We start from the raw sequence: 90,076 nt of genomic DNA, 5'->3' as shown, positions 1-90,076 counted from the left end.
GATGTGGATCAAGAAAAAGCAAAAGATTTAGAGAAAAAGATGCGTGAGTCATCGTTTACTTTAGATGATTTTTTAGAACAACTTGATCAGGTGAAAAATCTAGGACCACTGGATGATATTATGAAAATGATTCCAGGTATGAATAAAATGAAAGGGCTAGATAAGCTTAATATGAGTGAAAAGCAAATTGATCATATTAAAGCGATTATCCAGTCAATGACGCCGGCTGAAAGAAACAATCCAGACACATTGAATGTATCACGTAAAAAACGTATTGCTAAAGGTTCTGGACGTTCATTACAAGAAGTCAATCGTTTGATGAAACAATTTAACGATATGAAGAAAATGATGAAACAATTCACTGGTGGCGGTAAAGGTAAAAAAGGTAAACGCAATCAAATGCAAAATATGTTAAAAGGTATGAATTTACCGTTTTAATGTTTAATATAACACGCTGATTTTTGTTGCAATGAGATGTGCATCCCGAAAGTTATACTAAAGAATATAACTTTATGGGGTGCATATTTTTAGATACACAATAATAATTAAAAACTGAAATTGCGGATTTGCTAGAACATGAGGTTATTGTTGCTAATATTAATAAGTTATATTGGGGGAACGTGTGCGGTAGAAGTGGTACCATTCATGTCCTTACGGGATAAATTAACTAAACACGTATGTGGTGAAGGCTACTATGAATTTTTATAACCTATTAACAGTCTAATTTAGTAATCACATAGTTATTATTGTAAGAAAAAGGTTCAATAATTTTCCTGGTAAAGAAAAAACTCTTTACAAACATTCACACACCTGTTAATATTATTTCTTGTAGAAAATAAAAATTAAAACATGACTTAAAGGAGATTTTATAAATGGCAGTTAAAATTCGTTTAACACGTTTAGGTTCAAAAAGAAATCCATTCTATCGTATCGTAGTAGCAGATGCTCGTTCTCCACGTGACGGACGTATCATCGAACAAATCGGTACTTATAACCCAACGAGCGCTAATGCTCCAGAAATTAAAGTTGACGAAGCGTTAGCTTTAAAATGGTTAAATGATGGTGCGAAACCAACTGATACAGTTCACAATATCTTATCAAAAGAAGGTATTATGAAAAAATTTGACGAACAAAAGAAAGCTAAGTAATTTAGCGTAAAATTGTTCTAACAATAAGAATAACTCGTTTACACTGACAGTTATTACTCAATGATACGTTGGGAATATCACATGTTAGTAATATAGAACGTATTGGGTACCATAATGGTGCCCTTTTTCTTTGAATTATTTTCAATTAAAATAGAAGTGTTCAAAGCATAGAGTTGGAGGTAATAGAATGAGAGTTGAAGTTGGTCAAATTGTTAACACACATGGTATTAAAGGTGAAATTAAAGTAAAATCCAATTCAGACTTTACAGACGTTCGTTTTCAACCCGGTCAAGTGCTGACAGTTGTGCATAACAATAACGACCTTGAATATACTGTTAAGTCACATAGAGTGCATAAAGGGCTTCATATGCTTACATTTGAAGGTATTAATAATATTAATGATATTGAGCATTTAAAAGGGAGTTCTATTTATCAAGAGCGTGATCATGAAGATATCGTACTTGAGGAAAATGAATTTTATTATTCAGATATTATAGGATGTACAGTTTTTGATGATCAAGAAACACCAATAGGTCGTGTAATTAATATATTTGAAACAGGTGCGAATGATGTGTGGGTGATTAAAGGATCTAAAGAATATTTGATTCCTTATATTGCTGATGTTGTAAAAGAAGTGGATGTTGAAAATAAAAAAATTATCATCACGCCAATGGAAGGATTGTTGGATTAATGAAAATTGATTATTTAACTTTATTTCCTGAAATGTTTGATGGTGTTTTAAATCATTCAATTATGAAACGTGCCCAAGAAAACAATAAATTACAAATCAATACGGTTAATTTTAGAGATTATGCAATTAACAAGCACAACCAAGTAGATGATTATCCGTATGGTGGCGGACAAGGTATGGTGTTAAAGCCTGAACCTGTTTTTAATGCGATGGAAGACTTAGATGTCACAGAACAAACACGCGTTATTTTAATGTGTCCACAAGGCGAGCCATTTTCACATCAGAAAGCTGTTGAATTAAGCAAGGCCGACCACATCGTTTTCATATGCGGACATTATGAAGGTTACGATGAACGTATCCGAACACATCTTGTCACAGATGAAATATCAATGGGTGACTATGTTTTAACTGGTGGAGAATTGCCAGCGATGACCATGACTGATGCTATTGTTAGACTGATTCCAGGTGTTTTAGGTAATGAACAGTCACATCAAGACGATTCATTTTCAGATGGGTTATTAGAGTTTCCGCAATATACACGTCCGCGTGAATTTAAGGGTCTAACAGTTCCAGATGTTTTATTGTCTGGAAATCATGCCAATATTGATGCATGGAGACATGAGCAAAAGTTGATCCGCACATATAATAAAAGACCTGACTTAATTGAAAAATATCCATTAACTAATGCAGATAAGCAAATATTAGAAAGATATAAAATAGGATTGAAAAAAGGTTAGTATTGTGCTAACATAATCTGAGTGTGGAAACACAAAAATCACTATGATCCGCTGCTATATATTTGTCGAGGCAAGAACATAGGTTGAAGAGGAGAATTTATAATGACAAATCACAAATTAATCGAAGCAGTAACTAAATCACAATTACGTACAGACTTACCTAGTTTCCGTCCTGGTGATACTTTACGTGTACACGTACGTATCATTGAGGGTACTCGTGAGCGTATCCAAGTATTCGAAGGCGTTGTAATTAAACGTCGTGGCGGTGGCGTTTCTGAAACGTTTACAGTTCGTAAAATTTCATCAGGTGTTGGCGTGGAACGTACATTCCCATTACACACACCAAAAATTGAAAAAATCGAAGTTAAACGTCGTGGTAAAGTACGTCGTGCTAAATTATATTACTTACGTAGTTTACGTGGTAAAGCTGCTAGAATCCAAGAAATTCGTTAATCAGCATTTAAACAAAGCTATGTATGAGTCAAATTCGACTCAAACAATAAAGCCATCTAGGTCACTTTTATGGAGTGATATAGATGGCTTTTTTTGCTGTTTAGTTAATGTAAAGTTGATAATGTAATTGTTTATTCCTTCTCTATTCATAACGTGTTTGCTCAAAATGGTTATATAAACAAAAGGCTGGGACATAAATCAATGTTCTATGCTCTACGAAGTTATATTGGCAGTAGTTGACTGAACGAAAATGCACTTGTAACAAGCCTTTTTCAATTCTAGTCAGGGGCCCCAACACAGAAGCTGGCGGAAAGTCAGCTTACAATAATGTGCAAGTTGGGGTGGGACGACGAAATAAATTTTGCGAAAATATCATTTCTGTCCCACTCCCATTAAATATATGCGTAGCTACATTATTTTTGTCTTGCCCATCTCGTGAAAATAATACTACATATAATGCCAAATATAGTAATTGTTATAAGTAAATAATAGTATGGTGGGGCATAGCTCAATTGAATCTTTGTTATATTTTTAGGTGCTTTAATGCCGGTCATAACACCATTTACTTGTTCAACTTTAAGACTTTGATCACCTGATGTCGCTTTCATACCTTGATTATATGCTGTTGGCAAAACAATATACCCAGATGAATTTTTATTTTTAGTAATAGTATAACCTTGCTTTGTCTTACTAACTTTGACAGCCTCTAATGAATTTGAAGCGTCTTTAAGCGTGGTATAATCTTCGCCGTATATCCCTTTTAAATTTACACGATACTTACCTTTAGGCAATGATAATCTAATCCTATCTGAAGCTTTAATGCGTATTGTTACGGGTGTTACAAAGCGTCGATATTTATAAGTGAGTTTATTTCTTTCTTGTGTATATTCATTCACTTTAACATCATGAGCTTTATCCGGCGAAAGTAATTCTAAATCCATTTCAAAATACAAATCTTTAAATTGATTAGAAACTGATTTTGGCAACTGTACAGTTAGACCACCATTATTTTGTTTAACTTGTAATAAATGTTTTGTAGGAGATTGCCAGGCTGCACTATTTAATTTAATTGTTGAATCTGATAGTAAATTTTTATTGGCTTTAAAATGTGTATTAACATCTTTAGTCTTGTTAGAAACAATCCCTTGCAACATTGCTTGTTCTTTATCTAATGGAGATTTTAATTCTTTATTGGAAAAGACCTTATTTGTAATATGTGCACTTGGATAATGGATGGTATTTTTAGAATGAATCCAACGAACTTTATTGTCTTTGTGTTCAGACTTAATTTTAAATCCATATGGTAAGTTGTCATCATGATTCACTCTAATTCGATCATTAACATTCCAAAGTGATAGTAAATTTTGACGATTGCCAAGTAATCTATAAGTGCTGTTTTTATCGATTGGCATATTAATTTGGAGTGTCTTGTCATAATATTTTAATATGTCTCCATTAAAAATACTAGAATATAATGAAATGCCATTATAATGATATATAAATGGTGAATTTAATGCATAGTCTGACATATAATCAATGCGATTAAATGGACCAGTTGCATTTTGATTTATCTTTTTTATAAGCTGGTTTACATAGTTACTATGGTAATCATGTTGTTTCAACGTTGATAATGATTGTTGATAAGGTTTGATTGCCATATTTTTATTGTTATCTAAAATGACGATTTGTTGAATCATAACGATTAATACTAATATTGCAACGGTTAATTTTTTATAACGCCATAAACTAAATTTTAAAATAACGGCAAGCACCATTAGCAGGATAATACCTACTATAAGTGCAAGTGGGTGTGTCGGTGATAGTAATACATAAAGTAATGCGATGATGCTTACTGGTATTGTTCTGATTAAATAATATTTCATATTTAATGTTGATAAATGTTGAATAAACAATCCGCAAAGAGCGCTTGATGATAGTGCTAAGATATACACCCAACGCCTTTCTGGAAATGAAAAACCATTAAAAGCACTGTCGAAATACTGTGATAATGAACCAATAAATAATAACCATGTTACTATTGCGAAAAGTCTATAAAAGTAAAAACGATACAGTTTGAATGACAATAATGCAACGATAGTAAGAATTGAAATCGTAATATAAAATCCATCGCTAAAGAAAAAATAATGGTAATCAAGTGGTGTCAAAAACGGTATATCAACATTGGGATTTTGCTTTCTGTCATTTTCCAAAAACGCAGAAATGCCAGTGAATAAACCAAATACACTTGATAACACACTCAAAACTGTAGCAGATATGACGCAAATTAATTTTTGTGTTCTAGAGACAATGTCATATTTGTAAGTGAAAATGAGTCGATATAAATAGTAGCAACCTATAATAATAGCTTGATAATAACTGAAATAAAAATTGCTAAATAGTGTTAAGGCTATCGCAACAATGAAAATACCGATTTTGCGTTGTTGAAAATATCTTTCCAAACCAAGAATCGATAATGGTAATAAATATAATAAACTTCCATAAAATGACCAAGTAAAATTAAAGTATATAACGACAGTTGACATGCCGTATAAAATCGTAGCGATCATATTTGTTGAGCGTTTAAAGTGTAATATTTTAAATAAGTAGAAGGTCACGACAAATGTTATGATAGCTCTTATCATGGCCATAATAAGTTGGTTTGTCGGCCAAAAATGTATTGTTGTCGGATTAAATATACCAACCGTTTCTCCTATTTTAATGAATAGAAAATTTAGCCACATTAAAGGTGACAGCGAATAATAATATGATAGTCCTTTCATATAATCGCCACCTAATCCAAACGATGCATCATATAAACTAGAAAAACTACTTAAATGTTCATACAAATACATTTGAAATGGCATCATTTGACGGAATCCATCTCCAGCCCCACTAAAAACAGTACCATTCACAATATAATCATAGATATGAGTAGAAAATAAAATAAGCGTTAATATTACACTAATGAAAGTTATAACAAAGAATTGTTTGACGTTTGAATTTAGCCACTTTTTTAACACAACATTATCCTCAACTTTCAAATTTAAAATTAAGTTTAACTGAAACTAAAGTTAATGAGGTTCTTGATAGGTAAAGACGAAGATGACTGTGGAACAGATACCTTATCATAGTTACTTAAACTTTGGATCATTTTCAGTTTATCATTAAACAAATATATTGAATAATAAAAATGTCATACTGATAAAGATGATTGTCACTTAATAAGTAACTTAGATTTAACAAATGATGATTTTTAATTGTAGAAAACTTGAAATAATCACTTATACCTAAATCTAAAGCATTGTTAAGAAGTGTGACAATGTTAAAATAAATATAGTTGAATTAATGAATTTGTTCTATAATTAACAGGTTATAGATTTTAATAATGAGAAAAGAATTGACGAAAGTAAGGTGAATTGAATGGTTATTCAATGGTATCCAGGACATATGGCGAAAGCCAAAAGAGAAGTAAGTGAACAATTAAAAAAAGTAGATGTAGTGTTTGAACTAGTAGATGCAAGAATTCCATATAGTTCAAGAAACCCTATGATAGATGAAGTTATTAACCAAAAACCACGTGTTGTTATATTAAATAAAAAAGATATGTCTAATTTAAATGAGATGTCAAAATGGGAACAATTTTTTATTGATAAAGGATACTATCCTGTATCGGTGGATGCTAAGCACGGTAAAAATTTAAAGAAAGTGGAAGCTGCAGCAATTAAAGCGACTGCTGAAAAATTTGAACGTGAAAAAGCAAAGGGACTTAAGCCAAGAGCGATTAGAGCGATGATTGTTGGAATTCCAAATGTTGGTAAATCCACATTAATAAATAAACTGGCAAAGCGTAGTATTGCGCAGACTGGTAATAAACCAGGTGTGACCAAACAACAACAATGGATTAAAGTTGGTAATGCATTACAACTATTAGACACACCAGGGATACTTTGGCCTAAATTTGAAGATGAAGAAGTCGGTAAGAAGTTGAGTTTAACAGGCGCGATTAAAGATAGCATTGTGCACTTAGATGAAGTAGCTATATATGGATTGAACTTTTTAATTCAACATGATTTAGCGCGATTAAAGTCACATTATAATATTGAAGTTCCTGAAGATGCAGAAATCATAGCGTGGTTTGATGCGATAGGGAAAAAACGTGGCTTAATTCGACGTGGTAATGAAATTGATTACGAAGCAGTCATTGAACTGATTATTTATGATATTCGAAATGCTAAAATAGGAAATTATTGTTTTGATATTTTTAAAGATATGACTGAGGAATTAGCAAATGACGCTAACAATTAAAGAAGTTAAGCAGTTGATTAATGCGGTTAATACAATAGAAGAATTAGAAAATCATGAATGCTTTTTAGATGAGCGAAAAGGTGTTCAAAATGCCATAGCTAGGCGCAGAAAAGCGTTAGAAAAAGAACAAGCTTTAAAAGAAAAGTATGTTGAAATGACTTACTTTGAAAATGAAATATTAAAAGAGCATCCTAATGCAATTATTTGTGGTATTGATGAAGTTGGAAGAGGACCTTTAGCAGGTCCAGTCGTTGCATGCGCAACAATTTTAAATTCAAATCACAATTATTTGGGCCTTGATGACTCGAAAAAAGTACCTGTTACGAAACGTCTAGAATTAAATGAAGCACTAAAAAATGAAGTTACTGCTTTTGCATATGGTATCGCGACAGCTGAAGAAATAGATGAATTTAATATTTATAAAGCTACTCAAATCGCCATGCAGCGAGCTATTGATGGATTATCAGTACAACCAACGCATTTATTGATAGACGCGATGACGCTTGATAATGCACTGCCTCAAGTATCTTTAATCAAGGGTGATGCAAGAAGTGTATCTATTGCAGCGGCAAGTATCATGGCAAAGGTTTTTCGTGATGATTATATGACACAGTTATCTAAAGATTATCCTGAATATGGTTTTGAAAAAAACGCGGGTTACGGTACCAAACAACATTTACTAGCAATCGATGATATTGGCATTATGAAAGAGCATAGAAAAAGCTTTGAACCTATAAAATCGTTACTGTAAATCGTAAAATTCAATTAAATGATAAAAAAGTAGCATTTAAGTTTACAATAGCGCTTACATTTTTTATAATTGTAAGGGAACTTAACCTAAGTAACAGGAGGATGGAAGATGAATATCCACGAGTATCAAGGTAAAGAAATATTTCGTTCAATGGGCGTTGCAGTTCCAGAAGGACGAGTAGCATTTACTGCTGAAGAAGCGGTGGAGAAAGCAAAAGAATTAAATTCTGATGTTTATGTTGTAAAAGCACAAATTCATGCTGGAGGTAGAGGTAAAGCAGGCGGAGTAAAAATTGCTAAATCTTTATCTGAGGTAGAAACATATGCAAAAGAATTATTAGGGAAAACTTTGGTGACACATCAAACTGGTCCAGAAGGTAAAGAAATTAAGCGTTTATATATCGAAGAAGGTTGTGCTATTCAAAAAGAATATTACGTTGGATTCGTTATTGATCGTGCGACTGACCAAGTAACATTGATGGCGTCTGAAGAAGGGGGCACTGAGATTGAAGAAGTTGCTGCGAAGACTCCTGAAAAGATCTTCAAAGAAACTATCGATCCAGTAATCGGACTTTCACCATTCCAAGCAAGACGAATTGCGTTTAATATTAATATTCCTAAAGAATCTGTTAACAAAGCAGCTAAATTCTTATTAGCACTTTATAATGTATTCATTGAAAAAGATTGTTCAATCGTAGAAATCAACCCATTAGTTACAACAGCTGATGGTGATGTATTGGCATTAGATGCTAAAATTAATTTTGATGATAATGCATTATTCAGACATAAAGATGTTGTAGAATTACGTGATTTAGAAGAAGAAGATCCGAAAGAGATTGAAGCGTCTAAACATGATTTATCATACATTGCATTAGATGGTGACATCGGATGTATGGTTAATGGTGCAGGTTTAGCCATGGCAACAATGGATACGATTAATCATTTCGGTGGAAACCCAGCCAATTTCTTAGATGCAGGCGGAAGCGCTACTAGAGAAAAAGTAACTGAAGCATTTAAAATCATTTTAGGTGATGAAAATGTTAAAGGTATTTTTGTAAACATTTTCGGTGGCATTATGAAATGTGATGTTATCGCAGAAGGTATCGTTGAAGCTGTAAAAGAAGTAGATTTAACTTTACCACTAGTTGTACGCTTAGAAGGTACAAATGTTGAGTTAGGTAAAAAAATCTTAAAAGACTCAGGATTAGCAATTGAACCAGCAGCAACAATGGCTGAAGGTGCACAAAAAATTGTTAAACTAGTCAAAGAAGCATAAGGAAAGGATGGGAGCACTAAGATGAGTGTATTTATAGATAAGAATACTAAAGTAATGGTACAAGGTATTACAGGGTCTACTGCCCTTTTCCATACAAAACAAATGCTTGATTATGGTACGAAAATAGTAGCAGGTGTGACGCCTGGTAAAGGTGGTCAAGTTGTTGAAGGCGTTCCTGTTTTCAACACTGTTGAAGAAGCTAAAAATGAAACCGGGGCAACGGTTTCAGTCATTTACGTTCCAGCACCATTTGCTGCAGACTCAATTTTAGAAGCAGCTGATGCAGACTTAGATATGGTTATTTGTATCACTGAACATATTCCTGTATTAGACATGGTTAAAGTTAAACGCTACTTACAAGGTAGAAAAACACGTTTAGTTGGTCCAAACTGTCCAGGTGTGATTACAGCAGATGAATGTAAAATTGGTATTATGCCTGGCTATATTCACAAAAAAGGTCATGTTGGTGTAGTATCTCGTTCAGGTACATTAACATATGAAGCAGTGCACCAATTGACTGAAGAAGGTATTGGTCAAACTACAGCTGTTGGTATTGGTGGAGACCCAGTCAACGGAACAAACTTTATTGATGTTTTAAAAGCATTCAATGAAGATGACGAAACGAAAGCAGTTGTTATGATTGGTGAAATCGGTGGTACGGCTGAAGAAGAAGCAGCTGAATGGATTAAAGCGAATATGACAAAACCAGTTGTAGGCTTTATCGGTGGACAAACAGCACCTCCTGGAAAACGTATGGGACATGCTGGTGCAATCATTTCAGGTGGTAAAGGTACTGCTGAAGAGAAAATTAAAACATTAAATAGTTGTGGTGTGAAAACAGCGGCAACACCTTCAGAAATTGGTTCAACATTAATTGAAGCTGCTAAAGAAGCAGGTATTTATGAAGCATTATTAACTGTTAATAAATAAAGTTAAAAGATGATATAAATGGCTATAGCCCATTCCATACTTTATAAAAGTATTGGAAATGGGCTATTTGTCGTGCGATGAATTTTAGTACACTTTTCATATTTTGGAAAGACAAGTTAATTATTTTACCTCCTACAATAGCTTTACAAAACAAAGAAAATTTTAATTAAAATATATAGCGCACTATGTTATAATGTTTGTATATTATTGTAAGGGGTGTTTCATCATGAATAAACAACAAAGTAAAGTACGCTATTCAATTAGAAAAGTTAGTATTGGAATTTTGTCAATTTCAATAGGTATGTTTTTGGCATTGGGTATGTCGAACAAAGCATATGCAGATGAAATTGATAAATCTAAAGATTTTACAAGAGGGTATGAGCAAAATGTATTCGCGAAATCAGAGTTAAATGCTAATAAAAATACGACAAAAGACAAAATAAAAAATGAAGGTGCTGTTAAAACATCGGACACAAGTTTAAAGTTAGACAACAAATCAGCAATTTCAAACGGAAATGAAATTAATCAAGATATAAAGATTTCAAATACTCCGAAAAACTCAAGCCAAGGTAACAATCTAGTTATTAATAACAATGAACCTACTAAAGAAATTAAAATTGCAAACTTGGAAGCTCAAAATTCTAATCAGAAGAAAACGAATAAAGTTACTAATAATTACTTTGGTTACTACAGTTTTAGAGAAGCTCCAAAAACACAAATCTATACTGTAAAAAAAGGAGACACACTTAGTGCTATAGCATTAAAATACAAAACTACAGTTTCAAATATTCAAAATACAAATAATATAGCAAATCCTAATTTAATATTTATTGGTCAAAAATTAAAAGTGCCAATGACACCATTAGTAGAACCAAAAACAAAAACAGTGTCTTCAAATAATAAAAGTAATAGTAATAGCAGTACATTAAATTATTTGAAAACATTAGAGAATAGAGGATGGGATTTCGACGGTAGTTATGGATGGCAATGTTTCGATTTAGTTAATGTATATTGGAATCATCTTTATGGTCATGGATTAAAAGGATATGGAGCTAAAGATATACCATATGCAAATAATTTTAATAGTGAAGCTAAAATTTATCACAACACACCAACTTTCAAAGCTGAACCTGGGGACTTAGTGGTTTTTAGTGGAAGATTTGGTGGAGGATATGGTCATACAGCTATTGTCTTAAATGGTGATTATGATGGAAAATTAATGAAGTTCCAAAGTTTAGATCAAAACTGGAATAATGGTGGATGGCGTAAAGCAGAGGTTGCACATAAAGTTGTTCATAATTATGAAAATGATATGATTTTTATTAGACCATTTAAAAAAGCATAATTTAAATCGAAGGCAGGACATTGAAATATGAAATTTTCAACTTTAAGTGAAGAAGAATTTACCAACTACACCAAAAAGCACTTCAAACATTATACACAGTCTATAGAATTATATAATTATAGAAATAAAATAAATCATGAAGCACATATTGTGGGAGTGAAGAATGATAAAAATGAAGTTATAGCTGCATGTTTATTAACAGAGGCACGAATTTTTAAATTCTACAAATATTTCTACTCTCATAGAGGTCCTTTACTTGATTATTTCGATGCTAAATTAGTTTGTTACTTTTTTAAAGAATTATCTAAATTCATTTATAAAAATAGAGGAGTATTTATTCTTGTTGATCCATATTTAATAGAGAATTTAAGAGATGCAAATGGTAGGATAATAAAGAATTATAATAATTCAGTGATAGTAAAGATGCTAGGGAAAATTGGGTATCTCCATCAAGGTTATACAACAGGATATTCAAATAAAAGTCAAATTAGGTGGATTTCTGTATTGGATTTAAAAGATAAAGATGAGAATCAACTTTTAAAAGAAATGGAATACCAAACTAGAAGAAATATAAAAAAGACTATTGAGATTGGTGTTAAGGTTGAAGATTTATCTATTGAAGAAACAAATCGATTTTATAAATTGTTTCAAATGGCTGAAGAAAAACATGGTTTTCATTTCATGAATGAAGATTATTTTAAACGAATGCAAGAAATATATAAAGATAAGGCAATGTTAAAGATAGCTTGTATAAATCTTAATGAATATCAAGATAAATTAAAAATACAATTATTGAAAATCGAAAATGAAATGATGACTGTGAACAGAGCATTAAATGAAAATCCAAATTCTAAAAAAAATAAATCAAAATTAAATCAGTTAAATATGCAATTATCTAGTATTAATAATAGAATTAGTAAAACCGAAGAACTAATATTTGAAGATGGACCTGTTTTGGATTTAGCTGCTGCTTTATTTATATGTACTGATGATGAAGTTTATTATCTATCAAGTGGATCAAATCCGAAATATAATCAGTATATGGGTGCATATCATCTACAATGGCATATGATAAAATATGCAAAATCACATAATATTAATAGGTATAATTTTTATGGAATAACAGGCGTCTTTAGTAATGAGGCGGATGATTTTGGTGTTCAACAATTTAAAAAGGGTTTTAATGCACATGTTGAAGAATTAATTGGTGATTTCATCAAACCAGTAAGACCAATTCTATATAAATTTGCAAAACTTATTTATAAGGTTTAATTATAAAGTATGTTGGAAATTGAAATTTTAAATTCTTTCCAACATACTTTTCACTTTTTAAGTCAGTATTTTTACTCCTTAAAATAACATTACATCGACAATGTTTTTGTATTAGAAATGTAAAACAAAAATAGAATATGATTTTGTATGATTACAAAAAGGAGTTGATTTATTGATTAAACTATTTTTGCTTAAGTTATACTGGGCACACTTTTCGACTAAACAAATTCATCAATTTTTAATGGCATATCCTAATGTAATTAAAGAGGAGGGAAGAAAAAAAGATAGTTATTTATGTGAATGGGTGAATAGGGAAGAAAATGTTCATTTATTACGTAAATACTATGCTTTTATAAAACTTGATCATAACGATATTATTAAAGAACTGCAGAAATTAAAAGTAAGTTACATTACATATATGGATTCTGAATACCCAGTGCTATTAAAAGAAATATATCAATTTCCATTACTTCTTTTCTATAAAGGGAACATCAAATTAATAAATAATATGCATCATTTGGCAGTAGTAGGTGCAAGAGATTCTACAAGTTATACCCAACAGTCTTTAGAATTTTTATTATCAAATGATAAAAGCAAATATTTAACAATTGTTTCCGGCCTTGCTCAAGGAGCTGATGCAATGGCACATCAAATAGCTTTAAAATACAATCTCCCTACAATTGCAGTTTTAGCCTTTGGCCATCAAACACATTATCCCAAAAGTACATTAGCATTAAGAAATAAAATAGAAGAAAAAGGTTTAGTTATATCCGAATATCCACCACATACACCAATTGCTAAATATAGATTTCCTGAGCGCAATAGAATTATCAGCGGTTTGTCAAAAGGGGTTTTAATTACTGAGGCTAAGGAACAAAGTGGCAGTCACATCACGATAGATTTTGCATTAGAGCAAAATAGAAATGTTTATGTTTTACCTGGATCTATGTTTAATCCTATGACAAAAGGTAATTTATTACGTATCCAAGAAGGTGCTAAGGTAGTATTAAACGCTAATGATATATTTGAAGACTACTATATTTAAAACTAAAAATAATGAGTTGCTTCATATTTCTTTTGTTACCCTTTGTAATTTATTTTTTAATAAAATCTATAAAAAATAGACAGGGAAAATGATTTGTTTAGATATAAAACGTTGACAAAAGCAAAATTAAGCGTTTATCATTTATCTTTAGTAATTAGATTAGCGAGGGGGAAATGACATTGGCAGATAATTTAGTCATTGTTGAATCGCCTGCAAAAGCAAAAACCATTGAAAAGTATTTAGGTAAGAAATATAAAGTTATAGCTTCAATGGGACACGTCAGAGACTTACCAAGAAGTCAAATGGGTGTCGACACTGAAGATAATTACGAACCAAAATATATAACAATACGCGGAAAAGGTCCTGTTGTAAAAGAATTGAAAAAACATGCAAAAAAAGCGAAAAACGTCTTTCTCGCAAGTGACCCCGACCGTGAAGGTGAAGCAATTGCTTGGCATTTATCAAAAATTTTAGAGCTTGAAGATTCTAAAGAAAATCGCGTTGTTTTCAACGAAATAACTAAAGACGCTGTTAAAGAAAGTTTTAAAAATCCTAGAGAAATTGAAATGAACTTAGTCGATGCACAACAAGCGCGTCGAATATTAGATAGATTGGTTGGCTATAACATCTCGCCAGTTCTATGGAAAAAAGTAAAAAAAGGTTTGTCAGCGGGTCGAGTTCAATCTGTTGCACTTCGTTTAGTCATTGACCGTGAAAATGAAATTCGAAACTTTAAACCAGAAGAATATTGGACTATTGAAGGAGAATTTAGATACAAAAAATCAAAATTCAATGCTAAATTCCTTCATTATAAAAATAAACCTTTTAAATTAAAAACGAAAAAAGATGTTGAGAAAATTACAGCTGCACTAGATGGAGATCAATTCGAAATTACAAACGTGACTAAAAAAGAAAAAACGCGTAATCCAGCAAACCCATTTACAACTTCTACATTACAACAAGAGGCGGCACGTAAATTAAACTTTAAAGCAAGAAAAACAATGATGGTCGCACAACAATTATATGAAGGTATAGATTTGAAAAAACAAGGTACGATTGGTTTAATAACATATATGAGAACCGATTCTACACGTATTTCAGATACTGCCAAAGCTGAAGCAAAACAGTATATAACTGATAAATACGGTGAATCTTACACTTCTAAACGTAAAGCATCAGGGAAACAAGGTGACCAAGATGCCCATGAGGCTATTAGACCTTCAAGTACTATGCGTACGCCAGATGATATGAAGTCATTTTTGACGAAAGACCAATACCGATTATACAAATTAATTTGGGAACGATTTGTTGCTAGTCAAATGGCTCCAGCAATACTTGATACAGTCTCATTAGACATAACACAAGGTGACATTAAATTTAGAGCGAATGGTCAAACAATCAAGTTTAAAGGATTTATGACACTTTATGTAGAAACTAAAGATGATAGTGATAGCGAAAAGGAAAATAAACTGCCTAAATTAGAGCAAGGTGATAAAGTCACAGCAACTCAAATTGAACCAGCTCAACACTATACACAACCACCTCCAAGATATACTGAGGCGAGATTAGTAAAAACACTAGAAGAATTGAAAATTGGGCGACCATCAACTTATGCACCGACAATAGATACGATTCAAAAGCGTAACTATGTCAAATTAGAAAGTAAGCGTTTTGTTCCTACTGAGTTGGGAGAAATAGTTCATGAACAAGTGAAAGAATACTTCCCAGAGATTATTGATGTGGAATTCACAGTGAATATGGAAACGTTACTTGATAAGATTGCAGAAGGTGACATTACATGGAGAAAAGTAATAGACGGTTTCTTTAGTAGCTTTAAACAAGATGTTGAACGTGCTGAAGAAGAGATGGAAAAGATTGAAATCAAAGATGAGCCAGCCGGTGAAGACTGTGAAGTTTGTGGTTCTCCTATGGTTATAAAAATGGGACGCTATGGTAAGTTTATGGCTTGCTCAAACTTCCCGGATTGTCGTAATACAAAAGCGATAGTTAAGTCTATTGGTGTTAAATGTCCAAAATGTAATGATGGTGACGTCGTAGAAAGAAAATCTAAAAAGAATCGTGTCTTTTATGGATGTTCGAAATATCCTGAATGCGACTTTATCTCTTGGGATAAGCCGATTGGAAGAGATTGTCCAAAATGTAACCAATATCTTGTTGAAAATAAAAAAGGCAAGACAACACAAGTAATATGTTCAAATTGCGATTATAAAGAGGCAGCGCAGAAATAATATTTTTATTTCCTAGAGACATTTTAAGATTGTTAAATAGAATCATTAGTGAATCTTATTTTAAAGATAGTAATGGATTAATCTAAATAAGTGCGGATAATATAAACATAACAACATAATTAAAAGACATAAATGACAATAAAAGGAGTATAGAAATGACTCAAACTGTAAATGTAATAGGTGCTGGTCTTGCCGGTTCAGAAGCGGCATATCAATTAGCTGAAAGAGGAATTAAAGTTAATCTAATAGAGATGAGACCTGTTAAACAAACACCAGCGCACCATACTGATAAATTTGCGGAACTTGTATGTTCCAATTCATTACGCGGAAATGCTTTAACTAATGGTGTGGGTGTTTTAAAAGAAGAAATGAGAAGATTGAATTCTATAATTATTGAAGCGGCTGATAAGGCACGAGTTCCAGCTGGTGGTGCATTAGCAGTTGATAGACACGATTTTTCAGGTTATATTACTGAAACACTTAAAAATCATGAAAATATCACAGTTATTAATGAAGAAATTAATGCCATTCCAGATGGATACACAATTATCGCAACAGGACCACTTACTACAGAAACCCTTGCGCAAGAAATAGTGGACATTACTGGTAAAGATCAACTTTATTTCTATGATGCGGCTGCTCCAATTATTGAAAAAGAATCTATTGATATGGATAAAGTTTACTTAAAGTCCCGTTATGATAAAGGTGAAGCTGCATATTTAAATTGTCCTATGACTGAGGATGAATTTAATCGCTTTTATGATGCAGTATTAGAAGCTGAAGTTGCGCCTGTAAATTCATTTGAAAAAGAAAAATATTTCGAGGGTTGTATGCCTTTTGAAGTAATGGCAGAACGCGGACGCAAGACATTACTATTTGGACCAATGAAACCAGTAGGATTAGAAGATCCAAAGACTGGGAAACGTCCTTATGCAGTGGTTCAATTAAGACAAGATGACGCTGCTGGTACACTCTACAATATTGTTGGCTTCCAAACGCATTTAAAATGGGGAGCTCAAAAAGAAGTCATTAAATTAATTCCAGGCTTAGAAAATGTTGATATTGTTAGATATGGTGTGATGCATAGAAATACCTTCATTAATTCACCGGACGTATTAAACGAGAAATATGAATTGATTTCACAACCAAACATACAGTTTGCGGGACAAATGACTGGTGTTGAAGGTTATGTAGAAAGCGCAGCTAGCGGCTTAGTTGCAGGCATCAATCTTGCGCATAAAATATTAGGCAAGGGTGAGGTAGTATTTCCGAGAGAAACAATGATTGGAAGTATGGCTTACTATATTTCTCATGCTAAAAACAATAAGAATTTCCAACCTATGAATGCTAACTTCGGGTTATTACCATCTTTAGAAACTAGAATTAAAGATAAAAAAGAACGCTATGAAGCACAAGCTAATAGAGCTTTGGATTACTTAGAAAATTTCAAAAAAACTTTATAAAATAGTTAGAAAGACTAGATATGCTATTCATTCTTAAGTCATCAACGAGTAAGTAATGACTTTCTAAATGGAAAATACTTATCCTAGTCTTTTTAATTTTGGAATTGTTACGTATTTCTGACAATTTAGCATTCGCATTCAAAAAATATCTGAATAAATAACACGCAATAAGTTGATTGATGTAACATGTAAGAGAATGTTTTAAATAAACTTTATTTAAAAGACAATGAAATAATAAATGGCAAGGCTATTAATAAAGACTTTTAGTAATTAATTTAAAAAAGAGGTATTCAAATTAACGGGTTTTCCGATTAGTTACAATTATTTAATTCTCAAAAGATTTAGAATTGATTATCAAATTACTGTAAGCCCTTTGCTGTATATGCTACAATTCTTATTGATGGAGGGTAAATGTATTGAATCATATTCAAGATGCGTTTTTAAATACATTGAAAGTTGAACGGAATTTTTCGGAACACACATTGAAATCATATCAAGATGACTTAATTCAGTTTAATCAATTTTTAGAACAAGAACATTTAGAGTTGAATACTTTTGAATACAGAGATGCTAGAAATTATTTGAGCTATTTATATTCAAATCATTTGAAAAGAACATCTGTTTCTCGTAAAATCTCAACGTTAAGAACTTTCTATGAATATTGGATGACGCTTGATGAGAACATTATTAATCCATTTGTTCAATTAGTACATCCGAAAAAAGAAAAATATCTTCCGCAATTCTTTTACGAAGAAGAAATGGAAGCGTTATTCAAAACTGTAGAAGAGGACACTTCAAAAAATTTACGGGATCGAGTTATTCTTGAATTGTTGTATGCTACAGGCATCCGTGTTTCGGAATTAGTAAATATTAAAAAACAAGATATAGATTTTTACGCGAATGGTGTTACCGTATTAGGAAAAGGGAGCAAAGAGCGTTTTGTACCGTTTGGTGCTTATTGTAGACAAAGCATCGAAAATTATTTAGAACATTTCAAACCAATTCAGTCATGCAATCATGATTTTCTTATTGTAAATATGAAGGGTGAAGCAATCACTGAACGCGGTGTACGATATGTTTTAAATGATATTGTTAAACGAACAGCAGGCGTAAGTGAGATTCATCCCCACAAGCTCAGACATACATTTGCAACGCATTTATTGAATCAAGGTGCAGACCTAAGAACAGTACAATCGTTATTAGGTCATGTTAATTTGTCAACAACTGGTAAATATACACACGTATCTAACCAACAATTAAGAAAAGTGTATCTAAATGCACATCCTCGAGCGAAAAAGGAGAATGAAACATGAGTAATACAACATTACATGCAACAACAATTTATGCTGTAAGACATAATGGGAAAGCAGCTATGGCTGGAGATGGACAAGTAACGCTTGGTCAACAAGTCATCATGAAACAAACGGCAAGAAAAGTGCGACGTTTATATGAAGGTAAAGTGTTAGCTGGTTTCGCAGGTAGTGTAGCAGATGCGTTTACGTTATTTGAAAAATTTGAAACAAAATTACAACAGTTTAGTGGTAACTTAGAAAGAGCTGCTGTTGAATTGGCACAAGAATGGCGAGGCGATAAACAATTACGTCAATTAGAAGCTATGCTAATTGTAATGGATAAAGATGCTATTTTAGTTGTCAGTGGAACTGGCGAAGTTATTGCCCCAGATGATGACCTTATCGCTATTGGATCAGGAGGCAACTACGCATTAAGCGCAGGACGTGCATTGAAACGCCATGCATCGCATTTGTCTGCTGAAGAAATGGCATATGAGAGCTTGAAAGTAGCGGCTGATATTTGTGTCTTTACCAACGATAATATTGTTGTTGAAACACTATAATAATCAGAGCACGATAAATAATTACGACCAATTAATTTTAGTTAAAAGACGGAGGAATGAAATTAATGGATACAGCTGGAATAAGATTAACTCCAAAAGAAATCGTATCTAAATTAAATGAATATATCGTTGGACAAAATGATGCTAAACGTAAAGTGGCAATTGCCCTACGTAATCGATACAGAAGAAGTTTATTAGATGAGGAATCAAAGCAAGAAATTTCACCTAAAAATATTTTGATGATTGGACCAACCGGCGTTGGTAAAACTGAAATTGCAAGAAGAATGGCCAAAGTTGTTGGCGCGCCATTTATAAAAGTAGAAGCTACTAAATTTACTGAGGTAGGTTATGTAGGACGAGATGTTGAAAGTATGGTTAGAGATCTTGTTGATGTTTCAGTAAGATTAGTCAAGGCGCAGAAAAAATCATTGGTACAAGATGAAGCAACAGCTAAGGCCAATGAAAAACTTGTTAAGTTATTAGTTCCAAGTATGAAAAAGAAAGCGTCTCAAACGAATAATCCTTTAGAGTCACTTTTCGGAGGTGCAATTCCAAATTTCGGACAAAATAACGAAGATGAAGAAGAACCACCTACTGAGGAAATTAAAACAAAACGTTCTGAAATTAAGAGACAATTAGAAGAAGGCAAACTTGAAAAAGAAAAGGTAAGAATTAAAGTCGAGCAAGATCCTGGTGCTTTAGGTATGCTAGGTACAAATCAAAATCAGCAAATGCAAGAGATGATGAATCAATTAATGCCTAAAAAGAAAGTTGAGCGAGAAGTTGCTGTTGAGACGGCAAGGAAAATCTTAGCTGATAGTTATGCGGATGAACTAATTGATCAAGAAAGCGCTAACCAAGAAGCGCTTGAATTAGCAGAACAAATGGGTATCATCTTTATAGATGAAATCGACAAAGTTGCGACGAATAATCATAATAGTGGTCAAGATGTCTCAAGACAAGGTGTTCAAAGAGATATTTTACCTATACTTGAAGGTAGCGTTATTCAAACCAAATATGGTACTGTGAATACTGAACATATGCTGTTTATAGGTGCTGGAGCTTTCCATGTATCTAAGCCGAGTGACTTGATACCAGAATTGCAAGGTCGTTTTCCGATTAGAGTTGAACTTGATAGTTTATCGGTAGAAGATTTTGTAAGAATTTTGACAGAACCAAAATTGTCATTAATTAAACAATATGAAGCATTGCTTCAAACAGAAGAAGTTACTGTAAACTTTACCGATGAAGCAATTACTCGCTTAGCTGAGATTGCCTATCAAGTAAATCAAGATACAGACAACATTGGTGCACGTCGACTTCATACAATTTTAGAAAAGATGCTAGAAGATTTATCATTCGAAGCACCAAGTATGCCGAATGCAGTTGTAGATATTACCCCACAATATGTTGATGATAAATTAAAATCAATTTCAACAAATAAAGATTTAAGTGCATTTATTCTATAAAAATATACAAAAGGAGAAAAATTCATGAGCTTATTATCTAAAACGAGAGAGTTAAACACGTTACTTCAAAAACACAAAGGTATTGCGGTTGATTTTAAAGATGTAGCACAAACTATTAGTAGCGTAACTGTAACAAATGTATTTATTGTATCGCGTCGAGGTAAAATTTTAGGATCGAGTCTAAATGAATTATTAAAAAGTCAAAGAATTATTCAAATGTTGGAAGAAAGACATATTCCAAGTGAATATACAGAACGATTAATGGAAGTTAAACAAACAGAATCAAATATTGATATCGACAATGTATTAACAGTATTCCCACCTGAAAACAGAGAATTATTCATAGATAGTCGTACAACTATCTTCCCAATTTTAGGTGGAGGGGAAAGATTAGGTACATTAGTACTTGGTCGAGTACATGATGATTTTAATGAAAATGATTTGGTACTAGGTGAATATGCTGCTACAGTTATTGGTATGGAAATCTTACGTGAGAAGCATAGTGAAGTAGAAAAAGAAGCGCGCGATAAAGCTGCTATTACAATGGCAATTAATTCATTATCTTATTCTGAAAAAGAAGCAATTGAACATATCTTTGAAGAACTAGGCGGTACGGAAGGTCTATTAATCGCATCAAAAGTTGCAGATAGAGTTGGTATTACTAGATCTGTAATTGTAAATGCACTACGTAAATTAGAAAGTGCTGGTGTAATTGAATCACGTTCTTTAGGAATGAAAGGTACTTTCATTAAAGTTAAAAAAGAAAAATTCTTAGATGAATTAGAAAAAAGTAAATAAGTCGATGAGTCTGGGACATAATTCAATGTCCTAGTCGTGACGATGTTATCTTGGCGGTAGTCAACGAAATGACTTTGATGATTATGTTGAAGTCATTTCTTTATTTTTGTCTAATTTTCAATCAAATTGATATTTCACATTAACTTGATAGAATTACCTTTAAATTTATGAAAAAATGCTTGAAAAACATTTGCTTTAGACACGGCATTATGTTATATTTATTTTCGGCTATAAAGCCAATACACACATATCAAACGTGATTGTGTAAAGGGTGCAATATTTGTATATTGTCTTTACAATAGTTTGCTATGGAGGTAATTAACCAATAGGAGGAATTTATAATGGCAGTAATTTCAATGAAACAATTACTAGAAGCGGGTGTTCACTTCGGTCACCAAACACGTCGTTGGAACCCAAAAATGAAAAAATATATCTTCACTGAGAGAAATGGTATTTATATCATCGACTTACAAAAAACAGTGAAAAAAGTAGACGAGGCATACAACTTCTTGAAACAAGTTTCAGAAGATGGTGGACAAGTCTTATTTGTAGGAACTAAAAAACAAGCACAAGAATCAGTTAAATCTGAAGCAGAACGTGCTGGTCAATTCTACATTAACCAAAGATGGTTAGGTGGATTATTAACTAACTATAAAACGATCTCAAAACGAATCAAACGTATTTCTGAAATTGAAAAAATGGAAGAAGATGGTTTATTCGAAGTATTACCTAAAAAAGAAGTAGTAGAACTTAAAAAAGAATACGACCGTTTAATCAAATTCTTAGGCGGAATTCGTGATATGAAATCAATGCCTCAAGCATTATTCGTAGTTGACCCACGTAAAGAGCGTAATGCAATTGCTGAAGCTCGTAAATTAAATATTCCTATCGTAGGTATCGTTGACACTAACTGTGATCCTGACGAAATTGACTACGTTATCCCAGCAAACGACGATGCTATCCGTGCGGTTAAATTATTAACTGCTAAAATGGCAGATGCAATCTTAGAAGGTCAACAAGGCGTTTCTAATGAAGAAGTAGCTGCAGAACAAAACATCGATTTAGATGAAAAAGAAAAATCAGAAGAAACAGAAGCAACTGAAGAATAATCAACTGTTGAATCTGACTTAGATATAGTTTAAATGGGTGATAAGATATTAATGCTTATCACCTTTTTTAAAAAGAAAATCGAGGCAAATTACAAATATTCAATTAGAGTATTGGCAATCTTGCCTATAATAATGCTAAAATCATAATATATAAAATGATAACTTATTGGAGGAATAATGAATGGCAACTATTTCAGCAAAACTTGTTAAAGAATTACGTGAAAAAACTGGCGCGGGTATGATGGATTGTAAAAAAGCGCTAACTGAAACTGATGGTGACATCGATAAAGCGATTGATTACCTACGTGAAAAAGGTATTGCTAAAGCAGCTAAAAAAGCAGACCGTATTGCGGCTGAAGGTTTAGTACATGTAGAAACTAAAGGTAACGACGCAGTTATCGTTGAAATCAACTCTGAAACAGACTTTGTTGCTCGTAACGAAGGATTCCAAGAGTTAGTTAAAGAAATCGCTAATCAAGTATTAGATACAAAAGCTGAAACTGTTGAAGCTTTAATGGAAACAACTTTACCAAATGGTAAATCAGTTGATGAAAGAATTAAAGAAGCAATTTCAACAATCGGTGAAAAATTAAGTGTTCGTCGTTTTGCTATCAGAACTAAAACTGATAACGATGCTTTCGGCGCTTACTTACACATGGGTGGACGCATTGGTGTATTAACAGTTGTTGAAGGTTCAACTGACGAAGAAGCAGCAAGAGACGTTGCTATGCATATCGCTGCAATCAACCCTAAATATGTTTCTTCTGAACAAGTTAGCGAAGAAGAAATCAACCACGAAAGAGAAGTTTTAAAACAACAAGCATTAAATGAAGGTAAACCAGAAAACATCGTTGAAAAAATGGTGGAAGGACGTTTACGTAAATACTTACAAGAAATTTGTGCTGTAGATCAAGACTTCGTTAAAAACCCTGATGTAACAGTTGAAGCTTTCTTAAAAACAAAAGGTGGAAAACTTGTTGATTTCGTACGCTATGAAGTAGGCGAAGGTATGGAAAAACGCGAAGAAAACTTTGCGGATGAAGTTAAAGGACAAATGAAATAATCTGTCATAAAGTAAAACAAGGAAGAAGACACCTTTAATGTTGCTTTATTAAAATGTAAATCATTCTAATAAAACGACAACTGTGTCTTCTTTACTTGTATATGTTACATATATTCACGATAGAGAGGATAAGAAAATGGCTCAAATTTCTAAATATAAACGTGTAGTTTTGAAACTAAGTGGTGAAGCGTTAGCTGGAGAAAAAGGATTTGGCATAAATCCAGTAATTATTAAAAGTGTTGCTGAGCAAGTGGCTGAAGTTGCTAAAATGGACTGTGAAATCGCAGTAATCGTTGGTGGCGGAAACATTTGGAGAGGTAAAACGGGTAGTGACTTAGGTATGGACCGTGGAACTGCTGATTACATGGGTATGCTTGCAACTGTAATGAATGCCTTAGCATTACAAGATAGTTTAGAACAATTGGATTGTGATACACGAGTATTAACATCTATTGAAATGAAGCAAGTGGCTGAACCTTATATTCGTCGTCGTGCAATTAGACACTTAGAAAAGAAACGCGTAGTTATTTTTGCTGCAGGTATTGGAAACCCATACTTCTCTACAGATACTACAGCGGCATTACGTGCTGCAGAAGTTGAAGCAGATGTTATTTTAATGGGCAAAAATAATGTAGATGGTGTATATTCTGCAGATCCTAAAGTAAACAAAGATGCGGTAAAATATGAACATTTAACGCATATTCAAATGCTTCAAGAAGGTTTACAAGTAATGGATTCAACAGCATCCTCATTCTGTATGGATAATAACATTCCGTTAACTGTTTTCTCTATTATGGAAGAAGGAAATATTAAACGTGCTGTTATGGGTGAAAAGATAGGTACGTTAATTACAAAATAAATTTAGAGGTGTAAAATAATGAGTGACATTATTAATGAAACTAAATCAAGAATGCAAAAATCAATCGAAAGCTTATCACGTGAATTAGCTAATATCAGTGCAGGAAGAGCTAATTCAAATTTATTAAACGGCGTAACAGTTGATTACTATGGTGCACCAACACCTGTACAACAATTAGCAAGTATCAATGTTCCAGAAGCACGTTTACTTGTTATTTCTCCATACGACAAAACTTCTGTAGCTGACATCGAAAAAGCGATAATAGCGGCTAACTTAGGTGTCAACCCAACAAGTGATGGTGAAGTGATACGTATTGCAGTACCTGCCTTAACAGAAGAGCGTAGAAAAGAGCGCGTTAAAGATGTTAAGAAAATTGGTGAAGAAGCTAAAGTATCTGTTCGAAATATTCGTCGTGATATGAATGATCAGTTGAAAAAAGATGAAAAAAATGGCGACATTACTGAAGATGAGTTGAGAAGTGGTGCTGAAGATGTTCAGAAAGCAACAGACAATTCAATAAAAGAAATTGATCAAATGATTGCTGATAAAGAAAAAGATATTATGTCAGTATAAAACTAATATACAATGACATATTAAAATGCCAGTATTAAACGATAATGTAACATTTAAAATGGGCATGTTTAATTAAATCAAAGATGCATGTGATAATTTAAATTCACAATGAGCATAAAAATGGTGTTTAAACAAGTTAATTAAACATATACTTTATAAATAATAGGCATTAGGTATATTGCTATAATAAAGTTATGTAATTTTTAACCTCAGTATGTATGTCACATTTCTGGTGTAAACTGTACCGAGTCAGACTTTGGTACAGTTTTTTTATTTGCTTATTCAATGCATTAAATGAGTATGATAAAATGATAATGATTGTTTAGTAACTTATACTATATGACAGAGATGATCAGGCTCGGAGGAAAGACCATGTTTAAAAAGCTAATAAATAAAAAGAACACTATAAATAATTATAATGAAGAATTAGACTCGTCTAATATACCTGAACATATCGCTATTATTATGGATGGTAATGGGCGATGGGCTAAGAAGCGAAAAATGCCTAGAATTAAAGGCCATTACGAAGGTATGCAAACAATAAAAAAAATTACTAGGATAGCTAGTGATATTGGTGTTAAGTACTTAACTTTATATGCCTTTTCCACTGAAAATTGGTCAAGACCTGAAAGTGAAGTAAATTATATTATGAATTTGCCTGTCAATTTCTTAAAGACATTCTTACCGGAACTAATTGAAAAAAATGTCAAAGTTGAAACAATTGGATTTACTGATAAGTTGCCAAAATCAACGATAGAAGCAATTAATAATGCTAAAGAAAAGACAGCTAATAATACCGGCTTAAAATTAATATTTGCAATTAATTATGGTGGCAGAGCAGAACTTGTTCATAGTATTAAAAATATGTTTGACGAGCTTCATCAACAAGGTTTAAATAGTGATATCATAGATGAAACATATATAAACAATCATTTAATGACAAAAGACTATCCTGATCCAGAGTTGTTAATTCGTACTTCAGGAGAACAAAGAATAAGTAATTTCTTGATTTGGCAAGTTTCGTATAGTGAATTTATCTTTAATCAAAAATTATGGCCTGACTTTGACGAAGATGAATTAATTAAATGTATAAAAATTTATCAGTCACGTCAAAGACGCTTTGGCGGATTGAGTGAGGAGTAGTATAGTATGAAAGTTAGAACGCTGACAGCTATTATTGCCTTAATCGTATTCTTGCCTATCTTGTTAAAAGGCGGCCTTGTGTTAATGATATTTGCTAATATATTAGCATTGATTGCATTAAAAGAATTGTTGAATATGAATATGATTAAATTTGTTTCAGTTCCTGGTTTAATTAGTGCAGTTGGTCTTATCATCATTATGTTGCCACAACATGCAGGGCCATGGGTACAAGTAATTCAATTAAAAAGTTTAATTGCAATGAGCTTTATTGTATTAAGTTATACTGTCTTATCTAAAAACAGATTTAGTTTTATGGATGCTGCATTTTGCTTAATGTCTGTGGCTTATGTAGGCATTGGTTTTATGTTCTTTTATGAAACGAGATCAGAAGGATTACATTACATATTATATGCCTTTTTAATTGTTTGGCTTACAGATACAGGGGCTTACTTATTTGGTAAAATGATGGGCAAACATAAGCTTTGGCCAGTAATAAGTCCGAATAAGACAATCGAAGGATTCATAGGTGGCTTGTTCTGTAGTTTGATAGTGCCTCTTGCAATGTTATATTTTGTAGATTTCAATATGAATGTATGGATATTACTTGGAGTGACATTGATTTTAAGTTTATTTGGTCAATTAGGTGATTTAGTGGAATCAGGATTTAAGCGTCATTTCGGCGTTAAAGACTCAGGTCGTATACTACCTGGACACGGTGGTATTTTAGACCGATTTGACAGCTTTATGTTTGTGTTACCATTATTAAATATTTTATTAATACAATCTTAATGCTGAGAACAAATCAATAAACGTAAAGAGGAGTTGCTGAGATAATTTAATGAATCTCAGAACTCCTTTTGAAAATTATACGCAATATTAACTTTGAAAATTAGACGTTATATTTTGTGATTTGTCAGTATCATATTATAATGACTTATGTTACGTATACAGCAATCATTTTTAAAATAAAAGAAATTTATAAACAATCGAGGTGTAGCGAGTGAGCTATTTAGTTACAATAATTGCATTTATTATTGTTTTTGGTGTACTAGTAACTGTTCATGAATATGGCCATATGTTTTTTGCGAAAAGAGCAGGCATTATGTGTCCAGAATTTGCGATCGGTATGGGACCGAAAATTTTTAGTTTTAGAAAAAACGAAACACTTTACACTATTAGGTTATTGCCTGTTGGTGGATATGTTCGTATGGCAGGAGATGGCTTAGAAGAGCCGCCAGTCGAGCCCGGTATGAACGTTAAAATTAAACTGAATGAAGAAAATGAAATAACACATATCATATTAGATGATCATCATAAGTTTCAACAAATTGAAGCGATCGAAGTTAAAAAATGTGATTTTAAGGATGACTTATTCATAGAAGGTATCACTGCTTATGATAATGAAAGACATCATTTTAAAATTGCTAGAAAGTCTTTCTTTGTTGAAAATGGTAGCTTAGTTCAAATTGCTCCGAGAGACAGACAATTTGCACATAAAAAGCCATGGCCGAAATTTTTAACATTATTTGCGGGACCGTTATTTAACTTTATATTAGCTTTAGTCCTATTTATTGGTCTTGCATATTATCAAGGTACACCTACGTCTACTGTAGAACAAGTCGCAGATAAGTATCCAGCTCAACAAGCAGGATTACAAAAAGGTGATAAAATTGTTCAAATTGGCAAATATAAAATATCTGAATTTGATGATGTTGATAAGGCGTTAGATAAAGTTAAAGATAATAAGACGACTGTTAAATTTGAACGTGATGGTAAAACGAAGTCAGTTGAATTAACACCTAAAAAGACTGAAAGAAAACTGACTAAAGTAAGTTCAGAGACGAAGTATGTTCTCGGATTCCAACCAGCGAGTGAACGTACGCTCTTCAAACCAATTGTATATGGATTTGAAAGCTTTTTGAAAGGTAGTACACTAATTTTTACAGCTGTAGTAGGTATGTTGGCTAGTATATTTACGGGCGGATTCTCATTTGATATGTTAAATGGTCCGGTTGGTATTTATCATAACGTAGACTCAGTTGTTAAAGCGGGTATCATTAGCTTAATTGGTTACACTGCGTTATTAAGTGTAAACTTAGGTATTATGAATTTAATTCCTATTCCTGCACTAGACGGTGGTCGTATTTTATTTGTTATATATGAAGCGATTTTCAGAAAACCAGTTAATAAAAAAGCGGAAACAACGATTATTGCTATTGGTGCCATTTTCATGGTCGTTATTATGATATTAGTAACGTGGAATGATATTCGACGATATTTCTTATAATTTAGGAGGATAAATAATTATGAAGCAATCCAAAGTTTTTATACCAACGATGCGTGACGTGCCATCAGAAGCAGAAGCACAAAGTCATCGTTTATTATTGAAATCGGGTTTGATAAAACAAAGTACAAGTGGGATTTATAGTTATTTACCGCTAGCAACACGTGTGTTAAATAATATTACTGCAATTGTGCGACAAGAAATGGAACGTATCGATTCTGTTGAAATTTTAATGCCAGCGTTACAACAAGCTGAATTATGGGAAGAATCAGGACGTTGGGGTGCATATGGCCCAGAATTAATGCGTTTACAAGATAGACATGGAAGACAATTTGCATTAGGTCCAACACATGAAGAATTAGTTACATCAATAGTAAGAAATGAATTGAAATCATACAAACAATTACCGATGACATTATTCCAAATTCAATCTAAATTCCGTGATGAAAAGAGACCACGTTTTGGTTTACTTCGTGGGCGTGAATTTATTATGAAAGATGCGTATTCATTCCATGCTGACGAGGCATCATTAGATCAAACGTATCAAGATATGTATCAAGCGTATAGCCGTATTTTTGAGAGAGTTGGCATTAATGCTAGACCAGTTGTAGCAGATTCAGGTGCTATAGGCGGTAGCCATACACATGAATTTATGGCATTAAGTGCTATCGGTGAGGATACAATTGTTTACAGTAAAGAAAGTGACTATGCTGCTAATATCGAAAAAGCAGAAGTCGTTTACGAACCAAATCATAAGCATTCTACTGTGCAACCTTTAGAAAAAATTGAAACACCAAATGTTAAGACTGCGCAAGAATTGGCAGACTTCTTAGGTAGACCAGTAGATGAAATCGTTAAAACGATGATTTTCAAAGTTGATGGCGAATATATTATGGTTTTAGTGCGTGGCCATCATGAAATTAATGACATTAAATTAAAATCTTATTTCGGCACAGATAATATTGAATTAGCAACACAAGACGAAATTGTTAATTTAGTTGGTGCAAATCCGGGTTCACTAGGTCCTGTTATTGATAAAGAAATCAAAATTTATGCAGATAATTTTGTGCAAGATTTAAATAATTTAGTTGTCGGTGCTAACGAAGATGGCTATCACTTAATTAATGTAAATGTAGGCAGAGACTTCAACGTTGATGAATATGGCGATTTCCGTTTTATTTTAGAAGGCGAGAAGTTAAGTGATGGTTCAGGCGTTGCACATTTTGCTGAAGGTATTGAAGTTGGTCAAGTATTCAAATTGGGTACTAAGTATTCAGAATCAATGAATGCTACATTCTTAGATAACCAAGGAAAAGCCCAACCTTTAATTATGGGTTGTTACGGTATTGGAATTTCTAGAACGCTGAGTGCGATTGTTGAACAAAATCACGATGATAATGGAATTGTTTGGCCTAAATCAGTTACTCCATTTGATTTACATTTAATTTCTATTAATCCTAAGAAAGATGATCAACGAGAACTAGCGGATGCACTATATGCTGAATTTAATACTAAATTTGATGTGTTGTACGATGATCGTCAGGAACGTGCGGGTGTCAAATTTAATGATGCCGATTTAATTGGTTTACCACTGCGAATTGTTGTTGGTAAACGTGCATCGGAAGGTATTGTAGAAGTTAAAGAACGTTTAACAGGTGATAGCGAAGAAGTTCACATTGATGACTTAATGACTGTCATTACAAATAAATATGATAACTTAAAATAATTAAGATCGAATGAATTATAAGAGTAGGAAAAAGCTGAAAGAAATCAGATGCTTATGTCCTGCTCTTATTATTTTTGATATAATGATTATTCGATGAAAAATGACTGAAGACATAGTATAATTAAAGACAAATTTGTTTTAACAATATTATGATTAGCCAAATATAAAGCATTTAATTTTCTATCATTAATATGCCTACATAATCTAAATATTGTTCGAACACGTAAAAGTAATTTCTATTTAAGGTGGTAATTGTCTTGGCAATGACAGAGCAACAAAAATTTAAAGTGCTTGCTGATCAAATTAAAATTTCAAATCAATTAGATGCTGAAATTTTAAATTCAGGTGAACTGACACGTATAGATGTTTCTAACAAAAACAGAACATGGGAATTTCATATTACATTACCACAATTCTTAGCTCATGAAGATTATTTATTATTTCTACATGCAATAGAGCAAGAGTTTAAAGATATCGCTAACGTTACATGTCGTTTTACGGTAACAAATGGCACGAATCAAGATGAACATGCAATTAAATACTTTGGGCACTGTATTGACCAAACAGCTTTATCTCCAAAAGTTAAAGGTCAATTGAAACAGAAAAAGCTTATTATGTCTGGAAAAGTATTAAAAGTAATGGTATCAAATGACATTGAACGTAATCATTTTGATAAGGCATGTAATGGAAGTCTTATCAAAGCGTTTAGAAATTGTGGTTTTGATATCGATAAAATCATATTCGAAACAAATGATAATGATCAAGAACAAAACTTAGCTTCTTTAGAAGCACATATTCAAGAAGAAGACGAACAAAGTGCACGATTGGCAACAGAGAAACTTGAAAAAATGAAAGCTGAAAAAGCGAAACAACAAGATAACAACGAAAGTGCTGTCGATAAGTGTCAAATTGGTAAGCCGATTCAAATTGAAAATATTAAACCAATTGAATCTATTATTGAGGAAGAGTTTAAAGTTGCAATAGAGGGTGTCATTTTTGATATAAACTTAAAAGAACTTAAAAGTGGTCGTCATATCGTAGAAATTAAAGTGACTGACTATACGGACTCATTAGTTTTAAAAATGTTTACTCGTAAAAACAAAGATGATTTAGAACATTTTAAAGCGCTAAGTGTAGGTAAATGGGTTAGGGCTCAAGGTCGTATTGAAGAAGATACATTTATTAGAGATTTAGTTATGATGATGTCTGATATTGAAGAGATTAAAAAAGCGACAAAAAAAGATAAGGCTGAAGAAAAGCGTGTAGAATTCCACTTGCATACTGCAATGAGCCAAATGGATGGTATACCCAATATTGGTGCGTATGTTAAACAGGCAGCAGACTGGGGACATCCAGCCATTGCGGTTACAGACCATAATGTTGTGCAAGCATTTCCAGATGCTCACGCAGCAGCGGAAAAACATGGCATTAAAATGATATACGGTATGGAAGGTATGTTAGTTGATGATGGTGTTCCGATTGCATACAAACCACAAGATGTCGTATTAAAAGATGCTACTTATGTTGTGTTCGACGTTGAGACAACTGGTTTATCAAATCAGTATGATAAAATCATCGAGCTTGCAGCTGTGAAAGTTCATAACGGTGAAATCATCGATAAGTTTGAAAGGTTTAGTAATCCGCATGAACGATTATCGGAAACGATTATCAATTTGACGCATATTACTGATGATATGTTAGTAGATGCCCCTGAGATTGAAGAAGTACTTACAGAGTTTAAAGAATGGGTTGGCGATGCGATATTCGTAGCGCATAATGCTTCGTTTGATATGGGCTTTATCGATACGGGATATGAACGTCTTGGGTTTGGACCATCAACGAATGGTGTTATCGATACTTTAGAATTATCTCGTACGATTAATACTGAATATGGTAAACATGGTTTGAATTTCTTAGCTAAAAAATATGGCGTAGAATTAACGCAACATCACCGTGCCATTTATGATACAGAAGCAACAGCTTACATTTTCATAAAAATGGTTCAACAAATGAAAGAATTAGGCGTATTAAATCATAACGAAATCAACAAAAAACTCAGTAATGAAGATGCATATAAACGTGCAAGACCTAGTCATGTCACATTAATTGTACAAAACCAACAAGGTCTTAAAAATCTATTTAAAATTGTAAGTGCATCATTGGTGAAGTATTTCTACCGTACACCTCGAATTCCACGTTCATTGTTAGATGAATACCGTGAGGGATTATTGGTAGGTACAGCGTGTGATGAAGGTGAATTATTTACGGCAGTTATGCAGAAGGACCAGAGCCAAGTTGAAAAAATTGCCAAATATTATGATTTTATTGAAATTCAACCACCGGCACTTTATCAAGATTTAATTGATAGAGAGCTTATTAGAGATACTGAAACATTACATGAAATTTATCAACGTTTAATACATGCAGGTGACACAGCGGGTATACCTGTTATTGCGACAGGAAATGCACACTATTTGTTTGAACATGATGGTATCGCACGTAAAATTTTAATAGCATCACAACCCGGCAATCCACTTAATCGCTCAACTTTACCGGAAGCACATTTTAGAACTACAGATGAAATGTTAAACGAGTTTCATTTTTTAGGTGAAGAAAAAGCGCATGAAATTGTTGTGAAAAATACAAACGAATTAGCAGATCGAATTGAACGTGTTGTTCCTATTAAAGATGAATTATACACACCGCGTATGGAAGGTGCTAACGAAGAAATTAGAGAACTAAGTTATGCAAATGCGCGTAAACTGTATGGTGAAGACCTGCCTCAAATCGTAATTGATCGATTAGAAAAAGAATTAAAAAGTATTATCGGTAATGGATTTGCGGTAATTTACTTAATTTCGCAACGTTTAGTTAAAAAATCATTAGATGATGGATACTTAGTTGGTTCCCGTGGTTCAGTAGGTTCTAGTTTTGTAGCGACAATGACTGAGATTACTGAAGTAAACCCGTTACCGCCACACTATATTTGTCCGAACTGTAAAACGAGTGAATTTTTCAATGATGGTTCAGTAGGATCAGGATTCGATTTACCTGATAAGACGTGTGAAACTTGTGGAGCGCCACTTATTAAAGAAGGACAAGATATTCCGTTTGAAACATTTTTAGGATTTAAGGGAGATAAAGTTCCTGATATCGACTTAAACTTTAGTGGTGAATATCAACCGAATGCCCATAACTACACAAAAGTATTATTTGGTGAGGATAAAGTATTCCGTGCAGGTACAATTGGTACTGTTGCTGAAAAGACTGCTTTTGGTTATGTTAAAGGTTATTTGAATGATCAAGGCATCCACAAAAGAGGTGCTGAAATAGATCGACTCGTTAAAGGATGTACAGGTGTTAAACGTACAACTGGACAGCATCCAGGGGGTATTATTGTAGTACCTGATTACATGGATATTTATGATTTTACGCCGATACAATATCCTGCCGATGATCAAAATTCAGCATGGATGACGACACATTTTGATTTCCATTCTATTCATGATAATGTATTAAAACTTGATATACTTGGACACGATGATCCAACAATGATTCGTATGCTTCAAGATTTATCGGGCATTGATCCAAAAACGATACCTGTAGATGACAAAGAAGTCATGCAAATATTTAGTACACCTGAAAGTTTAGGTGTTACTGAAGATGAAATTTTATGTAAAACAGGTACGTTTGGGGTTCCAGAATTCGGTACAGGGTTCGTGCGTCAAATGTTAGAAGATACAAAGCCAACAACATTTTCTGAATTAGTTCAAATCTCAGGATTATCTCATGGTACAGATGTGTGGTTAGGCAATGCTCAAGAATTAATTAAAACCGGTATATGTGATTTATCAAGTGTAATTGGTTGTCGTGATGATATCATGGTTTATTTAATGTATGCTGGTTTAGAACCATCAATGGCTTTTAAAATAATGGAGTCAGTACGTAAAGGTAAAGGTTTAACTGAAGAAATGATTGAAACGATGAAAGAAAATGAAGTGCCGGATTGGTATTTAGATTCATGTCTTAAAATTAAGTACATGTTCCCTAAAGCCCATGCAGCAGCATACGTTTTAATGGCAGTACGTATCGCATATTTCAAAGTACATCATCCACTTTATTACTATGCATCTTACTTTACAATTCGTGCGTCAGACTTTGATTTAATCACGATGATTAAAGATAAAACAAGCATTCGAAATACTGTAAAAGACATGTATTCTCGCTATATGGATCTAGGTAAAAAAGAAAAAGACGTATTAACAGTCTTGGAAATTATGAATGAAATGGCGCATCGAGGTTATCGCATGCAACCGATTAGTTTAGAAAAGAGTCAGGCGTTCGAATTTATCATTGAAGGCGATACACTTATTCCGCCGTTCATATCAGTGCCTGGGCTTGGCGAAAACGTTGCGAAACGAATTGTTGAAGCTCGTGACGATGGCCCATTTTTATCAAAAGAAGATTTAAACAAAAAAGCTGGATTATCTCAGAAAATTATTGAGTATTTAGATGAGTTAGGCTCATTACCGAATTTACCAGATAAAGCTCAACTTTCGATATTTGATATGTAAAATGAAATAATCAAGGTATTTATTTAATGCGTATGGCGTAGTTAAAGAAATACAAAATTGTTGCTGGACATAAAATTATGCCTGTATTTCTTTTCAACGTCTTACGAGTCTATTCGAATGTAATGGTGAAATAAATGAACAAACTTTTACAAGAATCTCTGATTAATAGTGAAGTCATTTGTTTCAAGCATAAACTTATGCTATAATTAAGTTGCTTAAAAATTAGTGAACTCAGGCAGAAGAGTGGGAGATTCCCGCTCTTTTCTATTTGCCAAAAAGGGAGGCCTGTATGAGTAAAATTACAGAACAAGTAGAAGTGATTGTTAAACCAATTATGGAAGACTTGAATTTTGAACTTGTAGACGTTGAATATGTCAAAGAGGGTAGAGATCATTTTCTTAGAATCTCTATTGATAAAGAAGGTGGCGTAGATTTAAATGATTGTACGCTAGCTTCTGAAAAAATAAGTGAAGCTATGGATGCAAATGATCCTATTCCTGAAATGTATTATTTAGACGTAGCGTCACCTGGTGCAGAACGTCCAATTAAAAAAGAACAAGATTTCCAAAATGCAATAACTAAACCTGTATTTGTTTCTTTATATGTACCAATTGAAGGTGAAAAGGAATGGTTAGGCATTTTACAAGAAGTCAATAATGAAACAATTGTAGTACAAGTTAAAATCAAAGCAAGAACGAAAGATATAGAGATACCGAGAGACAAAATAGCAAAAGCACGTCACGCAGTTATGATTTAACGTGATGAGGAGGAAAAAACGTGTCAAGTAATGAATTATTATTAGCTACTGAGTATTTAGAAAAAGAAAAGAAGATTCCTAGAGCAGTATTAATTGATGCTATTGAAGCAGCTTTAATTACTGCATACAAAAAGAATTATGATAGTGCAAGAAATGTCCGTGTGGAATTAAATATGGATCAAGGTACTTTCAAAGTTATCGCTCGTAAAGATGTTGTTGAAGAAGTATTTGACGACAGAGATGAAGTGGATTTAAGTACAGCGCTTGTTAAAAACCCTGCATATGAAATTGGTGATATATACGAAGAAGATGTAACACCTAAAGATTTTGGTCGTGTAGGTGCTCAAGCAGCGAAACAAGCAGTAATGCAACGTCTTCGTGATGCTGAACGTGAAATTTTATTTGAAGAATTTATAGACAAAGAAGAAGACATACTTACTGGAATTATTGACCGTGTTGACCATCGTTATGTATATGTGAACTTAGGTCGTATCGAAGCTGTTTTATCTGAAGCAGAAAGAAGTCCTAACGAAAAATATATTCCTAACGAACGTATCAAAGTATATGTTAACAAAGTGGAACAAACGACAAAAGGTCCTCAAATCTATGTTTCTCGTAGCCATCCAGGTTTATTAAAACGTTTATTTGAACAAGAAGTTCCAGAAATTTACGATGGTACTGTAATTGTTAAATCAGTAGCACGTGAAGCTGGCGATCGCTCTAAAATTAGTGTCTTCTCTGAAAACAATGATATAGATGCTGTTGGTGCATGTGTTGGTGCCAAAGGCGCACGTGTTGAAGCTGTTGTTGAAGAGCTAGGTGGCGAAAAAATCGACATCGTTCAATGGAATGAAGATCCAAAAGTATTTGTAAAAAATGCTTTAAGCCCTTCTCAAGTTTTAGAAGTTATTGTTGATGAAACAAATCAATCTACAATAGTTGTTGTTCCTGATTATCAATTGTCATTAGCGATTGGTAAAAGAGGACAAAACGCACGTCTAGCTGCTAAATTAACCGGCTGGAAAATTGATATTAAATCAGAAACAGATGCGCGCGAAGCGGGTATCTATCCAGTAGTTGAAGCTGAAAAAGTAACTGAAGAAGATGTTGCTTTAGAAGATGCTGACACAACAGAATCAACCGAAGAGGTAAATGATGTTTCAGTTGAAACAAATGTAGAGAAAGAATCTGAATAATAGGTTGGAGTGAAGTATCTATGAAAAAGAAAAAAATTCCGATGCGAAAATGTATTCTTTCAAATGAAATGCATCCCAAAAAAGATATGATTCGTGTTGTTGTTAATAAAGAAGGCGAAATCTTTGCGGATGTTACTGGAAAGAAACAAGGCCGTGGCGCATATGTTTCTAAAGATGTTGCTATGGTTGAAAAAGCACAACAAAAAGAAATTTTAGAAAAATATTTTAAAGCATCTAAAGAGCAATTGGATCCTGTTTATAAAGAAATTATTAGATTAATTTATAGAGAAGAGATCCCAAAATGAGTATAGATCAAATATTAAACTTTTTAGGATTAGCAATGAGAGCTGGTAAAGTAAAAACAGGTGAATCAGTCATTGTTAATGAGATAAAAAAAGGAAATTTAAAGCTCGTTATTGTTGCAAATGATGCGTCTGATAATACAGCTAAATTAATTACAGATAAATGTAAGAGTTACAAAGTTCCATTCAGAAAGTTTGGAAATCGAAATGAATTGGGAATAGCACTTGGAAAAGGTGAGCGTGTTAATGTAGGGATTACTGACCCAGGCTTTGCTAAAAAGTTGCTATCAATGATAGATGAATATCATAAGGAGTGATTATATGAGTAAACAAAGAATTTACGAATATGCGAAAGAATTAAATCTAAAGAGTAAAGAGATTATAGATGAGTTAAAAAGCATGAATATTGAGGTTTCAAATCATATGCAAGCTTTGGAAGATGACCAAATTAAAGCATTAGATAAAAAGTTCAAAAAAGAACAAAAGAACGACAATAAACAAAGCACTCAAAATAATCACCAAAAATCAAACAATCAAAACCAAAATAAAGGGCAACAAAAAGATAACAAAAAGAATCAACAACAAAATAATAAAGGCAACAAAGGCAATAAAAAGAATAATAGAAATAATAAGAAAAATAACAAGAATAATAAACCACAAAATCAACCAGCTGCTCCAAAAGAAATACCATCAAAAGTGACATATCAAGAAGGTATTACAGTAGGCGAATTTGCGGATAAATTAAATGTTGAATCATCAGAAATTATCAAAAAATTATTCTTACTTGGTATTGTTGCTAATATCAATCAATCATTAAATCAAGAAACAATCGAATTAATTGCCGATGATTATGGCGTTGAGGTTGAAGAGGAAGTTGTGATTAATGAAGAAGATTTATCAATCTACTTCGAAGACGAAAAAGATGATCCAGAAGCAATTGAGAGACCAGCAGTTGTAACAATTATGGGACATGTTGACCATGGTAAAACTACTTTATTAGATTCAATTCGTCATACAAAAGTTACAGCAGGTGAAGCAGGTGGAATCACTCAACATATTGGTGCATATCAAATTGAAAACGATGGCAAAAAAATCACTTTCTTAGATACACCGGGACATGCTGCATTTACAACGATGCGTGCGCGTGGTGCACAAGTAACAGATATTACAATTTTAGTAGTAGCAGCTGACGATGGTGTTATGCCACAAACAATTGAAGCAATTAACCATGCTAAAGAAGCAGAAGTACCAATTATTGTTGCAGTAAATAAAATTGATAAACCAACTTCAAATCCTGATCGAGTTATGCAAGAATTAACTGAATATGGTTTAATTCCTGAAGATTGGGGTGGCGAAACAATTTTCGTTCCACTTTCTGCATTAAGTGGTGATGGTATCGACGATTTATTAGAAATGATAGGATTAGTTGCAGAAGTTCAAGAACTTAAAGCAAATCCTAAAAACCGTGCTGTTGGTACAGTTATCGAAGCTGAATTAGATAAATCACGTGGTCCTTCTGCATCATTATTAGTACAAAACGGTACATTAAATGTTGGGGATGCGATTGTAGTTGGTAATACTTACGGCCGTATTCGTGCAATGGTTAATGACTTAGGTCAAAGAATCAAAATGGCTGGTCCATCAACGCCTGTTGAAATTACAGGTATTAATGATGTGCCACAAGCTGGGGATCGCTTTGTTGTATTTAGTGATGAAAAACAAGCTCGTCGTATTGGTGAATCAAGACACGAAGCTAGCATTGTTCAACAACGTCAAGAAAGTAAAAATGTTTCATTAGATAACCTGTTTGAACAAATGAAACAAGGTGAAATGAAAGATTTAAACGTTATTATTAAAGGTGATGTTCAAGGTTCTGTTGAAGCTTTAGCTGCATCATTAATGAAAATTGATGTTGAAGGCGTAAATGTTCGTATCATTCATACAGCGGTTGGTGCAATTAATGAGTCAGACGTGACACTTGCTAATGCCTCAAATGGTATTATCATTGGTTTCAATGTTCGTCCAGACAGTGGTGCAAAACGTGCTGCAGAAGCTGAAAATGTTGATATGCGTTTACACAGAGTTATTTATAATGTTATCGAAGAAATTGAATCAGCGATGAAAGGTTTACTTGATCCAGAATTTGAAGAACAAGTTATCGGACAAGCTGAAGTTCGTCAAACATTCAAAGTTTCTAAAGTTGGTACTATTGCTGGATGTTATGTTACTGAAGGTAAAATTACGCGAAATGCTGGTGTACGTATTATTCGTGATGGTATTGTTCAATATGAAGGCGAATTAGATACACTTAAACGTTTCAAAGATGATGCTAAGGAAGTTGCAAAAGGTTATGAATGTGGTATTACAATTGAAAACTACAATGACCTTAAAGAAGGCGATGTTATCGAAGCATTTGAAATGGTTGAAATTAAGCGTTAATTAAATAAATTACAAGCTAAAAGTATAGTTAAGATTGATATGCTCCCTATAAATATTGCACTTTTTAAGTGTCTACTTTATAGGGAGCATATTTGATACTAGCTTTTGGTTTTTTATTAGAATAGATTACCTATTAAAAGTTACGTTATATGGACATGATTTTGTATAAAATTTTGTGGTGGCCTAGAATGATTTTTAATGACAAAATATAATGTCGACTATTATTGGAAAATTTTCTGTTGAAATGCCTATCTTACGGCAAACTTTATTTGATTTTATAGGCTTAATTTATTAAAATAACGTGTGAGCTAAAATAATTGTTTAAGCATTGTTACACTAAAAAATGCAAATAACAATTGAACTTAAAGATAAAGAGGTGACAAGAATGAGCAGTATGAGAGCAGAGCGTGTTGGTGAACAAATGAAGAAGGAATTAATGGATATCATCAACAATAAAGTCAAAGATCCTCGAGTTGGTTTTATTACAATTACAGATGTTGTTTTAACAAATGATTTATCGCAGGCTAAAGTATTTTTAACTGTATTAGGTAACGATAAAGAAGTAGAAAATACATTTAAAGCACTTGATAAAGCAAAAGGCTTCATTAAGTCTGAATTAGGTTCTAGAATGCGATTACGTATTATGCCGGAATTAATGTATGAATATGATCAATCAATCGAATATGGTAATAAAATTGAACGAATGATTCAAGATTTACACAAACAAGATAGATAATTTAGTGTTAGGTATCTGGAAAATGTTTGATAATTTCTTAATATCGGTATATTAACATTAAACAGTTAATACATAGATGTGTAGAAATAGTTAACATTTTCCAGTTTTTTTATGAATAAATTCAGTTGATACGCTATTAAAATATATTTTAAAAAAAGAAGGTGACTATATGTATAATGGGATATTACCAGTATATAAAGAGCGCGGTTTAACAAGTCATGACGTTGTATTCAAATTGCGTAAAATATTAAAAACTAAAAAAATAGGTCACACGGGTACGCTTGATCCCGAAGTTGCAGGCGTGTTACCGGTATGTATAGGTAATGCAACGAGAGTTAGTGATTATGTTATGGATATGGGCAAAGCTTATGAAGCAACTGTATCGATAGGAAGAAGTACAACGACTGAAGATCAAACGGGTGATACATTGGAAACAAAAGGTGTACACTCAGCAGATTTTAATAAGGACGATATTGACCGATTGTTAGAAAGTTTTAAAGGTATCATTGAACAAATTCCGCCGATGTACTCATCCGTCAAAGTAAATGGTAAAAAATTATATGAATATGCGCGTAATAATGAAACAGTTGAAAGACCAAAGCGTAAAGTTAATATTAAAGACATTGGGCGTATATCTGAATTAGATTTTAAAGAAAATGAGTGTCATTTTAAAATACGCGTCATCTGTGGTAAAGGTACATATATTAGAACGCTAGCAACTGATATTGGTGTGAAATTAGGCTTTCCGGCACATATGTCGAAATTAACACGAATCGAGTCTGGTGGATTTGTGTTGAAAGATAGCCTTACATTAGAACAAATAAAAGAACTTCATGAGCAGGATTCATTGCAAAATAAATTGTTTCCTTTAGAATATGGATTAAAGGGTTTGCCAAGCATTAAAATTAAAGATTCGCACATAAAAAAACGTATTTTAAATGGGCAGAAATTTAATAAAAATGAATTTGATAACAAAATTAAAGACCAAATTGTATTTATTGATGATGATTCAGAAAAAGTATTAGCAATTTATATGGTACACCCTACAAAAGAATCAGAAATTAAACCTAAAAAAGTCTTTAATTAAAGGAGATAGAATTTATGAAAGTCATAGAAGTGACACATCCTATACAATCAAAACAGTATATTACAGAGGATGTTGCAATGGCATTCGGATTTTTCGATGGCATGCATAAAGGTCATGACAAAGTCTTTGATATATTAAACGAAATAGCTGAGGCACGCAGTTTAAAAAAAGCGGTGATGACATTTGATCCGCATCCGTCTGTCGTGTTGAATCCTAAAAGAAAACGAACAACGTATTTAACGCCACTTTCAGATAAAATCGAAAAAATTAGCCAACATGATATTGATTATTGTATAGTGGTTAATTTTTCATCTAGGTTTGCTAATGTGAGCGCAGAAGATTTTGTTGAAAATTATATAATTAAAAATAATGTAAAAGAAGTCATTGCTGGTTTTGATTTTACTTTTGGTAAATTTGGAAAAGGTAATATGACTGTACTTCAAGAATATGATGCGTTTAATACGACAATTGTGAGTAAACAAGAAATTGAAAATGAAAAAATTTCTACAACTTCTATTCGTCAAGATTTAATCAATGGTGAGTTGCAAAAAGCGAATGATGCTTTAGGCTATATATATTCTATTAAAGGCACTGTAGTGCAAGGTGAAAAAAGGGGAAGAACTATTGGCTTCCCAACAGCTAACATTCAACCTAGTGATGATTATTTGTTACCTCGTAAAGGTGTTTATGCTGTTAGTATTGAAATCGGCACTGAAAATAAATTATATCGAGGGGTAGCTAACATAGGTGTAAAGCCAACATTTCATGATCCTAACAAAGCAGAAGTTGTCATCGAAGTGAATATCTTTGACTTTGAGGATAATATTTATGGTGAACGAGTGACCGTGAATTGGCATCATTTCTTACGTCCTGAGATTAAATTTGATGGTATCGACCCATTAGTTAAACAAATGAACGATGATAAATCGCGTGCTAAATATTTATTAGCAGTTGATTTTGGTGATGAAGTAGCTTATAATATCTAGAGTTGCGTATAGTTATATAAACAATCTATACCACACCTTTTTCTTAGTAGGTCGAATCTCCAACGCCTAACTCGGATTAAGGAGTATTCAAACATTTTAAGGAGGAAATTGATTATGGCAATTTCACAAGAACGTAAAAACGAAATCATTAAAGAATACCGTGTACACGAAACTGATACTGGTTCACCAGAAGTACAAATCGCTGTACTTACTGCAGAAATCAACGCAGTAAACGAACACTTACGTACACACAAAAAAGACCACCATTCACGTCGTGGATTATTAAAAATGGTAGGTCGTCGTAGACATTTATTAAACTACTTACGTAGTAAAGATATTCAACGTTACCGTGAATTAATTAAATCACTTGGTATCCGTCGTTAATCTTAATATAACGTCTTTGAGGTTGGGGCATATTTATGTTCCAACCTTAATTTATATTAAAAAAGCTTTTTACAAATATTAACATTTATTATATGTTAAGCTAATATTGAGTGAATAATAAGGTTACAATGAGATAAATATGATATAAGTACACCTAGAGTAATAATCAAGATATTAAAAATAAAGTATGTTTTAAAAAAATATAACTTATATTTATACTGATAAGGGTGGGACGATAAGTCTATTTTGTAAATAATAGATGGATATCCCGCTCTCTTTTTTTCCAATTCAATATTTTATAACTAATATTAAAATACGATAATAAATGATATGATATAACTATTAGATTCAAGAGAGGAGATTTATAATGTCTCAAGAAAAGAAAGTTTTTAAAACTGAATGGGCAGGAAGATCTTTAACGATTGAAACAGGGCAATTAGCTAAACAAGCAAATGGCGCTGTATTGGTTCGTTATGGAGATACAGTCGTGTTATCGACGGCAACTGCATCAAAAGAACCTCGTGATGGAGATTTCTTCCCATTAACAGTGAACTATGAAGAAAAAATGTACGCTGCGGGTAAAATTCCTGGTGGATTTAAAAAGAGAGAAGGACGTCCTGGTGACGATGCAACATTAACTGCGCGATTAATTGATAGACCAATTAGACCTTTATTCCCTAAAGGATATAAGCATGATGTTCAAATTATGAACATGGTATTAAGTGCAGATCCTGATTGTTCACCACAAATGGCTGCAATGATTGGTTCATCTATGGCGCTTAGTGTGTCGGATATTCCATTCCAAGGGCCAATCGCCGGTGTAAATGTGGGTTATATTGACGGTAAATATATCATTAACCCAACAGTAGAAGAAAAAGAAGTTTCTCGCTTAGACCTTGAAGTAGCTGGTCATAAAGATGCAGTAAACATGGTAGAGGCAGGCGCTAGTGAGATTACTGAACAAGAAATGTTAGAGGCGATTTTCTTTGGTCATGAAGAGATTCAACGTTTAGTTGATTTCCAACAACAAATCGTCGACCACATTCAACCTGTTAAACAAGAATTTATTCCAGTAGAGCGTGATGAAGCGCTAGTTGAACGTGTAAAATCTTTAACCGAAGAAAAGGGACTTAAAGAAACAGTTTTAACATTTGATAAACAACAACGAGATGAAAATCTTGATAACTTAAAAGAAGAAATCGTCAATGAATTTATCGATGAAGAAGATCCAGAAAATGAATTACTTATTAAAGAAGTTTATGCAATTTTAAATGAATTAGTGAAAGAAGAAGTTCGACGTTTAATTGCAGATGAAAAAATTAGACCAGACGGCCGTAAACCTGATGAAATCCGTCCATTAGATTCTGAAGTTGGTATTTTACCTAGAACGCATGGTTCAGGTCTATTTACACGTGGTCAGACTCAAGCACTTTCAGTTTTAACATTAGGTGCTTTAGGCGATTATCAATTAATTGATGGTTTAGGACCTGAAGAAGAAAAAAGATTCATGCATCATTACAACTTCCCGAATTTTTCAGTAGGTGAAACTGGTCCAGTACGTGCGCCAGGTCGTCGTGAAATTGGACATGGTGCGTTAGGTGAAAGAGCATTAAAATATATTATTCCTGATACTGCTGATTTCCCATATACAATTCGTATTGTAAGTGAGGTACTTGAATCAAATGGTTCATCATCTCAAGCGTCAATTTGTGGATCAACATTAGCATTAATGGATGCGGGCGTACCGATTAAAGCACCAGTTGCTGGTATTGCTATGGGCCTTGTTACACGTGAAGATAGCTATACGATTTTAACTGATATCCAAGGTATGGAAGATGCATTAGGTGATATGGACTTTAAAGTCGCTGGTACTAAAGAAGGTATTACAGCAATCCAAATGGATATTAAAATTGACGGTTTAACGCGTGAAATTATCGAAGAGGCTCTAGAACAAGCGAGACGTGGTCGTTTAGAAATAATGAATCATATGTTACAAACAATTGATCAACCACGTACTGAATTAAGTGCTTACGCGCCAAAAGTTGTAACTATGACAATTAAACCAGATAAGATTAGAGATGTTATCGGACCTGGTGGTAAAAAAATTAACGAAATTATTGATGAAACAGGCGTTAAATTAGATATTGAACAAGATGGTACTATCTTTATTGGTGCCGTTGATCAAGCTATGATAAATCGCGCTCGTGAAATCATTGAGGAAATTACACGTGAAGCGGAAGTAGGTCAAACTTATCAAGCCACTGTTAAACGTATTGAAAAATACGGTGCGTTTGTAGGCCTATTCCCGGGTAAAGATGCGTTGCTTCACATTTCACAAATTTCAAAAAATAGAATTGAAAAAGTGGAAGATGTATTAAAAATCGGTGACACAATTGAAGTTAAGATTACTGAAATTGATAAACAAGGTCGAGTAAATGCTTCACACAGAGCATTAGAAGAATAATATTTAAAGTCATATGACGACAATGTATCGTCATGTGATTTTTTTATGCCATTTTTTACGAAGTGATCCAATTTGAATTTGTTGTATTGAACATTTTAAAACGCTTTATTATTTTGTGTGCAACTGTTAATTATCCTGTATGTATAGTGATTAATAGTGTACATCAAGTGTTTTTTAACTTATAATGAATAGTGAGTTTATATATGGACGGGTAACAAATTTAGGAGGTAAGATTTTGAGTTTAATAAAGAAAAAGAATAAAGATATTCGCATTATACCATTAGGCGGTGTTGGCGAAATTGCTAAAAATATGTATATCGTTGAAGTAGACGATGAAATGTTTATGTTAGATGCTGGACTTATGTTTCCAGAAGACGAAATGCTAGGTATTGATATTGTTATACCAGACATTTCATACGTACTTGAAAATAAAGATAAATTGAAGGGTATATTCCTTACACACGGACATGAGCACGCGATTGGTGCAGTGAGTTATGTTTTAGAACAATTAGATGCACCAGTATATGGATCTAAATTGACAATAGCGTTAATTAAAGAAAATATGAAAGCCCGTAATATTGATAAAAAAGTTCGCTACTACACAGTTAATAATGATTCAATTATGAGATTCAAAAACGTGAATATTAGTTTCTTTAATACGACACACAGTATTCCTGATAGTCTAGGTGTTTGTATTCACACTTCATATGGTGCCATTGTGTATACAGGTGAATTTAAGTTTGACCAAAGTTTACATGGACATTATGCACCAGATATTAAACGTATGGCAGAGATTGGTGAAGAAGGTGTATTTGTCTTAATCAGTGATTCTACTGAGGCAGAGAAACCTGGATATAATACTCCGGAAAATGTGATTGAACATCATATGTATGACGCTTTTGCAAAAGTGCGAGGTCGCTTGATTGTTTCATGTTATGCTTCGAACTTTATACGTATACAGCAAGTTTTAAATATTGCTAGCAAGCTAAATCGTAAAGTGTCATTTTTAGGAAGATCACTTGAAAGTTCATTTAATATTGCTCGTAAAATGGGGTATTTCGACATTCCTAAAGATTTGCTAATTCCTATAACAGAAGTTGATAATTATCCTAAAAATGAAGTGATAATTATAGCTACTGGTATGCAAGGAGAACCTGTAGAAGCCTTAAGTCAAATGGCGCAACATAAGCATAAAATTATGAATATCGAAGAAGGCGATTCTGTATTTTTAGCAATTACGGCTTCTGCAAATATGGAAGTTATCATTGCGAATACATTAAATGAGCTTGTACGTGCTGGCGCACATATTATTCCAAATAACAAGAAGATTCATGCTTCAAGTCATGGTTGCATGGAAGAATTAAAAATGATGATTAATATTATGAAACCTGAATACTTTATTCCTGTACAAGGTGAATTTAAAATGCAGATAGCACATGCGAAGCTAGCAGCTGAAGCAGGTGTTGCACCAGAAAAGATTTTCCTTGTGGAAAAAGGAGATGTCATTAATTACAACGGTAAAGATATGATATTAAATGAAAAGGTAAATTCAGGAAATATTTTAATAGATGGTATTGGTATTGGGGATGTAGGAAATATCGTGTTGAGAGACCGTCATCTTTTAGCAGAAGATGGTATCTTTATTGCTGTAGTAACGTTAGATCCTAAAAATAGACGTATAGCTGCGGGACCTGAAATTCAATCTCGTGGGTTTGTATATGTACGTGAAAGTGAAGACTTATTACGTGAAGCAGAAGAGAAAGTACGTGAAATAGTAGAGGCTGGTTTACAAGAAAAACGCATAGAATGGTCTGAAATTAAGCAAAATATGCGTGATCAAATTAGTAAACTATTATTCGAAAGTACAAAACGTCGTCCTATGATTATTCCAGTAATTTCTGAAATTTAATCAAAAAGTCATTAACATAAAAGAGGTCAGAACAAGTCACTGAAATATAATGGTTGTCATGGACAATTTACTTATATTTTATGATGGTCAATTGAAAGGGGTAACGATTAATCTGTTATCTTAAGTAAATTGATACATAGATGATATTGTTCTAACCTCTTTCATCGTCTGTTTGGACTACATATTCTAAACATCAAATAGGAAATTATATATAATAACGTCGTTTTAACTAAGGCAACATAAGGAGGTGCGTCAATTGGCACAAGCAAAAAAGAAATCGACAGCTAAGAAAAAAACAACATCAAAAAAAAGAACAAATTCGAGGAAAAAGAAGAATGATAATCCGATACGTTATGTCATAGCTATTTTAGTAGTTGTATTAATGGTGTTGGGTGTTTTCCAATTAGGAATAATAGGTCGTCTAATTGACAGCTTCTTTAATTATTTATTTGGGTACAGTAGATATTTAACATATATTTTAGTACTCTTAGCAACTGGTTTTATTACATACTCTAAACGTATTCCTAAAACTAGACGAACGGCTGGTTCGATTGTATTGCAAATTGCATTGCTATTTGTATCACAGTTAGTTTTTCATTTTAATAGTGGTATCAAAGCTGAAAGAGAACCTGTACTTTCTTATGTGTATCAGTCATACCAACACAGTCATTTCCCAAATTTTGGTGGCGGTGTATTAGGCTTTTATTTATTAGAGTTAAGCGTACCTTTAATTTCATTATTTGGTGTATGTATTATTACTATTTTATTATTATGCTCAAGTGTTATTTTATTAACAAACCATCAACATCGTGAAGTCGCAAAAGTTGTACTGGAAAATATAAAAGCTTGGTTTGGTTCATTTAATGAAAAAATGTCGGAAAGAAACCAAGAAAAACAATTGAAGCGTGAAGAAAAAGCGAGACTTAAAGAAGAACAAAAGGCACGTCAAAATGAACAGCCACAAATAAAAGATGTGAGTGATTTTACGGAAGTGCCTCAAGAAAGAGATATTCCAATTTATGGGCATACTGAAAATGAAAGTAAAAGTCAGAGTCAACCAAGTCGGAAAAAGCGAGTGTTTGATGCAGAGAATAGTTCGAATAACATCGTAAATCATCATCAAGCAGATCAGCAAGAACAATTAACAGAACAAACTCATAACAGTGTTGAAAGTGAAAACACTATTGAAGAAGCTGGTGAAGTTACGAATGTATCGTATGTTGTTCCACCGTTAACTTTACTTAATCAACCTGCAAAACAAAAAGCAACATCTAAAGCTGAAGTGCAACGTAAAGGACAAGTACTAGAGAATACATTAAAAGATTTTGGGGTAAATGCAAAAGTGACACAAATTAAAATTGGTCCTGCAGTAACTCAATATGAAATTCAACCAGCTCAAGGGGTTAAAGTGAGTAAAATTGTAAACTTGCATAATGATATTGCATTAGCTTTAGCAGCAAAAGATGTTAGAATCGAAGCGCCAATACCTGGTCGCTCTGCAGTAGGTATTGAAGTGCCAAATGAGAAAATTTCATTAGTTTCACTAAAAGAAGTTTTAGATGAAAAATTCCCGTCTAATAATAAACTAGAAGTTGGATTAGGAAGAGATATATCAGGTGATCCAATTACTGTTCCACTAAATGAAATGCCACACTTATTGGTGGCAGGATCGACGGGTAGTGGTAAATCTGTTTGTATAAATGGTATTATTACAAGTATTTTATTAAATGCTAAGCCGCATGAAGTTAAACTTATGTTAATCGATCCGAAAATGGTTGAACTAAATGTTTATAACGGAATTCCACATTTATTAATTCCGGTTGTTACAAATCCTCATAAAGCTGCTCAAGCTTTAGAAAAAATTGTAGCTGAGATGGAAAGACGTTATGATTTATTCCAACATTCATCAACTAGAAATATTAAAGGTTATAACGAATTAATCCGTAAGCAAAATCAAGAATTAGATGAGAAGCAACCAGAATTACCTTATATCGTTGTTATTGTAGATGAGCTTGCAGATTTAATGATGGTAGCTGGTAAAGAAGTTGAAAATGCGATTCAACGTATTACACAAATGGCACGTGCAGCAGGTATACATTTAATTGTAGCGACACAAAGACCTTCTGTGGATGTAATTACAGGTATCATTAAAAATAATATTCCATCTAGAATTGCTTTTGCTGTAAGTTCTCAAACAGATTCAAGAACTATTATTGGTACTGGCGGCGCAGAAAAGTTACTTGGTAAAGGTGACATGTTATACGTTGGAAATGGTGATTCATCACAAACACGTATTCAAGGGGCGTTTTTAAGTGACCAAGAGGTGCAAGATGTTGTAAATTATGTAGTAGAACAACAACAGGCAAATTATGTAAAAGAAATGGAACCAGATGCACCAGTGGATAAATCGGAAATGAAAAGTGAGGATGCTTTATATGATGAAGCGTATTTGTTTGTTGTTGAACAACAAAAGGCAAGTACATCATTGTTACAACGCCAATTTAGAATTGGTTATAATAGAGCATCTAGGTTGATGGATGATTTAGAACGCAATCAGGTAATCGGTCCACAAAAAGGAAGCAAGCCTAGACAAGTTTTAATAGATCTTAATAATGACGAGGTGTAAAAAAATGTCAGAAATGAATGCGGTATATAACGTTAAACAATACATTTTAAATTTGATTAAGCAAAATAAATTGGAATATGGTGACCAACTTCCAAGTAATTTATCAATTGCCAGAGAATTAAATGTAAAAACCGACGATGTTTATGAAGCAATTCAGGCATTGATTACTGAACAAGTCATTAAAGATAATTTTGAAGAGGGCACAAGTGTTAAGTCACTGCCCCCTTTCTTTTATCCATTGAATGAACTTATAAGTATTGGGCAAATGATTAAAAATGCAGGATTTGAATGCGGAACTGAATACTTAAATTTTGATGAGCAACCAGCAACTATGTTAGATGCAAATTTGTTGAGCGTTGAAGAAGGATATCCAGTAACCATTATAGAACGATTACGAACTGCCGATGGAGAACCGGTCGTCTATTGTTTAGATAAAATTGCTAAAAAAGAATTAACATGTACAGAGTATCAAATGAGCAATGGATCGATACTAAGTGCGATAAAAGAACAAAGTAATCATAATATTTGTTACGCTGATACAGAAATTGAAGCGGTAAATTATGAACCTCGAATATCCGAAGTACTGAATGCTTCGCCACACGAAGGTTTGATTTTATTAAAAATTACGCACTACAATGAATTAGATGAACCTATTTTGTATTCATTAAATTATATGAAAAATAGCTTAGTTCAATTTAAAATCACTAGAAAAATATAGATGTAAGAAGATATAGAGGAGGCTATATATTTGAGTAGACAATCTCAACCAAATATACATATCAAAGTTTCACCAACAACTAAATTTAAAACAACTACTATAGTTTTTAAATTTATGGCACCTTTAGAATATGACACAATTACAGCTAGATCATTATTAAGCAAATTATTAGTTCGAGCAACTAAGAAATGGCCAACCGATAAGTCGTTTAATAATCACTTAGCCGATTTATATGGTGCATATGTGAATAGTACAATTTCAAAATTCAAAGATCAGCATGTCATTACATTTTCATTAGAAATTGTAAATGAACGTTATTTAAGAAACGGTGAATCATTATTTAATCAAGGATTAGATTTATTACAAGAAATCATTTGGAATCCATTAATTGAAAATAAAGCATTCAATGATAATTTTGTTAACCAAGAGAAAACATTATTAGCCAAAAAAATAGAAGCAATGGTAGATAACAAAGCACAATATTCGTTTTTAAAATTACTCGACCATATGTTTGAAAATGAAGCATACAAATACTTATCTACAGGACAACTAGAACAAATCCCACATATTACTGCTGAAACACTATATCATACATATCAATCAATGATTAATAATGATCAATGTTCTGTTTATGTTGTCGGCAATGTAGAACCTGAAAGTGTTGAGAAACAAATACGTGAAAAATTTGCACTTAAACCATTCGATAAACATCAATTCCAACATTCTACACATCATTTACACGATGAAGAAGTTGATTATATTGTTGAATATGATGACGTGGATCAAGCTAAATTAAATATGGGATATCGTTTTCCAACACAATATGGACAAAGTGGATATGCTGCTTTTGTTGTATTTAACATGATGTTTGGAGGAGATCCTTCATCTGTTTTATTTAATGAAGTGCGAGAAAAGCAAAGTTTAGCGTACTCTATACATTCACAAATTGATGGCAAAAATGGCTATTTATTTGTTTTGAGTGGGGTTTCAAGTGATAAGTACGAAACTGCAAAAGACACTATTATAAGTGAATTTGAAAAAATAAAAGCAGGAGATTTCACTGAAGAAAAATTAGAGTTAGCTAAAAAAGTAATCATTTCTCATCGATATGAATCTGAAGATCGTCCGAAAAGTATTATAGAGATTATGCATAACCAAATATTATTAGAGCAACCACAAAGCAAAGAAACATTTATAAATGATATACAGAAGGTAAGTCGCGAAGATATTGTTTCTGTTGCTGAAAAAGCATTTTTAGATACAATCTATGTGTTGACAAAAGGAGGGGATAAATAATGAAAGAGCGTTATTATGAATTAATAGACGAAAGAGTATTCGAACAAGAATTAGAAAATGGTTTACGATTATTTGTTATCCCTAAACCAGGTTTTCAAAAGACATTTGTCACTTACACTACACAATTTGGTTCATTAGATAATCAATTCAAACCCCTCGGACAAGACCAATTTGTTACTGTACCTGATGGAGTTGCTCACTTTTTAGAACATAAATTATTTGAAAAAGAAGAAGAAGACTTATTTACTGCATTTGCTGAAGATAATGCACAAGCAAATGCGTTTACAAGCTTTGATCGTACAAGCTACTTGTTCAGTGCAACTGATAATATTGAAAACAACATTAAACGTTTACTTACAATGGTTGAAACGCCTTATTTTACAAAAGAAACTGTTGATAAAGAAAAAGGTATTATTGCAGAAGAAATAAAAATGTATCAAGAGCAACCTGGATATAAATTAATGTTTAATACATTGCGTGCAATGTATCAACAACATCCAATACGTGTTGATATTGCCGGTAGTGTAGAAAGTATATACGATATTACAAAAGATGATTTGTATCTATGTTATGAAACGTTTTATCATCCATCAAATATGGTTTTATTTGTTGTTGGCGATGTGGATCCTGAAGCAATATGTCGAATAGTAAAACAACACGAGGATGCTCGTAATAAAGTTAACCAACCCAAAATCGAACGAGGACTTGTTAATGAACCGGAGGATGTTAAAGAAGCATTTGTTACTGAATCTATGAAAATTCAATCATCAAGACTAATGCTTGGTTTTAAAAATAAACCATTACAAGAAGCGCCTCAAAAATATGTACAACGTGATTTAGAAATGTCATTATTCTTTGAGTTAATTTTTGGGGAAGAAACAGATTTTTATCAGAATTTATTAAACGAAGGACTTATCGATGATACATTTGGTTATCAATTTGTACTAGAGCCGACTTATAGTTTTTCAATCGTGACAAGCGCTACTGAAGAACCAGATAAATTAAAAAAATTATTATTAGATGAGTTGCGTGATAAAAAAGGCAATTTCCAAGATGCAGAAGCATTTGAACTTTTGAAAAAGCAATTTATAGGTGAATTCATATCAAGTTTAAACTCACCTGAATATATTGCTAATCAATATACTAAATTGTATTTTGAAGGTGTTAGCGTGTTTGACATGTTAGACATTGTTGAAAATATCACCTTAGATAGTATTAACGAAACGTCATCGTTATATTTAAATTTAGATCAGCAAGTCGATAGTCGTTTGGAGATTAAAAAGTAATGAAAGCATTAGTATTAGGTGGTTCTGGTTCAATTGGTTCTGAGATAGTCAAACAATTATTAACTGATGGATTTGAAGTTTATGTGCAATATTATCGTACTGATATAAATGAATTAACTAGCAAATTTAATGATGATAAAGTTCGTTTTATACAAGCGGATTTATCTCAAACAATTGATATTGACAAAACATTTGGTGACATTAAATCATTAGACTGTTTAATATATGCAAGTGGTCAGTCTTTATATGGTGTTTTACAAGATATGAAAGACCATGATATTGATGCATGTTATCAGTTAAATGTCTTGCAATTAATTCGATTATGTAGATATTTCGTTGATGTTTTACGTCAAAGTGACAATGGAAGAATTATTGTAATTTCATCAATTTGGGGTGAGACAGGAGCTAGTATGGAAACTATTTATTCGACGATGAAAAGTGCACAATTAGGTTTCGTTAAGGCGCTTAGTCAAGAGCTTGCACTAACATCAGTGACAGTAAATGCTATCGCACCTGGATTTGTAGCCGGTAATATGGCAAGTGAGTGGCAAGAAGATGAACTTCAAGCAATGATAACTGAATTACCACAACAGCGATTGATTTTACCGAGTGAGGTTGCTCATACATGCGCCTATTTATATCACCCAAATGCTAGAAGTGTTACTGGAACTATACAGAAAGTTAATGGTGCTTGGTATATTTAAAATATAGAACTATTTTTATGAGCAAATGTTTTTATGATTGATGTTATAATATGAATATTACAATGAATCATAATTTGTTAATTAAACAAGGGGTGAGGTTCACCATGACAGTTGCAGAGAAAAAAGAATGGTACCTAGAATACGAAATTGAAATTAATAGACCGGGTCTTTTAGGTGATGTATCTAGTTTATTAGGTATGTTAGGTATAAGTATTGTTACAATTAATGGTGTTGATCAAGGTAAACGAGGCCTTTTAATTAAAACAGACAATCTTGAAAAAGTTGAACGTTTTGAGCAAATAGCTCGTGGTATAAATGAAATTGAAATAACAAAGCTTAAAAAACCAGAATTAAGAGACCGTCTTGCAGTAAGACATGGTAGATATATTGAGCAAGATGCAAAAGATAAGAAAACCTTTCGATTTGAGCGTGAAGATTTAGGCTTGTTAGTAGACTTTTTAGCTGAATTGTTCAAAGAAGAAGGTCATAAGTTGATTGGCATTAGAGGTATGCCACGAGTTGGTAAAACTGAATCAATTGTTGCGGGAAGTGTTTGTGCACATAAGAGATGGTTATTTATTAGTTCTACTTTAATAAAACAAACTGTACGTAGCTCTCTAATTAAAGGGGAATATGATGCCAATCATGTATACATTATTGATGGTGCAGTTACTGCCAGAGAATCTAATCCAAAACATCAAGAGCTTGTTAACGAAGTTATGACGTTACCATCAATCAAAGTCGTTGAACATCCAGATTTATTTGTTGAAACAAGTACTTGTACAATGGAAGATTTTGACTATATTATCGAATTGAGAGAAAATGAAAATCAAGAAATACATTACGAAGAAATGAAGAAACAGACAGTCCAAAGTAAGAATAATTTAGATTTTGGAGATCCGTTTGGTGGTGGTTTTGGTTTCTTCGAGTAAGTGTAAGGAGGCTATGAATTGAAAACGGTCGGTGAAGCGCTAAAAGGTAGACGTGAAAGGTTAGGAATGACTTTAACAGAATTAGAGCAACGTACTGGAATTAAACGTGAAATGCTAGTGCATATTGAAAATAATGAATTCGATCAACTACCGAATAAAAATTACAGCGAAGGATTTATTAGAAAATATGCAAGCGTAGTAAATATTGAACCTAACCAATTAATTCAAGCTCATCAAGATGAAATTCCATCGAACCAAGCCGAATGGGACGAAGTAATTACAGTTTTCAATAATAATAAAGACTTAGATTATAAGAGTAAATCAAAAGAGCCAATACAATTATTAGTAATCATGGGTATTACAGTTTTAATAACTTTATTGTTATGGATCATGTTAGTTTTAATATTTTAACAGAAATAAATTAGTGAGAAATGAGGATGTATAATGAATATTCCGAACCAGATTACGGTTTTTAGAGTAGTGTTAATACCAGTTTTTATATTGTTTGCGTTAGTTGATTTTGGATTTGGCAATGTGTCATTTCTAGGAGGATATGAAATAAGAATTGAGTTATTAATCAGTGGTTTTATTTTTATATTGGCTTCCCTTAGCGATTTTGTTGATGGTTATTTAGCTAGAAAATGGAATTTAGTTACAAATATGGGGAAATTTTTGGATCCATTAGCGGATAAATTATTAGTTGCAAGTGCTTTAATTGTACTTGTGCAACTAGGACTAACAAATTCTGTAGTAGCAATCATTATTATTGCCAGAGAATTTGCCGTAACTGGTTTACGTTTACTACAAATTGAACAAGGATTCGTAAGTGCAGCTGGTCAATTAGGTAAAATTAAAACAGCAGTTACTATGGTAGCAATTACTTGGTTGTTATTAGGTGATCCATTGGCAACATTGATTGGTTTGTCATTAGGACAAATTTTATTATACATTGGCGTTATTTTTACTATCTTATCTGGTATTGAATACTTTTATAAAGGTAGAGATGTTTTTAAACAAAAATAAATATTTGTTTATACTAGATTTCATTTTCATATGGAATCTAGTTTTTTTAATCCCAATTTTAGAAATTAGCCACGCAATTGTTTATAATGATATATTGTAAAACAATATTCGTTCATTTTTTTAGGGAAAATCTGTAGTAGCATCTGATACATTGAATCTAAAATTGATGTGAATTTTTAAATGAAATACATGAAAAAATGAATTAAACGATACAAGGGGGATATAAATGTCAATTGCCATTATTGCTGTAGGCTCAGAACTATTGCTAGGTCAAATCGCTAATACCAACGGACAATTTCTATCTAAAGTATTTAATGAAATTGGACAAAATGTATTAGAACATAAAGTTATTGGAGATAATAAAAAACGTTTAGAATCAAGTGTACGTCATGCGCTAGAAAAATATGATACTGTTATTTTAACAGGTGGCTTAGGTCCTACGAAAGATGACTTAACGAAGCATACAGTGGCCCAGATTGTTGGTAAAGATTTAGTTATTGATGAGCCTTCTTTAAAATATATTGAAAGCTATTTTGAGGAACAAGGACAAGAAATGACACCTAATAATAAACAACAGGCTTTAGTAATTGAAGGTTCAACTGTATTAACAAATCATCATGGCATGGCTCCAGGAATGATGGTGAATTTTGAAAACAAACAAATTATTTTATTACCAGGTCCACCGAAAGAAATGCAACCAATGGTGAAAAATGAATTGTTGTCACATTTTATAAACCATAATCGAATTATACATTCTGAACTATTAAGATTTGCGGGAATAGGTGAATCTAAAGTAGAAACAATATTAATAGATCTTATCGATAAACAGACTAATCCTACGATTGCGCCTTTGGCGGGAAGTCATGAAGTATATATTAGATTGACTGCAAATGCCGACTCAAAAGAACAAGCACAATCATTGATTCAACCTGTTAAACAAGAAATTCTTGATCGTATTGGAGAATATTATTATGGTTCAGATGACACATTAATTGAGCAAGCTGTAATAAAGAAAATTCATGAACCTTTTGTAATATATGATGGTATTACTAATGGTGCTTTATATCATCGATTGAAAGAAGTGGATTTAAACGATGTTCTAAAGGGTATGATTAATCACAATGAAAACTTTGTTGATATTAATAAACCTATTGAGCAGCAATTAAAAGATGCAGTGCAATTTGTTAATAAATTGTTTAATGTGTCATCAGCAATTATTCTATTAGAGTATGATGGTGTAGTCCATATAGGCTATGATAATAACTTTGAATTTAAAACTGAGCAATTTAAAATGTCTAAATCTAGAAATTTATTAAAGAACAGAAGTCAAAATTATGCGCTCATAAGATTATTAAATTGGCTTAGAACAACAAATTAATTGTATTATCGATAAAAATATAAGCACGTTTGTTCGTTTTTGCGTTTTGATTTCAAGATTTTATACGAACAAATATTCGCAAAACACTTGTATTTTATTTTGAATCCTTGTATAGTATTGGTAAGATAATTAAAAGATAGCAATTTCAATTAGGAGGTCTCGCTTTGGATAACGATCGTCAAAAAGCTTTAGATACAGTAATTAAAAATATGGAGAAATCTTTCGGTAAAGGTGCCGTAATGAAGTTGGGTGACAATATAGGTCGCCGAGTTTCAACTACATCAACTGGTTCAGTTACATTAGATAATGCGCTAGGTGTAGGTGGCTATCCTAAAGGACGAATTATTGAAATTTATGGTCCTGAAAGTTCTGGTAAGACAACAGTAGCGCTTCACGCTATTGCTGAAGTACAAAGTAATGGCGGGGTGGCAGCATTTATCGATGCTGAACATGCTTTAGATCCAGAATATGCTCAAGCATTAGGCGTAGATATCGATAATTTATATTTATCGCAACCGGATCATGGTGAACAAGGTCTTGAAATCGCCGAAGCATTTGTTAGAAGTGGTGCAGTTGATATTGTAGTTGTAGACTCAGTTGCTGCTTTAACACCTAAAGCTGAAATTGAAGGAGAAATGGGAGACACTCACGTTGGTTTACAAGCTCGTTTAATGTCACAAGCGTTACGTAAACTTTCAGGTGCTATTTCTAAATCAAATACAACTGCTATTTTCATCAACCAAATTCGTGAAAAAGTTGGTGTTATGTTCGGTAATCCAGAGACTACACCAGGTGGACGTGCATTAAAATTCTATAGTTCAGTAAGACTAGAAGTACGCCGTGCAGAACAGCTTAAACAAGGACAAGAAATTGTAGGTAATAGAACTAAAATTAAAGTCGTTAAAAATAAAGTGGCACCACCATTTAGAGTAGCTGAAGTTGATATTATGTATGGACAAGGTATTTCTAAAGAGGGTGAACTTATTGATTTAGGTGTTGAAAACGACATCGTTGATAAATCAGGAGCATGGTATTCTTACAATGGCGAACGAATGGGTCAAGGTAAGGAAAATGTTAAAATGTACTTGAAAGAAAATCCACAAATTAAAGAAGAAATTGATCGTAAATTGAGAGAAAAATTAGGTATATCTGATGGTGATGTTGAAGAAACAGAAGATGCACCAAAGTCATTATTTGACGAAGAATAGTACACAAATTTATATCTATAGTTAAACTTAGCAAATATCCTTATAGGATTGATTGAAAGTGATATTCATCTCATAAAGCTAGAATAATATCTAACTTTATGGGATACACTACAAATCGAGACTATAAGGTTTTTTATTTTATTTATTATTACATTATCAATAGTTTTATAATCGAGCTTCAAAACTTTAGAAAATAGTAGAAATAGCATTCAATATAGTGCAAAAGTGCAAATTGATAACTTGACACTTATCTCCTATAAACCGTACAATTAATTTGTATGATTTATATATAATTTCATAAAGTCATATTGAATTTCATATAAAGAGCAAACCCTAGAAAAGGAGGTGTTTGTGTGAATTTATTAAGCCTCCTACTCATTTTGCTGGGGATCATTCTAGGAGTTGTTGGAGGGTATGTTGTTGCCCGAAATTTGTTGCTTCAAAAGCAATCACAAGCTAGACAAACTGCCGAAGATATTGTAAATCAAGCACATAAAGAAGCTGACAATATCAAAAAAGAGAAATTACTTGAGGCAAAAGAAGAAAACCAAATCCTAAGAGAACAAACTGAAGCAGAACTACGAGAAAGACGTAGCGAACTTCAAAGACAAGAAACCCGACTTCTTCAAAAAGAAGAAAACTTAGAGCGCAAATCTGATCTATTAGATAAAAAAGATGAGATTTTAGAGCAAAAAGAATCAAAAATTGAAGAAAAACAACAACAAGTAGATGCAAAAGAGAGTAGTGTTCAAACGTTAATAATGAAGCATGAACAAGAATTAGAACGCATCTCCGGTCTCACTCAAGAAGAAGCTATTAATGAGCAACTTCAAAGAGTAGAGGAAGAACTGTCACAAGATATTGCAGTACTTGTTAAAGAAAAAGAAAAAGAAGCTAAAGAAAAAGTTGATAAAACAGCAAAAGAATTATTAGCTACAGCAGTACAAAGATTAGCAGCAGATCACACAAGTGAATCAACGGTATCAGTAGTTAACTTACCTAATGATGAGATGAAAGGTCGAATCATTGGACGAGAAGGACGAAACATCCGCACACTTGAAACTTTAACTGGCATTGATTTAATTATTGATGACACACCAGAAGCGGTTATATTATCTGGTTTTGATCCAATAAGAAGAGAAATTGCTAGAACAGCACTTGTTAACTTAGTATCTGATGGACGTATTCATCCAGGTAGAATTGAAGATATGGTCGAAAAAGCTAGAAAAGAAGTAGACGATATTATTAGAGAAGCAGGTGAACAAGCTACATTTGAAGTGAACGCACATAATATGCATCCTGACTTAGTAAAAATTGTAGGGCGTTTAAACTATCGTACGAGTTACGGTCAAAATGTACTTAAACATTCAATTGAAGTTGCGCATCTTGCTAGTATGTTAGCTGCTGAGCTAGGCGAAGATGAGACATTAGCGAAACGAGCTGGACTTTTACATGATGTTGGTAAAGCAATTGATCATGAAGTAGAAGGTAGTCATGTTGAAATCGGTGTAGAATTAGCGAAAAAATATGGTGAAAATGAAACGGTTATTAATGCAATCCATTCTCATCATGGTGATGTTGAACCTACATCTATTATATCTATCCTTGTTGCTGCTGCAGATGCATTGTCTGCGGCTCGTCCAGGTGCAAGAAAAGAAACATTAGAGAATTATATTCGTCGATTAGAACGTTTAGAAACGTTATCAGAAAGTTATGATGGTGTAGAAAAAGCATTTGCGATTCAGGCAGGTAGAGAAATCCGAGTGATTGTATCTCCTGAAGAAATTGATGATTTAAAATCTTATCGATTGGCTAGAGATATTAAAAATCAGATTGAAGATGAATTACAATATCCTGGTCATATCAAGGTGACAGTTGTTCGAGAGACTAGAGCAGTAGAATATGCGAAATAATTTTTGTCTCCCTCACAAATTAGTGAGGGAGCTTTTTTAAGTTGTAGTCTCAATCTAATTAGACAGCACTTTATCGGTAATAACTATAGTAAACAGTAGTTATTTGAAAGTAAGACGGACCTTATATTAAATAAGAAGTTATTGCTTTTAATAAAAATGTTTTAGGCTTCATAATTACTATATTTATATTATGTAAACCTTTAAAGATGAGTGCTTTTCTAACCAATAAAAAAGAAGAGAAGATGTAACACATCTTCTCTTCTGCAATATTAATTAGGATTTATTTCTAAGTTGAGTTATTTTAATTGTAAATCTGTTTTCTTTAATTCTTTTATAACTTCTGCAGTATCATAACAATTTGTTGCAATTGTTGAATATCTCTCTGCTAAACGATATGCATTAATGTAAAGCTTTAAACTTTCTTTAGCTATATCCTCTGCATCTTCGAATTTTGATGGGTTAGACATAACCACTAATTCTGCAAATTTTTCTGGATCAATATTAATAGACATGTATTTATTTACAACTCCTATTTATTTTGATGTCTTAATACTAACATATTGAAGTTTTCAGACAAAGTAATGTCTCTCTATAATTGAAGAAAAATAATTCAAAGAATTTAATATTTACTTTAAATATTAGAACGTATGAATTAAACTAGTATTTATGAGAGGATGAACAAAACATGAGAATAATGTTTATAGGGGATATCGTAGGTAAAATTGGACGAGACGCAATTGAAACGTACATACCTCAACTGAAGCAAAAGTATAAACCAACAGTTACAATTGTAAATGCTGAAAATGCAGCACATGGTAAAGGTTTGACTGAAAAAATATATAAACAATTACTAAGAAATGGTGTAGATTTCATGACTATGGGTAATCACACATATGGTCAACGTGAAATTTATGATTTTATAGATGAAGCAAAACGACTAGTAAGACCAGCGAATTTTCCGGATGAAGCGCCGGGAATTGGTATGAGATTTATACAAATTAATGATATTAAACTTGCAGTTATTAATCTGCAAGGAAGAGCGTTTATGCCAGATATTGATGATCCTTTTAAAAAGGCAGATCAATTAGTCAAGGAAGCACAAGAACAAACTCCGTTTATATTTGTTGATTTTCATGCAGAAACAACTTCTGAAAAGTATGCAATGGGATGGCATTTAGATGGTAGAGCTAGCGCTGTTGTTGGAACGCATACACACATTCAAACAGCAGATGAACGTATTTTACCGAAGGGGACAGGGTATATAACGGATGTTGGTATGACAGGTTTTTATGACGGCATTTTAGGAATAAATAAAACAGAGGTAATTGAGCGTTTTATCACTAGTTTGCCACAAAGACATGTTGTTCCAAATGAAGGTAGAAGTGTATTATCTGGTGTTGTTATTGATTTAGACAAAGAAGGTAAAACGAAGCACATCGAACGTATATTGATAAATGATGACCATCCATTTTCAACATTTTAAAATTACGTAAGTAAACATTCGAATTGGACCCTATCGTCCATTAGTATGAATTTAATATAGTACCACTGTTTACATAGTAAATCGGTGGTTCTTTTTGTTATCATTTAATATGAAATATATCCATAGGAGGCATATAACTATGAAACCACAATTATCGTGGAAAGTTGGCGGTCAACAAGGCGAAGGTATTGAATCAACTGGGGAAATCTTCGCTACGGCTATGAATAGAAAAGGATATTATTTATATGGATATAGACATTTTTCAAGTCGTATCAAAGGTGGACATACGAATAATAAAATTAGAGTTTCTACGACGCCTGTTCATGCAATTAGTGATGATTTAGATATTTTGATTGCATTTGACCAAGAAACAATTGATGTTAACCATCATGAAATGAGAGAAGACAGTATTATTTTAGCTGATGCCAAGGCTAAACCTGTGAAACCAGAAGGATGTCATGCACAGCTTATTGAATTACCTTTTACAGCAACCGCTAAAGAATTAGGTACAGCATTAATGAAAAACATGGTTGCAATAGGTGCTACTAGCGCATTGATGAATTTGAATACAAATACATTTGAAGAACTTATTACTAATATGTTTTCTAAAAAAGGTGACAAGGTAGTTGAAGTCAATATCCAAGCATTAAACGAAGGTTATCAATTAATGCAATCCCGCTTACCTGAAATCGACGGGGACTTTGAATTAGAGTCAACAGATGCACTACCACATCTATATATGATTGGTAACGATGCCATTGGATTAGGTGCAATTGCTGCAGGTTCACAATTTATGGCGGCATATCCTATTACACCTGCGTCTGAAGTTATGGAATATATGATTGCCAATATATCTAAAGTAAACGGAGCGGTTATTCAAACAGAAGATGAAATTGCTGCTGTAACTATGGCTATTGGTGCAAATTATGGTGGAGTCAGAGCGTTTACGGCTAGTGCTGGTCCAGGTTTATCTTTAATGATGGAAGCAATTGGATTATCTGGTATGACTGAAACGCCATTAGTCATTATTAATACTCAACGAGGTGGACCTTCTACTGGATTACCTACGAAACAAGAACAGTCAGATTTAATGCAAATGATTTATGGTACACATGGTGATATTCCAAAAATAGTTGTAGCACCAACTGATGCAGAAGATGCATTTTATTTAACTATGGAAGCCTTTAATTTAGCAGAACAATATCAATGCCCTGTTATAGTTTTAAGTGATTTGCAATTATCTTTAGGTAAACAAACTGTTGAAAAATTAGATTATAATCGCATTGAAATTAAACGTGGTGAAATCATTCAATCTGATATTGAACGTGAAGAAGATGATAAAGGTTATTTCAAGCGTTATGCGTTAACATCCAATGGTGTTTCTCCTAGACCTATCCCCGGTGTTAAAGGAGGTATTCATCATATAACTGGTGTGGAACACAATGAAGAAGGTAAACCTAGTGAATCTGCGTCAAATAGACAACAACAAATGGAAAAACGAATGCGTAAAATTGAGCAGTTACTAATTGAATCGCCAGTAGAAGCTAACTTACAACATGAGGATGCAGATATTCTTTATATCGGTTTTATTTCTACAAAAGGTGCAATTCAAGAAGGTAGTAACCGTTTGAATCAACAAGGCATAAAAGTTAACACTATACAAATTAGACAATTGCATCCATTCCCAACAAGCGTTATTCAAGATGCAGTTAATAAAGCGAAGAAAGTCGTTGTAGTGGAGCACAATTATCAAGGACAATTGGCTAGTATTATAAAAATGAATGTCAATATTCATGATAAGATTGAAAATTATACAAAGTATGATGGGACACCTTTCCTACCACATGAAATCGAAGAAAAAGGCAAAATAATTGCTACTGAAATAAAGGAGATGGTATAGATGGCGACATTTAAAGATTTTAGAAATAATGTTAAGCCTAACTGGTGCCCTGGATGTGGCGATTTCTCAGTACAAGCTGCAATTCAAAAAGCAGCCGCAAATATAGGGTTAGAACCTGAAGAAGTAGCTATCATCACCGGTATAGGATGTTCTGGCCGTCTTTCAGGATATATTAATTCTTATGGCGTTCATTCTATTCACGGACGTGCATTACCTTTAGCTCAAGGTGTAAAAATGGCGAATAAAGATTTAACTGTTATTGCATCTGGAGGAGATGGTGATGGTTATGCTATAGGTATGGGGCATACAATCCATGCTTTAAGAAGAAATATGAACATGACGTATATAGTCATGGATAATCAAATTTATGGTTTGACAAAGGGACAAACATCGCCGTCATCAGCAGTAGGATTTGTTACTAAAACAACGCCAAAAGGTAATATAGAAAAAAATGTTGCGCCTTTAGAATTAGCATTATCATCTGGTGCCACATTTGTAGCCCAAGGTTTTTCAAGTGATATTAAAGGATTAACAAAACTAATTGAAGATGCAATTAATCATGATGGATTTTCATTCGTTAATGTCTTTTCACCATGTGTGACTTATAATAAAATTAACACATACGATTGGTTTAAAGAACATTTAACAAGTGTTGATGACATTGAAAATTATGATTCTACAGATAAACAATTAGCGACTAGAACTGTTATTGAACATGAATCTTTAGTAACTGGTATTGTTTATCAAGATAAAGAAACACCATCATATGAATCTCAAATTAAAGAGTTAGATGATACACCACTTGCTAAAAGAGATATCAAAATTACTGAAGACACCTTCAATGCATTAACTGAACAATTTATTTAATAATTAAAACTGAGTCGTATAAATGTATTTATAACAGATCCATTTATGCTACTCAGTTTTTTACTATTACAAAAAATAAAGGAGTTTTTAAAAATGAAAGACACATTAATGAGTATACAAATAATTCCTAAAACACCAAACAATGACAATGTTATACCTTATGTAGACGAGGCGATTAAAATAATTGACGAATCTGGTATGCATTTTAGAGTAGGTCCGTTAGAAACGACAGTACAAGGAAATATGAATGAATGTTTAATTTTAATACAATCATTAAATGAACGAATGGTGGAACTTGAATGTCCAAGTATTATTAGCCAAGTTAAGTTTTATCATGTGCCAGATGGCATCACTATTGAAACTTTAACTGAAAAATATGATGAATAACATTAAAAGTGAAGTAAACTGGATTTGAATTGGCTTGTTAGAGATGACGTATAACTTTAACTGTTTTTGCACTTTATAGTTAAATTTAATATAATTATTAAATGATACGGGCAAATAGAAAGGATTTTGTAAAGTGAACGAAGAACAAAGAAAAGCAAGTTCTGTAGATGTTTTAGCTGAGAGAGATAAGAAAGCAGAAAAAGATTATAGTAAATATTTTGAACATGTTTATCAGCCGCCTAATTTAAAAGAAGCGAAAAAAAGAGGTAAACAAGAAGTTCGTTATAATAGAGATTTCCAAATTGATGAAAAATATCGCGGTATGGGGAACGAGCGTACATTTTTAATTAAAACATATGGATGTCAAATGAATGCACATGACACTGAGGTCATTGCTGGTATACTTGAAGCATTAGGCTATCAAGCAACGACTGATATTAACACTGCAGATGTTATTTTAATTAATACATGTGCGATTAGAGAAAATGCCGAGAACAAAGTGTTTAGTGAAATAGGTAATTTGAAGCATTTGAAAAAAGAACGACCTGATATTTTAATCGGTGTTTGTGGTTGTATGTCACAAGAAGAGTCAGTAGTGAATAAAATTTTAAAATCGTATCAAAATGTAGATATGATATTTGGTACACATAATATTCATCATTTACCAGAAATTTTAGAAGAAGCATACTTATCTAAAGCAATGGTTGTTGAAGTATGGTCTAAAGAAGGAGACGTTATTGAAAATCTTCCAAAAGTCCGTGAAGGCAACATTAAAGCATGGGTCAATATTATGTATGGTTGTGATAAGTTTTGTACATATTGTATTGTTCCATTTACAAGAGGTAAAGAACGAAGCCGTAGACCTGAAGACATTATAGATGAAGTACGTGAACTTGCTCGTGAAGGTTACAAAGAAATAACGCTTTTAGGTCAAAATGTAAATTCTTATGGTAAAGATTTACAGGATATAGAATATGACTTAGGAGATCTTTTACAAGCAATTTCTAAAATAGCGATTCCAAGAGTTCGTTTCACAACAAGTCATCCTTGGGACTTTACAGATCACATGATTGATGTTATTTCAGAGGGTGGTAATATCGTTCCGCATATCCACTTGCCAGTTCAATCTGGAAATAATGCAGTATTAAAAATAATGGGTAGAAAATATACACGAGAAAGTTATTTGGATTTAGTAAAACGAATCAAAGATAGAATTGCTAATGTAGCATTAACTACAGATATTATTGTAGGGTATCCAAATGAATCAGAGGAACAATTTGAAGAAACTTTAACTCTGTATGATGAAGTTGGTTTTGAACATGCATATACGTACTTGTATTCACAACGTGATGGTACGCCTGCTGCTAAAATGAAAGATAATGTACCTTTAGATGTCAAAAAGGAACGATTGCAACGTTTGAATAAAAAAGTTGGTCATTATTCACAAATAGCTATGAGTAAGTACGAAGGACAAACTGTAACAGTACTTTGTGAAGGTAGTAGTAAAAAAGATGATCAGGTTCTTGCTGGCTACACTGATAAAAATAAGCTAGTTAATTTCAAAGCGCCTAAAGAAATGATTGGTAAACTAGTGGAAGTACGAATAGATGAAGCTAAACAGTATTCATTAAATGGCAGTTTTGTAAAGGAAGTAGAGCCGGAAATGGTGATTCAATAAATGTATAATAAAGATGACGTGTTGAAACAAGCGGATAATATTGCAAATAAAATTAAAAATTTGGATACTATCAAAACATATCAACAAATTGAAGCACAGATTCATCAGAACCAAACGATAAAGACTAAAATGGATATGTTAAAAAAGCATCAAAAACAAGCAGTAAACTTTCAAAATTACGGGAAACAAAATGCGCTAGAACAGTCGGAACATACCATTCAAAGTATAGAAGCAGAAATAAATACATTGCCCATAGTTGAACAGTTTCAAACTTCACAATATGAAGCGAATCAATTATTGAAAATGTTTGTATCAACAATGGAAACACGTTTAAATGACCATAATAAAGCCAAACATAGTGATTAATTACAAACAAAAAGGAGAACAATCATATGAAATCAAGAAAACTGGCTATAACTGCACTTTTAATTGCAATAAATGTTGTATTAAGCAGTATTATCATCATTCCTCTAGGACCAGTTAAGGCAGCACCAGTACAGCATTTTGTAAATGTATTAAGTGCGGTCATAGTAGGTCCTTGGTATGGATTAGCTCAAGCGCTTATATCATCAATTTTAAGAGTTCTTTTTGGTACTGGTACAGCTTTTGCATTTCCAGGTAGTATGATTGGAGTTTTATTGGCTAGTATGTTTTACATATATCGTAAACATATATTCATGGCCGCGGTCGGTGAAGTACTTGGAACTGGTGTCATCGGAAGTTTAATTTGTATACCATTAGCATATTTCCTCGGGCTTCAAGACTTCTTCATTAAACCGTTAATGATTACGTTCATAGTCTCAAGTGCTATCGGATCTATTATAAGTTATTTCTTATTAATTACTCTAAAAAAACGTGGTATTCTTCAAAGGTTTATAAAATAAATTTATGATATATGATTTCAAACAGAGTCATTGTTCATTTTAATATTGAACGCCCTTACTTAATTAAATGTCTTGAATGTTAGAATTTTAATTTAATTCTAAACATGCTATTGACACATTTTATTAGGTTTGAGGCGTTTTCTTATACATTTAAGATGCTTCGTGATTATATGGTATGAATAGGTTTGTAAAAGTAAGTATGTTAAAATGTATAAGTTAAATAATTAATAATTAAAAAGCTTACAAACGAATATATTGTAAAGACAAATTTTAAAAAGAGACAAGGGTTGTGAAGAAATAATATGTCTAATGTTACACCAATGATGCAGCAATATTTAAAAATAAAATCAGAATACCAAGATTGCTTATTATTTTTTAGACTAGGTGATTTCTATGAAATGTTTTATGAAGATGCCAAGGAGGCATCACGTGTACTTGAAATTACTTTGACTAAAAGAGATGCTAAAAAAGAAAATCCAATTCCGATGTGTGGTGTTCCGTATCATTCTGCAGATAGTTATATAGATACACTTGTTAATAATGGATATAAAGTAGCTATTTGTGAACAGATGGAAGATCCGAAACAAACGAAAGGTATGGTTAGACGTGAGGTAGTAAGAATTGTGACTCCAGGAACTGTGATGGAGCAAGGTGGTGTAGATGATAAACAAAATAACTATATTTTAAGTTTTGTTATGAATCAACCTGAAATTGCGCTTAGTTACTGTGATGTTTCTACTGGCGAATTAAAGGTTACACATTTTAATGATGAAGCGACTTTATTAAATGAAATTACGACGATAAACCCTAACGAAGTTGTTATCAATGACAATATTTCCGATAATTTAAAAAGACAAATTAATATGGTGACAGAAACAATAACAGTCAGGGAAACGTTATCATCAGAAATCTATAGTGTGAATCAAACTGAACATAAATTAATGTATCAAGCGACACAATTATTGCTAGATTATATTCATCATACACAAAAACGTGATTTATCGCATATCGAGGATGTTGTTCAATATGCAGCTATAGATTATATGAAAATGGATTTTTATGCTAAGAGAAACCTTGAGTTAACGGAAAGCATTCGATTAAAATCAAAAAAAGGAACGCTACTTTGGCTAATGGACGAAACGAAAACACCAATGGGAGCACGCCGCTTAAAACAATGGATAGATAGACCACTAATAAGTAAAGAACAAATTGAAGCACGATTAGATATCGTTGATGAATTTAGTGCTCATTTCATAGAAAGAGACACCTTAAGAACATATCTTAATCAAGTGTATGATATTGAACGTCTTGTTGGGCGTGTTAGTTACGGAAATGTTAATGCGAGAGATTTAATTCAACTTAAACATTCCATTTCTGAAATACCGAATATTAAAGCATTACTAAATTCTATGAATCAGAATACGCTTGTACAAGTTAATCAACTAGAACCCCTTGATGATTTACTTGATATATTAGAACAGAGTTTAGTAGAAGAACCACCAATTTCAGTTAAAGATGGCGGACTATTCAAAGTTGGTTTTAATACGCAATTAGATGAATATCTTGAAGCTTCAAAAAACGGAAAAACATGGTTAGCAGAATTACAAGCCAAAGAAAGACAACGTACAGGAATAAAATCATTGAAAATAAGCTTTAATAAAGTGTTTGGTTATTTTATAGAAATAACACGTGCCAACTTGCAAAATTTTGAACCAAGTGAATTTGGTTATATGAGGAAGCAAACGTTATCGAATGCTGAACGTTTTATAACTGATGAACTTAAAGAAAAAGAAGATATCATTTTAGGTGCGGAAGACAAAGCCATCGAATTAGAATATCAATTATTTGTTCAGCTACGTGAAGAAGTTAAAAAATATACTGAACGTTTACAACAACAAGCTAAAATTATTTCAGAGCTAGATTGTTTACAGAGCTTTGCAGAAATTGCTCAAAAATATAATTACACTAGGCCTTCATTTAGTGAAAATAAAACATTAGAATTAGTGGAATCTAGGCACCCAGTAGTGGAAAGAGTAATGGATTATAATGACTATGTGCCTAATAATTGTCGATTAGATAATGAAACATTTATATATTTAATTACAGGTCCGAATATGTCTGGTAAATCGACATATATGAGACAAGTTGCCATAATTAGTATAATGGCCCAAATGGGAGCTTATGTCCCTTGTAAAGAGGCAGTGTTACCTATATTTGATCAAATATTCACTAGAATAGGTGCGGCAGATGATTTGGTTTCAGGTAAGAGTACGTTTATGGTAGAAATGCTAGAAGCACAAAAGGCATTAACTTATGCAACAGAGGATAGTTTGATTATTTTCGATGAAATTGGACGTGGTACTTCAACGTATGACGGTTTAGCTTTAGCGCAGGCAATGATAGAGTATGTAGCTGAAACATCGCATGCTAAAACGTTATTTTCAACACATTATCATGAATTGACAACATTAGATCAAGCATTACCAAGTCTAAAAAATGTTCACGTCGCTGCTAATGAATATAAAGGTGAACTTATATTCTTGCATAAAGTCAAAGATGGTGCAGTTGACGATAGTTATGGTATTCAAGTTGCGAAATTAGCTGATTTACCTGAAAAAGTTATTAGCAGAGCACAAGTGATCCTAAGCGAGTTTGAAGCGTCTGCTGGTAAAAAATCATCGATATCAAATTTAAAAATGGTCGAAAATGAACCTGAAATTAATCAAGAAAATTTAAACTTAAGTGTTGAAGAAACAACTGATACTTTATCTCAAAAAGACTTTGAACAAGCATCATTTGATTTGTTTGAAAATGATCAAGAAAGCGAGATTGAACTACAAATTAAAAATTTGAATTTATCTAATATGACACCAATTGAGGCATTGGTGAAGTTAAGTGAATTACAAAATCAATTAAAATAGAGGTGTTGCAAAATGGGGAAAATTAAAGAACTCCAAACCTCATTAGCAAATAAAATCGCAGCAGGTGAAGTAGTTGAAAGACCGAGTTCTGTTGTGAAAGAACTGTTGGAAAATGCTATAGATGCAGGCGCTACAGAAATAAGCATTGAAGTAGAGGAATCTGGCGTCCAATCTATTCGCGTAGTCGATAATGGAAGCGGAATTGAAGCGGAAGACTTAGGATTAGTATTTCATAGACATGCGACTAGTAAATTAGATCAAGATGAAGATTTATTTCATATTAGGACATTAGGATTCCGTGGTGAAGCACTAGCCAGTATTTCATCAGTTGCTAAAGTAACATTGAAGACTTGCACGGATAATGCTAATGGAAATGAAATATATGTAGAAAATGGTGAAATATTAAATCATAAGCCTGCAAAAGCGAAAAAAGGAACAGATATACTTGTAGAATCATTATTTTATAATACACCAGCACGTTTAAAATATATTAAAAGTTTATACACTGAACTAGGTAAAATAACAGATATTGTCAACAGAATGGCTATGAGCCATCCGGACATTCGAATAGCACTCATTTCAGATGGCAAAACAATGTTAAGTACAAATGGTTCAGGACGAACTAATGAAGTGATGGCAGAGATTTATGGGATGAAAGTTGCACGAGATTTAGTACATATATCTGGAGATACAAGTGATTATCACATTGAAGGTTTTGTTGCAAAGCCTGAACATTCTAGAAGTAATAAGCACTATATTTCTATTTTTATTAATGGACGATACATTAAAAACTTTATGCTAAATAAAGCGATTTTAGAAGGCTATCATACACTCTTAACAATAGGTAGGTTCCCGATTTGTTATATTAATATTGAAATGGATCCAATCTTAGTAGACGTAAATGTTCATCCAACAAAACTAGAAGTGCGTTTATCAAAAGAAGAGCAACTATATCAATTGATAGTGAGCAAAATACAAGAAGCATTTAAAGACCGTATATTAATTCCTAAAAATAACTTGGATTATGTGCCGAAAAAAAATAAAGTGTTACATTCATTCGAACAACAAAAAATCGAATTTGAACAAAGACAAAACACAGAGAATAATCAAGAGAAGACGTTTTCATCTGAAGAAAGTAACAGTAAGCCATTTATGGTAGAAAATCAAAACGATGAAATAGTTATAAGAGAAGATTCATATAATCCATTCGTAACGAAAACGTCTGAAAGTTTAATAGCTGATGATGAATCTTCCGGTTATAATAATACACGTGAAAAAGATGAAGACTACTTCAAAAAGCAACAAGAAATTCTACAAGAAATGGATCAAACATTTGATTCGAATGACGATACATCTGTGCAAAATTATGAGAATAAAGCGTCTGATGATTATTATGATGTAAACGATATTAAAGGAACAAAAAGTAAAGACCCTAAACGAAGAATTCCATATATGGAAATTGTTGGCCAAGTACATGGAACGTATATTATTGCTCAAAATGAATTTGGCATGTACATGATTGACCAGCATGCAGCTCAAGAAAGAATAAAATATGAATATTTTCGAGATAAAATAGGTGAAGTTACCAATGAAGTACAAGATTTATTAATCCCGTTAACATTTCATTTTTCAAAAGATGAACAATTAGTCATTGATCAATATAAAAATGAGCTTCAACAAGTAGGTATCATGTTAGAACATTTTGGTGGTCATGATTATATTGTAAGTAGCTATCCAGTTTGGTTCCCTAAAGATGAAGTAGAAGAAATTATTAAAGATATGATTGAGCTAATTTTGGAAGAGAAAAAAGTAGATATCAAAAAATTACGTGAAGATGTAGCAATCATGATGTCATGTAAAAAATCTATTAAAGCGAATCATTATTTACAAAAACATGAAATGTCTGATTTAATTGATCAATTAAGAGAAGCGGAAGATCCATTTACATGTCCACATGGTCGTCCAATTATCATTAATTTTTCAAAATACGAATTAGAAAAATTATTTAAGCGTGTGATGTAGAGAGGATGAATCAAGTGAATAACAACATATTGCCTGCCATAAGAAACATTAAAGATTTAGAGAAACTGATTAAAACAGATTATAAAATGTGTGTGCTTCTAGATATGCATATAGGACATATAAAAAGTATTATGGAATTGCTGAAGCAAAATCATATAGAGTGTTTTATTCATATAGATTTGATAAAAGGTTTAAGCCACGATGAATTTGCAAGTGAATTTATTATTCAGCAATACAAGCCAAAAGGTATCGTATCGACTAAATCTAAAGTAATAAAAAAAGCTAAATCATTAAATACTTTAACGATTTTTAGAGTATTTATTATTGATAGTCAAGCATTGAAACGCAGTATAGATTTGATAAAAAAAGTTGAACCTGATTTTGTTGAAGTACTTCCAGGTGTTGCGAGTAAAGCGATTCATCATATTCAGAAAGAAACAAACACACAAGTCATTGCAGGTGGCCTAATTAATACAATAGATGAAGTCAATGAAGCTGTTAAAAATGGAGCGAAATATGTAACAACTAGTTATGATAAACTTTGGTAAATCATAAGTCTGCAAAAATTTCATTTTTCACGAGATTTAGTCATATAACATATTAAAAAAGCCGTTTTCATATGGGATATGTAATAAGGTATTTAAGGTATCATACAAAGAATAATTAAATAACATAATTAGCACCTCTAAAACGATTAAAATCATTAAAGTTTTAGAGGTGTTTATTAGTAAAAAATGCAACTAGTCATAAAAAATATGGCTGAAGAATGTCAATTAAACATAATGGCGTCATAAATAAATTAGTGCGGATTGATATTTCTAGTTTTCAAATTAAACTACTTTTATAAAGACTTGAAAAATTAAATTTGACAAAATTTTTACAAAAACCATTGACAACGCTTTCATATCGATAGTATCATAACAAATATAATAAAAGTTAATACATAGAATAGAGACGGGAGATTTCTACGAGCCAAACTGCTAGTGTAGGAATCTCTTTATCTTTTTGGGAGGACATTTAATATGAATGTATATTTAGCAGAATTCCTAGGAACTGCAATCTTAATCCTTTTTGGTGGTGGCGTTTGTGCCAATGTCAATTTAAAGAGAAGTGCTGCGAATGGTGCTGATTGGATTGTCATCACAGCTGGATGGGGATTAGCGGTTACAATGGGTGTGTTTGCTGTCGGTCAATTCTCAGGTGCACATTTAAACCCAGCGGTGTCTTTAGCTCTTGCATTAGACGGAAGTTTTGATTGGTCATTAGTTCCTGGTTATATTGTTGCTCAAATGTTAGGTGCAATTGTCGGAGCAACAATTGTATGGTTAATGTACTTGCCACATTGGAAAGCGACAGAAGAAGCTGGCGCGAAATTAGGTGTTTTCTCTACAGCACCGGCTATTAAGAATTACTTTGCCAACTTTTTAAGTGAGATTATCGGAACAATGGCATTAACTTTAGGTATTTTATTTATCGGTGTAAACAAAATTGCCGATGGTTTAAATCCTTTAATTGTCGGAGCATTAATTGTTGCAATCGGATTAAGTTTAGGCGGTGCTACTGGTTATGCAATCAACCCAGCACGTGATTTAGGTCCGAGAATTGCACATGCGATTTTACCAATAGCTGGTAAAGGTGGTTCAAATTGGTCATATGCAATCGTTCCTATCTTAGGACCAATTGCCGGTGGTTTATTAGGTGCAGTGGTATACGCTGTATTTTATAAACATACATTTAATATTGGTTGTGCAATTGCAATTGTTGTAGTTATTATTACTTTGATTTTAGGTTACATTTTAAATAAATCATCAAAAAAAGGTGATATCGAATCAATTTACTAAAATAAAAAGAAACGTAAATAGCATAATTTAACATGTTTGATTCATGGATTATGCTATTTTTTCGCCAAAATTTAACAGATTTTGTACAATGGGTTAGCGATTATTTTTTAATAAAGGAGATACTACTAATGGAAAAATATATTTTATCTATAGACCAAGGAACAACAAGCTCAAGAGCGATTTTATTCAATCAAAAAGGGGAAATTGCAGGGGTAGCACAACGTGAGTTTAAGCAATATTTTCCACAATCAGGTTGGGTTGAACATGATGCAAATGAAATTTGGACATCTGTGTTAGCTGTAATGACGGAAGTAATTAATGAAAATGATGTTAGAGCTGATCAAATTGCAGGAATCGGTATTACAAACCAACGTGAAACAACGGTTGTTTGGGACAAACATACTGGCCGCCCAATTTATCACGCAATTGTTTGGCAATCACGTCAAACACAATCAATTTGTTCAGAGTTAAAACAACAAGGATATGAACAAACATTTAGAGATAAGACAGGATTACTTTTAGATCCGTATTTTGCAGGTACAAAAGTTAAATGGATTCTAGACAATGTTGAAGGTGCACGAGAAAAAGCAGAAAATGGCGATCTATTATTTGGAACGATTGATACTTGGTTAGTATGGAAATTATCAGGAAAAGCTGCGCATATTACTGATTATTCAAATGCGAGTCGTACATTAATGTTTAATATCCATGATTTAGAATGGGACGATGAGTTATTAGGACTACTTACAGTACCTAAAAATATGTTGCCAGAAGTTAAAGCTTCGAGTGAAGTATATGGTAAGACAATTGATTACCACTTCTATGGTCAAGAAGTACCAATCGCTGGAGTAGCTGGTGATCAACAAGCAGCATTATTTGGACAAGCTTGCTTCGAACGTGGTGACGTGAAAAACACATATGGAACTGGTGGCTTCATGTTAATGAATACAGGTGACAAAGCGGTTAAATCTGAAAGTGGTTTATTAACAACAATTGCTTATGGTATTGATGGAAAAGTAAATTATGCGCTTGAAGGTTCCATCTTTGTTTCGGGTTCAGCAATCCAATGGTTACGTGATGGATTAAGAATGATTAATTCAGCACCACAATCAGAAAGTTATGCGACACGAGTTGACTCTACTGAGGGTGTTTATGTTGTTCCAGCTTTTGTAGGTTTAGGAACACCATATTGGGATTCTGAAGCACGTGGTGCGATTTTCGGTTTAACACGTGGAACTGAAAAAGAGCACTTTATCCGTGCAACTTTAGAATCACTATGTTACCAAACTCGTGACGTTATGGAAGCAATGTCAAAAGACTCTGGTATTGATGTCCAAAGTTTACGTGTCGATGGTGGTGCAGTTAAAAATAACTTTATTATGCAGTTCCAAGCAGACATTGTTAATACTTCTGTTGAAAGACCTGAAATTCAAGAAACTACAGCTTTAGGTGCTGCATTTTTAGCAGGTTTAGCAGTTGGATTCTGGGAGAGTAAAGATGATATCGCTAAAAACTGGAAATTAGAAGAAAAATTCGATCCGAAAATGGATGAAGGCGAAAGAGAAAAATTATATAGAGGTTGGAAAAAAGCTGTTGAAGCAACACAAGTTTTTAAAACAGAATAAACTTGTAGATTAGACTTTTGTATAAACATTGTGATACAATCAATTTAAGTTAATATTTGAATCGAGAAGCGAGAGATTTGTTCGAACATGTACAATTGAAGGATTGTTTATGTGGGACAAGTCTCTCGTTTTTACATTTTTTAGGAGGCGTTTTGGAATGGCATTGTCTACTTTTAAGAGAGAACATATTAAAAAGAATTTAAGAAATGATGAATATGATTTAGTAATTATTGGTGGCGGTATTACAGGTGCAGGTATTGCACTAGACGCGAGTGAAAGAGGAATGAAAGTTGCATTAGTTGAAATGCAAGACTTTGCACAAGGAACAAGCTCAAGATCTACAAAATTAGTCCATGGTGGTTTGCGTTACTTAAAACAATTCCAAATTGGAGTAGTTGCCGAAACTGGTAAAGAACGTGCGATTGTTTATGAAAATGGGCCTCATGTTACGACTCCAGAGTGGATGCTTTTACCAATGCATAAAGGTGGAACATTTGGTAAATTCTCAACATCAATTGGTTTAGGAATGTATGATCGTTTAGCAGGTGTTAAGAAGTCTGAACGTAAAAAAATGTTATCTAAAAAAGAAACTTTAGCTAAAGAACCATTAGTTAAAAAAGAAGGTCTAAAAGGCGGCGGTTACTATGTTGAATATCGTACTGACGATGCGCGTTTAACTATTGAAGTTATGAAGCGTGCTGCTGAAAAAGGCGCAGAAATTATCAACTATACTAAATCTGAACACTTCACTTATGATAAAAATCAACAAGTAAATGGTGTTAAAGTTATAGATAAATTAACTAATGAAAATTATACAATTAAGGCTAAAAAAGTGGTTAATGCAGCAGGTCCATGGGTTGATGATGTTAGAAGTGGTGATTATGCACGCAATAATAAAAAATTACGTTTAACTAAAGGTGTACATGTTGTTATTGATCAATCAAAATTCCCATTAGGTCAAGCAGTATACTTTGATACTGAAAAAGATGGAAGAATGATTTTTGCAATTCCACGTGAAGGAAAAGCGTATGTAGGTACTACAGATACATTCTATGACAATATCAAATCTTCACCATTAACTACACAAGAAGACAGAGACTATTTAATCGATGCGATTAATTACATGTTCCCTAGTGTTAATGTTACAGATGAAGATATTGAATCAACATGGGCAGGAATTAGACCATTAATTTACGAAGAAGGCAAAGACCCTTCTGAAATCTCTCGTAAGGATGAAATTTGGGAAGGTAAATCAGGTTTATTAACTATTGCAGGTGGTAAATTAACAGGCTATCGTCACATGGCTCAAGACATTGTTGATTTAGTATCTAAACGCTTGAAAAAAGACTACGGTTTAACATTTAGTCCATGTAATACAAAAGGTCTGGCAATTTCAGGTGGCGATGTAGGTGGTAGCAAGAACTTTGATGCGTTTGTAGAGCAAAAAGTAGATGTAGCTAAAGGATTCGGCATTGATGAAGATGTTGCAAGACGTTTAGCATCTAAATATGGTTCAAATGTTGATGAATTGTTCAACATTGCGCAAACATCTCAATACCATGATAGCAAGTTACCATTAGAAATTTATGTAGAACTTGTTTATAGTATTCAACAAGAAATGGTATACAAACCTAACGATTTCTTAGTTCGTCGTTCTGGTAAAATGTATTTCAATATTAAAGATGTATTAGATTATAAAGATGCTGTCATCGATATTATGGCAGATATGCTTGATTACTCTCCAGCTCAAATTGAAGCATATACTGAAGAAGTTGAGCAAGCAATTAAAGAAGCGCAACATGGAAATAATCAACCAGCAGTTAAAGAATAATTAATTTGTACAATCATAAACTGGTGTCCTGTTTTAAGGGCATCAGTTTTTTTATACGAGATACATTAGTCAATTGAAACTATGCATCACTAAATGTATGATAATAATAAAAGCGAATATAAAAGCGTTGTTATTAAAGGTGTGAGATGATGACTGAAAAACAATTTAAATTAACTGTACAAGATAATACGAATATTGAAGTTAAAGTGAATTTTACAGATGTAGATTCAAAAGGAATTATTCATATATTTCATGGTATGGCTGAACATATGGAACGTTACGATAAATTAGCACATGCACTTTCAAAGCATGGCTTCGATGTGATACGTCATAATCATCGAGGACATGGTATTAATATTGATGAATCAACAAGAGGGCATTACGATGATATGAAACGAGTTATCGGTGATGCCTTTGAAGTAGCGCAAACAGTGAGAGGCAATGTTGATAAACCATACATTATAATCGGACATTCAATGGGATCCGTTATAGCTAGATTGTTTGTAGAAACATATCCGCAATATGTTGATGGTCTAATTTTAAGTGGTACTGGTATGTATTCATTATGGAAAGGTTTACAACCGTTAAAGTGTTACAACTGATTACAAAAATTTATGGTGCTGAGAAACGAGTTGAATGGGTTAACCAGTTAGTATCAAATAGTTTTAATAAAAAAATACGTCCATTACGTACACAAAGTGATTGGATTTCTAGTAATCCAATTGAAGTAGATAACTTTATTAAAGATCCATATAGTGGATTTAATGTGTCAAATCAATTATTATATCAAACAGCCTATTATATGCTACATACATCACAATTAAAAAATATGAAAATGTTAAATCATGCCATGCCTATATTATTAGTTTCAGGATATGACGATCCTTTAGGTGATTATGGTAAAGGGATTTTAAAATTGGCGAATATATATAGAAAAGCTGGCATTAAAAATGTTAAAGTGAATCTTTATCATCATAAACGTCATGAAGTGTTATTTGAAAAAGATCATGACAAAATTTGGGAAGACTTGTTTAAATGGTTGAATCAATTTTATAAAAAATAAAGAAAGTGGAATTAAATATGAATAAAAATAAGCCTTTTATTGTAGTAATTGTGGGGCCAACTGCTTCAGGTAAAACAGAGCTTAGCATAGAACTCGCGAAGCGTATCAATGGTGAAATCATAAGCGGTGATTCTATGCAAGTTTACAAACATATGAATATTGGAACTGCAAAAGTAACACCTGAAGAAATGGATGGTATTCCACATCATTTAATTGATATCTTGAATCCTGATGATACATTTTCAGCATATGAATTCAAGCGATTAGCAGAAGATTTAATTACTGATATAACGAATAGAGGTAAAGTTCCAATCATAGCAGGTGGAACAGGCTTATATATTCAATCATTAATATATAATTATGAATTAGAAGATGAAACAGTTACACCTGCACAATTATCCATAGTTAAACAAAAGTTATCTGCATTAGAACATTTAGATAATCAGCAACTACACGATTATTTAGCTCAATTTGATGCGGTTTCTGCAGAAAATATTCACCCTAACAACCGCCAAAGAGTGTTGCGCGCTATTGAATATTATTTAAAAACAAAAAAACTTTTGAGTAATCGCAAGAAAGTGCAACAATTTACTGAAAATTATGATACATTATTATTAGGGATTGAAATGTCGCGTAAAACATTGTATTCAAGAATAAATAAACGTGTTGATATTATGTTGGATCACGGATTATTTAGAGAAGTGCAACAACTTGTTGAACAAGGCTATGAATCTTGCCAAAGTATGCAAGCTATTGGATATAAAGAATTAATACCTGTGATTAACGGACAAATGATTTATGAAGATGCTGTCAATGATTTAAAGCAACATTCACGCCAATATGCAAAACGACAAATGACATGGTTCAAGAATAAAATGAGTGTTCATTGGTTAGATAAAGAAAATATGTCACTTCAAATGATGTTAGATGAGATTACAACCCAGATTAAGTAAAAGGAGTCCGACAGATGATTGCAAACGAAAACATCCAAGACAAAGCACTAGAGAATTTTAAAGCAAACCAAACTGAAGTAACTGTATTCTTTCTAAACGGTTTCCAAATGAAAGGTGTTATTGAAGAATACGACAAGTATGTCGTAAGCTTAAATTCTCAAGGCAAACAACACTTGATTTACAAACATGCGATCAGCACTTATACAGTAGAAACTGAAGGTCAAGCATCTACTGAAAGTGAAGAATAAGTTGTAATCATATGGGCACGATTTAATGACTCGTGTACATAACGTTTGAAGTATGATAAATAGATATAGAAATAAAGTCATATGTGACATCAATTAAATGATGTTCAAATGACAAGATACAATAGAGGAATGTTTGTAATAAAAACGCTTCATATAAAGGTCGAGTCAATATATGATACGACTTTATATGAAGCGTTTTATTTGCTATGAGCTAGTATATTTTATAATAATTTTTCTATTTCTCTTTCGATTTGAACAGGTTTTTTTTGAGGTGCAAATCGTTTAACAACGTTACCTTCGCGATCCACTAAAAACTTAGTGAAATTCCATTTGATTTTCTCATTAAAGAATCCGTGTTGTGCCGCAGTCAAATATCTAAATAAAGGTAATTGATGTTCCCCTTTTACGTCTATTTTTTGATGCATAGGGAAGGTAACACCATAGTTTAATTTACAGTTTTGAGCTGCTTCTTCGCCTGATCCAGGTTCTTGACCACCAAATTGATTACAAGGGAAACCTAGAATTACAAACCCTTGATCTTTGTATTTCTCGTATAATGATTGCAAACCTTCAAATTGTGAAGTAAAGCCACATTCGCTAGCTGTATTAACAATTAGCATAACGTCACCCTTATATGCATCTAATTTGTAAGTAACACCTTTATTTGTTTCTACTACAAAATCATAAATTGTCTCCATTGAATCATCCTTTCGATTTACTTAAAATGTACCATAAAATCGTGTAATAGTCTTTACTAAAACTCTATGATAGAATACTTTGAGTAGGATTTTATTAAGGAGATGTATAACATGGCTCAGCAACAAATTCATGATACTAAAAATAAACTAGAAAAAGCTGTCTTAGTCGGTGTACATGCTCAAGATGATAAGCAATTTAATTTTGAGTCTACAATGGAGGAATTATCATCTTTATCAGAGACTTGCCAACTTGAAGTGTTGGGTCAAATTACTCAAAACAGAGATCGTGTAGATCGCAAATATTATGTTGGTAAAGGTAAAATTGAAGAAATTCAAGCATTTATTGAGTTCAAAGATATTGATGTAGTCATCACAAATGATGAATTAACGACTGCACAATCCAAATCACTAAATGAAGCTTTAGGTGTAAAAATTATTGATAGAACTCAGTTGATTCTTGAAATATTTGCATTAAGAGCAAGAAGTAAAGAAGGTAAATTGCAAGTAGAGCTAGCACAACTTAATTATTTATTACCTAGATTGCAAGGCCATGGTAAAAGTCTTTCTCGTTTAGGTGGCGGTATTGGAACTAGAGGCCCTGGTGAAACGAAGTTAGAGATGGATCGCAGACATATTCGAACTCGTATGAATGAAATTAAACATCAATTGCGGACGGTAGAAGAACATCGCGAAAGATATCGAAATAAAAGAAATCAAAATCAGGTGTTTCAAGTAGCTTTAGTTGGTTATACAAATGCTGGTAAATCATCATGGTTTAATGTTTTAGCAAATGAAGAGACGTATGAAAAAGATCAATTATTTGCAACGTTAGATCCTAAAACACGACAAATTCAAATAAATGATGGATTTAATTTAATTATTTCAGATACTGTTGGTTTTATACAGAAACTACCTACGACGTTAATTGCAGCTTTTAAATCAACTTTAGAAGAGGCTAAAGGTGCAGATTTATTAGTACATGTCGTAGATAGTAGCCATCCTGAATACCGTACGCAGTATGACACAGTTAATGATTTAATCAAACAATTAGATATGAGTCATATTTCTCAAATAGTTATTTTTAATAAAAAGGACTTATGTGATCATGCATCAAATTGTCCAGCAAGTGATTTGCCTAATGTTTTTGTTTCTTCTAAAAATGATGGTGATAAATTACTTGTTAAGACGTTATTTATTGATGAAATCAAAAGGCAATTAACTTATTATGATGAGACAATTGCGACGAATAATGCAGATCGATTATATTTTCTAAAACAACATACATTAGTGACTGAACTTAAATATGATGAAATTGAAAATGTTTATCGTATAAAAGGATTTAAAAAATAATAAAAGGACGAAATTCAAATGAAAGATATAAGTAAGATAGTAGCTGACGTCGAATCAACGTTAGCACCATATTTTAAAGAAATTGAAGAAACAGCATATATTAATCAAGAAAAAGTATTAAATGCATTTCATCATGTCAAAGCAACCGAAAGTGATCTACAAGGATCAACAGGATACGGGTATGATGACTTTGGACGTGATCATTTAGAAGAAATATATGCGCAGGCATTTAAAGCAGAAGATGCAATTGTTCGTCCGCAAATTATTTCAGGTACGCATGCGATTACTATTGCATTACAAAGTTTATTAAAACATGGTGATGAATTAATTTATATAACGGGTAGTCCATATGACACTTTACTTGAAGTCATTGGCGTAAACGGAAATGGTATTGAAAGTTTAATGGAGCACGGCGTATCGTATAAAGATATTGCACTTAAAGAAGGTAAGATCGATATTGAAAGTGTGTTAGATGGGGTTTCTGAGCGCACCAAAGTAATAGCGATTCAACGTTCGAAAGGCTATGATCAAAGACCTTCAATTCCGCTAGATGAAATTGAAAAGGTAATTACTAGGTTGAAAAACGTGCATCCTAATATTTTAATATTTGTGGATAACTGTTATGGGGAATTTGTTGAAAGACGTGAACCTATAGAATGTGGTGCCGATTTAATAGCAGGATCATTAATTAAAAACCCTGGCGGTGGTTTAGCTAAGATTGGTGGATACATTGCTGGTAGAAAAGATTTAATTGAACGATGTGGTTATAGATTGACAGCACCTGGTATTGGTAAAGAAGCGGGTGCATCATTAAATGCATTGCTTGAAATGTATCAAGGTTTCTTTTTAGCACCACACGTTGTCAGTCAGAGTCTTAAAGGTGCATTGTTTACTAGTTTATTTTTAGAAAAAATGAATATGAACACAACGCCGAAGTACTACGAAAAACGAACTGATTTAATTCAAACAGTTAAATTTAAAACGAAAGAACAAATGATTTCATTTTGTCAAAGTATTCAACACGCATCCCCAATTAATGCACATTTTAGTCCAGAACCGAGTTATATGCCTGGTTACGAAGATGATGTTATTATGGCTGCTGGTACGTTTATTCAAGGTTCATCGATTGAATTATCTGCAGATGGACCTATTCGTCCTCCTTATGAAGCATATGTTCAAGGAGGATTAACATATGAACACGTTAAAATTGCTGTGACAAGAGCTGTTAATCAGTTGAAAGAACAAGGACTTATATAATAGATTAAATTTCACCCTAAATGATAATGTGTTTTGGGTGAAATTTTTTTACGAAGATTTATCAGATTATTTTTAAAAATTGAAAAAATATTTTAGCTGTAGATTGTTTTATGGCGTTTTAAAGGTCGGAATTGCAGTTATATCAATGTTTTGAGCTTTATGTCAGAAAACCTGACATATTTTTGAAATCCTAAAAAAATTATGATAAGTTATTAACAAGTTCAAAAGTAGAGGAGAGGAACAATGATATCGAATGATGCAATCAGACGAAATATGGCTGTCTTCTCTATGAGTGTAGTAAGTAAGTTAACGGATTTAACGCCAAGGCAAATACGTTACTATGAAACACATGAACTCATCAAACCTGAAAGAACAGAAGGTCAAAAACGTCTGTTCTCACTCAATGATTTGGAAAGATTACTAGAAATTAAATCACTTTTAGAAAAAGGATTTAATATCAAAGGGATTAAACAAATCATTTATGACTCACAAGAGCATTTAACAACTGATGAACAAGAGATAAGAAAAAAGATGATTGTAGATGCCACGCAAAAGCCTATTGGAGAAACTTTGCCAATAAATCGTGGTGATTTATCCCGATTTATTAAATAAAATTTGGAGGATTTTAAAATGCCAAAACGTACTTTCACTAAAGACGACATTCGTAAATTTGCAGAAGAGGAAAATGTAAGATATTTAAGATTACAATTCACTGATATTTTAGGAACAATTAAAAATGTTGAAGTGCCTGTAAGCCAATTAGAAAAAGTACTTGATAACGAAATGATGTTTGACGGTTCTTCTATCGAAGGTTTCGTACGTATCGAAGAATCAGATATGTACTTACATCCAGATTTAGATACTTGGGTAATCTTCCCATGGACTGCTGGACAAGGTAAAGTTGCACGTTTAATTTGTGATGTATATAAAACAGATGGAACACCATTTGAAGGGGATCCTCGTGCAAACTTAAAACGTGTATTAAAAGAAATGGAAGATTTAGGCTTCACAGACTTTAACCTAGGGCCTGAACCAGAATTCTTCTTGTTTAAGTTGGATGAAAAAGGGGAACCAACTTTAGAACTTAATGATGATGGTGGATATTTCGATTTAGCACCTACAGATTTAGGTGAAAACTGTCGTCGTGATATTGTTTTAGAATTAGAGGATATGGGCTTCGATATTGAAGCTAGTCACCATGAAGTTGCCCCTGGTCAACATGAAATTGACTTTAAATATGCAGATGCTGTTACAGCATGTGATAATATCCAAACATTTAAATTGGTTGTTAAAACAATCGCACGTAAACATAATTTACACGCAACATTTATGCCTAAACCATTATTCGGTGTGAATGGTAGCGGTATGCACTTTAACGTTTCATTATTCAAAGGTAAAGAAAATGCATTCTTTGATCCAAATACTGAAATGGGCTTAACGGAAACTGCATATCAATTTACAGCAGGTGTGCTTAAAAATGCACGCGGATTTACTGCTGTATGTAACCCGTTAGTAAACTCATATAAACGTTTAGTACCTGGTTATGAAGCACCATGTTATATTGCATGGAGTGGTAAAAACCGTTCACCATTAATCCGTGTACCATCTTCAAGAGGATTATCTACTCGTATCGAAGTACGTTCAGTAGATCCAGCTGCAAACCCATACATGGCGTTAGCTGCAATCTTAGAAGCTGGACTAGATGGTATTAAAAATAAATTAAAAGTTCCAGAACCAGTTAACCAAAATATTTACGAAATGAACCGTGAAGAACGTGAAGCAGTAGGCATTCAAGACTTACCTTCAACACTTTATACTGCATTAAAAGCAATGCGTGAAAATGAAGTTATTAAAAAAGCTTTAGGAAATCATATCTATAATCAATTTATTAATTCAAAATCAATTGAATGGGATTACTACAGAACTCAAGTATCTGAATGGGAAAGAGATCAGTACATGAAGCAATATTAATACGCTAAACAATGATGGGAAATCAGTAATATCAAGGGCTAGAGCGTTTTGCTTTAGCTCTTTTTTGATTTGGAAAGATGGGATTTCACTTGACCACTTTTGTTAAAAAATGGATTTGGTCAAGTTTTGGGCAACTTTTGGTCAAGTAAATGTTTTGTGTATTTATTTTTTTAAAGCTGGGGAAGACCATTTTATATTTTAGTTCACATGAATTTTAATATATTTGGAGGTGATGAGATGAGGCGATAAAAGAACGTCGCGAAAACGTTGAGTATTACTTGAAAATAGCCATATTCATATTACTTCTCATCGAATTCATTTGCAGAACGTTCTAAGGTAAGACCCCGAAAAGAGGGACCTTACTACTCATTATTAAGGGGGTAATACTATATGAAAAGAGAAACAAAACAAAAAATATCTTTTTGTTTATCGATCGGTATTTTCATTTTAGTTATACTACTATTGATATTCTAAAAAATTAAAAATTTCGCCTCATCTAATTTATGAATTGCTATGATGAAATATTCAATACAATCAAAGAATTGATAGAAAACAAAGAGATATCGAGTTATCAAATTAATAAAGATACTGGGATAAGTTACGGTAATATTAATGCTATGCGCCGTGGAGAAAGAAGAATAGAAAATTTAAGCTTAAAGAATGCAAAGATCTTATATGAATATGCGAAAAAGGTATTGTAATATAAGCATTGAGTTCAATAGGCATACAATAACTGCCCAAACTAGTGACTGAGTGGGTGTTTTTATAGTATTAAAAGTTTTCTAAAAGTGAAAGAAATCATGTTTAGTGATTTACTTATGTTTTTTAAAATAGTATAATAATTTTATATAAAATATAGAACTTCAGTATACCTTTTGAGTATATATGGAGTTCTTTCTTTTTTACAAGATGTATATGTATAAATGGAAATGTTTATTACATTACATAAAAACCTTTAGGTGCTCTTAGATGGATGTTAATCATAAAACAAAGTGATTTTGAAAAATATAGGTTATTATAATTTACAATTGCAAATTATAAATCTTGACATTGGATATGGGAACTCAAACATATCACTTACACCAATTTGTGGAATGTTAAATAACTATAAAGAGGAAAGGAGAAAAAATGATAAGAATGGTTAAAGAAAAAGAACGAATAGCAAAATTAAATTTCGAATAGCTGTGACGAGCTTAATAATTCAAGTACTTAATTTTATCAAATCGTTCTTTTAAAAAGGTAAAGGGCAAAAGACCTTTACCACATTAAATAGGGAGGTGGTATTTATGACAAGAGAATTAAGGAAAAAATTAACTCTCTATCTTAACATTGCAACTTTAATATTATTTATTATTAATTTAACTAGAAAAAAATAAATTATTCTTTCATTTTGACAAAAATTATGAACCAGTTTAAAGAAATTTATAATACAATAGAAAAATTACTAAATGATAAATCAATATCTAATTATAGAATTAATCAAGACACTGATGTTTCTTATGGTGGTATAAGTGAATTAAGAAGCGGGAAAAGAAAAGTGAATAATTTAACTTTAGAAACAGCGGAAAAACTCTATAATTACCAAAAACAATTAGAAATAATGATTGAAGATTAAAATAAGGCCATATTTTTGAAATATCATGGAGTGAGCCTTTTAAGTCATCTAATTTTAAAGTATATTAAATATGGATAACTTAATGTGAATATAAATAAAAAATTATCAAATAATATAATATAGAATAGATGGAGACAAGAAATTTTATCAATATATAAAAAAAACGCCAATACTATTAGGTATTAGTTTATGAATTAACTAGTTTGGCAACTACAAAGAAACAATGTATTGCTAAACGTAGTTACTGCATTAGGATTATTATAATTATAAATAGAAAGAGAGTGTGATTAATAATGAATGAGATTGAAACTATTATAAGTGAAATAGAAAAGTTATTAACTAACAATACACCATATAGTATTTCAAAAAACTCAGGTGTACCACGTCAAACAGTTACTGATTTAAAGGTAGGTAAAACTAAAATAAAAGAAGCTAAATTTAAAACGATAATCAAGTTATATGAATATCAAAGAACATTAGAAAATAAAACAGAATGTTAACAAAAATATTTTGTTAGGTTAGGTGGACAAGAAATTAAATTTCTAATGATTTCATGGTTGTCTGTCCACGTTTTGTCCACCTCAATAAGATAATCTCTTAGTTTTAGAAATTGTACATGGTTAAATAATCAAAAATGCATATTATGAAATTATCATTGCCATTAAATCTTGAATGATCTTTAAGCGATGATATAAAAGGCTGAACACAGTAAATAAGTTAACTTTAATGCAGTATTCTATACTATACATATTTTGTAATAATGTTTATGCACATAATTTTTCATTGACAATTTTTTATATTAAATTGTGTAATTGGCATATATGATGATTTGTGATAATTATATTGTAATATAGCATTTGGTTTTATGATTCTAAAATTAATAGATTTGAAAAGTATACTTTATTTCATGAAAGTTTTTGGTACATTTATTTGAAAATGTTTTTATTACAAAGTTACATGGCTAAATGTTTCTTAACAAAATTAATTTTTCGAGTGTAAAGAATCGTGTGGTAAACATAATTTATATAGATTATAAGGAGGTGAAAATGGTCGAGGAAGTTAAAACGATAAAATAGTTTGAATGTTTTGATTTCAATTCTGATAGGACTATTGAATTTGCAAACTAATAAGAATGTGAGATTTGATTTAATACGAAGTCATATTCTTTGAATAAAATATTACTTTCTCACCATTAGTAAAATGAAGATGACTATTAAAGTGCGAAAAACAAATAAAAAAGAGAAAATAGAATTTTTAATAGGGACGTTTATAATTATTTTAGTAATATTAGGGTTCAAAATTATGAAATAAATGTATAGTATTTGAGAAGTCTATATGACTCCGGAAAAATTAAATTCTAAAGATATCTCAATATCTCAAATTTAATAGACTACTGGAGTTAGTAGTTTGAATATTGAAAGACACTAATCTAATAAAAATACATAAAAGGTTAAACTTTAGAAGTGGCTGTAAACTTCAATGAATACTAAACATTGAAGTTTTGTAAAAGGCGTAAGGTATACAAGACAAATCGTTTATCTTTGACAAAGTAATTGATGATGAAAAGTCGTTAATATGTAGAAACAAAAATTGAAAATATAAAATTTAACTATTATGAAGTGATGATAGCCATTAATGAATAGAAAAATAATAAAATCATTTATAGATAAAAAATACGTTAAGTTCACAGAATTTCGAAAAAAAGCAGAAAACATTGTACAGATATGGAGATGAAAAAATGTCAGAATACAAGAAAAAGATAATTGAATTAATTGAAAGTAATTTAACAGGATATGAAATTTCTAAAAAAACTGGAGTTTCTCAATATGTACTTTCACAATTAAGACAGGGCAAACGCGAAGTAGATAATCTAACCCTGAATACAACAGAAAAATTATATGAATATGCCAATAAAGTTTTGTAATATAACTACTGTATAAATTAATCAAGCTATGTTTATTTGATTTAACTATTAATAAAAATCATATGGTAAATGGATATTATAATGATTAAAATACAAAAATAGTAGATTCCAATTTGTGAAAAAGGAGTATGTCGTTTCATTTAGAATTTATTGCACTAAATTAGCATCGAATAAGGGAAAATGAGTGTTAAGTTTTAAATGATAAAATAGATTGGAATGGATCGTCTTGAAATGCTCCCTTCAAAGTTTTCATTTTTTCAATGTCTACTTCGAAGGGGCATTTCCATTATATTGTTATAGCTTTTTATATTTGTATAATGAACATATAAGTTTAAGAAGATGAGAGTGAAGGAAATAAAAAAGCTCAAATGTACCAAATTGTTAATCTTAATAAATCTCTACTTTATAAAGATTGAATGGACATTCGAGCGTTAATCAGTCAGGAGGGAATTTCACTCCTACAATTTAATAATAATACTTGCTTCACCACTGTACAAGGAGTGATTTGTTATGTTCAAAGTGAATTATTCGATTTTAAGTTATTATCCAGAATATAATATCGCAGTAAGTTGGCAACGTTTAAGAGAAGGAAAAACAATAAAAAACAAGATTTAATACTGCTGCGTCATGAGGCGCTTGAACATTATTTGATGAATAAGTATAATTTCAACTATGATTATGCACATAAAATTGTATCAAAAAAATACGATTATTCAATTTTTATAAAAAAGAAGGTGGATTAAATGCTTACATTAATAAAATTGAAAGAAGATGAACAGGTTATAATATATGAATATATACCTGAAGATGATATAAGTAACGGTAAAGGTTCAGTAACTTTTAATAAAAAAGATGCAGAGGTTATAGATTTCTCATTATCTGAAATAGAAAATGAAGAATATTTTATGTTATATCGTAATAAGTCTTTTTCTGTAGTAAGAGACTTTATCGAGAAGCAAGAATTTCCCGAAAATTATAAAATAGCATGGTATTAATGCATCCTTTCTAGACAGATAAAGAGAAAGTGGTGCTATTTTTATATGCTTTTTTAACTATTTACTGAAATAGCAGAATCACAAAAGTTAACATATTTAAAA

General features: G+C 32.4%; 79 protein-coding genes and 2 pseudogenes. 78 read left to right on the top strand and 3 right to left on the bottom strand.

Going from position 1 to position 90,076, the window contains the following annotated elements:
* From HMPREF3247_RS10105 to rplS, 5 genes and pseudogenes are all read left to right on the top strand, one after another.
* Window positions 1-438 (top strand): annotated as a pseudogene (locus HMPREF3247_RS10105) (signal recognition particle protein); the annotation flags it as partial.
* A gap of 434 nt (window positions 439-872) precedes the next feature.
* A complete protein-coding gene (rpsP, locus tag HMPREF3247_RS10100) occupies window positions 873-1,148 on the top strand; it encodes a 30S ribosomal protein S16 (RefSeq protein ID WP_000268754.1) in 276 nt (91 codons plus the stop codon).
* A gap of 187 nt (window positions 1,149-1,335) precedes the next feature.
* Window positions 1,336-1,839 carry a ribosome maturation factor RimM gene (gene rimM, locus HMPREF3247_RS10095; protein WP_001261987.1) on the top strand — a complete coding sequence of 168 codons (504 nt, stop codon included), beginning with the start codon at window positions 1,336-1,338 and terminating at the stop codon, window positions 1,837-1,839.
* A complete protein-coding gene (trmD, locus tag HMPREF3247_RS10090) occupies window positions 1,839-2,576 on the top strand; it encodes a tRNA (guanosine(37)-N1)-methyltransferase TrmD (RefSeq protein WP_000687328.1) in 738 nt (245 codons plus the stop codon). Before rimM ends, trmD begins: the two co-directional genes overlap by 1 nt.
* 102 nt (window positions 2,577-2,678) lie before the next feature.
* Window positions 2,679-3,029 (top strand): 50S ribosomal protein L19, encoded by a 351-nt coding sequence (gene rplS / locus HMPREF3247_RS10085; RefSeq protein ID WP_000181404.1) that lies wholly within the window; start codon window positions 2,679-2,681, stop codon window positions 3,027-3,029.
* A 413-nt stretch (window positions 3,030-3,442) separates the two neighbouring features.
* Here the strand turns inward: rplS and yfhO are convergent, their stop codons facing one another.
* Window positions 3,443-6,049: a lipoteichoic acid-specific glycosyltransferase YfhO gene (gene yfhO, locus HMPREF3247_RS10075; protein ID WP_000915244.1), complete on the bottom strand. Its 2,607-nt coding sequence runs from the start codon at window positions 6,047-6,049 to the stop codon at window positions 3,443-3,445.
* Between the two features lie 400 nt (window positions 6,050-6,449).
* On the opposite strand from yfhO, the gene ylqF reads away from it, so the two are divergent.
* The 46 genes from ylqF to rny all read left to right on the top strand — a co-directional run bounded on the left by ylqF (window position 6,450) and on the right by rny (window position 60,461).
* Entirely contained in the window at window positions 6,450-7,334 is an 885-nt protein-coding gene (gene ylqF, locus HMPREF3247_RS10070) for a ribosome biogenesis GTPase YlqF (protein WP_000236715.1), read from the top strand.
* A complete protein-coding gene (locus HMPREF3247_RS10065) occupies window positions 7,318-8,085 on the top strand; it encodes a ribonuclease HII (protein WP_000176387.1) in 768 nt (255 codons plus the stop codon). Before ylqF ends, HMPREF3247_RS10065 begins: the two co-directional genes overlap by 17 nt.
* Window positions 8,086-8,193: 108 nt before the next feature.
* Window positions 8,194-9,360 (top strand): ADP-forming succinate--CoA ligase subunit beta, encoded by a 1,167-nt coding sequence (sucC, locus tag HMPREF3247_RS10060; protein WP_001020801.1) that lies wholly within the window; start codon window positions 8,194-8,196, stop codon window positions 9,358-9,360.
* A 21-nt stretch (window positions 9,361-9,381) separates the two neighbouring features.
* Window positions 9,382-10,290 carry a succinate--CoA ligase subunit alpha gene (gene sucD, locus HMPREF3247_RS10055; RefSeq protein ID WP_000110251.1) on the top strand — a complete coding sequence of 303 codons (909 nt, stop codon included), beginning with the start codon at window positions 9,382-9,384 and terminating at the stop codon, window positions 10,288-10,290.
* Between the two features lie 226 nt (window positions 10,291-10,516).
* Window positions 10,517-11,635, top strand: a complete 1,119-nt coding sequence (locus HMPREF3247_RS10050; RefSeq protein WP_001041667.1) for a LysM peptidoglycan-binding domain-containing protein — start codon at window positions 10,517-10,519, stop codon at window positions 11,633-11,635.
* 27 nt (window positions 11,636-11,662) lie between these two features.
* Window positions 11,663-12,907, top strand: coding sequence for a FemA/FemB family glycyltransferase FmhC (gene fmhC / locus HMPREF3247_RS10045; RefSeq protein ID WP_000672867.1), 1,245 nt, complete (start codon window positions 11,663-11,665; stop codon window positions 12,905-12,907).
* 172 nt (window positions 12,908-13,079) lie between these two features.
* On the top strand, window positions 13,080-13,952 hold the full coding sequence (dprA, locus tag HMPREF3247_RS10040) for a DNA-processing protein DprA (protein ID WP_000593192.1): 873 nt from the start codon (window positions 13,080-13,082) through the stop codon (window positions 13,950-13,952).
* A gap of 173 nt (window positions 13,953-14,125) precedes the next feature.
* Window positions 14,126-16,201, top strand: a complete 2,076-nt coding sequence (gene topA, locus HMPREF3247_RS10035; protein WP_001557331.1) for a type I DNA topoisomerase — start codon at window positions 14,126-14,128, stop codon at window positions 16,199-16,201.
* A gap of 155 nt (window positions 16,202-16,356) precedes the next feature.
* Complete coding sequence (gene trmFO, locus HMPREF3247_RS10030) at window positions 16,357-17,664, top strand: methylenetetrahydrofolate--tRNA-(uracil(54)-C(5))-methyltransferase (FADH(2)-oxidizing) TrmFO (protein ID WP_000195254.1); 1,308 nt, start codon at window positions 16,357-16,359, stop codon at window positions 17,662-17,664.
* A gap of 416 nt (window positions 17,665-18,080) precedes the next feature.
* The gene (gene xerC, locus HMPREF3247_RS10025) at window positions 18,081-18,977 is read left to right on the top strand and encodes a tyrosine recombinase XerC (RefSeq protein ID WP_001015597.1); all 897 of its coding nucleotides are present in this window, start codon (window positions 18,081-18,083) and stop codon (window positions 18,975-18,977) included.
* Window positions 18,974-19,519 carry an ATP-dependent protease subunit HslV gene (gene hslV / locus HMPREF3247_RS10020; RefSeq protein WP_000072681.1) on the top strand — a complete coding sequence of 182 codons (546 nt, stop codon included), beginning with the start codon at window positions 18,974-18,976 and terminating at the stop codon, window positions 19,517-19,519. The genes xerC and hslV overlap by 4 nt, the downstream gene beginning before the upstream one ends.
* Window positions 19,520-19,584: 65 nt before the next feature.
* On the top strand, window positions 19,585-20,988 hold the full coding sequence (gene hslU / locus HMPREF3247_RS10015) for an ATP-dependent protease ATPase subunit HslU (RefSeq protein WP_000379054.1): 1,404 nt from the start codon (window positions 19,585-19,587) through the stop codon (window positions 20,986-20,988).
* A gap of 24 nt (window positions 20,989-21,012) precedes the next feature.
* Complete coding sequence (gene codY, locus HMPREF3247_RS10010) at window positions 21,013-21,786, top strand: GTP-sensing pleiotropic transcriptional regulator CodY (RefSeq protein ID WP_000055337.1); 774 nt, start codon at window positions 21,013-21,015, stop codon at window positions 21,784-21,786.
* 50 nt (window positions 21,787-21,836) lie between these two features.
* Window positions 21,837-21,929 carry a hypothetical protein gene (locus tag HMPREF3247_RS10005; RefSeq protein WP_001790530.1) on the top strand — a complete coding sequence of 31 codons (93 nt, stop codon included), beginning with the start codon at window positions 21,837-21,839 and terminating at the stop codon, window positions 21,927-21,929.
* A 198-nt stretch (window positions 21,930-22,127) separates the two neighbouring features.
* Window positions 22,128-22,895: a 30S ribosomal protein S2 gene (gene rpsB / locus HMPREF3247_RS10000; RefSeq protein ID WP_000268484.1), complete on the top strand. Its 768-nt coding sequence runs from the start codon at window positions 22,128-22,130 to the stop codon at window positions 22,893-22,895.
* 33 nt (window positions 22,896-22,928) lie between these two features.
* The gene (locus HMPREF3247_RS09995) at window positions 22,929-23,042 is read left to right on the top strand and encodes a hypothetical protein (RefSeq protein ID WP_001789890.1); all 114 of its coding nucleotides are present in this window, start codon (window positions 22,929-22,931) and stop codon (window positions 23,040-23,042) included.
* 34 nt (window positions 23,043-23,076) lie between these two features.
* Complete coding sequence (gene tsf, locus HMPREF3247_RS09990; protein WP_000201387.1) at window positions 23,077-23,958, top strand: translation elongation factor Ts; 882 nt, start codon at window positions 23,077-23,079, stop codon at window positions 23,956-23,958.
* Window positions 23,959-24,094: 136 nt separating this feature from the next.
* On the top strand, window positions 24,095-24,817 hold the full coding sequence (gene pyrH, locus HMPREF3247_RS09985) for a UMP kinase (RefSeq protein WP_000057330.1): 723 nt from the start codon (window positions 24,095-24,097) through the stop codon (window positions 24,815-24,817).
* 18 nt (window positions 24,818-24,835) lie between these two features.
* Complete coding sequence (gene frr, locus HMPREF3247_RS09980) at window positions 24,836-25,390, top strand: ribosome recycling factor (RefSeq protein ID WP_001280004.1); 555 nt, start codon at window positions 24,836-24,838, stop codon at window positions 25,388-25,390.
* A gap of 372 nt (window positions 25,391-25,762) precedes the next feature.
* A complete protein-coding gene (locus HMPREF3247_RS09975) occupies window positions 25,763-26,533 on the top strand; it encodes an isoprenyl transferase (protein WP_000473699.1) in 771 nt (256 codons plus the stop codon).
* Between the two features lie 6 nt (window positions 26,534-26,539).
* Complete coding sequence (locus HMPREF3247_RS09970) at window positions 26,540-27,322, top strand: phosphatidate cytidylyltransferase (protein WP_000868413.1); 783 nt, start codon at window positions 26,540-26,542, stop codon at window positions 27,320-27,322.
* A 211-nt stretch (window positions 27,323-27,533) separates the two neighbouring features.
* Window positions 27,534-28,820, top strand: a complete 1,287-nt coding sequence (gene rseP / locus HMPREF3247_RS09965; protein ID WP_000121122.1) for an RIP metalloprotease RseP — start codon at window positions 27,534-27,536, stop codon at window positions 28,818-28,820.
* Window positions 28,821-28,839: 19 nt separating this feature from the next.
* Window positions 28,840-30,543: a proline--tRNA ligase gene (locus tag HMPREF3247_RS09960; protein ID WP_000814094.1), complete on the top strand. Its 1,704-nt coding sequence runs from the start codon at window positions 28,840-28,842 to the stop codon at window positions 30,541-30,543.
* A gap of 263 nt (window positions 30,544-30,806) precedes the next feature.
* Window positions 30,807-35,117 (top strand): PolC-type DNA polymerase III, encoded by a 4,311-nt coding sequence (locus HMPREF3247_RS09955; RefSeq protein WP_078064478.1) that lies wholly within the window; start codon window positions 30,807-30,809, stop codon window positions 35,115-35,117.
* A gap of 289 nt (window positions 35,118-35,406) precedes the next feature.
* Entirely contained in the window at window positions 35,407-35,874 is a 468-nt protein-coding gene (rimP, locus tag HMPREF3247_RS09950) for a ribosome maturation factor RimP (protein ID WP_000036631.1), read from the top strand.
* 20 nt (window positions 35,875-35,894) lie between these two features.
* Window positions 35,895-37,070: a transcription termination factor NusA gene (nusA, locus tag HMPREF3247_RS09945; protein ID WP_000097457.1), complete on the top strand. Its 1,176-nt coding sequence runs from the start codon at window positions 35,895-35,897 to the stop codon at window positions 37,068-37,070.
* Window positions 37,071-37,090: 20 nt separating this feature from the next.
* On the top strand, window positions 37,091-37,375 hold the full coding sequence (gene rnpM, locus HMPREF3247_RS09940) for an RNase P modulator RnpM (protein ID WP_000727423.1): 285 nt from the start codon (window positions 37,091-37,093) through the stop codon (window positions 37,373-37,375).
* Window positions 37,372-37,689: a YlxQ family RNA-binding protein gene (locus HMPREF3247_RS09935; protein WP_000020853.1), complete on the top strand. Its 318-nt coding sequence runs from the start codon at window positions 37,372-37,374 to the stop codon at window positions 37,687-37,689. Before rnpM ends, HMPREF3247_RS09935 begins: the two co-directional genes overlap by 4 nt.
* A gap of 4 nt (window positions 37,690-37,693) precedes the next feature.
* Window positions 37,694-39,811, top strand: a complete 2,118-nt coding sequence (gene infB, locus HMPREF3247_RS09930) for a translation initiation factor IF-2 (protein ID WP_000043632.1) — start codon at window positions 37,694-37,696, stop codon at window positions 39,809-39,811.
* A gap of 385 nt (window positions 39,812-40,196) precedes the next feature.
* Window positions 40,197-40,547: a 30S ribosome-binding factor RbfA gene (gene rbfA / locus HMPREF3247_RS09925; RefSeq protein WP_000097322.1), complete on the top strand. Its 351-nt coding sequence runs from the start codon at window positions 40,197-40,199 to the stop codon at window positions 40,545-40,547.
* Window positions 40,548-40,716: 169 nt separating this feature from the next.
* On the top strand, window positions 40,717-41,634 hold the full coding sequence (gene truB / locus HMPREF3247_RS09920; protein WP_000282305.1) for a tRNA pseudouridine(55) synthase TruB: 918 nt from the start codon (window positions 40,717-40,719) through the stop codon (window positions 41,632-41,634).
* 14 nt (window positions 41,635-41,648) lie between these two features.
* Window positions 41,649-42,620 (top strand): riboflavin biosynthesis protein RibF, encoded by a 972-nt coding sequence (gene ribF, locus HMPREF3247_RS09915; RefSeq protein WP_000864176.1) that lies wholly within the window; start codon window positions 41,649-41,651, stop codon window positions 42,618-42,620.
* 114 nt (window positions 42,621-42,734) lie between these two features.
* Window positions 42,735-43,004 carry a 30S ribosomal protein S15 gene (rpsO, locus tag HMPREF3247_RS09910; RefSeq protein ID WP_001018328.1) on the top strand — a complete coding sequence of 90 codons (270 nt, stop codon included), beginning with the start codon at window positions 42,735-42,737 and terminating at the stop codon, window positions 43,002-43,004.
* Between the two features lie 367 nt (window positions 43,005-43,371).
* Complete coding sequence (gene pnp, locus HMPREF3247_RS09905) at window positions 43,372-45,468, top strand: polyribonucleotide nucleotidyltransferase (RefSeq protein ID WP_000076693.1); 2,097 nt, start codon at window positions 43,372-43,374, stop codon at window positions 45,466-45,468.
* Between the two features lie 235 nt (window positions 45,469-45,703).
* Window positions 45,704-47,377, top strand: a complete 1,674-nt coding sequence (rnjB, locus tag HMPREF3247_RS09900; RefSeq protein WP_000052590.1) for a ribonuclease J2 — start codon at window positions 45,704-45,706, stop codon at window positions 47,375-47,377.
* A gap of 256 nt (window positions 47,378-47,633) precedes the next feature.
* Entirely contained in the window at window positions 47,634-50,003 is a 2,370-nt protein-coding gene (locus tag HMPREF3247_RS09895; RefSeq protein WP_000035773.1) for an FtsK/SpoIIIE family DNA translocase, read from the top strand.
* Between the two features lie 4 nt (window positions 50,004-50,007).
* Window positions 50,008-50,721 (top strand): GntR family transcriptional regulator, encoded by a 714-nt coding sequence (locus tag HMPREF3247_RS09890; protein ID WP_001293306.1) that lies wholly within the window; start codon window positions 50,008-50,010, stop codon window positions 50,719-50,721.
* Between the two features lie 30 nt (window positions 50,722-50,751).
* Window positions 50,752-52,017: an EF-P 5-aminopentanol modification-associated protein YfmF gene (gene yfmF / locus HMPREF3247_RS09885; protein WP_000089941.1), complete on the top strand. Its 1,266-nt coding sequence runs from the start codon at window positions 50,752-50,754 to the stop codon at window positions 52,015-52,017.
* Window positions 52,017-53,303, top strand: coding sequence for an EF-P 5-aminopentanol modification-associated protein YfmH (gene yfmH, locus HMPREF3247_RS09880; protein ID WP_001566607.1), 1,287 nt, complete (start codon window positions 52,017-52,019; stop codon window positions 53,301-53,303). The genes yfmF and yfmH overlap by 1 nt, the downstream gene beginning before the upstream one ends.
* Window positions 53,303-54,007, top strand: a complete 705-nt coding sequence (ymfI, locus tag HMPREF3247_RS09875; RefSeq protein WP_000646231.1) for an elongation factor P 5-aminopentanone reductase — start codon at window positions 53,303-53,305, stop codon at window positions 54,005-54,007. Before yfmH ends, ymfI begins: the two co-directional genes overlap by 1 nt.
* 104 nt (window positions 54,008-54,111) lie before the next feature.
* A complete protein-coding gene (locus HMPREF3247_RS09870; RefSeq protein WP_000214890.1) occupies window positions 54,112-54,939 on the top strand; it encodes a YmfK family protein in 828 nt (275 codons plus the stop codon).
* Between the two features lie 18 nt (window positions 54,940-54,957).
* Window positions 54,958-55,350: a helix-turn-helix domain-containing protein gene (locus HMPREF3247_RS09865; RefSeq protein WP_000859443.1), complete on the top strand. Its 393-nt coding sequence runs from the start codon at window positions 54,958-54,960 to the stop codon at window positions 55,348-55,350.
* A 33-nt stretch (window positions 55,351-55,383) separates the two neighbouring features.
* Window positions 55,384-55,962, top strand: a complete 579-nt coding sequence (pgsA, locus tag HMPREF3247_RS09860) for a CDP-diacylglycerol--glycerol-3-phosphate 3-phosphatidyltransferase (RefSeq protein ID WP_001025093.1) — start codon at window positions 55,384-55,386, stop codon at window positions 55,960-55,962.
* A 226-nt stretch (window positions 55,963-56,188) separates the two neighbouring features.
* On the top strand, window positions 56,189-57,340 hold the full coding sequence (locus HMPREF3247_RS09855) for a CinA family nicotinamide mononucleotide deamidase-related protein (RefSeq protein ID WP_000020361.1): 1,152 nt from the start codon (window positions 56,189-56,191) through the stop codon (window positions 57,338-57,340).
* A gap of 164 nt (window positions 57,341-57,504) precedes the next feature.
* Window positions 57,505-58,548, top strand: a complete 1,044-nt coding sequence (gene recA, locus HMPREF3247_RS09850; protein ID WP_000368166.1) for a recombinase RecA — start codon at window positions 57,505-57,507, stop codon at window positions 58,546-58,548.
* 353 nt (window positions 58,549-58,901) lie between these two features.
* Entirely contained in the window at window positions 58,902-60,461 is a 1,560-nt protein-coding gene (gene rny / locus HMPREF3247_RS09845) for a ribonuclease Y (RefSeq protein ID WP_001050913.1), read from the top strand.
* 296 nt (window positions 60,462-60,757) lie between these two features.
* Here rny and HMPREF3247_RS09840 read toward each other — a convergent pair whose 3' ends face one another.
* Window positions 60,758-60,973, bottom strand: a complete 216-nt coding sequence (locus tag HMPREF3247_RS09840) for a hypothetical protein (RefSeq protein WP_000026308.1) — start codon at window positions 60,971-60,973, stop codon at window positions 60,758-60,760.
* A 173-nt stretch (window positions 60,974-61,146) separates the two neighbouring features.
* Here HMPREF3247_RS09840 and HMPREF3247_RS09835 point away from each other — a divergent pair, with 173 nt between their 5' ends.
* The 16 genes and pseudogenes from HMPREF3247_RS09835 (at window position 61,147) to hfq (ending at window position 80,164) form a co-directional block, all read left to right on the top strand.
* Complete coding sequence (locus HMPREF3247_RS09835) at window positions 61,147-61,944, top strand: TIGR00282 family metallophosphoesterase (protein ID WP_001222105.1); 798 nt, start codon at window positions 61,147-61,149, stop codon at window positions 61,942-61,944.
* 139 nt (window positions 61,945-62,083) lie between these two features.
* Window positions 62,084-63,844, top strand: a complete 1,761-nt coding sequence (locus HMPREF3247_RS09830) for a 2-oxoacid:acceptor oxidoreductase subunit alpha (RefSeq protein ID WP_000804320.1) — start codon at window positions 62,084-62,086, stop codon at window positions 63,842-63,844.
* Complete coding sequence (locus HMPREF3247_RS09825) at window positions 63,845-64,711, top strand: 2-oxoacid:ferredoxin oxidoreductase subunit beta (RefSeq protein ID WP_000190140.1); 867 nt, start codon at window positions 63,845-63,847, stop codon at window positions 64,709-64,711. It begins immediately after the preceding gene.
* A gap of 93 nt (window positions 64,712-64,804) precedes the next feature.
* Window positions 64,805-65,098 carry a thiamine-binding protein gene (locus tag HMPREF3247_RS09820; RefSeq protein WP_000655669.1) on the top strand — a complete coding sequence of 98 codons (294 nt, stop codon included), beginning with the start codon at window positions 64,805-64,807 and terminating at the stop codon, window positions 65,096-65,098.
* Between the two features lie 133 nt (window positions 65,099-65,231).
* Window positions 65,232-66,776 carry a tRNA (N6-isopentenyl adenosine(37)-C2)-methylthiotransferase MiaB gene (gene miaB, locus HMPREF3247_RS09815; RefSeq protein WP_001001517.1) on the top strand — a complete coding sequence of 515 codons (1,545 nt, stop codon included), beginning with the start codon at window positions 65,232-65,234 and terminating at the stop codon, window positions 66,774-66,776.
* Window positions 66,777-67,142 carry a YlbF/YmcA family competence regulator gene (locus HMPREF3247_RS09810; RefSeq protein WP_000282386.1) on the top strand — a complete coding sequence of 122 codons (366 nt, stop codon included), beginning with the start codon at window positions 66,777-66,779 and terminating at the stop codon, window positions 67,140-67,142. It begins immediately after the preceding gene.
* A gap of 26 nt (window positions 67,143-67,168) precedes the next feature.
* Window positions 67,169-67,660 carry an energy coupling factor transporter S component ThiW gene (gene thiW / locus HMPREF3247_RS09805; protein WP_000842277.1) on the top strand — a complete coding sequence of 164 codons (492 nt, stop codon included), beginning with the start codon at window positions 67,169-67,171 and terminating at the stop codon, window positions 67,658-67,660.
* A 302-nt stretch (window positions 67,661-67,962) separates the two neighbouring features.
* A complete protein-coding gene (mutS, locus tag HMPREF3247_RS09800) occupies window positions 67,963-70,581 on the top strand; it encodes a DNA mismatch repair protein MutS (protein WP_000073352.1) in 2,619 nt (872 codons plus the stop codon).
* A gap of 12 nt (window positions 70,582-70,593) precedes the next feature.
* Complete coding sequence (gene mutL / locus HMPREF3247_RS09795) at window positions 70,594-72,603, top strand: DNA mismatch repair endonuclease MutL (protein ID WP_000516264.1); 2,010 nt, start codon at window positions 70,594-70,596, stop codon at window positions 72,601-72,603.
* Between the two features lie 5 nt (window positions 72,604-72,608).
* Window positions 72,609-73,151: a glycerol-3-phosphate responsive antiterminator gene (locus HMPREF3247_RS09790; protein ID WP_001077635.1), complete on the top strand. Its 543-nt coding sequence runs from the start codon at window positions 72,609-72,611 to the stop codon at window positions 73,149-73,151.
* 474 nt (window positions 73,152-73,625) lie between these two features.
* The gene (locus tag HMPREF3247_RS09785; RefSeq protein WP_001103743.1) at window positions 73,626-74,444 is read left to right on the top strand and encodes an MIP/aquaporin family protein; all 819 of its coding nucleotides are present in this window, start codon (window positions 73,626-73,628) and stop codon (window positions 74,442-74,444) included.
* Between the two features lie 128 nt (window positions 74,445-74,572).
* On the top strand, window positions 74,573-76,069 hold the full coding sequence (glpK, locus tag HMPREF3247_RS09780) for a glycerol kinase GlpK (protein WP_000417383.1): 1,497 nt from the start codon (window positions 74,573-74,575) through the stop codon (window positions 76,067-76,069).
* 157 nt (window positions 76,070-76,226) lie between these two features.
* A complete protein-coding gene (locus tag HMPREF3247_RS09775) occupies window positions 76,227-77,900 on the top strand; it encodes a glycerol-3-phosphate dehydrogenase/oxidase (RefSeq protein WP_001218596.1) in 1,674 nt (557 codons plus the stop codon).
* 149 nt (window positions 77,901-78,049) lie between these two features.
* Window positions 78,050-78,963: pseudogene (locus tag HMPREF3247_RS09770) on the top strand (alpha/beta fold hydrolase).
* Between the two features lie 17 nt (window positions 78,964-78,980).
* The gene (gene miaA / locus HMPREF3247_RS09765) at window positions 78,981-79,916 is read left to right on the top strand and encodes a tRNA (adenosine(37)-N6)-dimethylallyltransferase MiaA (RefSeq protein ID WP_001548613.1); all 936 of its coding nucleotides are present in this window, start codon (window positions 78,981-78,983) and stop codon (window positions 79,914-79,916) included.
* A gap of 14 nt (window positions 79,917-79,930) precedes the next feature.
* A complete protein-coding gene (gene hfq, locus HMPREF3247_RS09760; protein WP_000561358.1) occupies window positions 79,931-80,164 on the top strand; it encodes an RNA chaperone Hfq in 234 nt (77 codons plus the stop codon).
* A 221-nt stretch (window positions 80,165-80,385) separates the two neighbouring features.
* Here hfq and HMPREF3247_RS09755 read toward each other — a convergent pair whose 3' ends face one another.
* On the bottom strand, window positions 80,386-80,862 hold the full coding sequence (locus HMPREF3247_RS09755) for a glutathione peroxidase (RefSeq protein WP_000448078.1): 477 nt from the start codon (window positions 80,860-80,862) through the stop codon (window positions 80,386-80,388).
* A 111-nt stretch (window positions 80,863-80,973) separates the two neighbouring features.
* Between HMPREF3247_RS09755 and hflX the strand changes: the two genes are divergently transcribed.
* The 11 genes from hflX (at window position 80,974) to HMPREF3247_RS09695 (ending at window position 89,974) form a co-directional block, all read left to right on the top strand.
* Window positions 80,974-82,212: a GTPase HflX gene (gene hflX / locus HMPREF3247_RS09750; RefSeq protein ID WP_000068625.1), complete on the top strand. Its 1,239-nt coding sequence runs from the start codon at window positions 80,974-80,976 to the stop codon at window positions 82,210-82,212.
* An 18-nt stretch (window positions 82,213-82,230) separates the two neighbouring features.
* The gene (locus HMPREF3247_RS09745) at window positions 82,231-83,469 is read left to right on the top strand and encodes a methionine gamma-lyase family protein (RefSeq protein WP_000652048.1); all 1,239 of its coding nucleotides are present in this window, start codon (window positions 82,231-82,233) and stop codon (window positions 83,467-83,469) included.
* 243 nt (window positions 83,470-83,712) lie between these two features.
* Window positions 83,713-84,081, top strand: coding sequence for a MerR family transcriptional regulator (locus HMPREF3247_RS09740; RefSeq protein ID WP_000624945.1), 369 nt, complete (start codon window positions 83,713-83,715; stop codon window positions 84,079-84,081).
* A gap of 18 nt (window positions 84,082-84,099) precedes the next feature.
* Window positions 84,100-85,440, top strand: a complete 1,341-nt coding sequence (glnA, locus tag HMPREF3247_RS09735; RefSeq protein ID WP_001126603.1) for a type I glutamate--ammonia ligase — start codon at window positions 84,100-84,102, stop codon at window positions 85,438-85,440.
* Between the two features lie 503 nt (window positions 85,441-85,943).
* Window positions 85,944-86,141, top strand: a complete 198-nt coding sequence (locus tag HMPREF3247_RS09730; protein WP_001788714.1) for a hypothetical protein — start codon at window positions 85,944-85,946, stop codon at window positions 86,139-86,141.
* Window positions 86,142-86,830: 689 nt separating this feature from the next.
* A complete protein-coding gene (locus HMPREF3247_RS09725) occupies window positions 86,831-87,055 on the top strand; it encodes a hypothetical protein (RefSeq protein WP_001789892.1) in 225 nt (74 codons plus the stop codon).
* 293 nt (window positions 87,056-87,348) lie between these two features.
* Window positions 87,349-87,555, top strand: coding sequence for a hypothetical protein (locus tag HMPREF3247_RS09720; protein WP_001002340.1), 207 nt, complete (start codon window positions 87,349-87,351; stop codon window positions 87,553-87,555).
* 700 nt (window positions 87,556-88,255) lie between these two features.
* Window positions 88,256-88,366: a hypothetical protein gene (locus HMPREF3247_RS09715; protein WP_001788716.1), complete on the top strand. Its 111-nt coding sequence runs from the start codon at window positions 88,256-88,258 to the stop codon at window positions 88,364-88,366.
* Between the two features lie 427 nt (window positions 88,367-88,793).
* Complete coding sequence (locus HMPREF3247_RS09710; RefSeq protein ID WP_000006110.1) at window positions 88,794-88,979, top strand: hypothetical protein; 186 nt, start codon at window positions 88,794-88,796, stop codon at window positions 88,977-88,979.
* Window positions 88,980-89,489: 510 nt separating this feature from the next.
* The gene (locus HMPREF3247_RS09705; protein WP_000477492.1) at window positions 89,490-89,594 is read left to right on the top strand and encodes a hypothetical protein; all 105 of its coding nucleotides are present in this window, start codon (window positions 89,490-89,492) and stop codon (window positions 89,592-89,594) included.
* A 128-nt stretch (window positions 89,595-89,722) separates the two neighbouring features.
* Window positions 89,723-89,974: a hypothetical protein gene (locus HMPREF3247_RS09695; protein ID WP_000956747.1), complete on the top strand. Its 252-nt coding sequence runs from the start codon at window positions 89,723-89,725 to the stop codon at window positions 89,972-89,974.
* Window positions 89,975-90,076: the final 102 nt, after the last annotated feature.

The sequence above is a fragment of the Staphylococcus sp. HMSC36A10 genome (assembly GCF_001838845.1).
Classification (GTDB): domain Bacteria; phylum Bacillota; class Bacilli; order Staphylococcales; family Staphylococcaceae; genus Staphylococcus; species Staphylococcus aureus.
Note: the sequence above shows the minus strand (reverse complement) of the source record. Positions and strands in the feature narration are given on the sequence as shown.

Excerpts from the sequence above, each read along its gene's own strand:
- rpsP (WP_000268754.1), top strand. The coding sequence starts at position 873 with ATGGCAGTTAAAATTCGTTTAACACGTTTAGGTTCAAAAAGAAATCCA.
- rimM (WP_001261987.1), top strand. The coding sequence starts at position 1,336 with ATGAGAGTTGAAGTTGGTCAAATTGTTAACACACATGGTATTAAAGGT.
- trmD (WP_000687328.1), top strand. The coding sequence starts at position 1,839 with ATGAAAATTGATTATTTAACTTTATTTCCTGAAATGTTTGATGGTGTT.
- rplS (WP_000181404.1), top strand. The coding sequence starts at position 2,679 with ATGACAAATCACAAATTAATCGAAGCAGTAACTAAATCACAATTACGT.
- ylqF (WP_000236715.1), top strand. The coding sequence starts at position 6,450 with ATGGTTATTCAATGGTATCCAGGACATATGGCGAAAGCCAAAAGAGAA.
- HMPREF3247_RS10065 (WP_000176387.1), top strand. The coding sequence starts at position 7,318 with ATGACGCTAACAATTAAAGAAGTTAAGCAGTTGATTAATGCGGTTAAT.
- sucC (WP_001020801.1), top strand. The coding sequence starts at position 8,194 with ATGAATATCCACGAGTATCAAGGTAAAGAAATATTTCGTTCAATGGGC.
- sucD (WP_000110251.1), top strand. The coding sequence starts at position 9,382 with ATGAGTGTATTTATAGATAAGAATACTAAAGTAATGGTACAAGGTATT.
- HMPREF3247_RS10050 (WP_001041667.1), top strand. The coding sequence starts at position 10,517 with ATGAATAAACAACAAAGTAAAGTACGCTATTCAATTAGAAAAGTTAGT.
- fmhC (WP_000672867.1), top strand. The coding sequence starts at position 11,663 with ATGAAATTTTCAACTTTAAGTGAAGAAGAATTTACCAACTACACCAAA.
- topA (WP_001557331.1), top strand. The coding sequence starts at position 14,126 with ATGACATTGGCAGATAATTTAGTCATTGTTGAATCGCCTGCAAAAGCA.
- trmFO (WP_000195254.1), top strand. The coding sequence starts at position 16,357 with ATGACTCAAACTGTAAATGTAATAGGTGCTGGTCTTGCCGGTTCAGAA.
- hslV (WP_000072681.1), top strand. The coding sequence starts at position 18,974 with ATGAGTAATACAACATTACATGCAACAACAATTTATGCTGTAAGACAT.
- hslU (WP_000379054.1), top strand. The coding sequence starts at position 19,585 with ATGGATACAGCTGGAATAAGATTAACTCCAAAAGAAATCGTATCTAAA.
- codY (WP_000055337.1), top strand. The coding sequence starts at position 21,013 with ATGAGCTTATTATCTAAAACGAGAGAGTTAAACACGTTACTTCAAAAA.
- rpsB (WP_000268484.1), top strand. The coding sequence starts at position 22,128 with ATGGCAGTAATTTCAATGAAACAATTACTAGAAGCGGGTGTTCACTTC.
- HMPREF3247_RS09995 (WP_001789890.1), top strand. The coding sequence starts at position 22,929 with ATGGGTGATAAGATATTAATGCTTATCACCTTTTTTAAAAAGAAAATC.
- tsf (WP_000201387.1), top strand. The coding sequence starts at position 23,077 with ATGGCAACTATTTCAGCAAAACTTGTTAAAGAATTACGTGAAAAAACT.
- pyrH (WP_000057330.1), top strand. The coding sequence starts at position 24,095 with ATGGCTCAAATTTCTAAATATAAACGTGTAGTTTTGAAACTAAGTGGT.
- frr (WP_001280004.1), top strand. The coding sequence starts at position 24,836 with ATGAGTGACATTATTAATGAAACTAAATCAAGAATGCAAAAATCAATC.
- HMPREF3247_RS09975 (WP_000473699.1), top strand. The coding sequence starts at position 25,763 with ATGTTTAAAAAGCTAATAAATAAAAAGAACACTATAAATAATTATAAT.
- HMPREF3247_RS09970 (WP_000868413.1), top strand. The coding sequence starts at position 26,540 with ATGAAAGTTAGAACGCTGACAGCTATTATTGCCTTAATCGTATTCTTG.
- HMPREF3247_RS09960 (WP_000814094.1), top strand. The coding sequence starts at position 28,840 with ATGAAGCAATCCAAAGTTTTTATACCAACGATGCGTGACGTGCCATCA.
- HMPREF3247_RS09955 (WP_078064478.1), top strand. The coding sequence starts at position 30,807 with ATGACAGAGCAACAAAAATTTAAAGTGCTTGCTGATCAAATTAAAATT.
- rimP (WP_000036631.1), top strand. The coding sequence starts at position 35,407 with ATGAGTAAAATTACAGAACAAGTAGAAGTGATTGTTAAACCAATTATG.
- rnpM (WP_000727423.1), top strand. The coding sequence starts at position 37,091 with ATGAAAAAGAAAAAAATTCCGATGCGAAAATGTATTCTTTCAAATGAA.
- HMPREF3247_RS09935 (WP_000020853.1), top strand. The coding sequence starts at position 37,372 with ATGAGTATAGATCAAATATTAAACTTTTTAGGATTAGCAATGAGAGCT.
- infB (WP_000043632.1), top strand. The coding sequence starts at position 37,694 with ATGAGTAAACAAAGAATTTACGAATATGCGAAAGAATTAAATCTAAAG.
- rbfA (WP_000097322.1), top strand. The coding sequence starts at position 40,197 with ATGAGCAGTATGAGAGCAGAGCGTGTTGGTGAACAAATGAAGAAGGAA.
- truB (WP_000282305.1), top strand. The coding sequence starts at position 40,717 with ATGTATAATGGGATATTACCAGTATATAAAGAGCGCGGTTTAACAAGT.
- ribF (WP_000864176.1), top strand. The coding sequence starts at position 41,649 with ATGAAAGTCATAGAAGTGACACATCCTATACAATCAAAACAGTATATT.
- rpsO (WP_001018328.1), top strand. The coding sequence starts at position 42,735 with ATGGCAATTTCACAAGAACGTAAAAACGAAATCATTAAAGAATACCGT.
- pnp (WP_000076693.1), top strand. The coding sequence starts at position 43,372 with ATGTCTCAAGAAAAGAAAGTTTTTAAAACTGAATGGGCAGGAAGATCT.
- HMPREF3247_RS09890 (WP_001293306.1), top strand. The coding sequence starts at position 50,008 with ATGTCAGAAATGAATGCGGTATATAACGTTAAACAATACATTTTAAAT.
- yfmH (WP_001566607.1), top strand. The coding sequence starts at position 52,017 with ATGAAAGAGCGTTATTATGAATTAATAGACGAAAGAGTATTCGAACAA.
- ymfI (WP_000646231.1), top strand. The coding sequence starts at position 53,303 with ATGAAAGCATTAGTATTAGGTGGTTCTGGTTCAATTGGTTCTGAGATA.
- HMPREF3247_RS09870 (WP_000214890.1), top strand. The coding sequence starts at position 54,112 with ATGACAGTTGCAGAGAAAAAAGAATGGTACCTAGAATACGAAATTGAA.
- pgsA (WP_001025093.1), top strand. The coding sequence starts at position 55,384 with ATGAATATTCCGAACCAGATTACGGTTTTTAGAGTAGTGTTAATACCA.
- HMPREF3247_RS09855 (WP_000020361.1), top strand. The coding sequence starts at position 56,189 with ATGTCAATTGCCATTATTGCTGTAGGCTCAGAACTATTGCTAGGTCAA.
- HMPREF3247_RS09840 (WP_000026308.1), bottom strand. The coding sequence starts at position 60,973 with ATGTCTATTAATATTGATCCAGAAAAATTTGCAGAATTAGTGGTTATG.
- HMPREF3247_RS09835 (WP_001222105.1), top strand. The coding sequence starts at position 61,147 with ATGAGAATAATGTTTATAGGGGATATCGTAGGTAAAATTGGACGAGAC.
- HMPREF3247_RS09830 (WP_000804320.1), top strand. The coding sequence starts at position 62,084 with ATGAAACCACAATTATCGTGGAAAGTTGGCGGTCAACAAGGCGAAGGT.
- HMPREF3247_RS09825 (WP_000190140.1), top strand. The coding sequence starts at position 63,845 with ATGGCGACATTTAAAGATTTTAGAAATAATGTTAAGCCTAACTGGTGC.
- HMPREF3247_RS09820 (WP_000655669.1), top strand. The coding sequence starts at position 64,805 with ATGAAAGACACATTAATGAGTATACAAATAATTCCTAAAACACCAAAC.
- HMPREF3247_RS09810 (WP_000282386.1), top strand. The coding sequence starts at position 66,777 with ATGTATAATAAAGATGACGTGTTGAAACAAGCGGATAATATTGCAAAT.
- thiW (WP_000842277.1), top strand. The coding sequence starts at position 67,169 with ATGAAATCAAGAAAACTGGCTATAACTGCACTTTTAATTGCAATAAAT.
- mutS (WP_000073352.1), top strand. The coding sequence starts at position 67,963 with ATGTCTAATGTTACACCAATGATGCAGCAATATTTAAAAATAAAATCA.
- mutL (WP_000516264.1), top strand. The coding sequence starts at position 70,594 with ATGGGGAAAATTAAAGAACTCCAAACCTCATTAGCAAATAAAATCGCA.
- HMPREF3247_RS09790 (WP_001077635.1), top strand. The coding sequence starts at position 72,609 with ATGAATCAAGTGAATAACAACATATTGCCTGCCATAAGAAACATTAAA.
- HMPREF3247_RS09785 (WP_001103743.1), top strand. The coding sequence starts at position 73,626 with ATGAATGTATATTTAGCAGAATTCCTAGGAACTGCAATCTTAATCCTT.
- glpK (WP_000417383.1), top strand. The coding sequence starts at position 74,573 with ATGGAAAAATATATTTTATCTATAGACCAAGGAACAACAAGCTCAAGA.
- HMPREF3247_RS09775 (WP_001218596.1), top strand. The coding sequence starts at position 76,227 with ATGGCATTGTCTACTTTTAAGAGAGAACATATTAAAAAGAATTTAAGA.
- miaA (WP_001548613.1), top strand. The coding sequence starts at position 78,981 with ATGAATAAAAATAAGCCTTTTATTGTAGTAATTGTGGGGCCAACTGCT.
- hfq (WP_000561358.1), top strand. The coding sequence starts at position 79,931 with ATGATTGCAAACGAAAACATCCAAGACAAAGCACTAGAGAATTTTAAA.
- HMPREF3247_RS09755 (WP_000448078.1), bottom strand. The coding sequence starts at position 80,862 with ATGGAGACAATTTATGATTTTGTAGTAGAAACAAATAAAGGTGTTACT.
- hflX (WP_000068625.1), top strand. The coding sequence starts at position 80,974 with ATGGCTCAGCAACAAATTCATGATACTAAAAATAAACTAGAAAAAGCT.
- HMPREF3247_RS09745 (WP_000652048.1), top strand. The coding sequence starts at position 82,231 with ATGAAAGATATAAGTAAGATAGTAGCTGACGTCGAATCAACGTTAGCA.
- HMPREF3247_RS09740 (WP_000624945.1), top strand. The coding sequence starts at position 83,713 with ATGATATCGAATGATGCAATCAGACGAAATATGGCTGTCTTCTCTATG.
- glnA (WP_001126603.1), top strand. The coding sequence starts at position 84,100 with ATGCCAAAACGTACTTTCACTAAAGACGACATTCGTAAATTTGCAGAA.
- HMPREF3247_RS09730 (WP_001788714.1), top strand. The coding sequence starts at position 85,944 with ATGAATTGCTATGATGAAATATTCAATACAATCAAAGAATTGATAGAA.
- HMPREF3247_RS09720 (WP_001002340.1), top strand. The coding sequence starts at position 87,349 with ATGAATGAGATTGAAACTATTATAAGTGAAATAGAAAAGTTATTAACT.
- HMPREF3247_RS09715 (WP_001788716.1), top strand. The coding sequence starts at position 88,256 with ATGAAGATGACTATTAAAGTGCGAAAAACAAATAAAAAAGAGAAAATA.
- HMPREF3247_RS09710 (WP_000006110.1), top strand. The coding sequence starts at position 88,794 with ATGTCAGAATACAAGAAAAAGATAATTGAATTAATTGAAAGTAATTTA.
- HMPREF3247_RS09705 (WP_000477492.1), top strand. The coding sequence starts at position 89,490 with ATGTTCAAAGTGAATTATTCGATTTTAAGTTATTATCCAGAATATAAT.
- HMPREF3247_RS09695 (WP_000956747.1), top strand. The coding sequence starts at position 89,723 with ATGCTTACATTAATAAAATTGAAAGAAGATGAACAGGTTATAATATAT.